This is a genomic window from Chelativorans petroleitrophicus (assembly GCF_025398195.1).
Classification (GTDB): domain Bacteria; phylum Pseudomonadota; class Alphaproteobacteria; order Rhizobiales; family Rhizobiaceae; genus Chelativorans; species Chelativorans petroleitrophicus.
On sequence record NZ_JAODNV010000017.1, the window covers coordinates 1 to 107,775 of the forward strand.

Genomic DNA, 107,775 nt, shown 5'->3' on the forward strand with positions numbered 1-107,775 from the left:
GCGCACTTCAGGGGAAAACTTGTTCGTCGTCTTGCTCATGATGCTCCATCCTACTCAGGAGTTGGAGCCTCCGGCAAACCCGGCGCGGTTCATATTTACGTTGCTGGTCCGGCCTTAATGCCGTCCAGTCTCCTTCAGATGATGAGGAGTAGGCACAAATTGATGACAAAGGCATGAAGAGCCTTGTGCTCCGAGACTTTCCCGTTTAATCCCGAGCCGGCGTTGGAGAGGTGGCCGAGTGGTCGAAGGCGCTCCCCTGCTAAGGGAGTAGGCCCCAAAAGGGTCTCATGGGTTCGAATCCCATCCTCTCCGCCATCTGCGAACATATCTGCGAACTTGAGACTGAAGCGACCGCGTTTTGCGGACGAGCAGATCATCGGCATTCGCCGGCCCTTCGGCTACCGCCGCGTGCACCTGCTTTTGAGGCGGAGGGCGTGACGGTGCTCGCTCGCGATCCTATAGGCGGGGACAAAGCGGGGAGCAGATCATCGACGATGCCGAACCCGAAGTGTTCGCCTACATAATGTTCCCGAAGGAGCACCGGGCGAAGTAGCACACGGCGAAAACCTGATCGAGCGAGGGCACCGGCTAGACCGAGCAGGGCACCGGCGTAGTTTGCATCTTCCATTAGGACGATGCCATCTGCCGGTTCTCGCTTCGGCCCCGCGATCTGCGAGATGAGGCTGGCTTCAATGAGCCTTCCATCATGGCATATCCGAATCGATACGCTGCGATCGTCCGTGTCGCCGATCGAGCATAAACTTGTGCGCGCTCGCTGGGGCATGCCCTCCCCGCCCAAGGCATTGAACGGCAAGGCCTATGACTACGGCGTCACAAACATCCGCAACACGGCCTCGCCGCATTGGCGGCGGTGGCTTGGGTCGGAAAGCAGGTGCCTGATTCCGGTCACGAGCTTTGCCGAGCCAAACCCGGCCGCGGAGGTTTAAGGACAGAGAACTCCGGACGCCTGGTTTGCTCTAAGTGACGAAAAGCCGCTCTTCTTCTTTGCCGGCATGCGTACGTGCTGGCACGGCAAGAGGATGGCACGCGAGGATCCGGCAGAGCACGAACTGTACGCCTTCCTTACGACCGAGCCGCACGGCATCGTCTCGCCGATCCATCGGGTAATGCCTGTCTTGCTCACGACACCGGAAGAGATCGACATCTAGCTGGACGCGCCGTGAGACGAGGCGAAGGCCCTGCCGCGTCCCCTCCCTGATCATCTCCTGACGATTGTCAACGCGCCGTCGGACCCCGCATCAGAACTTCCGGCGAATTCCGCGTCCACCGATCGACCAAGCCGTTCTGACGAGTGACGAAAGCTTTCGGGCGGAGGCGTGTAGGGCGTTCAGGGATAATACGGGCAGGGATTCATGCGCTGGGACTTTCGGAACAGCGCGCGGGATGGTGTGACGACGCCCGGTATTTTGCCCCGAGGACCGGCTGACGCGCTCCCCGTCGGTAACGGAACCCACTTAAAGGCGGCCGTGCGACAGGGATGGTCGAGATAGCGTTTTCAATTCATTGTCAAGCTTGAGAGCCGGAAGCCTCGCATGCTCGGCGCAATCGACCAGACCTTGACATCGGATACATATCCGAAATGAATGAAGCAACATGGAGGATATGGATGGCGGAGATATCGCTCTCTCGGGTCTCGAAGAGCTACGGAAGCGTTGAGGTGATCCGGGATGTGAGCCTAGACATCGAATCGGGCGAACTGGTTGTATTCCTCGGCCCGTCGGGCTCGGGCAAAACGACTCTTCTGCGGATGATCGCAGGGTTGGAGAGTATCGACAAAGGAATGCTCACCATCGGCGGCGTTCGCTGCGAAACCCTGCCCCCGGGAAAGCGTGGCGTGGCGATGGTCTTCCAGAACTATGCACTCTATCCGCACATGACCGTGGCCGAGAACATGGCTTTCGGCCTGCGCAACGTCGGCGTCCCGTCCGACGAGATTCGCGCCCGGATTGCCGAGGCCGCGCGCATACTGGAAATCGAATCGCTGCTGGATCGCCGCCCATCACAGCTTTCCGGCGGCCAGCGCCAGCGAGTGGCGATCGGGCGCGCCATCGTCAAGCAACCCAAGGCCTTTCTGTTCGACGAGCCGCTGTCAAACCTGGATGCGGCGCTTCGTTCCCGCACCCGCGTGGAGCTGGCGGAATTGCACCAGCGCCTCCGGTCAACGATGATCTACGTAACGCATGACCAGGTCGAGGCGATGACACTCGCCGACCGCATCGTCATCCTCAACGACTGCGGCATCGAGCAGGTCGGAACGCCGATGGAGGTCTATTCCAGGCCGACGTCGCGGTTTGTCGCCACGTTCGTCGGCTCGCCGGCGATGAACATCCTGCCTGTTTCAGTATCCGGAGCAAACGATGCCATGCATGCGCGCCTGCCGGACGGCTCGCTTGTGGCGCTGCGCGGAGCGCCTGTGGGCGATTGGAGCGAGCTTGGCGTGAGGCCGGAAGCGCTGACTGTCGTTGCCGAAGGCGGCGACACGAGCGGACGTGCTTCGGTAGTGGAACGGCTCGGCGAACGCACGCTTGTACATGTGCGGCTGGCCGATGGGACCCAGGTGATCGCGCAGGATGTTGGCCTCTCCACTGTCGAGCCTGGCAGCGAAGTCAGGCTGCGCTTCGACAGCTCGGCGCTGCACCTATTCGCTAAGGACGGGTCGGCGTGGCATGCACATTAGCTGCGTGCGCCCGCCCGGCGTTTGAGTTTATCCCTTGATGCCAGCCGACAGGGTGATCGCCTCTGTCACCCGCCGCTGGAACAGAAGATAAGCGAGTGCCACAGGCAGGCCGGCGAGCACCGCGGCGGCGAGCTCGCGGGCGTAGTAGACGCCGAAGGCATCGTTCACCTGCGTGATGCCGACCGTTACCGTCATCATCTCGGTACGTGTGACCGACAGGAACGGCCACAAGAAGGCGTTCCAGGTCCAGATGAAACAGACAATCGACAATGCTGTCGTAACCCCCCAGTTCATCGGCAGGTAGACCTTGAACAGGATCGCGAACTCCGAGGCGTTATCCATAAGCGCGGCTTCGCGGAAGTCGCGCGGAACCTGATCGAAGAACTGCTTGTAGACGATGATAATGACGGGATGGATGAACTGGGGCAGCATGGTGCCGATCCAGGTGTTGACCAAGCCGAGATTGGCAATGAGCTCGAAGTGATTGATGATGAGCGCTTGCGTCGGCACCATGAACGAGGCCAGGATAATCCACCACAACGTGGTCCGACCCGGGAAGCGTAGCTGTGACAGAGCATAGCCGCACAACATCGAGGTGAACACGCAGACGACCGTCACGCCGACCGCCACGACGATCGAGTTGAGGTACCAAGTGCCGATCTGCGTCGCGGTCAATGCATGGATGTAGTGCTGGAACGTAAGTGTTTCTGGCCACAGTTCGATGTAGGGCCGAACGACCTCATCCTCAGGCTTGATGGACGAGACAACCGCCCAGTAGAGCGGAAACGCCCATATCACCGCACAGATGATGGTGACGGCTGTTATGAGGCCGCTCCAGAGGTTCCAGCGCTGGACGCTCGATTCCCTCATTGCCGTCGCCTCCCGGCCAGGCGCAGGAGTTGGAACTGAAGGACCGACACGACGACGATGATTACGAAGAGTGTCACGGCGACGGCCGCCGCACGGCCTCCTTGGTTCTGCTGGAACGCCTTGTTGAAGATGTAATAGACCAGCACCATGTTTTCGTTCGGCCTACCGCCGATTGAAAACAGGTAGACCTGGTCGAAAATCTTGAGCTGTAGGATCAGCTGGATGGTCAGAACGAGCGCGGTGACCGGCCTGAGGAGGGGCCAGGTGATGCGCGAGAACGTCGTCCAGCGCGAAGCGTTGTCGAGCGCGGCCGCTTCATAGATTTCGGCTGGAATGGCCCGCATGCCAGCAAGGAAAAGCAGGATGGAAAACCCTGCCGTCCACCAGATCGTCACCCATGCCACCGCTGGCATGAACCAGGTGCGTGACTTGGTGACCGGAATGCGCGGTATGCCCAGCCAGTCCAACACGTGCATGGCGATGCCGAACTGGAAGTTCAGCGTCCAGTCCCAGATCAGGTAGACGACCGAGACGGGCAGGATATACGGCAGGAAGAACAGCGCAAGCACCAGCGCCTGCAGCCGCCCGGCCAAACGCGACACACCGAGCGCGATCATCAGGGCGATCAGGGTTCCCGGGACGACCGTGAGCGCGACGAAATAGAGCGTGTTCCAGACGGCACGGCTGAACAATGGATCCTTGCCGAGCCTAGTGTAGTTCTCGATACCAACCCAGTCACCAGCCCCTATCAGCGGAGCGCTGGTGAAGGATATGCGGAACATCTGGATGGTCGGATAGGCAAAGGCTAGAGCATAAATCGCCGCGAACGGGGCGATCAGCGCCAAAGCGACCAGTAAGTTCTTGCGCCGGTCCTGTAGCATCACCTCTCCTCAAGAGAAGTGGAGCCGCCCGAGAGCGGCTCCATCGGCCTTGAGAAGGCTAGAGAGCGTTCAGTTCCTCCTGAATGGATTCGACGGCATCTGCCGGCTCCATTTCTCCATTCAGTGTCGGCACGAAATAGTTCGACATCACGTCGAAGATCGGCCCAGCGATACCCGCAAGCGGCGTCTTGGGGTCGAAGATCATGTTCGCCGTCAGGCTTGAATAGGTGGCGTTGGGCTCCATCGCCTTGTATTCGGCAGATTCCGTCACTGGCGCGTAGGCGGGAATGTGCCCCGCGGTCGCCCAGAACAGCGAGTGCTTCACGATCCAGGAGATGGTCTCGAGCACTGCGTCCCGCTTCTCCGGTGACATCTCCTTGCCCTGGTTTTTCGGGATCGCAAAGGTGTGGCTGTCGGCATAGGTGCAAGGCTTGTCAAAAATCACAGGCAGCTCCACCGCACCCCAGTCGAAGAGCTTGCCCTGCTGGGCTAGGTCGGTCATCGTGGGGACCTCCCAGACCCCGTTGATCATCATCGCAGCTTCGCCGGAGGTGAACAGCGCGACGGTTGCCGGATAGTCCGTATAGGTCGACTGAAGGCCAGCCTTTGTCCAATCACTGAGCACTGCGAGCGCGTTGCGCAGCTTGTCGGCATTGTCTCCGACAAGGAACTCGTCGCCGGTCATCAACTCGCCGCCCTGCTGGCACATCAGTGAGTAGACGGTGCGGAACATGAAGTTGCCGTCTGCCGTCACGCTACCGAGGGGATACTGCACGCCGGCGTCCTTTAGGGCCTGCAGCGTGGCCGTAAAGGCTTCCTTGCTGTCCATGCCTTTCGGCTCACCGTTATCGCCGAGCACACCGGCCTTCTTGAGCAGGTCGCGGTTGTAGTAGAGCACGATCGGATGCGTATCGAGCGGCACCGCATACTGCTTGCCATCGCTGGTCACCGCATCCCATGTCGAAGCGGCGAAGTCGGCCTGGGACAGTCCCATCTTCTCCCAGTCATCCGGCGTAATCTCGTCAAGCACTCCCTGCGTGAGTGCCAGCGGGATGCGGCTGGCATGGTAGGTCATAACATCGGGCGCCTCGCCGACCGCGGCCGACGTCTGCACTTTGGCATAGAAGGGCGTTCCCCACTCGAGCGTGGTTGCGTCGATTTTTATCTCACCCGCATGCGCCTCGTTGAAGTCCGAAATGAGCTGCTTCATCCGTACGCCGTCGCCGCCAGACAGGAAATCCCACCAGACGACGGTTTCTTCCGAATGTGCTGCACCAGCCCACAGGCCGCTCGTGGCGACCAAAGCGATTGTCATCAACCTTCGACAGTTCATGTCCGTTTCCTCCCGAATTGCAGCAGCTTTGCTCCGCTATCGCGAAGTTCATGCTACAACAAAAGCACATCAGCGCAACTGAATTGGCGGTATATATCAGCGTAGCGGATATTCATTTCAGAGCGTTACACGTACCATGGAGTAAGAGTGCGGCGGAAGCACCAGTTCGATGCCACGGCCGCCAAGCCGGGCACCATCTGCTTTCTTCGGTGTCACGGTGTCGGGCGCCTGCATCGTATTTCTCGCTTCCAGGTCGTCATGACGGATGATTGTGTGCTCAACCTCTTTTGCCCTGAAGCCCTCCAGGGAAACGTCGGCCTCAATCGCCTCGGAAGAATGACGATTGATTGCAAAGAACGTCAGCGTACCTCGGTCCGCATCGAGCGTGCCTGCGATATCGAGCCATGGGATCTTGTCGGCGGCCGCAGCATCATAGGTCGACACATCTACCGCAAGCTGCAGCGCGGTCCCGCGTCCGTGTTTCGACGCCAGCATGAAGGGCCAGTAGATCGTCTGCCGCCACGCCGGCCCGCCCGGTTCCGTCATGATCGGTGCGATGACGTTCACGAGCTGTGCGATGCAGGCGATCCGTACGACGTCGGAGCGGCGGATGAAGGTGTTCAGGATGCAGCCGACCTGCAAGACGTCCTCGAAATTGTAGATGTCCTCCAGCAGCCGCGGCGCCTCCGGCCAGTCCCAAGTGCGCACCCGCTCCGCGTCCTCCTTGCGATTGTGGTACCAGACGTTCCATTCGTCGAAGGCGATTTTAACCTCACGCTTCGACCTGCGCTTGGCTTTCACAAAATCGATAACACTTGCAACGGTGCCGATGTAGCGGTCCAGCTTCACCGGCAGGGCGAGGTACTCCTGCGTATTCTTCTCGTAGTTCTCGAAGTACATGTGCAGCGAGATGTAATCGACTTGGTCATAAGTTGCCTCCAGCACCGTCGCTTCCCATTGCGGATAGGTGGGCATGTCCGAGTGCGAGGAGCCGCACACGACGAGTTCCAGGGTCGGGTCTAGCCCGCGCAGAGCCTTTGCCGTCTCGTTGGCAAGATGGCCGTATTCCGTCGCCGACTTCTGGCCGATCTGCCAGGGACCATCCATCTCGTTGCCCAGACACCACACCCGGCAGTTCCAAGGGTCCTTGCGTCCGTTCTTCCTGCGCAAATCGGACCAATAAGTTCCACCCGGATGGTTGACGTATTCGACGAATGCACGGGCAGCGTCGAGGCCCCGTGAGCCGAGATTAATGGCCAGCATCATCTCCGTGCCGGCCTTCTCCGCCCAGTCCGCGAATTCGTGAATGCCGACCTGGTTCGATTCCGTGGTCCGCCAGGCTAAATCAAGCCGCTTCGGTCGGTTTTCCTTCGGCCCGACGCCATCCTCCCAATTGTAGGCGGAGACGAAATTGCCGCCGGGGTAGCGGCAGATCGGCGTGTCAAGGGCCCGCACCAGCTCGATCACATCCCTGCGCATGCCCTGTTCATCGGCATGCTGATGGCCGGGTTCGTAGATGCCGGTGTAGATGGCGCGACCCAGGTGCTCGAGAAAGGACCCGTAGAGACGCTTGTCTATATCGGCGATTGTGTAGGCCGCGCTGGCGGTGACCCGAGCTTTCATGTTTCCTCCACGGGCGGCATCAACATCCGCCAGTCCGGTCTATATCGGATTCCCGGATTGATTTGGCGCGGCTAAAGGACCCCTGTCAAGGTGCAAAGACTTGGCTGAGACGAGAATCAGCATTTGGCCTTGGTGAGCCGCAAGATGATGTCGCGGCTGTGATTGCCGAAACCATTGCCGAAAATGTTGACGCCTCCCGGGTGCCTGGCGTCGTCCTTCACCCCGATTCTGACACGGATGGAACGGTGCGCCTCCAGCCGCAGATCTGCCAATGCGCAGTTCGAAACCTTGCGGCCATCGCGAAACGTGCCTTCGGCAGTGACGCGCCATTGCTTGAGGTCGCCGTACTGGGATCCCTTGAGCTTCCACCAATCCGGCGTGAACTTTCCCTTTTTGTCGCCATAGTCCGCCGGTGCGGTCCAGGTGTCGATTTCGCATCCGTTGACGGCGATAGTGATGTCGGATGGCCAGTTCTTTGACGTGCCCGGCACTTCGGAGGACAATTCAAGCATAAGCTCCAGTGCGGCCACCTCGAACTTGGCCACGTTCGCGTTGTTCGGGAACTGGTACTCGACGAAACCGCGCGTGAACCAGAGCAAGCCGGCGCGCATCCTGTCCGGATCGAGAAAGGTGTCGGGCACGTCGAGCAGACCGATGACGCCATCCGTTGCGCAGAGCCCGCACGGCGCCGAAACCTCGCAACGCGTGTACAGCCCGAGCGGCATGGCCACTTCAATCGCATCGTTGTCGTGCGCGGCTTCCGGCTCCTTGAATGCGATCAGCAGCTCCGTAAAGGTGGTGTGGCAGACCTTCTGGCTGCCTTTGCGCGCCTTCTGGGATTTCGTTTGTACAAGCCCGGCATCGACCAGCACCTGTATGTTGGCCGAAACTGTGGATTGCGGAAGTCCGAGTTCCTCCGCTACCTGGTTGACGTTCCGCGGGCCGCTCTTGCTGAGTAGCTTGAGTATGCGCAAGCGCACTTCGCTTGCGAGGCTTTTCAGAAGATCGATCCGCTCCAGCGGATCGATCACGACAATCTGGTTTGACATGAGGTTCCATGCATAAGGATTGGCATTTTATATCAGAAGTCCAGATATGAATAAAGGTCAAGTCAGGACCAGCCGGGCCTCAGCGACCAGTGGATCTATCTGATGCTGCACTGTCACATGGCGGAAGGCCGAACGACCACCACCGTCGAGCGTATTTTGAACTATGCAGTGGAGCATGAAGGCGTGTTCTTCACGCGCAAGTGTGATATCGCGCGGGTGGGCGCTGGACAATCCGCAGCCTTTCGAACCGATGGCCAACGTGCGAAGAGGCCGAACCGTTTGACCAGGAGGACACGCTTGCCGTGAGGTCGCAGAAATTTCCTGGACGTCGTGAAGATGACAGGCTGATCACCGGGCGGGGACGCTACACGGACGACTGGACGCTCCCAGATCAGGTGTTCGGTGTCTTTATCCGATCGGATGTCGCTCATGCGAGGCTGACATCGATCGACGTTGAGGCCGCCGCAGAGGCCGAAGGCGTGCTTGCGATCCTGACTGCGGCCGACCTTGCCCATTTGAAGCGGCCGCCTGCGCGGATGCCGTACCAGGACGCTCAGGGCCCGATGCGCGCGCCGGACGTGCCGCCTCTCGCCCGAGAAAAGGTCCGCTATGTCGGGGAGCCCGTCGCGCTTGTCGTGGGGACGACCGAAGCTGCTGCGCGGACGGCCGCCGACCTGATCGAAATTTCCTATGACCCGCTGCCTGTGGTGAACGGCGTGACCGACGCGCTCCGCGCCGACGCGCCGCAACTGCACGAGGCAGTGCCGGGAAATCTGTGCTTCGACTATCGCTATGGCGACGAGGCCGCGACGGACGCCCTGTTTGCAACTGCAGCGCATGTCGTTTCCATCGAACTCACCAGCGAGCGGGTGATCGGTAATCCCATGGAGCCGAAGGCCGCCCTGGTGAACTGGGTTGGCGATGAACTCCACCTGTGGTGCTCGCACCAGGGTCCCGGCATCATCGCCGCGGAACTCGCCGAAGCGCTTGGCATACCCGAGCGCAAGATCATGGTTCACGCCGAGGATATCGGCGGGGCCTTCGGAGTTCGCGGCGCAGCAGCGCCTGAACACGTCGCCCTTGCGGAAGCGGCCCGGCGGCTGGGCCGCCCGGTCAAATGGACTGCGTCGAGATCAGAAACCTTCGTCAGCGATTTTCACGGCCGCGGCAATCTAATGCGGGCGGAACTGGGTCTCGACAGCGGCGGCCGCTTCCTTGCACTTCGGCATGACTGGCTCTGCGACCTGGGCGCCTATCCGTCGGCGTCCGGGCCCATCACGGTCGTCCAGAACGCATCGCTGATGGCTTGCGGCGCGTATCGGATCGAAGCGGTTTCAGGCCGCAAGCGGCTTGTCCTCACCAACAGGGTCCCGGTGACCGCCTATCGCGGGGCCGGACGTCCTGACATGGCCTATGTGATCGAGCGCCTCGTCGATAAGGCGGCGTGCCGGCTCGGCATGGACCGCATAGAACTGCGGCGAAGGAATTTCATCGGCCGCGACCAATTCCCCTACCCCATCACGACGGGTCCAATTCCAGCCAGCTACGATAGCGGCGACTTCGAGGGTCTGCTTTCCGAAGCCAAGAGGCTTGCGGACTGGGACGGTTTCGAACAGCGGCGCGCCGAGGCGGCGCAGCGCGGGCGGCTGCGGGGCATCGGCTGCGCAGTGGTTATCGAGCCCGCCGGCGGAGGCGTTCCGGTCGAGGAAGCGTTGATCACCCTCGACGCCGATGGCATTGCAACGATACACGGCGCGGCGGCATCCTCGGGACAGGGACATGAGACGGTCTATCCCGAGATCGTGGCAGGTCCAATGCAGATCCCGGCCGAGCGAATCGTCCATCGGGGCGGCCGCGGCGGCACGGTACTCAAAGGAGGCGCCGCTTTCGCCTCGCGAACGACGATGGCGCTTGGGCCGGTCGTCGATCGCGCCGCAAACCTGCTCGTGGAGAAGGGACGGGCATTGGCCGCGGAGCATTTTGGCGTCAATGCCGAACGGATCGACTATGTCGAGGGCGCCTACCACGTACGGGGGCAAAACCAGTTTCTCCCGCTAGCCGAGCTTGCCCGTACACATCCGGGGGCGCTCGACACGCGCGCCGAGCTGCCGGTACCCCGTGCGTTTCCGTCCGGCGCGCATGTCGCCGAGGTCGAGATCGATCCCGAAACGGGAGCTGTCGAACTCGTTCATTACGTCGCGGTCAACGACTGCGGCACGGTCCTCAACCAGACCCTCGTGGACGGCCAGATTCTCGGCGGCCTGATGCAGGGGTTGGGGCAGGCGTTCGGCGAGACATGCGTATACGGAGACGACGGTCAGTTGCTGACGGGCACCTTCATGGACTACGCCATGCCGCGCGCCGATCTTCTTGGCCGGGTCAGCCTCGCAAACCGGGGCATCCCGTCTCCCACCAACCATCTTGGCGTCAAAGGCGTTGGGGAGGCCGGCACCGTCGGAAGCATTCCGACGGCAATGAACGCGGTGATCGACGCACTGCGCCTGAGCGGTGTCAGCCATCTCGACATGCCGGCCACGCCGTACCGGATCTGGCAGGCCATCCAGGACGCGAAGGCTCCCCCTTCGGGACCATGCGACGGGTGAGAATATCCGATGAGCAGCACTTTCGATGCCGCCAGGTTCTCACCGGCTATCGGCCATGCCGACGTGTCTCCGACCCAAGCTCGGCATTGCCGATAGACCAGCGCGGATCGCGCGCGCTGCTTGCAGACCGCCGGCATCCGCGAGGTACTGAAGAAATCTCTTTTGTCGCGGCCGCTTGCCGAATGCCTGTCGCGGCAACTAGGATTGGGCGCTCCGGTTTCAACTGTAGCCAATCACAGCCTTTCTGAAATCAAGGGGTAGCGCGGACGGACCACCGTTCGGACGTCAGGGCCGAACGAGAACGGAGGAGGAGGAAAGCATGAAACGCGTTTTACTGGCAGCGACATCTCTTGCCGCCATTGGCGTGTCTGTCCTGGCGGCGCAGGAGCCGGAAACCGATGAGGCGGCGCAGGAGGATTTCGAACGCGGCCGTTATCTCGTAACGATCGGCGGCTGCAATGACTGTCATACGCCCGGCTATCTCGCGCAGGGCGGGAACGTGCCGGAGGATCGCTGGCTCGTCGGCGACAGTGTTGGCTTCAGCGGCCCCTGGGGCACCACCTATCCGGCCAATCTGCGCAGCCTGCTCGCCGATATGAGCGAAGACGAGTGGATCGCATATGCGCGGAAGCTCGAATCGCGACCGCCCATGCCGTGGTTCAATCTCCGCGCCTTTACCGAAGACGATCTTCGCGCCATGTACCGCTATGTCCGCTCGCTGCCGGAGGATTCCAGCCCCGTTCCCGATTTCGTACCGCCCGGCGAGCAGCCCACAACGCCGCATATCGTGATGGTGCCGCAGGCGCCGCAGCAGTGACGGCTCAACCGTCTCGCCATGCGAACGAATGACCGCGCCGGGCGCGGGGAAACCCGTGCCCGGTTTTCACTTCCCGCTAACTGGAACCTTTCCGGCTAATCTTGCGGCTTTCTTGCCAGCGCCATCAGCGTCCAGCCGAGCCCAAGGCGCTCCTTCAGATGTTACACTCGATCGCCGACCAGGAAGCGGACCGGTCCATTGAGCGTCCGAGAATTCAGAATCCCCATCAAGCCCTGTTTGCCTTGGGGGAGACCGAAAACAGCTCCAAAACCTCGAAACCCTGTTGCAACAACCGCAACAGTTCCCGTCTGTCCACCCAATGCCGCAACTGGCCGGGGTCGGGCGGCGGAATTCTGTTGAAGCGTTCGAGAACGTATCGATTCTGGGTCGCAAGCATCAGATAGCCACCCGATTTCAGGTGGCCGGCGATCTTTTTAACGAAGGTCCGCTGGTCCGCAACGTGGGACAGCACTTCAAGGGCCACGACGACGTCATAGCTGCCGTCCTCAAATGCGAGCTCCATAAAGTCTCCAGAAACGAAGCGTGCGGCCGGAACGCGCTCCCGTGCCCTCTCTCCAGCACCTCATCGGACAGGTCCGTACCAGTAACCGCGCCGTATCTTGTCAGTTGCGGGCAGAACCATGCCGAACCGCAGCCGACCTCGAGGATCGTGAGATCACGCCTGTTCAAGCGCTCCAGCCAGCCGGTCACGACCTCCGCCTGACGCAGGCTGACATTCGAAACCTCACGCTCCCGATAGGTGCTGTTCCATCGGTTCCAGAACTGTCTCTGCAAATCCCCCCAGGCGGCCTCTGGCTTCATGGGATGCACACCACGCTCCGAAAAAGGGAACGCAGCATACCCTTTGGGGTCGGGTGTGTCATAGTTATACATCCAGACATGCCCCCGACCCATTTGATGGACCCCTGGCTCCGGATAAGCGATCGTCCCTGTTTCAGCCGTAACCGGAATCGCCCTTCCTGAAATCGCCCCGTAACAGCCCCGCACGAGACTGCCAGGGTCAGGCCATGGCCTGACCTTTTGTTCACGAGTGCGAAGGGAAAAACAATGCAACGAAGCCTTCTCGAATACGACCGCCAGGAAAGCGGTCCGGAGCGGGGTTAAGTCTACCCGCTGGCTATTCCGGCGCCGAGTTTCAGCGCCTTGAAAGGCAGGGGGTTTCTCCGCGACCTGGCTGAGGATCTGCTGTGGTCGGCAGGCATCGCAAAAGGCATGCGGGTGCTCGACCTGGGCGGCGGTGTGGGCGACGCCTCGCTGATTGCCGGTGAGCTGGTGGGTCCCACCGGCTTTGTGGTCGGTGTTGACCGCTCGCCCGCCGCTCTAGCCATGGCGGAAAGGCGGGCCGTGCAGGCCGGCTGATGCTACCGGGCGCGCTTTGCCGCCGCCGAGCTCGACAGCTTCGAGCCTCAGGAAACCTTCGATGCGATCATCGGTCGCCTAATTCTCATGTATCTGCCCGATCCCGCGGCTCACGCAGGAAGCAGGTTCCGTCTAATGGCTTGGTGTCGTCTACAGGACCATTCTCCGCCCCAAGGAAAGCGGCGGGACCATCGATTATCGGGGGTTTTTTCGCCACCCGGCTCAGGCCCGCCCCAGCACATCCACCACAGGGAGGACGAGAACTTCGTGCTGCACTCCGGACGGTACGGATTCTGGCTCGATGGCGATATCGCGCCGAAAGGATCCGGTGAAACGGTCTTCGTGCCGCGCGGCAGGGAACACACATACCGTGTTGCCAGAACCGTGCCCTCGCGACACCTTACCGTTTTGACGCCCGGCGGCTTGGAGGCTTCTTCGAAGCCGTGGCGCTTAATGGGTACCGCATTCCCGAAGACATGCCGGCCGTCGAGGCATGGGCCATACGCTAGCACCTAACCTTCACCGGCCCGCCGATGAGCGCCGGGCAGCGTTCACTTGCCTGCCGAGAGGCTTTCGATAGATTGCCGGCCGTCAACAACGGTGGGAATCATGCAAATCAACGAATACAGACCTCAGGCCCTTGCTGTTCTGCGCATCGTCTCCGCGCTTCTGTTTCTTGAACACGGGACCCAGAAGCTTTTTGGCTTCCCGGGCACCGGTCAGACTGTCGATTATGTTTCCCTCATGGGGTTGGCAGGCGTTCTGGAATTCGTGGGCGGGATCATGCTGATCGTGGGCTTCAAGACCCGCATCGTCGCTTTCATTCTGAGCGGCATGATGGCGGTTGCCTACTGGATGGTTCACGCCCCGCAAAGCTTCTACCCCGTGCTGAACGGCGGCGACGCGGCCATATTGTTCTGCTTCGTGTTTCTCTATCTGGTCTTTGCCGGTCCCGGCAGCTGGAGCGTCGACGGCAAGGCGGCCAGGTAAACGCCTCAGCCCTAGCTTCCCTGCTCTTCTATTGCACGGGCATCGCCTTCCGCGAAGCTGAATGCACGTGCTATCGGCGGCAAGCCCTATGGGCAGTGCCGCCGATGATTGCCGTGTCCCGAACGCATTCGGGCGATTGTCGCCTGAGGCATTTTCCATGTCGTTTTCATGTTCGCCCCGGACATCCGCCCATGCTCATCTTTAGGTGTTCAGGGTGCTCTCCGGCGAAAATGCCGGAGAGATAATTGGGAAGCCGGTGAGAAGCCGGCGCTGCCCCCGCAACGGTAACGAAGTTCAAGTTCCGGCTTGAGCCACTGGGCGCATTGCCCGGGAAGGTGCTGGAAACGGTCCGCCAGGACAGCTTCGAAGCCCGGAAACCAGCCTTGAACGATCTGGAACCGACTGATCGCGGTGGGCGATCAGGAGGCGGTGTGCCACGGGCGGCATGCCCTGGCTTTCCTTCCTCCATCACCACCAGTTCAGTCCTTTGCGCTGCGAGGACGGACATGGACGCACGTAACGAAATGCTGAGGCTGATCCAGAACAGGCGCCAGGGATTCAGCCTGCCCCGGCCATTCTACAACGCCCCCGACTTTTACCGGCTCGACCTTGAACTCGTATGGTATCGCGAATGGCTTTTCGTTGGCCATGAATGCGAGATCGCCAAGCCCGGCAGCTATTTTACGGTGCAAGTGGGCGATTATCCGGTGGTGGTGGTGCGCGGACGGGACGGCATCATCCGGGCGCTGCACAACAGCTGCCGTCACCGGGGCAGCCGCGTCTGCACCGGACGGAAGGGCACGGCGGCGAGGCTGGTCTGCCCCTATCACCAATGGACCTATGACCTCGACGGTTCGCTCCTTTTCGCGCGCGAGATGGGTGAGGCGTTCTGCAAAGAGGACTTCAGCATGAAGCCGGTGGCCTGCGAGAGCGTTGCCGGCTACATCTTCATCTGCCTTGCCGAAGAGCCTGCCGACTTCACGCCCTTCCGCGAGACGATGGAGCCCTATTTCGCGCCGCACAACCTGGCGGAAACCAAGGTGGCCCATGAGGCGACCATCATCGAAAAGGGCAACTGGAAGCTCGTCTGGGAGAACAACCGCGAGTGCTATCACTGCTCCGCGAACCACCCCGAGCTCTGCAAGACCTTTCCGGAAGCGCCCACGGTGACAGGCGTAAGCGGCGCTGAAAAAGACCCCGAGATCATGGAGCATTGGTCGCGCTGCGAGGCGGCGGGGCTGCCCTCGCGTTTCCGCATCGACGAGGCAGGGCAGTATCGCGTCACACGCGCGCCGCTTCTGCGCGATGCGGTGAGCTACACCATGACGGGCAGGCCGGCGGTGAAGCGCAGGCTTTCGGATCGCGTATCCGAGCGCATCGGCACGCTGATGCTCTACCACTACCCGACAACATGGAACCACATTCTGGGCGACCACGCTGTGACCTTCCGCGTGCTGCCGCTGAGCGCGACCGAGACGGCGGTGACCACCAAGTGGCTGGTGCACAAGGATGCGGTGGAAGGCGTCGACTACGACCTCAAGGAGCTGATCCACGTCTGGACCGAGACCAACGACGAGGACCGCCGCATCGTCGAGGAGAACGCCCTGGGGGTGAAGTCTCCGGCCTATGAGCCCGGCCCCTATTCTCCCGTGCATGAAGGCGGCGTGATCCAGTTCGTCGAATGGTACGCCAGCTTCATCGGGCCAAGGCTCGCCGAGGGCGCCGACACGAAGCTACGCCGCGTCGCCTGAGGAGCCGGAGAGAAGGCATGAACGCCGTGCACCCGCCCGGGCTTTACCGCCATCTCGACGAGATGACGCCGTGGGATGATCGCCTTCAGGTATTGGAAGTGATAAGCGTGACCGATGAGGCGCCGCAGGTGAAGACCTTCACCTTCCGCTCCGATGCGCAGGCCTGGTTCCGTTACAAGCCCGGTCAGTTCATCACGCTGGAACTGCCCAAGGCAGGCGGGCCCTTGCTGCGGACCTACACGCTCTCCTCCTCGCCATCGCGGCCGTTTTCGATCTCGGTGACGGTGAAGGCGCAGGCGGAAAGCATCGGCTCGCGCTGGATGTTCGATTATCTAAAGCCGGGCGACCGCGTAAAGGCCGATGGCCCCTCCGGCGAATTCTCCCATCACAACCATCCGGCGGAGAAGTATCTGTTCATCTCCGCCGGTTCCGGCGTCACGCCGATGATGTCCATGCTGCGCTGGATGCACGACTGCGCGCCCGAAACGGACGTGGCCTTCATCAACTGCGCGCGCAGTCCCGAGGACATCATCTTCCGCAAAGAGCTGCAGCTTATCGGCAGCCGAATGCCGGCCCTGTCGCTAGCCTTTCTGGTCGAGCAGCGATCGAACCGCGAGACCTGGTCCGGCCTTCTGGGCCGCATCAATGCGACTCGTCTTCAGCTCCTTGCTCCGGATTTTCTGGAGCGTGAAATCTTCTGCTGCGGCCCGGCGCCGTTCATGCGCACGGTCCGGGCCATTCTGGAAGCCGCTGGCTTCGACATGGCGCACTACCATCAGGAGAGCTTTTGCGCTCCGGCGGTGGAGGAAGTTCCAGCCCCGTTTTCCACCACGGAGAGGACAGCGCCCGCAGCGGAAGCATTTCTCTTGCGCTTCAGTCTATCCGGAGTCGAGGCCTCATGCCCTCCCGGTGAGACCGTGCTTCAGGCCGCACGCGCCGCAGGCGTACGCATTCCCTCGGCCTGCGAGTTCGGCCTCTGCGGCACCTGCAAGGTGAAGAAGAGTTCCGGCGAGGTGGCGATGAGCCACAATGGCGGCATTCTGGATGAGGAGATCGCCGAAGGGTTCATCCTTGCCTGCTGCTCAAGGCCCCTCACCGCGATCGAGATCGAGGCATGACCATGCCCAGCCGGCGGCCTCCCGCTGGCTGGGCGGGTGCAGTTTCGTGACTTACCCGAATGCGAGGTTAGGCAGCCAGAGTACGAGCCCGGGCACAAACAGAAGCACGAGGATCAGTGCGATTATCGTTCCCAAAAAGGGGAGCGACTCGATCGTGTACTCCTCGATCTTCACATTCATCAGCGAGCACACGGCGTACATGGCCACGCCCACTGGAGGCGTCATGCCACCCATGGTGACGATGCTCATCATCAATATGCCGAAATGGACCGGGTCGATGCCGATCTGCGTGACGATGGGCACGAAAATCGGGGTCAGCAGCAGCACCAGCACGGTGCTTTCGACGAAGCAGCCGGCAATCAGCAGGAAAAACAGGATCAGGATCACCGTCACATGCGGATTGGTGATGCCCTCCAGCATCCAGGACGAGATGCCCTGCGGCACCTGCAGATAGATGATGGCGAAGCCGACCATGCCCGACATCAGGATGATGATCATGATCAAGCCGATGTCGGAAATGGCGTGAGCGAAGGCACGCTTCACCTTCTCGAAGGTCATCTCGCGATGGGCGAGGAAGCCGACGAGGATGGCATAGACCACGGCAAAGGCGCCAACTTCGGATGGCGTGAAGATGCCGCCGCGGATGGTCAACACCAGCGCAACCGGAAAAAGCAGCGCCCATTTCGCGCCCCAGATAGCTGAAAGCAGGGCGCGGAAGGTCGGGCGCTCGGTGTCAGCGACCACATAGTTGCGGCGCTTGGCAATGATGTAGGTGGTGGTCATCAGGCCGGCCATCATCAGGAGGCCCGGAATGATGCCGGCAATGAAGAGCCGTCCGATCGAGACATTGCCGACATAGCCGTAGAGGATGAGGCCGATCGAGGGCGGGATGGTCGCTGTGATCAGTGAGCCGACGGCAATCGCCGCAGCCGAAAAGCCCTTGCCGTAACCCTTCTGGATCATCGTCGGACCGAGGATGCGCGCCTCCATGGCCGCATCGGCCACCGCCGAGCCGGACACGCCGCCCATGACAGTAGACAGCACGATGGCCACCTGTGCGAGCCCTCCCGCCATCCAGCCGACCGCAACATAGGAGAAGCGGAACAGACGCTCGGTGATGCCGCTTTCGTTCATCAAATGGCCGGCGAAGACGAAGAAGGGAACGGCGAGAAGGGGAAAGCTCTGGCTCATCGTCGCGATCTTCTGCACCGCGATCGACATCGGCATGGTGTCGCTGGTGGCGAAGAACATGAACCCCGAAATGCCGATGGCGAACGCGACCGGCAATCCAAGAAACATCAGAACGAAGAAAACAGCCGTGACGAGAACCATGCGTCAAAGCTCCGCGCCGGAGATCTTGGCATCATCGCTGCGGCTGTAAATGAGTTTCGAGCCGTCATGCCGGCCCGGCCACGCCCGCACAATATTGTTGAGCAGCGCGATAGCGAGCATCACGCAGCCGGCTGGGACCGCGGACGTGACCCAGGCATAGGAGATGCCGCTGTCGCCAAACTGGCGGCGCATGTTGAGAGTCGTCAACTGATAGCCTTCGACGGCCAGGAGCCCGAGAAAGACGAACACGATGATCGAAAGCACCAGTTCCAGCCTGAACCGGTGTTTCAGGGGCAGCCAGCGGATCAGAAGGTCGATCCCGAGATGGCCCTTTTCGCGCATCGCCCGCGTGGCGCCCAGGAAGCAGAGCCAGATGAAGAGCAGCTGCGCCGTATCGACCGACCAGATGAGCGGATGGCCGAAGGTGCGCGCGACCGCCGCCAGAAAGACAAGGGCCACGATGGCGGCCAGAAGCAGGGAAGCGACAAGGAATTCAAGCTGGGCGAGACGGCGGAGCATGAGTCACCCTGTGAATGGATCGCGCGGACACTGAGGCGTCCGCGCGCATTGGAGAAGAAGCGAACTTATTCGCTGGCGATGGCCTGCAGCTCTTCGCGCAGATCGCCGTAGCCTAGCTTGTCATAGACGCCGGCCGTCGCCTCGCGGAAGGGCGTCACGTCGATCTCGGCCACTTCCATCCCGTTGGCCTTGAGCTGCTCTTCGATTTCGGCCAGCGCGTCGCGCGTGCCGTAGGAGGCGGTATCGCCTGCCTTCAGGGCTTCCTCGCGCAGGATGGTCTGCAGTTCAGCGGGCAGGCTGTCGAACCAGGCCGCGCTCGTCACCAGACCGGTGATCAGGTTGATGTGTCCGGTCTTGGTGAGATGCTTGGTCACCTCGTAGAGCTTCGAACCGTATCCCGCGGGGAGTTGGGCCTCGACCGAATCGATCACGCCCTGCTGAAGCGCCGAATAGACCTCGGCATAGGGCATCGGCGTCGGCGTTGCGCCCATCGCGGTGATCGTTTCGATCCAGACTGGCGCGCCCGGCGTGCGCATGCGCGAGCCTTCAAGGTCCGCCGGTTCCGTGACCGGCTCATTGGTCCAGAGCTGCCGTTCGCCCTGCCACCAGTTGAAGGACAGAATCTGCAGACCGGCCGAATCGCGCAGCTTGCCGACCCATTCCTCGAAAAGCGGCGAGGTCACGACCTTACGGATTCCCTCGTAGCCGGACGCGAGATAGGGCGCACCCAGAACGCCGAATTCCTCCTGATACACCGCAAGACGCCCGCCATCGACAACGACGGCAACAGGTGCGCCTGCACGTCCCTGCTCCAGCACGTCCTCGTCCGGGCCGAGCTGCGAGTTCGGGAAGAGCTTGACTTCAATAGCGCCTTCGGAACGTTCCGCGACCGCGTCACGGAAGGCCTCCAGCCCCTTGTAGAGCGGATCGTCCGTGGTGAGTGCCGTGTTGATGCTGAGCGTGTAGTCCGCAGCCTGCGCCGGCTGCAAAGCAACAAAGGAGCAGGCGGCAAGCAAGAGCTTGAGAGCGAGCTTCATGATTTCCTCCCTAAGGAATGAGGTTAGTTAGCCGTTTAGCATCTTTCGCAGACTAGAATGGTAGTATATAACTGTCAACATGACAATGAAATCCGGACTCACGCTTCTTCCCGATGAGAGCCGCAGCCTGCGTCAGGCAACGATCGGCAACCGGGTGTTCGAGGCGCTGCGCAAGGCCATCGTCCAGCTGCAGCTAAGGCCCGGAAACCCTTTGTCCGAAGCTGATATAGGGCGCCAGCTCGGCGTTTCCCGCCAGCCGGTGCGGGAGGCCTTCATCAAGCTGGCTGAAATCGGGCTCGTTGAAATCAGGCCGCAGCGGGGCACTTTCGTGCGGCTGATTTCGGTGCGTGAGGTGCAGAATGCGCGCTTTCTGCGCGAGGCGATCGAGGTGGCGATTGCTCGCAAGGCCGCATCCCAAACGACCCTGGAGCGGGTGCGCGGCCTGAGATCGATTGTCGAAGAGCAGCACATCGCCGCGCGCGAGGGGGATACTGTCTCCTTTCTGCGGCTCGACGAAGCGTTTCACCAGGCACTGGCACGAAGTGTTGATTGCGAAGACGCCTGGCGGGTGCTCGAAGGACTAAAGGCTCAGATGGACCGCGTACGCTATCTGTCGCTGCCCGATGCCACTCCGCTGGAGATCATCATCGCGCAACATCAGAAGATCGTGGATGGGGTCGAAGGCGGCTCGTCAGAACAGGCCGAAACTGCGATGCGCCATCATCTCTCGGAGATTTTGATCTCCCTTCCCAAACTGGCGAAAGAGCGATCGGAATTCTTCACCGATTGACGCCGCCGGCAGCAGTCAACGCAATCTCCCCAACGAAAATAATGGTGGAATTGTGCCGGAACCCGGAACAAATCATGTCTCCGGGCGTTGGGCACCGACGATCCCGTTCGGGGGAATAATGAACGATATCAGACCGGGCCGCGAAATCGAGGCGTTGGAAAAGACGTTCGGTGCGGGGAAATTACTGGATTCTTTGCCAATCGGTGTGTGCTGCTGCGGCTGTGACGGTCGCATTCGCCAGATAAACCGTCGCGCGCGAGAGCTTTGGGGCCGCAGTCCGGAGACGGACGAGCGCTTCGATGGCGCATACCGTCTTTTCCTTCCCGATGGCACACCAGTGGCACGTGAAGAGGCGCCCATGGCGCAGGTGCTTCGCACCGCCAGACCGGTTCGCAACCGCCCTTTCAATATAGAGCGGCCGGACGGGCGGCGCATTAAGATCGTGGCCGATGTCGAGCCGCTGTTCGATGAAGACGGTGCACTCGTCGGTGCGGTGAACTGCTTCCGGGAGGCCGATGAAGCCGCAGCGGCGGGCGACAATACTCAGCTAAGCAGCGACGTTGACGACTCTTTCGAGAACGGGGCCGTTGCCCTTCACATAGTGGACAGAAACGGCATCATCCTCCGGGCCAACAGGGCCGAGCTCGATCTCCTGGGCTATGAGGAAGCCGAGTATGTCGGCCATCACATCTCCGAGTTCCATGCCGACAAAGCTGCCCTTGAGCATATATTGGGCCAGCTTGCCCGCGGCCAGAAGGTCGACCAACATCCTGCCCGGCTAATCGCGAAGGATGGTTCCATTCGGCACGTGCTCGTCACCTCGAATGCCTGCTTCCGCGACGGCGCGTTCGTGCGTACCCGATGCTTCACCATTGACGTGACGGCGTCCAGGCATGCCGAGGAGCAGGCGCAGGAGCGCGAGCGCCGCCTTCAGGAAGTTCTGCTGGAAGTACCCGTTGCCGTTTACATGACGGATGCGGACGGCGTGCTTACCTTCTGCAACCGCGCCGCCATCGAAATGGCGGGCCGTGAGCCGCGGATCGGCCACGACAAATGGTGCGTTTTCGGCCGTCTCTTTTCGGTCGAAGGAGCTCCTCTGCCCCTCGAACAATCCACCGCAGCCACTGCGCTGCGGGAAAAGAGGTTTGTCGACAGCGTGGAATTCATCGGCGAGCGCCCCGACGGCAGCCGCGTGCGCGCCATCGCCTATCCGATGCCCCTCTTCAAGGAGAACGGCCGCCTCGTCGGCCTGGTCAACATGATGGTAGACATCAGCGAACGCCATCGGGCGGAAGTGGAATCCGCCTATCTGGCGGCTATCGTCTCATCGTCCTCCGATGCCATCGTCAGCAAGACGCTCGACGGCATCATCCAGTCCTGGAATGCGGGCGCCACGCGCATTTTCGGATATCTGCCCGAAGAGATCATCGGGCAGCCTGTCACCACCATCATTCCGCCGGAACTGCAGGACCAGGAAGAGGAAATCCTGTCACGCTTGCGGCGCGGAGAGCGGATTAATCATTTCGAGACGGAGCGCCTCACGAAAGACGGGCGGCGCATCGATATCTCGCTCACGATCTCGCCCATCCACGACCGTAGCGGCCGGATCATCGGCGCCTCGAAGATTGCGCGCGACATTACCGATCGCAAACGCGCGGAGCGGCTTCAGCGCCTACTCATCAGCGAGCTCAACCACCGGGTCAAGAACACGCTTGCCACCGTCCAGTCGATCGCGAACCAGACGGTGCGCTACGCCAGAAATCCGCAAGAGGCTGCCGCCAGCTTCAGCGGCCGAATCCAGGCGCTCGCGCACACGCACGATCTGCTGACGCGCAACTCATGGCAGGGTGCTGATGTGCTGAGGCTCGCGCGCGATCAACTTCTCTTCGACGGCGCCGAAGACAGCCGCATCTCGTTTTCCGGCCCGGCGCTTACCCTAGACCCGCATCCCACGCTGCATCTGGCGCTGATCCTGCACGAATTGGGCACCAATGCGCGAAAATACGGATCGCTCTCGGTTCCGGAAGGCCGGCTGGACGTGAACTGGACGCTGCGCAGCGGCAATGAGGGAAGCCGCCTTCTGCTGAGCTGGCGTGAAAGCGGCGGCCCGCCCGTCAAAGCGCCGACACAGCGAGGCTTCGGCACGACGCTCATCAAGAGAAGCCTTGCCTCCCATGGAGGAGAGGTGTCCATCGACTATCGGGCGGAAGGCCTTGTCTGCCACATCATGCTTCCGGTTCCCGAGCGCACGCACTCGGACGAGAGCGGTTTCGCAAACGCGATCCCCGTCACGACGTCCAGGCCAGCCGCCGAGCGGGCGAGTTCGGAGTCTGCCGGCCTCAGAGACCTGCGGGTTCTGGTAGTGGAGGACGAGGCGCTCATCGCCATGGATATCGTGGCGACGCTTACGGAGGCGGGTTGCAAAGTGGTCGGCCCCGCTGCCACCGTGGAAACGGCCGAGAAGCTCATCGCGACGGAGGAAATCGATGCGGCGCTGCTGGACGCCAATCTTGACGGGCGGTCAGTGGAAACGATCGCCGTGAAGCTGACACGCAATCGAATTCCTTTCGCCTTCCTCACCGGATATGAGCGCGAGGCGCTGCCTGAGGCCTTCCGCGAGGCGCCGCTTATCAGCAAGCCTTTCACGCGCAGCGCTGCCATAGACATGCTTTCCCTCCTGACCGCCTCTGATAGCACAGTGGTCCGCATGCCGAGCAGAGGCGGATAACCCCTGACGGCTGGCCGCCGCGTTCATATCCCGGAAATCTGCCGTCCTAGGCGAACGGTCTCCCGGATGAGGAGTTCGAGGTCGTCTCGACGCGTCCGATGATTGTTGATGGCGACCCTGAGACAATGTTCCCCATGCACGGTCGTGTCGGAAAGGGCTGCGGTCCCCTGCTCCTGCAAACGCAACATGATTTCCGTGTTGAGCGCCTTCAGCGCCTCGGCTGAAACAGCGCCGGGGCGGAAACGGAAGCACACGATATTGATGCTGGTCGGTGCAACGAGTTCGAGAAACGGCTCTTCCACGATCAACTGGGTGAGAAAGGCGGCTTGCGCGATGTTCTGGTCGATCAGCCGCCCGAACGCCTCCACCCCATGCTCCTTGAGCGCCATCCAGACCTTGAGCGCCCGGAAACTACGCGTAGTCTGCAGCCCGTATTCATAGAGCCATCGTCCGGATGCCAGCCCGCGCGGGGTCGACTCCAGATATTCAGGCGTAACCGCAAAGCTTTCCCGGTGAGCGGTGGCATTGCGGATCAGGATGCAACCGACGTCGAATGGCGCATGTAGCCATTTGTGGGGATCGAGCGCAACAGAATCGGCGTGTTCGAGGCCGCAGACGCGATAGGCATTCCTCGGCGCGATGGCAAGGAGCGCGCCGATGCAGCCGTCGACGTGAAGCCAAAGATCTTCCTCCGCAGCAAGTCGTGCAAGCGCCTCGAGATCGTCAATAGCACCGGTGTTCACCGTTCCCGCGTTTGCGATGATGCAGACTGGACGAAAACTCTCGGCACGGTCCTCAGCGATCGCCCGGCGCAGCGCGGTAAGATCGATCCGCAGGTCCTCACCCGTCGCGATCCGCCGCAGGGCGCGATTGCCCAGCCCCAGCACCTCCAGCGCCCTGCGATGGCAGCTATGGATCTGGTCCGAACCGTAATATCGCAGAGGCTTGGAAATGGCGGCGACACCCTCTTCCCGCACATCCACACCCGCCTTGAAATTGCGCGCGACCGTCAGCCCGATGAGATTGGCCATCGAACCGCCGCTGAGCAGAGTGCCGCTGGCGGAAGCCGGGAAGCCGACCATCTCCTTGCACCAGTTTACCACCTGCTCATCCATAAGGGCGGCGGCATGGCTGCCGCCCCCGAGATTCGAACCCTGAACCGCAGCCAGGAAATCCGCCAGCGCTCCGGTGAAGTTGCCCGATCCCATGTACCAGGACCAGAAGCGCGGATGAACGTTGCCCATCGGATAGGGCATCAGCTTCTCCGTCACCTGCCGGTAGACCTCCGCCGTGGGAGCAGGTTTCCGCGGGAGCGGAGCCTGAAAGAAGGTTCGCACCTCTTCGGGCATTTCGCGCCACACGGGCCGTCTGCGGATGTCGCGCATATAATCGATGGAGTCATCGACGATGCGGTGCGAGAGCGCCCGCATTTCGTCCCAATCGCCGGGATCGAGGGTTTCCTCCATCTCGGCGGCAACGTCCGCAAACGGCCTCATGGGCACCTCCCTGCTGCCCTAGGCGGCGAACTGAAAGCCCGGCGTTGAGCGCGAGAGGGCCAGTTCTTCCTCGTCCATATCCGCCTCGATCGACTCGAAGAGCGGCGTTGTCATGTAACGCTCCCCGGTATCGGGCAGCATGCACAGAATGACAGAGCCTGAGGGGGCGCGCTCGGCCACCTGCCGCGCGGCCGCGAATGTGGCGCCGCCGGAAATCCCGGTGAAGATGCCCTCGTTCTGGGCTAGCGCCTTCGTCCATTTGATGGCCTCGAGGCCGGCGATCGGCACCACCTCATCGTAATAGCGGGAATCGATCGCCTCCTGCAGCACATGGGGAATGAAATCCGGCGTCCATCCCTGGATTGGATGCGGCTCGAAGGCGGGATGGCTCCTGGCCGGTGCGCCGTCGGGCGTCCGTTCCTGACCATGGCCGCTTCCTATGAGCTGTGCGTTCGCCGGCTCGCTGAGCACGATTCTGGTTTCTGGCCGCTCCCTGCGCAGCACGCGGCCCACACCCGCCACCGTGCCGCCCGTCCCGTAGCCGGTCACGAACCAGTCGAGCCTCGATCCGGCGAAATCGTTGATGATCTCGCGCCCAGTCGTCGCCTCATGAATGTCCGCATTGGCCTTGGTCTCGAACTGCCGTGCCAGGAACCAGCCATTGGCCTCGGCGAGTTCGACGGCCTTCCTGTACATGCCGTAGCCTTTTTCCGCGCGCGGGGTGAGCACCACCTTGGCGCCCAGCATACGCATGAGCTTGCGCCGCTCGATCGAGAAGCTGTCTGCCATGGTAACGACCAGCGGATAGCCCTTCTGGGCACAGACCATGGCTAGGCCGATGCCGGTATTGCCGCTGGTCGCCTCAACGACGGTCTGCCCCGGCTTCAGAGCGCCGGTGCGTTCCGCCTCTTCGATGACATTGAGCGCCAGCCGGTCCTTCACGGACGAGACCGGATTGAAGAACTCGGCCTTCACGTAAATGGTCGCGTGGTCCACACCGAGATTGTTGATGCGGATTACGGGCGTATCGCCCACCGTATCCAGAATACTGTCGAATAGGCGGCCACGTCCTTCCGTAGTGCGTATCGTATCTCGGGTTTTCATGTGAACGCTCCTTTGCGGATCGAGAATGCCCTGCGGGCTGATGATGCGGGGTGCTGCCCCATCGCATTCCATGATAAGGTGTTGCTCACCGCCTGCCGTTGGAGGAGACGTGGAAACGCGCGTGGAATCGGCTCCGCTGGGCGCCGGCAACATGCACATCCGAATGCTCGGCCCGCTGACGATCTGGCGGAACGGTGTAATTGCGCACCTTCCCGCCTCGCGGAAGGTGCAGGCTCTCTTTTCCTATCTGGCGATGACGCCACGTGCGGTGGGCCGCAGCCGACTTTGCGAACTTTTTTGGGACGTGCCCAACGATCCGCGGGGCGAGCTGCGCTGGTGCCTCAGCAAGCTGCGGAACGTTCTTGACGAGCCGGAACGGCATCGGGTGGTCACATCCGGCGACATGGTGGCGCTCGACCTGGCGGACAGCGTTGTGGACGCCATCGAGGTCGAGCGAGCAGCCGGCGAAGGCATGGGAAAGCTCGTGCCGGAACATCTGCGCTGGCTTCTGGGCCTTTTCGCCGGCGACTTCATGGAAGGGCTGGAGATCGACCGCAGCCCCGAGTTCAACAGCTGGCTTACCGCGCAAAGGCGCCGCTTCAGCGCCTTCCACACGGCGGTGATCGAGCATCTGGCGGGCATCCTTCCGGCCGGCAGCGATGAACTCTTTCCGCTTCTGGACAAGTGGATCGAGCTAGCTCCTTACGACGGGCGAGCCCACATCGCGCTGCTGCAGGCGCTCTCCCTGCGGGGCAGGATCGCGGAATGCGAGGCTCATCTCGCTGCCTCCGCCCGGCTGTTCGAGGCCGAAGAACTGGACTTCAGCCCTATCCGGGAAGCATGGCGCACGCTCCGCCACAGCAGCGTGGAGTCGGTGCATGCTATCGCCACCGTTCCGGCTGCTCCATCTTCACTGATAATTGCGCCTCCGGCCGGAGGCGCCCTCGCCTCCCCCCGCGCCTCGCTCGCGGTTATGCCGTTTGGCGACCGGACGAAGGAAGGCGGCGTACGCGATCACCTCGCCGACGGTCTTACGCATGACATCATCACCCGCCTCGCCAAGCTCAGAAGCCTGTTCGTTATCGCGCGAGGCTCCGTCTTCGCTCTGGCGGAGCGGAATGTCGGGCCGGAGGAGGCCGCGCGGATGCTCAATGTCGATTATGTCGCCAGCGGCACCGTGGGAAGACAGGCGGGACGCCTCTCCGTTACGGTCGAACTGGCGGAAGCGCGAACGGCCAGGATCGTCTGGGCCGAGACATTTGACTGCAAAGCGGACGATGCTTTCCTCGTGCTTGACGAGATCGGAAACAGGATCGTCTCTTCCATCGCCAGCGAGATCGAGACGGCGGAGCGCAACCGCGCCATCCTGAAGCCGCCCAATTCGCTCAATGCCTGGGAGGCATACCATCGCGGCCTGTGGCACATGTACCGCTTCACCAAGGCCGACAATGAGCAGGCGGCGCACTTCTTCTCCATGGCAGCGCGGCTAGACCCTACCTTCGCCCGCGCGCATGCCGGACTGTCCTTCACCCACTGGCAGAACGCATTCCAGCATTGGGCGGACCGCCAGCGCGAGACGGACCTCGCTTTTGAGGCGGCCAGCCGCAGCCTCATCGTGGACGAGCATGACCCGGCCGCCCACTGGGCGATGGGTCGGGCTCTCTGGCTTCGCGGCCGTCAGGACGCGTCGCTTGCCGAGCTGGAGCGGGCGATCGATCTCAGCCCGAACTTCGCGCTTGGCCACTACGCGCTTTCTTTCGTCCAATCCCAGTCGGGGGATCCGTGCGCCGCCATCGGCTCCTCGGACCATTCGCGCAGCCTGAGCCCGTTCGATCCGCTGCTGTTCGCCATGATGGGTGCGCGCGCAATGGCCCATGTGCGCCTGGGCGAATTCGAAGAGGCGGCCGAATGGGCGCTGAAAGCGGCTGCGCGACCTAACGCTCATATGGTCATCCAGGCGATTGCTGCCCACTGTCTGGCACTGGCCGGCCGCGTTGAAGAAGCAAAACTTTTCGCGCGCATCATCCGCGAAACCCTGCCGGATTACAATGTGGACGAATTCCTGGCCACGTTCCGTTTCTCGCCCGATGCGGAAGCCCTTTTCAGAAAGGGCGCCGAGCGGGTCGGCCTCAGCTGAGTGCTGGCATCCGCGTTCCTGCTTCAGGCGCCCTTCGCGCTTCTTCGAGAACGGGTCGCACCCTGCGCGGACACGTTCAGCGCCACGGCGGCGCGGACGAGCGCCTTGAACGCTTCGCTGTCGATCTGATCGCCTTCGCTAAAGTCGATCGCGCGCCGCGCATTTCCCTCAAGGCTGGCATTGAAAAGACCTGCAGGGTCTTCGAGCGCCGCACCCCGGGCGAAGGTGAGCTTCACCTTGTCCTTGTACGTCTCGCCGGTGCAGACGATCCCGTCATGTTCCCACACCGGGACGCCCAGCGGGTTTGACGGTTTCCTCCACTTCACCGTCTCGACCACATGCGGATCGGCCTCGCGGATGAGGGCGCGGAGCCTGGCGAGCAACTCGCCGCGCCAGTCTCCTAGCGATCTGATCCGCTCATCGATGAGGTGGGACGGGTTCTCCATGTCGTCCTGATCGAGCCGGCCCTGCTTACCCGCCATCTCTTTCTTCTCTCACATCTTCTCGCCCGGCAGTTTGCTCGCCTGCTTCACCCAATCGGCAAACTGAGCCTCATCGAACCCGCCTTCATAGATATCGAGATAGCGCACATCCGGATGTTTCGATTTACTGGGCGGAACGGGGTCGAGAGAGGCGCCGCGGAAGAAGGCGACCTTCACGTATTTCGCGAAGCAATGGAAACTGAGAAACCACGAGCTCTCCTCGACGCCATAGAAGGGCGAGTTCCATTTGACCGCTTTGTTGACGCCGGGGACGGTGCGCTCGATGATTTCGTCGAGGCGCCGCCCGAGCGCGCTTTTCCAGCCCGGCATTGCGGCGATATAAGCCTGAACCGGCTCATTGCCATAGCCCTTGGGAATTTGCGGGTTGCCGCCGGAGAGCAGCACCACTTCGTCGGTCTGCGTCTTCTCCGCCTTCCGCCTGGTCGCGGACCCGCCGGGCGTCTGCTTGCCTGGCTCCTTTGCCATCCCCTACTCCTGCTCGATGATGCGCCGACCGCGCCATCTTACGGCATGGGGCAGCACGAGCATATAGAGCCCCTTGGCTCCGCGATAGTAGGGCTGCTGATCCGGCCGGAAGTCCAACTGCTCCATACGTAACCGCGTTGGTGACGATGCTGGTGAAATCCTTGGTATCCCACGTATAGGAAGAGTGTCCTGTGCGGCTCGACCGTGCGAACCCGGCATGCGACGGCACCCCAGTCCGCACTCAGATTGAAGCGGTGATCCGCAACCGGTTGAAATCGTTTTTCATCAGCCACCCCTTGTGGCTGCGTGAGCGCGCGCCAGATCTTTTCCGGAGGATGGGAGAACTCGCGCTCGACCACCACCGAGAACGTTTCCGGCGCAGAATCCGTCATTGCCGGGTCAAGGCTCACCTGCCCGTTGCGCGAAATCCCCACGGCGAGCATAAGGGCTTGAGGAGCCTGGAACTTCATCATGACTGATCGACCTTCTCTCACGCCGCTTGTCGCCTCCCTGCCCGCAACAGTCCCCTTTGTGGGGCCGGAGGCGCAGGAGCGTGCGCGCGGCCGCCCGTTCCGCGCCCGGCTCGGCGCCAATGAGAATGGGTTCGGCCCCTCTCCTGCCGTGGTGGAGGCGATGCGGGCAAGCACGCCGGAGATGTGGAAATACTGCGATCCGGAGAACCACGAGCTGCGCCAGGCCCTTGCCGAACTGCACGGCGTGGCGCCGGAAAACATCGTCATCGGAGAAGGGATCGACGGACTGCTCGGATTGACCGTGAGGCAATACGCGCAGACAGGTGACCCGGTCGTCACCTCGCTTGGTGCCTATCCAACCTTCAACTTCCATGTATCAGGCTTCGGCGCACGCCTTGTCACGGTTCCCTACGAGGATGACAGGGAAAGCCTCGATGGCCTGCTCGACGCGGCACGGCGCGAGAAGGCCTGCATCGTCTATCTTTCCAACCCCGACAACCCGATGGGCACGTGGTGGGAGGCCGAAGACATCCTGCACTTCATCGAGGCCTTGCCGCCCACGACGCTTCTCATCCTGGACGAAGCCTATGGCGAGACGGCCCCCGCGTCTGCCCTGCCGCCCATCGACGTTTCCCGGCCGAATGTCTTGCGCATGCGTACATTTTCCAAGGCTTATGGCCTTGCGGGGCTGCGCTGCGGATACGCCATCGGCGAGGCGGAAACGATCCGCGCCTTCGAGAAGGTGCGCAACCATTTCGGCGTGAACCGGATGGCGCAAGCCGCCGGCCTGGCCGCGTTGAAGGATCGGGCGCATCTTGAGCGGGTGGTGAAGGCGGTGGGGTTCTGCCGGCAACGCCTTTCTGCGATTGCCGAGGCGCATGGGCTGAAGGCGCTACCGTCCGCCACCAACTTCGTCACCATCGACTGCGGGCGCGACGGGGCCTTTGCACTGCGCGTGCTTCAGGAGCTTGCCGAGCGCGATGTGTTCGTGCGCAAGCCAATGGCGCCGGGACTCGACCGCTGTATTCGCGTCAGCGTGGGGCTGGAGGCGGAAATCGCCATCTTCGAGGCAGAGCTGGGACCGGCGCTCGCGGCGGCACGGAGTGCTTCATAGAGGCACCCGCCTCCTTGCATTACGCCGTTGCCACCGGCACCGGCGATGAAATGTCGAGAAGCGTTCCCACCGGATCGCGAAGAAGCATGCGCCGCTGGCCATAGAACATATCCGTGGGCGGCTCCAGGACATCCGCGCCCATGGCCTCGGCTCTTTCAAAGGCAATCAAGACATCATCCACCACGAAAGTGAGGTATCCGCCGCCGAAGCTGCGTCTTGCAATTTCGGGCGTGACTTCGCTCGACCGGGAGATGATGCCGAGCTCGAACCGCGGCCCGTCGGAAGGAACCATCACGATGTACCAGTCGCTCTCATAAATGATGTCCAGCTCGAAAAGCGTGCCATAGAAGTCCCGCATCGCGGCGAGGTCATCCGCTGCGATGTTGTACATGGTGCGGTGGATCTTCGACGCGGGCATGCGTTCCTCGCTTGTCGGCCCGGCCCGGCAGGAGACCGGACTTGCAACCGGGCTATCCCAGATCCTCTTCCCCACCGTGACCGTAATGCTGGTGCAGGATTTCCACCAGCTCGGCCACCTTGCCCGTCGGCAGGGGGCGAAAGTCGTTGACCAGGGCCTCATCGTTAACGACCCAGGCGTGAGCCTCGGCAAGCTCCGTCTCGTTTGCTCCGGTTGCCGCCAGCTCGGCCAAAAGCTGCTTGTCCACCGGCCCAAGAATCCTTTCGACACCATCCCGGGTCAGCGTGGTCATGGCAAACTCCTTCACCAGCGTTGTATGCTCGTAGAAACGATCCCTCGCGCTCAACGGTTCCGCGGGAACCCGTTCAGCCGGGGCGCATGGGCTATATGTGTATTCTCGCGTGCATCTGGGAGGCGTCATGTACACGCACACGATGAGCTTCGGCCTCGGGGAAGAAATCGAAGCGCTGCGCGATACGGTCTCCCGCTTCGCCCGGGAGAAGATCGCGCCGATTGCGGCCGAAATCGACCGCAACAACGATTTCCCGAGCCATCTCTGGAAGGAAATGGGAGAACTCGGCATTCTGGGCATCACCGTGGAGCCTGAATGGGGCGGCGTGGGCCTCGGCTATCTCGCGCATGTGGTGGCCATGGAGGAAATCTCCCGCGCCTCGGCCTCGGTGGGCCTTTCCTACGGTGCGCATTCCAATCTCTGCGTGAACCAGATCCGCCGCTGGGGCACGCCGGAGCAGAAGCGGAAGTACCTCTCTCCACTCTGCGCCGGCGAGGCGGTGGGCGCGCTCGCCATGTCCGAGACCGGCGCGGGCTCAGACGTGGTGTCCATGCGCCTCAGGGCGGATAAGAAGAACGACCGCTATGTGCTGAATGGCTCCAAGATGTGGATCACCAACGGGCCGGACGCGGACACGCTGGTGGTCTATGCCAAGACGGACGAGGAGGCAGGCAGCAGGGGCATCACGGCCTTCATCATTGAGCGCGGAATGCCGGGTTTCTCGGTTGCGCAGAAGCTTGACAAGCTAGGCATGCGCGGCTCCAGCACGGGGGAACTCGTCTTTGAGGATGTGGAGGTGCCCTTCGAGAATGTGCTGGGCGAGGAAGGCCGGGGCGTGGAAGTTCTCATGTCCGGCCTCGACTACGAGCGCGTGGTGCTGGCCGGCGGGCCGCTCGGTATCATGGCGGCCTGCCTAGATGTGGCAGTCCCCTATGCACGCGAACGCAGGCAGTTCGGTCAGCCAATCGGCAGCTTCCAGCTCATTCAGGGTAAGCTTGCCGACATGTACACCACGCTGAATGCCTGCCGGGCCTATGTCTATGCGGTGGCAACCGCCTGCGACAGGGGCGAAACGACGCGCAAGGACGCGGCGGGCTGCATCCTCTACGCCGCCGAACGGGCCACGCGGATGGCGCTCGATGCGATACAGATTCTCGGCGGCAACGGCTATATCAACGACTATCCCGCCGGCCGGCTGCTGCGGGACGCCAAGCTCTACGAGATCGGCGCCGGGACGAGCGAAATCCGCCGCTGGCTGATCGGGCGGGAGATCATGGCAGAGCCCGATTGATCTGTCATTTTCCCTTCGATCTGCCGTAGAGTGAGCGCGGAATCGAAGTGATCCGCCGAGGAGCCATGCCGGTCATCCGATCGCAGCTTTCCACCTCTTCCGAAACCTTCCGCGCCAATGAGGCCCGGATGACGGCCCTGCTGGCCGACCTGGCCGAGAAGGCGGCGCTGATCGAGCGTGGAGGACCTGAAGATGCGCGCAGGCGACACGTTACGCGCGGCAAGATGCTGCCGCGCGAGCGCATCGCCACGCTGCTCGACACTGGTGCGCCGTTCCTTGAGATCGGCCAGTTTGCCGCCTGGGGCATGTATGAGGGCGATGTGCCTTCCGCCGGCCTCATTGCAGGCGTCGGGCGTGTGGAGGGCCGCGAGGTCATGGTCGTCGCCAATGACGCGACTGTGAAGGGCGGCACCTACTATCCCCTCACGGTCAAGAAGCATCTGCGCGCCCAGGAGATCGCTTTCCAGAACAACCTGCCCTGCATCTATCTGGTGGATTCGGGCGGCGCAAACCTGCCCCACCAGGATGAAGTTTTCCCCGACCGCGATCACTTCGGCCGCATCTTCTACAACCAGGCCAACATGTCGGCGGCGGGCATTCCGCAGATCGCCTGCGTGATGGGCTCCTGCACGGCGGGCGGCGCCTATGTGCCGGCCATGAGCGACGAAACGGTCATGGTGCGCGGCAACGCCACCATCTTTCTTGGCGGCCCGCCTCTGGTGAAGGCGGCAACAGGCGAGGAGGTTTCCGCCGAGGCGCTGGGAGGAGCGGAGGTGCACACGCGCCAATCAGGCGTCGCAGACCATTATGCGATGGATGAGGAGCACGCCCTCGCCATCGTGCGCCGCATCGTAAGAAATTTGAATCGCACCAAGCGGATAGATCTGCAACTTCAGAAACCGATTCCGCCTCTTTACGATCCACATGAAATCTACGGCCTCATCCCACCCGATCTGCGACAGCCGCTGGAGGTGCGCGAGGTGATCGCGCGCATCGTGGATGGCTCAGAGCTGGACGAGTTCAAGCAGAACTACGGGACAACCCTCATCGCCGGTTTTGCGCATCTTCACGGAATGCCGGTGGGGATCCTGGCCAACAACGGCGTGCTCTTTTCCGAATCCGCGCTTAAGGGCGCGCATTTCGTCGAGCTTTGCTGCCAGCGGGGCATCCCGCTCATCTTTCTGCAGAACATCACCGGCTTCATGGTGGGCGCGAAATACGAGGCCAGCGGCATCGCCAAGGACGGCGCCAAGCTGGTCACGGCCGTTGCCACCGCACAGGTGCCGAAGATCACCGCCATCATCGGCGGCTCCTTCGGCGCAGGCAATTACGGCATGTGCGGCCGCGCCTTCTCGCCCCGCTTCCTGTGGATGTGGCCCAATGCACGCATCTCCGTCATGGGCGGCGAGCAGGCGGCGACGGTGCTTTCAATCATCCGGCGCGAGAGCATCGAGCGCCGGGGCGAAACGTGGAGCGAAGAGGAGGAGGCCGAGTTCAAGAAGCCGATCCTCGAAAAATACGAGCGCGAGGGCCACCCGCTCTATTCCTCCGCGCGGCTCTGGGACGACGGCATCATCGACCCGGCGAAGACCCGCGAGGTGCTGGCACTTTCCCTCTCTGTGGCCCTGAACGCGCCCGTCGGGGAAACGAAGTTCGGGATTTTCCGGATGTGAGGAGAGCATTGCGGCGGTGGGAGGCAACGCTGCAGGGCGGAAGCGATTGACCCGGGAGGGAGAAGCCAATGGCTGGCCATCGGATTTACAAGGTGAGTTTCGCGAGCATCTATCCGCATTACGTGGCGAAGGCGGAGAGGAAGGGGCGGACCAAGGAGGACGTCGACCAGATCATCTTCTGGCTGACCGGGTATGACCGCGACGGTCTCGAAGGCATCCTGAAGGACGGGACGGACCTTGAGACCTTCTTCACCAACGCCCCTGCCCCCAACCCCTCGCGCACCCTGATCAAGGGCATAATCTGCGGCGTGCGCGTGGAGGAAATCGAGGAGCCGACCATGCGCGAAATCCGCTACCTCGACAAGCTGATCGACGAGCTGGCGCGCGGCAGAACGATGGACAAGATTCTGCGTAAGGCATGAGGAGGCACAGGTAACGGGCGCAGGCCGCCGACGCTAAGCCTGCGGCACTCAGTCCCCGTTCACGAGCGCCAGGATGAGTCGGTGCACGTTTCCGCCCTTGCCCATCTCCACGCGGTCGAACTCGCGGCTTCTGCGGCGCTGCTCCTCGGAGAGCTCGCCCAGCCTTTTCGTCAGCACCTGACGGATTTTCGTGCAGTCCGGATCATCCTTCACCGTAAGGCCCACGGAGAAGGCCTCGATCTTGCGGACCATGTCCAGGATGATTTCGCCATGGACCCGTTCGTGCTTCTCCACGCCTTCGAGAAAGGCCTGCCAGCGTTCGCGCGTCTCGGGCGGCATGTCGCCCGCGGCCTTCGGCAGCCTATAGGTGATGGTGAGAAACGGCCGGGCCGAGGCGAGCACGCAGCCGCCGTCACGCTTCTGATAGTCGCGGGACCATTTGAGGTCGAAATCCGTAAAGGCGATGACCCGGCCGATGCCGATCTTCGGCCCGTTTTCCCCGATCGAGCGGTAAAGCTCGATGCCCGTCTTGCCGGAGACGGGATAGGTGACGACCTTCTCCACAGGCTTCCATTCCGCCTGCGCCGGAAAGGGCAGCGGCAGTGTGCAGGCGGCAGCCATCAGCGCGACAAGCGGACCTTTTCTCAACGCTCCCTCTCGGATTGGACCATACGCTGAAGTGCCAGCGAGATGGGAAGCCCGTCAAGCCTTCACGCTTCCATCATTCCTCGGCTGCCGGCGAGATAGCCCGCAAGGGATCACCCCCATCGATGAAGAGCCGGCCATGCGGCGCGAGAGCCGTGGCGATGCAGCGCATCGCCCGCTTCCCGGCCTCCGGATGGCGTCCGTCAAGAGCGCCCACCCGGATCGCGACGGCAATGTGGTAGGGCGCCTCTCTTGGCTCGAGCGCGAAGCTTTCCGCCTCAGCCTGGCGCAGGCTGAGGAGCCCCGCCTCGATTTCCGCGGCGCACAGGTGGCGCGCCATGGCAATTGCTTTGTCCGACCGGTCAATCCCGAGCACATGTCCATCGCCGATACGCCTGGCCATTTCCCGTGCGAGGGCGCCCGTTCCGCAGCCGATTTCCAGTACGCGCATGCCCGGTCTCAGCGGCAACGCGTCCGCGATAGCCATAAGCCGTGCTGAAAGAACCTGGACCAAAGTGCTTCGTCCCCTCCTCTCTCCATGAATTTACCGGCGCCTTTGGGACAACGGAACAGGGTGCGCGGTTCCCTGCCGATCGACCGGCGCGGCTGACTTCCGGCTTATGGCCCCATGACGCTTGCGGCCCCCCGCGCTATAGGTGAGGCAAATCACCCTACCGAGGGAGCCGGATGTTCACAAAGATCCTGATCGCCAATCGGGGAGAGATTGCCGTGCGCGTGATGCGCACGGCAAGGCGCATGGGCATTGCCACCGTGGCCGTCTATTCCGATGCGGATGCCCATGCCATGCACGTGGCACTGGCCGATGAGGCGGCGCATATCGGCCCCGCACCTGCCGCTGAAAGCTATCTTGATGGCGAACGCATCATTGCGGCAGCAAAGGCGACCGGCGCCGAAGCGATCCATCCCGGATACGGTTTCCTGTCGGAAAATCCGGATTTTGCGGAAGCCGTGGAAAAGGCCGGGCTTGTCTTCATCGGCCCGTCGCCTCGCTCCATCCGCGCTCTGGGGCTGAAGGACAGCGCCAAGCAAATCATGGAGAAGGCCGGCGTGCCCGTCGTGCCTGGCTATCACGGCGACGCGCAGGCGCTGGTGGTGCTCGCCACCAAGGCGCGCGAGATCGGCTATCCCGTTCTGATCAAGGCGCGGGCGGGCGGCGGCGGCAGAGGTATGCGCAGGGTGGACCATCCCGATGAGTTCGCCGATGCGCTCGCCGCGGCCCGGCGAGAGGCCCGTACCGCCTTTGGCGATGACCGGGTGATCGTCGAAAAGCTGATCGAGAAGCCGCGTCATATCGAAGTGCAGGTGTTCGGAGACCGGCACGGCAATGTGGTCCACCTCTTCGAGCGCGACTGCTCGGCCCAGCGCCGCCACCAGAAGGTGATCGAGGAGGCCCCTGCCCCCGGCATGACGGCCGCCATGCGCATGGCCATGACCCAGGCCGCCGTGAAGGCGGCGCAGGCGATCGGCTATCACGGTGCCGGCACGGTGGAGTTCATCGTGGACGCGGCGAAAGGCCTGAAGCCCGATCGTTTCTGGTTCATGGAGATGAACACGAGGCTTCAGGTAGAGCATCCCGTCACGGAAATGGTGACCGGCATCGACCTCGTGGAATGGCAGATCCGTGTCGCCGCCGGAGAGGCGCTTCCCCTGAGCCAGAATGAGATCGGCCTTTCCGGCCATGCGGTGGAAGCGCGAATTTATGCCGAAGATCCCGCGTGCGATTTTCTGCCTGCGACGGGCACGCTGCACCATTTGCGCTTTCCGCAGCCGATCCCGGGCGTAACTCTCCGCGTTGAGACAGGCGTGCGGCAGGGGGACATCATCTCCGCCCACTACGATCCGATGATTGCCAAACTTGTCGTTCACGCGCGGGACCGCAAGGCGGCACTGTCCGCCCTTGCCTCGGTCCTTGAGGAAACCGAAATCGCGGGCGTTGCCGTGAACACGGCCTTTCTTGCCCGGCTTGTCCAGAACTCGGATTTCGTGGCAGGCAAGCTCAACACGCGGCTCATCCCACGCCATCAGCAGGCGCTGACATCCTTCCCCGAGCCCGAAACTCGCACGATGGCAACGGCCGCTCTTGCGGCCTCCGGAGCCAAATTCGCGCCCGATGCGCCGGATCCCTTCGACGCCATATCAGCCTACGCGCATTTTCACCCCATCACCCATCGTCGCGCCATCCGCCATGGGGACCGGACGCGCTACTATGCCATCACCGGCTTGGGCGACGGCCGCTTTGCCGTTCGCTCCGAAGAAGAGAATGCCGAGACCCTGGTGCTGCCGGCAGAATACGGGGAGCGGATCGTCCCTTGGCCCGGGCATCTGACGATCTTCGACGGGCCCGACAACCACACCTTCCAGCTTCATGATCCCCTGGAGCAGGCCGGACTTGCCGCAAGCGGCAGTGAGAGCCTGCGCGCGCCCATGCCCGGCCTCGTGAAGCTTGTGCGCGTCGCCCCCGGCGACAAGGTGAAGAAGGGCCAGCCGCTCCTGGTGCTCGAAGCCATGAAGATGGAGCACACCGTCTGCGCTCCGCATGACGGCGTCATCGCCGAAACCGTTGCCGAAGGTGCACGGGTCAATGACGGCACGGTGCTGGTGCGGTTCGCAGAGAGCAATACTCCAAATGCTGGAAGACCGGCTCGAAGGAACATCGAGCCTTCGCGCCTTTGACGCACCGCCCTAAAAATGGCAGCGCCGCGGCGGTTTTCACCGCTCGCGGCGCGCTCCGGGCGCCAGTGATCGGCGCCGCCGCCCTCCTGCTACTCGAATATCAGTGCATGGTCATCCATTCGCGCGCCTCGCGCAATGCGCGGGCAAGATCGGCCTTCGACATGGCGGCTGCAAGCTCCGCGCGCAGTTCGGCCGCACGCTCCGAGCCCTTGATGGCGGCGATATTCAGCCATTTGTGGGCGGCCACCAGATCCACCTCGCAGTCGCGCCCCGTCGCGTACATCATGCCCAGTTGGAACAGCATATCGGCCTGGGTGCTGCCGCCGACGGCTCCGGAACCGATCTCGTGAACATCCAAACGTGCCATTTCCAAATCCCCGTTTTCGTCCTGAGAGCGCCCGCCTTCTTGTTTTCCTGCGGTGTCGCTGATGGTCCCGAGAATGGCGCACGAGCATTGAAACCGGCGTTAAACGGTGTGCTTAACGCGCGGAAAATAAAGCTAAAACAATCGGTAAACGGGCGGATTCCGTTAAGGATGAAAATGCTTGGCCCATCCGCCTTTTGCCCTTCTGACGCGGGTGAAAATCTTAACGGGCGCATTTACCCTTTATTCACCATAAAAACGGGCGAGGATTGCGCCCAGCGCTGAGGCGCACCGTCTTCCGGGAAGGCCCCTCGCCAACTTGAACGCCACATGAACGCAGGTCTCAGGGCCGGTTCAGCGCCGCCGCGGCATTCTCGCGCCATCGAAGTCGAGACGATGCCCAGGGCGGGCGAGGCAGGACAAGATGGCGATTTCCGTTTCCAGACTCGCAAATGTGATGCGGCTTCTGCCACGGGTTGCCATTCTGGCCATGGCGATGTGGCTGCCGCTGATGGCCATGGACGGGGTACGCGCCGGAAGCGATAACATCATCGTCGACAACCAGCGCATGTCGAGCGGAGCGGGCCTCGTCCTGATGGTGAGTCTGCAGCGGGCACGGTGACGGCGTCTCGAAAACGCCCGATGGAATCTCTATAATGGGATATGGACAAGCGAATCTACCCTCAACCCATCGGAACCATTTCGAGCCCGGAGCCGGTCGCGCGACAATCCTTCAGCGATCCGAAGGAAGCCGTCAACGCGCTCCAGGCCATCTACGAGCGCAACACGGCCTTTCTGCGCGAAGCCTTCGGGCACGTGATCCGGACAGGCGAAAGCGATCGGCGCTATCGCGCCTTCTACCCCGAAGTAAGCCTTTCCACCTCCTCCTTCGCGCAGATCGACACACGGCTTGCCTATGGGCATGTCCCGGCACCCGGCACCTATGGGACCACGATCACCCGGCCGGATCTTTTCAGGGACTATCTGACGGAACAGCTTGGTCTCCTCATGCGCAATCACGGCGTGGAGGTGACGGTTGCCGAATCTGAGATGCCCATTCCGCTGCATTTCGCCTTCCAGAAGGACGCCTACGTGGAAGGTGCGGCCGGGAACAATCTGAAAAGGCCCTTGCGCGATCTCTTCGACGTGCCGGACCTCAACACCATGGACGATGACATCGTCAACGGGACCTATGAGCCGCTGCCCGGTGAGCCACTGCCGCTTGCGCCTTTCACCGCGCCGCGCATCGACTATTCGCTGCATCGGCTGTCGCATTACACCGCGACGGATCCGGAACATTTCCAGAACTTCGTGCTTTTCACCAACTATCAGTTCTACATCGACGAGTTCTGCGCCTTCGCGCGCGAGGCCATGGCGTCCGGCGGCGGAGGCTACGAGGCCTTCGTGGAGCCCGGCAACATCATCACGCGGCCTGGAGAAAAGCCCCCGGAAACGGCCCTGCAGCGCATGCCGCAAATGCCGGCCTATCACCTGAAGAAGAGCGGCCACGGCGGTATCACCATGGTAAATATCGGCATCGGCCCGTCAAACGCCAAAACGATAACGGACCACATCGCCGTGCTCCGGCCGCATGTCTGGCTGATGCTGGGTCATTGCGCCGGCCTGCGCCACACCCAGGCTCTCGGTGACTATGTGCTGGCGCATGCCTATGTGCGCGAGGACCATGTACTGGATGAAGACCTGCCCGTGTGGGTGCCACTGCCCGCGCTTGCCGAGGTGCAGGTGGCCCTCCAGGAGGCGGTGGCTGAGGTCACCGGACTTTCCGGCTATGAACTGAAGCGCATCATGCGCACGGGCACGGTCGCCACCATCGACAACCGGAACTGGGAGCTGCGCGAGCAGCGCGGGCCGGTGCAGCGGCTTTCGCAGTCACGCGCCATCGCGCTCGACATGGAGTCGGCTACGATCGCGGCCAACGGCTTCCGCTTCCGCGTCCCTTACGGCACGCTGCTCTGCGTCTCGGACAAGCCCCTGCACGGCGAACTGAAGCTGCCGGGCATGGCCACGGACTTCTACAAGCGGCAGGTCGCGCAGCATCTCAAGATCGGCATCCGCGCCGTGGAGAAGCTTGCCGCCATGCCGCCGGAGCGGCTGCACTCGCGCAAGCTGCGCAGCTTCTCCGAGACGGCGTTCCAGTAACGAAAGGCTTGGGCCGGTGGGCGTCGAACCTTCGGCGCCTCACATGTTCTGGTAGAGAGGTCCCTCGCCGCCCTGCGGCGGGACCCAGTTAATGTTCTGGTTTGGGTCCTTGATGTCGCAGGTTTTGCAGTGGACACAGTTCTGCGCGTTAATGACGAAGCGCGCCTTGGCGGGGTCGCGCGCGGCGGTGCCCGCCAGCGCATTGCCCTGCTCGTCCACCCACTCATAGACCGCCGCCGGGCAATAGCGCGACGAAGGCCCTCCGAAGACACCGTATTCCGATACTTTCTGCAGCTCCATGTTCTTGACCTGGAGATGCACCGGCTGGTTCTCCTCGTGGTTGGTGTTGGACAGAAACACCGAGGAGAGCCGATCGAAAGTGAGAACGCCATCGGGCTTCGGATATTCGATCGGCCGGTGCCTGTCGGCCGGCTCCAGCGCCTCGTGATCCGGCTTGCCGTGGCCGAGCGTGCCGAAGGGCGAGGTGCCGAAAATCGTATTCAGCCACATATCCAGCCCGCCAAGGCCGACGCCAAGCAGCGTGCCGAAGCGCGTCCACAACGGCTTGACGTTGCGCACCTTCTTCAGATCCTTGCCGATGTCGGAGGCGCGCCAGGCATCCTCGAAGGCGGCAAGCTCGTCATGCGCACGCCCGGCGGCGATCGCCTCGGCCACGTGCTCGGCCGCCAGAATGCCGGACAGGACGGCGTTGTGAGAGCCTTTGATGCGTGGCACGTTCACCAGACCCGCCGCACAACCCATCAGCAAGCCGCCCGGGAACGCCATCTTCGGCACCGACTGCCAACCGCCTTCGGTGATCGCGCGTGCGCCGTAGGAAATACGCGTGCCGCCCTCGAAGGTTTCGCGAATGGCCGGATGCGTCTTGAAGCGCTGGAACTCTTCGAACGGCGAGAGATACGGATTGCGATAGTTGAGGTGGACGACAAAGCCGACAGCCACGAGGTTTTCGTCGAAATGGTAGAGAAACGAGCCGCCGCCGGTCTTCCAGTCGAGAGGCCAGCCGAAACTGTGCTGCACGAGCCCGGGCTTGTGTTTCTCCGGCCGTACCTCCCACAGCTCCTTGATGCCGATGCCGAATTTCTGCGGCTCGCGGCCTTCGGCGAGGTTGTAGCGAGCAATGAGCTGCTTGGCGAGCGAGCCGCGCGCACCCTCCCCGACCAGCACATATTTGCCGAGCAGTTCCATGCCGGGCTGATAGTTCGGGCCGTGCGTTCCGTCGCGCTCCACGCCCATGTCGCCGGTTGCCACCCCAATGACGGCGTTCTCATCATTGTAAAGGACTTCGGTGGCTGCGAAGCCGGGATAGATCTCGACGCCCAGAGCCTCGGCCTTGCCGGCAAGCCAGCGGCAGACATTTCCGAGAGAGACGATGTAGTTGCCATGGTTGTTCATGAGCGGCGGCATGATGAAATTCGGCAGCCGCATCGAACCCGCCGGCCCCAAGACGAGGAAGCGGTCGTCGGTAACGGGCGTCCGGAACGGGTGATCGTCCTCCTCGCGCCAGCCGGGGAGAAGCCGGTCAATTCCGATGGGATCAACCACGGCGCCGGAAAGGATGTGCGCGCCCACCTCTCCGCCCTTTTCCAGGACGACGACCGAGAGATCGGGATTGAGCTGCTTCAGCCTGATCGACGCCGCCAGCCCCGCCGGGCCAGCGCCGACGATCACCACATCGAACTCCATGCTTTCGCGCTCGCTCATCCAATCCTCCACCTTGCCCTTGAGGGCGGCCGTCTTCATCGTCCCGGCTATAATGCATAGTCGCGCGCGGTGAAACCGCCCGGATGCGACAGAACATTTCCTAGGAGCCGCCAGGTGTTCCGACTACCGCCGCACTTCCATCGGGCATCCCGCTGGCCTACAATCATGGCGCCGGGTTGGGAGGACCCAGGCCCATGCCGCGGACCATGCGATTTGCCGCCCTCATCTGCACTGCTCTCCTCACGGGCGCGGGACCGGCCGATGACGGCACCTGGCATACGGGCGGCTACAGTTTCTCGGATGAACTCGGCGGCTTCCGCATCCTGGGCGTCCGCGGTGCCGGAACCAGGGATGATCCGGTTATCGTGACGCAGGAGCTCTACTCAGCAAGCGAGATGGTGCTCACCATCCGCGTGCCGGGGCCGCGGGCCTCACGCACCGATACGGGACGCGCAGGCCTCGCCCTTTACCTCCAGCTTGAAACAGTCAATGCCAGCGACTTCGCCTGGGTGGAGTTCGGCTTCGAACTGCAGCAGGTGCTGGGCGAACCCAGCACCTATGGCGACGGTCTCTCCTTCGATCAGGCGGTAGCGGAGGCGGAAACGCTTTCCTCCAGTGCCTTCAAAGCTTTCTCGCGCGATTTCGAACCGTACGACCGGGTCCTGTTCCGGCATGGAAAGGCCGATCCCCGCGAGACCGTGATCTTCTCCATGCTGATCACCGACCTCACGCCGGTTTACCAGTTCCATCTGGTTCAGGACCCGCGCATCCCGTTCTCGTGAACGGTGCCCAGAGCATCAGGAAGAACGCTTGGCGGAATGCAACGCCACCTTCCCCCTTGCATTGCCTCCCGCGGCGGACGACATTGGCGCCATGTCCGTCAACACGCCAAAGAACCGCACGCTCCTGAGCGACATTCTCGCCTTTTATCAGGCCGCCGGCGTCGATGAAGCGCTCACCGAAGAGCCGCAAAATCGTCTTCAGCAGCAGCCGGAGGCGGCTCAACGCACCGCAGATGCGTCGGCGGAAAAAGAGCCTGTGAAGGCTTCACCGGCAACTTCCGTAGCCGCGCCTGCAGCGCCACGGGCCGCGATTCCTGACGAATCCCAGGCAATCCGCGCCCGGGAGCTCGCCCGACAGGCGCAAAACCTTGAGGAGCTCAAGGCGCTTCTAGCTGATTTCGACGGTTGCAATCTCAAATATACGGCGAAAAACTTGGTCTTTGCCGACGGCAATCCGGAGGCGGACCTCATGCTGGTGGGCGAGGCACCGGGACGGGACGAAGACTTGCAGGGCCTGCCATTTGTCGGGCGCTCGGGCCAGTTGCTCGACCGCATGCTGGCAGCGATCGGCCGTGACCGGACCACCGCCTATATCTCCAACGTCATCCCCTGGCGACCGCCCGGCAACCGCGATCCCTCGCCGCTGGAAACCGAGATCTGCCGGCCGTTCATTGAGCGGCACATCGAGCTGAAGAGGCCGAAGGTGCTAGTCACGCTCGGCAATCCGTCCACCAAGCTGCTGCTCAACACACAGACCGGCATCATGCGCATGCGCGGCACTTGGGCCATCCACAGAACCGCGAGCGGCCTGGAGATTCCCACCATGCCCACCCTGCATCCGGCCTATCTGCTGCGTAATCCGGCGCATAAGAAGCTTGCGTGGCGGGATTTTTTGGAGGTGAAGAAGAAGTTGAGCGAGTAGCGAGTAATTTCTGCTTTTGTACTTTCAATAACTAATTCCATTCACTATTCACCATTCACACCCCTATTCTCTACTCCCCATTCGCTATTCGCTACTGTTGCACAAACCTTCTCGCCGCAGCCCGTTTCAGACCAAGCTGCCGCTCGCGCCATATGATGAAGATGCCGGCGGCGGCCACGAGCAGGCCGCCCACGAGCGTATAGAGCGTCGGCACGTCGCCAAAGGCGAAATATCCCACGATAATGGCCAGAACCATCGAGGTGTATTCGAACGGGGCGATGGTCGAAAGCTCGGCGTGACGGTAGCACTGCGTCATCAGAATCTGCCCGATCCCGCCGCAGATGCCGGCACTCACAAGGGCGACAATCTGCCAGTGCGTCAATGGCGCCCAACCGAAGGGTATGGTGAACAGCGAAACCACCGTCGCCGTGACCGAGAACCACAGGACGATGGTGGGCGTCTTCTCCGTCATGACAAGGCGGCGCACGAGCAAGGTCGCGACCGCCGAGGTTGCCGTGCCCAACAGAATGGCGAGCACTCCCGCCACCTCGTCGCGGCCGAGGGATGCGCCGCTCGTCAGAAGCGTCAGATTGGGCCAGGCGATGACAATGACGCCAACGAAACCGACGATGACGGCGCTCCAGCGGTAGATGCGTACCACCTCGCCAATGAAGATCGCGGAAAACACCACCACCAGAAGCGGCTGGGCGTAGTTGAGCGTGATGGCCTCAGGCAGAGGCAGGCGCGTCAGCCCAAAGAAGCTGAATCCCATCGAGGCCACGCCTACGAGGCCGCGCAGGATGTGACTGACCGGGTGTCGGGTATGGAAGGCGGTGGTAAGCTCCCTTTGCCACGCGAGCATGATGAAGATCGGGAAGATCGCGAAGAAGGACCGGAAAAAGACGATCTGCCCCGGCGGGAGCGTGCCGGCCGCCTTGATCAGCGACGACATCACGACGAAGACCGTGACCGAAATCACCTTGAGCGCGATGCCGTAGAGCGGTCTTTGCTGTGTTCCGATTTCACCCGCGGCGACGCTCATGGCCGCGGCCCTTCTGGCAGGCTCACGACGCGCTTCTCGCTTGTGCGATCGCCTGCCAGATACGCTGCGGCGTGGCCGGCATCTCGATATGGGAGATGCCGTATGCGCGATAGAGCGCGTCCACGACGGCATTGAGCACGGCAGGTGTGGAACCCACGGTTCCGGCCTCGCCTGCGCCCTTCATGCCGAGTGCATTCGTCGTGGATGGGACGTTCCGCGTTTCGAAATGGAAGAACGGCAGAAGATCCGCCCGGGGCATCTGGTAGTCCATAAAGGTGGCGGTGACGAGCTGCCCATCCTCCGAATAGACTGCCTCCTCGGCCAGCGCCTGGCCGATTCCCTGGGCCACACCGCCATGAATCTGGCCGGCAAGAAGGATCGGGTTCACCGTCGCGCCGAAGTCGTCCACCACCGTATAGGCCACGATATCGGTCTTGCCGGTCTCCGGATCGATCTCCACTTCGCAGATGTGGGTTCCGTTCGGATAGGTTGGCTCTTCCTGGGTGAAGTTTCCGAAGCCTTTCAAATCGTCCGGATTTTTAGCTGCCTTGGCAATCTCGGCGAAGTCCATCGAACGGTCCGTGCCGACAATGCGCGCCGTGCCGTTGACAAGTTCGATGTCAGCGGGGGCGGCCTCTAGCTCCTCGGCAGCGATTTTCCTGATCTTCTCGGCCAGATCCTCCCCCGCGCGCGCAGCCGAAACGCCGCCGATGGGCACCGAGCGCGAGCCGCCGGTCCCGCCGCCCGATTCCAGCACGTCGGTATCGCCCTGATGCAGACGGATCTTCGTGATGTCCAGATTGAGCTTTTCAGCGATGAGCTGGGCATAGGCCGTGGCATGACCCTGGCCGTTGGTCTGGGTGCCGATGGCGAGCGTGACCGTGCCGTCGGCATTCAGCGTCAGATGCGCAGGCTCCGAACCCGGAAACGCACAGGCCTCGATATAGGTCGACATGCCGATGCCGCGCATGCGGCCCCGCTTCTTCGACTCTTCGAGACGCTCCTCGAAGGAGGCCCAGCCCGCGCGCTCCATGGCAAGCGTCATGTGGCCGTCGAATTCGCAAAGGTCGTAGAGCCTGCCCGTCGGCGTGCGGTAGGGGAACTGCTCCGGCTTGATGAAATTCCGGCGGCGGATTTCCTCGCGCGGCATCTTCAGCTGGCGGGCGCATTCCTCCACCAGCTTTTCGATCAGGAAGGCGGCTTCCGGCCGCCCTGCCCCGCGATAGGCATCGACGGGACAGGTATTGGTGTAGACGCCCTTCACCGTCACGTCGATGGCCTGGATATCGTAGACGCCGGTGGTCATGGACGCGCCGCCGGTGGGAATGTAGGGGCCGAACTGGTGCACATAGGCGCCCAGATTGCTCAGGATTTCGACACGCATTCCGAGAAACCGTCCGGACGCATCAAGCGCCATTTCGGCGGTCACGAAATTGTCGCGCCCCTGGCTGTCAGTAAGGAAATGCTCGTTGCGATCGCAGGTCCACTTCACCGGCCGACCGAGCCGCTTGGCCGCTTCCAGGACCAGGGCGTGTTCCCGATAGACGAAGTTCTTCGTGCCAAAGCCGCCACCCACATCCGGCGTGATGACACGCAGCTGCTTCTTCGGGATCCCGAATATGTTCGACAGGACACCCTGCATGTGGTGGACGCCTTGCGAGCCAGTCGTCAGCACGAACCGGTCTTCGCCCGCACGCCATTCGCCGATGATGGATCGCGGCTCCATGTAGTTGGCGACGAGGCGATTGTTGATGAAGGATACCTTCACCACCCGGTCTGCCTTGGCGAAGGCGGCATCCGTCTTCTCCTTGTCGCCCACATGGTAGCGGAACGCTTCGTTGCTGCCGAGTTCAGGCCAGACCAGAGGCGCCCCTTCCTTCAGGGCGGCGGCAGTGCCGATGGCCGGTTTTTCGTCCTCGTAGTCGATTTCGATCAGTTCCGCGGCATCCTGAGCCAGAGCGCGTGTGTCGGCCACGATGAAAGCCACGGCATCGCCGACATATTGCACCCGGTCACGGCACAGAATCGGAATATCGCGCGAGGGAGGCGTGGTGCCGTCAGGCTGTTTCGGCATTCCGGACGTGACAAGATCGCGCAGATGCTTTGTGTCTTCGCCGGTCAGCACGAGATGGACGCCGGGCGCGCTGCGCGCGGCATCGAGCGAACCGATCCTGAAGCGGCCCTTTGCGATAGGCGACCGCACCACATAGCCGTGCAGCGCGCCCGCAGGTGCAATGTCATCCGTATAGCGCCCCTTCCCGGTGATGAAGGTGTCGTCTTCGGTGCGCAGCACGGATGCGCCCATGCCGAATTTCGGTGTGAGGACCGTCATGCCCACTTCCTTGCGAATGCCGTGGAAACGTTTGAGAACTGCATCGGCCTGACAGTTTTGTCGACGGGCTGCATCGTGTAAAGAGCCAGGTTCGAAATAGTTGGGCCAACCGGCGCGCTGCGCGGCCCGTGAGGAGATGTTTCATGCGCACCGACACCGGCCAGGTCTTCCGTCTCGAGGATTATCGCCCCAGCGACTACCTCATTCCAGAACTGGATCTCACCTTCCGGCTCGATCCCGAACGGACGATCGTGACCGCCAGGCTTTCGATCGCGCGCCGGGAAGGCGTGGCGGCGGACCTGCCGCTCGTGCTCGACGGCGACGGGCTGACGCTCGGACAACTCTTGATCGACGGTAGGCCCGCGGAGGACGGGGCCTATGAAGCCACGCCGGACAGGCTGACCATCGTCAAGCCTCCCAAGGCACAGCATTTCGAGCTCACCATTGTCACCCGGCTCGCGCCAGCCAACAACAAGGCGCTGATGGGCCTCTACGTCTCGAACGGCGTTTTCTGCACGCAATGCGAGGCAGAGGGCTTCCGCCGCATCACCTATTTCCTCGATCGGCCCGACGTCCTTGCGGTCTATCGCGTGCGCATCGAAGCCAGGAAGAAGGAAGCGCCGCTGCTTCTGTCCAACGGCAACCCGGTCGAGCATGGCGATCTCGACGATGGCTGGCACTACGCGGTCTGGCACGATCCCTTCCCCAAGCCGTCCTATCTTTTCGCGTTGGTGGCCGGTGACCTCGGCGTCGTGCGCGACCGTTTCGTTACGGCCTCCGGGCGCGACGTGGCGCTTGCGATCTATGTCGAGCACGGCAAGGAGGCGCTGGCCGCCTATGCCATGGACGCGCTCAAGCGCTCCATGCGGTGGGACGAAGAACGCTTCGGCCGGGAATACGACCTCGACGTCTTCAACATCGTCGCTGTGTCCGATTTCAACATGGGCGCGATGGAGAACAAGGGCCTGAACGTCTTTAACGACAAATATGTTCTTGCCGATCCCGAGACGGCCACGGATGTCGATTTCGCCAACATCGAGGCCATTATCGCCCACGAATATTTCCATAATTGGACAGGCAACAGAATCACTTGCCGCGACTGGTTCCAGCTCTGCTTGAAGGAAGGGCTGACGGTCTACCGGGACCACGAATTCTCGGCTGACCAGCGTTCGCGCGCGGTCAAGCGGATCGCCGAGGTGCGGACCTTGCGCGCGCACCAGTTCCCAGAGGATCAGGGTCCGCTGGCCCATCCGGTGCGGCCGCGCCGCTATCGCGAGATCAACAACTTCTACACCGCGACGGTGTACGAGAAGGGCTCGGAGGTGGTGCGCATGATCCGCACGATCCTTGGAGCGGAAGCCTTCCGCGCCGGCATGGATCTCTATTTCGAGCGTCATGACGGCCAGGCTGTGACGATCGAGGATTTCCTCGCCTGCTTCGAGGCGGTCTCAGGGCGGGATCTGTCGCAGTTCTCGCTGTGGTACCATCAGGCGGGCACCCCGAACGTCACCGCCACGACGCGCTACGATCCGTCGGCCAGGGAGTACACCGTCGAGCTCGAACAATCCGTTCCGCCCACGCCGTCGGAGGCGCGCAAGCGGCTGATGCACATCCCGCTGGCCTTCGGACTGGTCGGCCCCGACGGGCAGGACATGGCCTATGAAAGCGTGGAGGGTGCGGCTGTCGAGGATAGCGTGATCCATCTGCGCAAGCGCCGCCAGGTCATCCGCTTCAAAGGCGTGGAGGTAAGGCCTATTCTGTCGCTCAATCGCGGATTTTCGGCGCCCATTACGCTGTCGCAGGAGACGAGTGCGAGCGATAGACTGTTCTTGGCGCGCCATGACAGCGACCTGTTCTCGCGCTGGCAGGCGCTCGATACGCTCCTCACCAAGGCACTGATCGATGCTTCGGCGCGCATCCGCGGCAGCAAGGAGCCGGAATTCGAGGCGGCACTTCTGGATTGCGCGGCGGAGATAGCCGCCGACGAAAGGCTGGAGCCCGCCTACCGGGCGCTGGCGCTCACCCTTCCCGCGGAAGCCGACATTGCCCGCGAGATCGGCTCGAACATCGACCCTGATGCCATCGGTGCCGCGCGCGCATCCCTGCGCAAAGCCATCGCCATCAGGGCGCATGAGAATTTTGCCGCTCTTCACAGAAACCTGGAAGACAAGGGTCCCTTCAGCCCCGATGCGGAAAGCGCCGGCCGGCGGGCCCTGCGCAATGTGCTGCTCGACTATCTGGCCGCTGGCAGCGGCGAACCCGCACTGGCGCTGCACCAGTTCGAGAACTCCACCAACATGACAGAGCGCATGGCCGCGCTTACGGTGCTCGCCCATCAGTTTCCGACGTCCGAGGCGACGCAGAAGGCGCTTGCCGCCTTCGAGGAACGTTATCGCGACAATGCGCTGGTGCTCGACAAGTGGTTCATCGTGCAGGCCACGATACCCGGGCCGGATACCGTGGACCTCGTGCGCCGGCTGATGGAGCATGAAGCCTTCTCGCTCATGAATCCGAACCGTGTCCGTTCGCTCATCGGCTCCTTCGCCTCCGCCAACCAGACCGGCTTCAACCGGGTAGATGGCGAAGGGTATCGCTTTCTGGCCGAAACGGTGCTTCGCGTGGAGGCGCATAACCCGCAAGTGGCCGCGCGGCTCGCCGTCGCCTTCCGCTCCTGGCGCTCGCTTGAGAAAGGCAGGCAGGAGCATGCGCGCGCGGCCCTCGCCCACATGGCGCAGCAGCCGGAACTCTCGCGCGACCTGCGCGACATCGTCGAGCGGACGCTTGCCTGAACGGCGGCCCGAGGCCGCGGATTGCCGGCCGCAGGCCGTTCACGGAAAGCACGCAGCCGACAGCGCCTGTGGAGCCAAGCACCTTCAATTTTGCTCAACCCACTAGACAACCCGAATCACCTCTGATTCCTTATGGGTGATTCGCAGGGTGGCGTGCGCGGATCGGTCAAGCGGTAAATCGGGGGAAATGAGGGGCCCATTGGATGCTCAGGGCGGACGCGTGGATATCGCCTGCGAGCTTGTGGTTCAGGCGCGGCAGATTGAAAGCGGAAAACCGGCTTGCGGGTAACGCCAAGATCATCGCTGCGCCTGCCTATAAGCGTCTGCTCGTCATCGAGCCCTATCTCAGACGCTCGATCCCGGTGCTCATCGTCCTCTTTCTGCTGGTCGTGGCCGCCGCCCGCATGTTCGCCATGGCCGACTGGCGGGACGACATCGAGCGCGACACCAAGGCACATCTGGGCCTCGCCGCGATCAATTTCGCCCGGTCGCTGCAGCTTTCCATTCCCGACGGCCTGCCACAGTCCTACGAGTTGCGGGGTCTGATAGACGAGGCCGGACGGCAGGCAAGCGCCAGTGGAGAGTGGATCTTCGCGGTGACCGATCCCGGCTCCGTCGTCATTGCCGCCTCCCCCGGGGCTACGAATATGGAGGGGCGGCCTCTGGATGCGTTCGTCTCCGGCGGCCAGCCGCTTCTCATGTTCGGTGAGCGCGCCGGGGTGCTCGATGTAGAGCTTAACGGCGAGGACTGGCTGGCGGCCGGCAGCATCCTTCCCGACGGGCGCGGCACGGTGATCGCCCTGGCGCCGCGCGAAGCGATGTTCGCGGAATGGCGCCGCTCCGTCTCGCTCAACGTCACGCTGTTTGCGCTGACGGCGGGCGTGCTGATGGTGATCCTCTACGCCTATTTCAGCCAGGCTGCCCGCGCACAGGCGGCCGACCGCATCTATATGGAAGCCCACCAGCGGATCGACCTGGCGCTGGCCCGCGGCAAGTGCGGCCTGTGGGACTGGGACATGGCACGCGGCAAGATGTTCTGGTCGCGCTCCATGTATGAGATGCTCGGCTACCAGCCTTCCGACCTGGTACTGTCCTTCGGCGAGGTGGCGAGACTGATCCATCCCGAGGACGGGGATTTGTTCGAGCTGGCGAACCGCATCGTCTCGCGCGAAATCGACCAGATCGACCAGGTTTTCCGCATGCGCCATGCGGACGGTCGCTGGATATGGACGCGCGCACGGGCGCAGGTGGTGGACCCGGATGCGTCCGAAATCCACCTGATTGGCATCGCCGTGGACGTGACCGAGCAGCGCACCCTCGTGCAGCAGTCGGAGGTTGCCGATCAACGGCTGCGCACCGCGATCGAGAACATCACCGAATCCTTCGTCCTTTGGGACGCTTCGGAACGGCTGGTGATGTGCAACAGCAAGTACATCCAGGATACCGGCCTCGACCGCAGCGAGATCGTGCCCGGCGTGCACCGGCGGGACATCGAGGCGCGCATGAAAACCGTGCGCTACGAACGCAGGATCACCAGATCCACCGACCCCCGCGACGGTATCACCTATGAGCGCCAACTCACCGACGGACGCTGGCAGCAGGTAACGGAGCTCAAGACCCGCGACGGCGGCACCGTCGCCGTCGGCACGGATATCACCCTGCTCAAGCAGCACCAGGAGAAGCTGGTCGAGAGCGAGCGGCGGCTGATGGCGACCATTCACGATCTCTCTGTTGCCCGCCGCGCCGAGCAGGAGCGCGGCCGGGAACTGATCGAGCTCAACCGCAAATACATGCGAGAAACCGAACGCGCCGAGGCTGCCAACCGGGCGAAATCGGAATTTCTCGCCAACATGTCGCACGAGTTGCGCACGCCGCTCAACGCCATCATCGGTTTTTCCGAGCTGATGAAGCAGAAGCTGTTCGGACCGCTCGGCTGCGAGCGTTATGAGGAATATGTCAGCGATATCTACGCCAGCGGCACCTATCTGCTGCGGGTCATCAACGACATCCTGGATATGTCCAAAATCGAAGCGGGGCAGTTCACCATCACCCGCGCGGAGATGGATCTCACCCCGCTTATTCAGGAGACGGTGCGCGTGGTGGCGCTGCAGGCCGCAAAGAAGGACATCGAGATGCGGACGGAGGTGCCTGGCTCTCTCAAATTCTCTGCGGATTCGCGGGCGATCAAGCAGATCCTCATCAATCTGCTCTTCAACGCCGTGAAGTTCACCGGCCAGGGCGGAAAGGTGACACTCAGAGCGCGCAAGGCAGGCGGCTCGGTCATCTTTTCGATCATCGACACCGGCTGCGGCATCCCGCGCTCGGCGCTGAAGAAGCTCGGCAGGCCTTTCGAGCAGGTCGAAAACCAGTTCTCCAAAACCCACAACGGTTCCGGGCTGGGGCTTGCCATCTCGCGCTCGCTCGCCGAGCTGCATGGCGGATCCCTGCGAATCCGCTCGAAGGAGGGCGCGGGCACGGTGGTCTCGGTGCGTCTACCGACGCGAGCAATGGCGGAGGCCGCCTAAGCCGCTTCCGGGTTTCCGTCTTAACGAACCTTCTCCTGTCCTGGAGGTTTGCCGGTTATAGACCTGTCAGAATATAAGCCGGCCATGATGAAATAATGCCCAAGCAGGTCTCGACGACCGGAAGCTCGCCTCCAGCCATCAGGCAATTCTGCTGGCCCTCAGGCAGGAGTGAGAAGACCGGCTACCGCTTCAAAAGCCGCTCTAAATGGGCGCGCACCTTCTTCGAGGTGTCCCGTATGTGCGCCTCAAGCACCCGCAAATCCGGCAGGTCCACGCTGCGCAGTAGGACGTCCGCTAACCCAGGCGGCACGTCGTCGGGGTCGAGCAGCCCAGTCAGGCAAAGCCGGAGGATCTGAGTGAGCATCATGTAAAGCCGGTGAGCTTCGGCAAGCTCATCGCGGGTCTGAGCATCGGCAAAGGAATCTGAAAGCGCTGCGAGCACTTCACCCGTCGCCGTGGGCCGGGGCTCCGCGGATACAAAACCGCATAGCGCTGCCACCTGCGCTATGAATTCCAGGTCGATGATGCCGCCAGGGATGAGCTTCAGGTCCCAGATGTCCTTAGCAGGCTTCTCCTCCTCCAGAAGCTTGCGCATTTGCCTGGCATCCCGCGCTATTTTCCTCGGGTCGCGCGGGATCGATACGATCGTCTGGACCTCTTCCGCAGCCTCCTTGCAGAGCGAAGGATCGCCCGCCACCGGCCGTGCCCGCGTCAGCGCCATGTGTTCCCATGTCCAAGCGTCATTGCGCTGATACTTGCGGAACGCATCGATATGCGTGGCGACAGGCCCCTTGTTGCCGGATGGACGCAGCCTCAGATCGAGCTCATAGAGCACGCCTTCGGCGGTCGGCGCCGAAACGGCGGCGATCAGCCGCTGCGTAAGCCGTGCGTAGTAATGCGAGGGAGCGAGCGGCTTGACGCCGTCCGACTCCTCAGCCTCCGGCGCATGGTCATAGAGAAGGATGAGGTCCACATCGGAGCCTGCGGTCAGCTCACGGCTGCCGAGCTTGCCCATGCCCAGGATCGCGGCGCGCCCGCCGGCGATGCGTCCATGCACGCGGGCAAATTCCTCCTGGACGGCATCAAAGGCGGCGCCGATTGTCAGGTCGGCCAGGTCGGAAAAAGCCTTTCCGGCCCTTTCGGCATCGATGGTGCCGGTGAGCAGCCTGATGCCGATCAGGAATTTCTGCTCCGCCGCGAAGATGCGAAGCCTGTCCAACATCTCCTCGAAGGCGCGCGCGCCGCTTAAAAAGGTGGCCAGCCGTTCCGCGAGATAGGCACGGTTGGGCAGCTCCGAAAGCAGCGCGGGATCAAGCAGCCCATCGAAGACATGCGGCCTTCTGGTAATGATTGCCGCAAGGCGCGGAGCAGCCCCCATGATCGTAGCGAGAAGCTGGAGCAGGCGCGGGTTCGACTGAAGCAGCGAGAAAAGCTGGATGCCCGCCGGCAGGCCTGCCAGGAACGCGTCGAAGCGCAAAAGCGCCTCGTCGGCCCGCTTCGTTCCCCCGAACGCCTCGAGAAGCGCAGGCGTCAGTTCGGTTAGCCGCTCGCGCGCTTCCGCCGAACGGGTGACTCGGTAGCGCCCGAAATGCCAACCCCGGATAACGCGCGCAATGTCGCTCGGGCGTTCAAACCCAAGCTCGGACAGCGTTGCGAGCGTACCCGGGTCGTCGCCATCCCCGGTGAAGACCAGATTGCCCCGGCCCCGCGAAAGCTGTGGTGCCGTCTCGAACAGTGCCGCATAATGGTGCTCCACCGTCTGCAGGGCATGCCGGAAATCCGCAGCAAAGGACGCGCCGTCCTCGTAGCCGAGCAGCAGGGCGATCCGGGCAAGCTCGTCTTCGTCGTCGGGCAGGAGATGCGTCTGCTCGTCCGCCACCATCTGCACCGCGTTTTCGACCCGGCGCAGGAACCAGTACCGGGCGGCCATCTCTTCGCCCGCTTCCCGCGTGATCCAGCCGCGCTCGGCGAGCTCTGACAGCATGCCCACCGTCTCGCGGCCGCGCAGTTGGGGGAAGCGGCCACCGGCGATAAGCTGCTGGGTCTGGACGAAGAATTCGATCTCCCGAATGCCGCCGCGGCCGAGCTTCACATTATGGCCCAGAACCGCGATCTCGCCATGCCCCTTGTGGGCGTGGATCTGGCGCTTGATGGAATGAACGTCGGCAATCGCCGCGTAATCGAGATATTTGCGCCAGACATAGGGCTGGAGTTCCGCAAGGAAGCGGTCGCCGGCATCGACATCGCCTGCGATAGTTCGCGCCTTGATCATCGCGGCGCGTTCCCAGTTTTGGCCGCGGCTTTCGTAGTAGTTGAGGGCTGCCTCGACAGGAAGCGCGAGCGGCGTGGAGCCGGGATCCGGCCTCAGCCTCAGATCGGTCCTGAAGACATATCCGTCTTCGGTCCGGTCCTGCAGCAGGCGCACGAGGCGCCGGGTGAGCCGCACGAACAGGTCGGTGGCCTCGAGCGGATCGGGGACAGCAGGCGCCTCGGGCTCGATCAGCGCAATCAGGTCGATATCCGAGGAGTAGTTGAGTTCGCGCGCGCCGAGCTTACCCATGGCAAGCAGAATCCAGCCGCAGCCCTGGGCGGGATTGGCCGGATCGGGAAGCTGCAACTTCCCCTGCCGGTGAGCATCCAGAAGCAGGAAATCGACCGCCGCCTTGACGCAGCTTTCCCCCAGAAGACTCAGGCGCTGCACCGTTTTTTCCACGTCCGCCTCGCCGGAAAGATCGCCGAGGGCGATGAGGAAATGCGCTTCGCGCTTCAGCCGGCGCAGCGCCTTCATGACACTAGTCTCGCTGGCGTCAGGCTCGAAGGCAACTGCACAAATCGCCTCCTGCAGGGAAAGGAGCCGCACTCCCAGCGGTTCTTCGAACAGCCTTTCGAGGCTTTCGGGCATATTGCGCGCACAGTCGCGCAAATAGGGCGAAAGGTCGAAGACCCCGCCCAGAAAATCGGCAAGGGCGCTTTTACCAGCGAGCAGAGCAGCAAGACGGGTGCAGTTGCGCTCTGCGGCCAGACTGGCCAGATTGTTAAGCTCCTCCCTTGCGCGAGCGGAGTCGAGCGGCCGGAGTACGCGCACCGGCGATCCGAACCAGGCAGTGCCGTCCTTTATCTTCAGATTCGCATCAGACACGTGCGCGACCTCCCTCAGACATTCTTGCCTGTCGGGAAGATCATCGCAACCGAAAGCCCCTGCCCGTTTCCGGAAAGCTCAAGCCGCCCGCCATGGAAGGTCATGACCGCCTTGGCGAGGCTGAGGCCGAGGCCCGAACCCGGCTGGCTGCGGCTTGCCTCCAGCCGCACGAAGCGTTCCGTTGCCCGCTCCCGGTCCTCCGCCGGAATGCCCGGGCCATTGTCGGTCACAACAAGCCGCACGGCCTTCGCCTCCCGTACCAGCGACACCGTAACGGCGGGAGACTCCGTGGCACCGGCGGAATATTTGATGGCATTGTCGATGATGTTCGACAGCGCCTGGCCGATCAGCTCACGGTTTCCCTGAACGGTTGCCGCCTCTTTGATCTTCGCCGTGAGCGCAACGCCTTCCTCCTCCGCCAGCGGCTCGTAAAGCTCCACCACGTCAGCGACGATTGCCGCGAGATCGACCTGTGAGATGCTCTCGGCGGAAGAGCCTGCCTCCAGCCGCGAGATCATGAGGATGGCATTGAAGGTGCGGATGAGCTGATCCGATTCGACAATGGTCCTCTCCAGCGCCTCTCGTGTAGCGGCTGGGTCCGCATTAGCGTTGAGGGCGGCCTCGGCGCGATTGCGCAGCCGCGTCAGCGGCGTCTTCAGATCGTGCGCAATATTGGCGGAGACCTGCTTCAACCCGTCGTTCAGAGCGGCGATGCGATCAAGCATGGCGTTGAGGTTCTCAGAGAGCCGGTCGAACTCGTCGCCGGCGCCGGTCACGGGAAGCCTGCGGGACAGGTCCCCGCCCATGATGCTTCTGCTAGCCTCCGAAACGCTGTCGATGCGCTTGAGCGCGCGCCGGCCCACGAAATACCAGATGACGAGGGCGCCCAGCCCCATCATGCCGAGAGCGGCCACCAGCGCGCGGCGCATGACGCGGCGGAACTGCTCGGGCTCTCCAAGATCACGCCCCACGAGCAGGATCATCCGGTTGGGCAGGCGGATCACATGCGCGACAGCGGTGTGTTCCCGGTCGCTTGCTTCCGCCCCCCCGAAGCGCCGGTAGAGAAAGGGGCGATCGGTCCATCCCGACTGGTCGAGAACGCCCGGCTGGAGGCTTTCCACATTGCCGGAGAGGATCAGGCCATTGGGATCGGTGATGAGATAGAGATTGGCGCCTGGCTGCCGGGCACGGACATTCATGACGCGCACCAGCGCCGGCAGGCCGCCGCGCTGATAGGCCCGCGCAAGCCCGTTCACCTCCTCCGTGATCGCTTCGCGCGTCTGCGTCTCCAGCATGCGCGTTGAAAGCGAAGTGACATAGATCACCAGCGCCACGGCACAGGCAGCAAAAAGGAGCAGATAGAGCGCGGAGAGCCGCGCCGCGGTGGTCTTCATGATGGCCGAAAGGGCCGCCATGGATCAGTCCGCGCGGATCATATAGCCCGCGCCGCGCACCGTGTGCAGCACCGGCTTGTCGAAGCCCTTCTCGATCTTGCCGCGCAGACGGGAAATATGCACGTCTATCACGTTGGTCTGGGGATCGAAGTGATAGTCCCAGACATTTTCCAGAAGCATGGTGCGGGTGACCACCTGCCCCGCATGCCGCATGAGGTATTCCAGCAGACGGAATTCGCGCGGCTGCAGCACGATGTCCTGCCCACCGCGCCGGACGGTGTGGGACAGCCGGTCAAGCTCAAGGTCGCCGACCCGGTAGACCGTCTCCACCTCCCGGCTGCCGGCACGCCGCTTCAGCACTTCCACGCGCGCAAGAAGCTCGGAAAAGGCATAGGGCTTGGTAAGATAGTCGTCGCCGCCCGCGCGCAGACCTGTCACCCGGTCATCCACTTCTCCGAGCGCGGAGAGGATGAGCGCCGGGACGGTGTTTCCCTTGGCGCGCAGGCCCGCGATGACGGATAGACCGTCGCGGCGGGGCAGCATGCGGTCGATGACGAAGACATCATAACTGCCGCCGTCGGCCATCGCGAAGCCGGTCTCGCCGTCCATAGCCACATCGGCGGTGTGGCCTGCTTCGGAAAAGGCCTTTTTCAGAAAGCTCGCCGCCTCGCGGTCGTCTTCGATGATCAGAATCTTCATGCCCGCCACATTTACATGCAATGACCGGCACGGCTAAAGGGTCGCGATCGTGCCTGAGAAAGCGCGACGGCGGGCGTTCCCGCCGCCGCTTAGGGCCTATCAGCCGATGGGCAACGCTACAAAGCGATTGGCGCCGTCACGCTCGATCTGCACCAGCACAGCACCTCTGCCGGCGCCCGAGGCCGCTTCGACGGCGGCCTTCAGGTCCCGGGTCGAATTCACCGGCTGCGAATTGACGGAACGAATGATGTCGCCCGGCATGATGCCGTTGTCTTCCGCCACGCTACCCGGCTCGACATCGGTGACGACGAGACCATCTCCGTCCTCAGCCGGCGTCACGGTCAGGCCGAAGTTCGCCTCGCTGCCGGAGGGCCCTCCCGGATTGGCCGCCGCAAGCTGGTCCTGATCCGGCATCTGGCCGAGTTCAACGATCAGCGTCTCGGTTTTCCCGTTGCGCCACACGACAATCTCAACCGACTGGCCGGGCTTCTTCTCGGCGATCGTACGCGCCAGGTCACGCGGCGATTCGATGTTCTTGTCATCGACCGCAATGATAACGTCGCCCGGCTTGATACCGGCTTCGGCCGCCGGCTCGCCCTCATTGGCATCTACGATGAGCGCACCCTTCTGCTCTTCCAGTCCCAGTGACTCGGCGATGGTCGCCGTCACCTGCTGAATCTGCACGCCGAGCCAGCCACGCTCCACCGTGCCGTCATCGATCAGATCCTTGACCACGCTGCTGGCCAGATTGGCCGGAATGGCGAACGCGATGCCGACATTGCCGCCGGATGGCGAGAAGATGGCCGTGTTGACGCCCACCACCTCACCGGCAAGGTTGAAGGCCGGGCCGCCGGAATTGCCCCTGTTTACGGCCGCGTCGATCTGGATGAAGTCGTCATAAGGGCCTGCGCCGATCTCGCGTCCGCGCGCGGAGACGATGCCGGCCGTCACGGTGCCGCCCAGGCCGAACGGATTACCCACGGCAACGACCCAGTCACCGACCCGGACGTTGTTGTCGTCGGCAAAGCTGACGTAGGTGAAGGTGCGGTCGGCATCGACCTTCAGCACTGCAAGGTCGGTACGCGGGTCCGCACCCACGAGTTCGGCCTTCAGTTCCGTGCCGTCTTCGAGGACGATCGTGTATTCGGAACCGCCTTCGATCACATGGTTGTTGGTGACCACATAGCCGTCATCGGAAATGAAGAAGCCGGAGCCCTGCGCCATCGGCCGGATGCGTCGGCGCGGCTGCGCGCTGCGCGGCCTTTCCTCGCGGAACTGATCGAAAAAGCGCCTCAGCGGATGATTCTCCGGCAAATGCTCAAAGCCCGGCATGTCGAAGAAAGGCGCTACCACCTCACCGGTCGCCGGCGCTTCACCGCGCACACGCACGCTGACGACGGCCGGAAGAACCGCATCCACCACATCGGCAAAGCTGGGGGCATCGACCGGCTTTGAAAGCCGTACGGGATCGGCCAGCACGGGCAGCGTGCCGGTCCCGATGGCACCAAGCCCAACCGCCCCGGCGACCGCCAGAGAAGCGATGGCCGCGGCCAGCCGCGTGCGCGTTCTGGATGTCACCTTGTTTGTTGAATTCATCCGGATCAGCTCCTTTTGCTGTCGATCTTCGATTATGCTCTCATAGGCACAAAATGTGACCTGTTGGGCTTTCAGATAGGCTGCCGCACCTTACGACGCCATTTCCGCCGGATGAAACTTTCGTAATGTTGATCGATGGTGGTCGCGGAAAATCACTGGCGCAGCGCGACCATACCGCACAATTTACCGACAGGAAGCTCGAGGCACGCCAAGCGCGCTACTTTTTCAGAATGTCCTTGAGCGCCGCCTCTTCCTCGACCGACAGAGGTGCGGCATGCCGGGCGGAACGCCGGCGCAGCGAGAGGATAACCAAAAGGCCGCCCCCTGCCAGAACGACGACCGGCGTCGCCCACAACAACGCGTTGCGCACGCTGAAGCGCGGCTTCAGGAGTACGAATTCGCCATAACGCGATACGATATAGTTCCGAACGTCCTCGTCGCTGTCGCCCGCCTTGATCCGCTCGCGCACCAGGAGGCGCAGGTCCCGGGCAAGCTCAGCCTCCGAATCGTCAATCGACTGGTTCTGGCAGACCATGCAGCGCAATTCGGCGGAAAGCTCGCGCGCGCGAGCCTCCAGCGCGGGATCGGAAAGAACCTCATCCGGCTCCACGGCCGCAGCCGGACCTGCGAATGCCAGCGCGAGAAGAAAGACGCAGCTGAGCACGCGTTTCCTCATCACGCCTTCTCCGCAGCAGGAACCGGCGCGGACCTGCGCCGGGCAGGCGCGCCCACACGCAGGCGGCGGTCCAGAAGCGACACCGCGCCGCCCGTCATCATGACGAGCGCGCCAAGCCAGATGAGAATGACGAGGGGCTTCCACCAGATGCGGACGACCAGGCCTCCGTCGGCGGTAGAATCGCCTATGGAGACGTAAAGCTGGCTAAGGCCGAATGTGCGGATGCCCGCTTCGGTCGTGGGCATTCCGCGCGCCGTATAAAGGCGCTTGGCGGAAATGATCTCGCCGCGGGCCACACCACCCGCATAGATCGTGAAGACCGCCTGCTCCTCGGTGTAGTTGGGACCGGTGACAGGCCGCACCGCCTCGAAGTGAAGGGAATAATCACCGATCCCGGTCACTTCCGAAGGCCGCATCGTCAGGATTTGCTCCTTTTCCAGCGCCGTGACCCCCACGATGCCGAGCACCGTCAACCCCAGCCCGGCGTGGGCGAGTGCGGTGCCGAACACCGACAGGGGCAAACCGATCAGCCGTCTGAGAGCAACGGAGGACGCAGCCTTGCCGATGCCGCTCTTCAGCGCCAGGTCGGTCAGCGCCCCCAAAATTAGCCAGAAGCCGAGCACCATGCCAAGGGCGGCGAAGGCCGAAGCCCGGTCCGTGATGAAATATGCGGCTAGCCCGCCCGCCGCGGCGATCAGGAACGCGGCCTGAAGCCGCTGTGCGGCGCCAAGCAGATCTCCGCGCTTCCACGAGAGCATCGGCCCGAACGGTACCGCCGTCAGAAGCGGCAGGAAAAGGGGAACGAAGGTGAGATTGAAGAAGGGCGCGCCAACGGAAATCTTGTCTCCCGTCAGCGCCTCGATGAGAAGCGGATAGAGCGTACCCACAAGCACGGTCGCCGCCGCAGTCGTCAGCAACAGGTTGTTGAGGACCAGCGCGCCTTCACGTGAGATGGGATGGAAAAGCCCGCCGGGAGCGAGCGCCGCGCCGCGGAAGGCAAAAAGGGTGAGTGCGCCGCCGATGAAGAAAACCAATATGGCGAGAATGAACACGCCGCGCGTGGGATCGCTGGCAAAGGCGTGCACCGAAGTCAGCACGCCGGAGCGGACAAGGAACGTACCAAGCAGCGAGAGCGAGAAGGTGAGAATGGCAAGCAGCACGGTCCAGATTTTCAGGGCCGAGCGCTTTTCCATGACAATGGCGGAATGCAGCAGCGCCGTGCCTGCAAGCCAGGGCATGAACGAGGCGTTTTCCACCGGGTCCCAGAACCAGAAGCCGCCCCAGCCAAGCTCGTAATAGGCCCAATAGGACCCCATGGCGATTCCGCCCGTGAGAAAAGCCCAGGCGGCAAGCGTCCAGGGCCTTACCCATCGCGCCCATGCCGCGTCCACTCGCCCGTCGATCAGCGCGGCGATGGCGAAGGCAAAGGAGATGGAGAAGCCGACATAGCCCAGATAGAGCAGCGGCGGATGCACGGCGAGGCCGATATCCTGAAGAATGGGATTAAGGTCGCGCCCCTCGATGGGCGCCGGCTCCAGCCGCGTGAAAGGATTTGAGGTCAGCAGGATAAAGAGCAGGAAAGCGGAAGCGATGAGGCCCTGCACGGCCAGCACATTGGCCTTCAGCGTGGGCGGCAGATTGCGCCCGAAGACGGCCGCCAGCCCGCCGAAGAAGGACAGGATCATCACCCACAGGAGCATGGAGCCCTCATGGTTGCCCCATGTGCCTGTGATCTTGAACAAGAGCGGTTTGGCCGAGTGCGAATTTTCCCACACGTTGAGCACGGAGAAATCCGACTGCACATAGGCGGCCACAAGCGCGGCAAAGGCACCGACCACAAGCGCAAGGCCGGTGACAGCGGCAGGCTCGCCTACACGCATCAGCGTTTGGCTGCCAAGCCGCGCTCCCGCGAAGGGAACGACTGCCTGGACAATCGCCAGCGCTAGCGCCAGCACCAGGGCAAAGTGACCGAGCTCGACGCTCATCCGCAGGCCGCTTCCGTCATTCCTGCCACACCCCTTCCTCCATCAGGCGGTCGGCTACCTCACGAGGCATGTAGGTCTCGTCGTGCTTGGCCAAAACCGTATCGGCCACGAAAACGCCGTCAGGTCCGAAAGCACCTTCCGTCACCACGCCCTGACCTTCGCGGAACAGGTCCGGCAGAATGCCGTCATAGACGACCTCGACCGTATTCTCGCTGTCAGTGACGGCGAAACGCACGCGGGTTCCGTCGCCGCGCACGACGGAGCCCGCTTCGACAAGTCCGCCCAAGCGTATTCGCTCGCCTGCCTGCGCCGGTTGGGAAAGAAGATCGGCGGGCATGTAGAAATACGAGGTCCGCTGGCCAAGCGCATAGAAGGTAAGGGCCGCCGCGAGGGCGAGAAAGCCCATGCCCGTCCCGATGATCGTCAGTCGCTTCTGCTTGCGCGTCACGTCGCACCTATTCCTTGGTTCCTAGCCCCAGGCTCGCAGCGAATTCCTCCAGCTTGCCGGCTTCCGCGCTCTGCGGGCCGAGTGCTTCCCGCGCCCGCGCCAGTGCCGCCTCGGCCTCGTCCCGCCGTCCGAGAACAACGAAAGAGCGCAACAGCATCCGCCATCCCTCCGGATCGTCGGGATCCTGCTGAAGTTTCGCATCGAGGCTTGCTACCATGCCTTCGATCATTTCCTGGCGCGCTTCGGACGTCATATCGTCTGCCGCTTCGTCTTCGGCTGCCTTCTCTTCTTCCGATGGGCCGGATGCCGATGCACGGCGCTCGCTGGCTGCTAGGCTTGCCAGTGCCTGACCGGCGGCGACCCGCCAGGGAGAACCTTCTTCCATGCTGGCAGCCAGTTCCTGCCAGATCGTACGCGCCTCCTCCGGATTGCCTTCCTGGGCACGTGCCATGGCAATGAAAAAGCGTGCGCGCGGATTCTCTACGTCGAGCTTCAAGGCCCGGTCGAAAGCGGCTTCCGCATCTTCCGTCACGATGCCGCCGCCGGTACCCACCAGCGCCTCTCCCAGCGCGGCCTCGCGTTCGGCCGTGGGACCGGCGAGGTCGATCACTTTGCGATACGCCTTCGCGGCCTCGTCGTAACGTCCGAGCCGCGCATAGATCGGCGCCAATACTTCCCAGCCGCGCACATCGCCGGGATTGGCAGCTAGATGCGCCTCCGCCCGTGCCACAAGCTCCTCGATCGAGGCCTGCGAAGGGTCCTTCGTCAGTCTGGCCGCGAGCGGCTGCGCGGGCATATTCGGCGAACCCAAAACGCCGTAGAGGCCCCAGCTTATGGCCGGCACGGCCAGGATGGCAACCACGGCAATGACGCGCGCAAGCTTCCCCTGACCAGGCACGCGCGGCGGGCGATCCTCCTCGTTCGCGCCTTTCAGCCGGAGAATGCGGCGTCCGATCTCCGCGCGCGCCTCCTCCGCATCGGATTCGGAAATCAGCCCGCGCTGCACCTCCCGCTCCAGCTCGGCAAGCTGGTCGCGATAGACAGCGAGATCGTGCTCCGCCTCGCTGACGGTGCGCTCCCCTCCGCGCAGGAAAGGAAGCATCACCGCAAGTGCTGCGGCAAGCGTCAATATCGCGGCGAGGGTCCAGAACAGCATGCTGTTCAAATAGCGGTCCTCACCCCCTATGCCAACTCTCGGGCTATGCGTCCTTTTGGCGTTGCAGGCCCTGCCGCAATAGAAGCGTCGAGCCGCCGGTGAGGCACCGGCTCAGTTCAGGAGAGTCCAGCTCCCGTCTTCGTTGCGGCAGGCCGTGCCGCGCGCCGCGCGCGTGGCACCCTCGGCATTCACCGCATGCTCGTAAGACCTGCAGTCCTGCGAACCGACGCGATAAGGCGGCGCAGCCACGACCCTTCCGCTTGAGCCGGAACGTTCGTCGCTCCAGGCCACAGGCTGGCCGGGAGGCGTCTTTTCCAGGGCCACGTATTCCGCATCCACGCCCGCCAGCCGTGCGCGTCGCGACAGGTTGGCCCCCAAATCGCCCATGATCAGCCCACCCCCGACGATGCCGCCGATGGTCTCGCCCGAAGCCTGCTCAGACGGATTAGACAGATCACCGGCAATTCGTGACAGGCCACCGGTCGCGCAACCGGAAAGCATAAGAGCCGCCAAAAGGATAAGGGCAGAACTTCGCATCACCCTCTCGATCCGCTCCTGTGAAAAAGCGCCCGGCGACTATAGATCATGTTTGTCGGAAGTTTGTCCACGAGAGCCCGCTCGCCGGCTCCGTCAGGCGCACGGCAAGGTTGCCACGGCCTTAAGCCCCCCTAGGTCCGATCGCTCCAGACCAAGCCGCCCGCCATATTCTTCAACGAGGTCGACCACGATGGCCAGGCCGAGACCCGTGCCCGGCTTCGATTCGTCTAGACGGCGCCCGCGCTTCAGCGCCTGACGCGCCTGACTCTCGGGTATGCCGGGTCCGTCGTCCTCTATGACCACGAGAAAGCAGTGCCGTCCGCTCTCATCTTGAGATTTCTCCAGGCACAGCCTCACCTTCCCGTGCGCCCATTTCATCGCGTTTTCGAGCAGGTTGCCGGTGATCTCCTCAAGATCCTCCCTTTCGCCGGCGAACACGACCAGCTGATCCGGCATGCTTATCTCAAGCTTCTTGTCAGGGTTGAGCCTCTCGGCCACGCGCGCCATGCGCGCAAGTGTTTCGTTTACGGGGCTCCGCGCCGCCAGCGTCGCGCGCTGGGCGGCCGCCCGCGCGCGCTGAAGATAATGGTCGATCTGCTTCTGCATCGCCGCAGCTTGCGCCGAGATCAGCTCTCCCTGCGCGCCGCCCATCGCGTGCCCCTCATTCATCAGAACCGCCAGCGGCGTCTTAAGGGAATGGGCCAGATTGCCCACCTGAGTCCGCGCCCGCTCGATGATGCGCCGGTTGCTTTCGATAAGGGCGTTGGTTTCCCGCGCTAAAGGCTCGATCTCCCCCGGAAAGGGGCCGGAAAGGCTCTCCGCCGTCCCGGCGCGGATTTTGGCGAGCGCGCTGCGTATGCTTCCAAGCGGCCTCAGCGCCACAAGGATGGCGAAGACGTTGATTGCGACCATGCCAATGCCGAAGACGGCCAGATATGCGAACAGGCGCCGGGTGAATGCGGCGATTTCCTCTTCAAGCTCGCTGCGGTTGCCCATGACGCGGAATCGCGCGATGCGATCGATCTGGTCGAGTACGACTTCCGCTTCGAGAACCTCGATCTCCTCGCCGCCCGGCCCCTGGGCCAGATAGTGGCGCCGGAATTCCCGATCGAACGGGACTTCCGCGGCCGATGGCGAGGGAACGCTGCCGATGAGCGAAGGCGAATGCAGCGGATTGTCCAGCGCTTCGGACACGGGCTCCACCGACCAGTACCACCCCGAAAACGGCTGAGAGAACCGTAGGTCTCCCAGATTGGGACTGCCTTCCAGCCTGCCTGCATCCGTGGCGCTGACGGAGGCGATCAAGTTGAAGAGGTGCGCGGAAAGCACATTCTCGAATCCGCGCTGGCTGACCTGGCGAAATAGCGCGGAGATGACCGTTGCAATTACCACCAGCGCGATGATTGCCCAGATGGAGGAGAACGCCACCACCCGAAAGGTGAGCATGCGGGGCAGGCTCTTGAGCCACGCCCCCATATTCGCAAAGCCCAGTCCCCGTTCAGGCATCCGGATCGCGCATGCGGTAACCCATGCCCCGCACGGTCTCGATGAGATCAACGCCCAGCTTCTTGCGCAGGCGTCCAACGAATACCTCGATGGTGTTGGAATCGCGATCGAAATCCTGATCGTACAGATGCTCAACCAGCTCCGTGCGCGAGACCACCGAGCCCTTGTGATGCATCAGATAGGCGAGCATGCGGTACTCGTGCGACGTCAGCTTCAGCGGCACGCCGTTGATGTCGGCCTTCGAAGCCTTGGTGTCGAGCCGCAAAGGTCCGCAATAGAGTTCCGGCGAGGCATGACCGGCCGCGCGGCGGATAAGTGCCCGGAGCCGCGCCAGAATCTCCTCCATGTGGAACGGCTTGGTCACATAGTCGTCCGCGCCGGCGTCGATGCCTGCGACCTTGTCACTCCAGCGGTCGCGTGCGGTGAGAATAAGCACGGGCATGGTGCGGCCGTCGCGCCGCCACCGCTCCAGAATGCTGATCCCGTCCATCTGCGGCAGACCGATATCGAGCACCACCGCGTCATAAGGCTCCGTATCGCCCAGAAAATGCCCTTCCTCGCCGTCGAAGGCGCGGTCGACCACATAGCCAGCATCCTGCAGGGCCGTGCAGATCTGCCGGTTCAAGTCCTTGTCGTCCTCCACTACGAGAATGCGCATGGGACCGCTCCAGTAGAAATCTCACCTGCCGACGGAAATCATTCGATGACTTTAACGTGCTGGCACAGTCACTTCCATGCGTCGCGGACGCTCGCCGCCGCGGGCAGGCACCAGAACGATAATCCGGCAGACCGTCTGGCCTCCCCGGTTCTCGGCCTGTGCGCCCGCCAACGTCCCGCCCTGCTGTGCGGCAACCTGCTGGCCTATGGCAAAGCAGTCGGGCGCTCCCTGGGCAAGCAGAACCTGCGCTCCGGCTGGAGGCTGTTGACCCAGCAGAAAGCCAGCCGTCAGGGCGAGCGCAGCTAGTGTACTCGCCAGTTTGAAGATGATGGAGTGGACCTGTTTCATAAAGCCTGTCTAGCGCAGCCGGGCTGAATGGGGAATGAACAAATGTTTCGAAACGTGAGCGCATCCTCGATCGTGCACAGCGCACGGGCGGACTTGGCCCGCCCGTGCGCCGGACCTTACACAATACGGCTCACGGCCTTCAGCCTCCCGACGAGGGCAATCAGGCCGGAAAGCGCCGTCACTGCCTGCAGGATTGTCTCGACAACCGCCTGATTGTCCAGATTCTCCACCGGCAGACCCATGAGACCGCCGACTCCCGCCACCATGGTGACAAGCGATGCCCAGATGGTGCGCGAAAGATACCAGGGCTTTGTGTCGCTCATGCGCATGCTCCTTTCAGTTCTGTTGAGGGAGTGTCAGGAAAGATGGATGGTTCGCCGCGCCGCGATTCCCGCTCCTGCGACGGCGCTTATCTGGCGCACGAACACCTCGATCGCCTCAGGCGGCTGGGAAAAATCCTCCGCCTGCATGTCTTCCGTATAGGTCCAGGATGGCGCCTCGCTGGTCGCCGAACGGACCACGGCGCCACCCGGCGTGGCGACCTCGATGCGGTAAAGCTCCCGCTCCTCCCCGAGCGGAATCTCATCGGCAAGCCAGCTATCGGCGTTGATCCGCCCGCGCCGTATCCAGGTAAAGTGGATATCTCCGTCCTCCTTGCGGACACGCAGGTGAACCGGAGAAAGCGGCAGGAGAGCCCGCACACCGCCGGTCACCCCCTGCGCGAGCAGGAAATTCTCCTCCGAAATATCAGCGCCCGCCGGGCCCACCCGCCAGTTAAGCTCAAGCCCGATTTCCTCGGCCCTGAGGCCTGCCGAACGGACGGCCTCATCGAGCAGAACAAAATCGGCGCCTGCCGCCGCACCGGCCCGCATGGCGTCATCCGTCCCGAGCTGTCCGCGCAGCAGCCTTGAAAGACGCCAGATCGACGGCGCCATTTCTTCCACGGCCTCGAACTGGATGATCTCCCATGCCCCCGCGAGGGATTTCACCGCAACGGCGTTCGCGCCGTTGAGAAGCTGGGCACGCGAGATGCCTTCAAGCTCCCCATCATAAAGGCGCACCGTCAGCGTTGCCGAGCGGTCGATACGGCCCAGAACGCGCCCCGGCGGCAGGACTTCTTCGAGGATTCCCATCACGGCCCGGCGATCCAGGACCGTCCGCAGGGTAAAACTGCTGTCTTCCGGCGAGGCCAGAACCGCCTGTCTGCGCCAGGGGACCCCACGCGCCGCCAGCCGGAATTGGTCTTGAGGTGCTTCTTCACCGGGTCGCATCGGCAAATCCAGAAACAGCACATGCGGCTTGCTTAAGACGAATCCCTCGCCTCTATCGCTGATACCCGCCATCTCGGGCTCCGGCGCAGGGGCATCGGCCGCACGCACGATGCGCCGGGCGTTGACGCGTCTTGTCACGCCGTCCTGGATTTCATTGACGAGATAGTCTGTTGTGCTGCCCGGCAGGCGTATGATGCCGCCCAGCTCCAATTTCTGCTCGCTGGCAGGCACGGAAAAGATCACCCGCTCGCGCCCATCCCATTGCCGGCGCAGAAACGCGCGCAACAGCCTGTTGGCTTCACCGATGGAGAGCACGCCGGGGAAGCTGAGATACGCCGTTCCCGTCCCCTTCGCCCCGATGTGGTCAGTAGCCACTGTCGCGGACTGGTGCTCGTTCATCACGTCGGTGAAATCGAGATGCGCCGCCGCCGGCAGCGTATGGTCCGGGTCGCGCGTCCGCTCCACTGCGGCGCCGTTTTCTTCAAGCACCAGCTCCTCAAGCTTCAGCGCCTCTCCTTCCGCCGCGCCTTCGGTGAGAAACACCAGCCCTTCGCCATTCTCCCGCACGCTGATCCCAAACAGGGTCGTGAGCGGCGCAAGAGCAGCCCGCGCGGTGGTCGGATGACCGACCACGTAGCCGGACATCATTCCATCCGCCATGTCCGTCTCGGCCGGCGGCAGGCCATGGTCGGCAAGAATCCCCGCAATCAGGGCACTCGCCGAAATCCCGCTCAACCGGCCGTTCAGCCAGTGTCCGCCGGTCCAGTTGCCGCTGTCACCCCAGACATCTCCATTGAGCGGATAGGCGGGGAAGGGTCGCGCGTCCCAGGCCCACAGCGTGATCGCATCCGAATCCACCATCGGCCCGCCATAGACGGGCGAGACCGGATTGGCCTCCGGTCCGCCCTCCTCCCAGTGGCGGTAATGCGCGAGGAGGAAACGGTACTGCGCGAGGTCCGAGCGCCCGCCCGTCGAGAAATAGGGATTGGCGCTCTCGGACGATTTCGGGTCCGGGAAAAGATTGGGCTGGTTCGGCCCCTTGTCGATGGCCGGGCAGCCAAGCTCGGTGAAATGAATGGGCTTCGACTTCGGTAACCAGGCCGTGGGCGTTGCCTCCTCCACGCCACCGACACGGTTGAAATGCTGGTTCGACCACCAGCTCACAAGATCCTTGTAGCGGAACACCCACGGCTTTCCGTAGGCACCGTCCGCAATGGGCGTTCGCACGCGCGCCACGCGGTCGGACTCGGTCGCATAGTACCAGTCGAAACCCTCGCCGGAGACGATCCCCCTGCGAAGCCCCTCGATATCGTAGGGGCCGGCAAACCCGTCCGGATTGCCGCCGCCCGCATCCTCGTCGCGCCAGTCCGAAAGCGGCATGTAATTGTCAATGCCGACGGCATCGATGGCCGGGTGCGCCCACAGGCTGTCGAGATGGAAGAAGACATCGCCCGAGCCGTCCGCCGGCTGATAGCCGAAATATTCGCTCCAGTCCGCCGCGTAGGTGATCGTCGCCCCCGCCCCGAGAACGGAGCGGACCTCGTTTGCAAGCTCCTCCAGCAGCTCCACAAAGGGAAACCGGTTCTGATCGTCTCTCAGCGTCGTCAGGCCCCTCAGTTCAGACCCGATGACGAAGGCATCAACTCCCCCTGCAGCTTTGGCCAGATGCGCATAGTGCAGCAGAAACCGCCGGTAGCTCCATTCCGTCGCCGGGCCGGTAAAGCGGATCGTATCGCCGGACGCCGCAAAATCGGCAGGGCCTGCCGTCCCCGCCAGCGCTGCGATCTGCGCCCGGATGGCCGCGCTCTTGTCAGGTGCACCGGGCCTTCCGGGCGCGGGAAAGCATGTGATGCGCCCACGCCAGGGATAGGCCGCCTGCTCCGTACCGCCATAAGGGTCGGGCAAGGCGTTGCCCGATGGCACGTCCATCATGATGAAGGGATAAAGCGCCACCTTGAGCCCGCGCTTGCGGATTTCCCGGATCGCCTGCTTCACAGAGAAATCCGCCGGCGTTCCGCCATAGGCTGCCCGCCCGCTGCCGTCCCGCGAGACGACCACGGCATCTTCCCGGGAGACGCCTGAAACCAGCCAGGGAATGGATAGGCCCATGCCGCTCCCTTCCGCAACCATCGGCCGGATCTTGCACTGCCCTGCTCTCAGATCATTCCCGAACCAGGAAACCACCAGCGAGATGCTCTTGAGGTTGGGGCAGAGCATCTGCAGCTCGTCCAGCGAGGCTTCGAGATCTGTGGCGGCAAAGCGCACATGCCTGTTCATAGCCTCCGTCTCGCCGGGTGATTTCTGCCGCCGCACCAATGTCGTGGCCAATCCGTACTCCGTTGAGCCCGGAATGAGCGCGACGGAGCGAATGCGGCCGTTGAGCTCTCCGGCAGGCCGGATGACCTCGAACTGGAACTGCGGAATGCGCCGCCCGTAGTCGTCGATGGGAAAGCGCTCGATCACCACATAGGCCGTGCCGCGATAGGCGGGCGCATTGCCTGCCCCCTGCTTCGCTTCGATGAGCGGATCGACCGGCTGGTCCTCTGTTCCCCTGTAGACGCGGATCTCTACAGCATTGCGGTCGATCTCCCGGCCATCGGCCCAGATCCGGCGCACCCCGGCAATCTCGCCCTCGCAAAGCGCGAAGGCCGCGTTGGCGAAGTAGGAATAGGTGGTCACCTTCGGGCCGCCTTTTCCGCCCTGTCTCTCGGTGGTACTCACCTCCTCAAATCGCGTGGCCCAGATGAGCGTGCCGCTCGTCCGCATCGTCCCGTAGATGCGAGGCAGCGGGGCGCCGTCCTCCGCGGTGAACGCGGTGGCCGTGCGCAGCCTCGGCCCCTCGTAGCGCTTGGTCGATTCGATCAGCGCCCGGTCGATCATGTAGCCGGCCACGGCGCCCGCCGCCGAGCCTATGGCCGAACCGACAGCGCCGAACGCGCCGCCGAGAAACGCCCCGGCAGCTTGCAGAACGATGGTCGCCAATGTTCAACCTCTCGATGCGGGAAACGCAAAAACGCCGGCGATCTTCCGGCGCCATTGGGGCACGAGCGGCGAGACGAGCACGCCCTGCCCCTCATAGGCATGGATGAAGGCGGCGCCTTCAACCATGATGCCCGCGTGCTTGGCAGGCAGATGCGGCCTCCAGCGGAACAAGATGAGACGCGCCTGCTCCAGCTTCCCGTCCTCGCAGGGAATGAAATGCCGACGCGCCGCCTCGAAGAGCGGCTCGCCGCCGGACGTCTCCACCCAATCTTTGCTGTAGGGCGGCGTTGCCTCCGGCTCCCTGCCGTAGAGCGCGCGCCACACGCCGCGCACGAGGCCAAGGCAGTCGCACCCCACCCCTTTCCGGCTCGCCTGGTGGCGGTAGGGCGTGCCGAGCCAGCTCATCGCCTCCGCCACGACAATGTCCGGCGGCATGCATTCCGCGCACCCACTCATTCCACCAGCGGCCCGCCGTCGAAGCGCTGCCCCTCCGTCACGTAGTTGTATGCCGCGTCATTGCCCGGCAGATGCGGAAAGCCGCGGAAGTTCAAGCCGTTCGAGAATTTCGCTTTGCAGGTGGAAAACTGCTTATCGCACCCGGCCACGATGGTGAACTCATCGCCTTCGGCCACTTCCCAAGCTCCGTCGCGCCACAGATTGAGGATCGTGCCGCCCAGCCCCTTGTGGTGCGCCAGCACGCGCTCGCTGCGCCCCTTGCTCGCGCCGGATGTCCAGGTGAGCACCCCATGTGCGAACCAGCCATTGTCATGGTTCTCGAGACCCGCAACGCGCGCGCACCCGCCATCCATCCGGATGAGCACGCCACTCGCCTTGTAGGCAGGCACATCCAGCGAAACGCGGCACCGCGCATCCCCCAGCTCCGCATCACAACTTCTCCGCACCGTGCGGCCATTGGGCTGGTCAAGTGCCGCCTCTGGACTTTCCAGTTCCGCAACGAACCGGCCGTCACGCCGGCTCACCTGGCCGATCACCGCGCGCCGCAACCGCGCGAACTGCCCCGGCTCCTTCCAGTTGACGAGCAGGGTTTCCACAGTCGCGCCATCATAAAGGCCTGCAGCAATGTCCTCTTCCCGGATGTCCTCCGCCGAGAGCGCGCCCTCCACATCCGCCGCATCGACGGCAAGGCCGAGGGAGCGCCGCGCCTCGCTGGCCGAAAAGCCGCTTTCCGGCCTGAAAAGGGTCCCGTCCACCGTGAGCGGACGGTCATGGTCGGTGAAGCCTCTCACCGCCCCGTCGCGCAGGGTCAATCGCCAGCAATGGCAGAGCGTGGTGACATCCTGCTTCAGGTGCTCTGCAAGCGCAGGTGGCAGCTCCGGCATCACAGCACCTCCACCAGGGGAATCGAGGGAATCTGGCCCGCCTTGAAGGCCGTGATGCTCGCCGAGAGCTGATCCGTGTCGAAACGCACCGGCACGTCGAACTCGAACCCGGTGGTCACGGCTTCGTCAATGGCAGGCGTTGCATGTGGTTCGAACACCACCTCTCCAGTGTCGGGGTCAATCGAATAATCCGTCCCGAATGTCTTCTGAACGCCGGCCACGGCCACGAACACGCTTCCTGCTACGGGCCGGGTGATTGGGCGCTGATAGGCATCCGGACCTTCGCCATAGGTTTTCACCAAGGCAAAGCGCCGCCGCTGCCCGTCGCCTACTCCGATCTGCTGGTCGAACAGGCCCGGCGTCTCATGCGGCGCGCAGGACTTCATGTCGAACGGGTCGCGAAAGCGGAAGGCGTGCAGCGAGCCGCGTCGGGCCTCGAAAAAGGCCAGCACCTCATAGAGATCCTCAAGCGAGCGCACGCCCGTGCCCGCGTCATACCGCCTGCGCGAACGCGCCGTGCGCGCGTTGCGCTTTTCCCGTCCCGAGGTCAGCAGCACGATTTCGTTGCGCCTCTCGGGCCCACCCGTCGCGCCGAACGAAATGCTCAAGGGAAAACGCACGTCGTGAAAGCTGTTCATGGCAGCAGCTCCCCGGCGCAATTCTGAGGACGAGCGGATACGCCCCTCACTCAGAACTCACGCCAAAACAGCAACTTGGATCCGTGTGTGCATGTGGAGAATCTAGAGCGTCCGCGTTCCGCGCGAGACGGCACGGGCCAGCATCCCCGCAATCTGCGCCTCGGACTTGCGGAAGGATGCCGCATCCGGCGTGGAAACGTTGAAGACGATCTGCATGCTACCCCTCCCGCCATCGGCAAGCGCCACGCCGAGACGTCCATCGGCCGTGCGCTGCAGGGGCAGCACGGCTTCCGCGCCCGCCTCGCCCATCAGTCCAATATTGCCGCCAGCCGGGAAATAGGTGGGGGTCGAGACCACCCCGCCCCTGGCGAAGGGGATCACGCCTCCCCTTGCAAAGGGCAAGATGCCCCCCACGAGGCTGGAAAGGAGCCCGCTCGCAAGATTTTGTAGAGGCTGCAGTCCCTGCTGCAAAGCCATGCCAGCCAGATTGAGGCCGATCCTGCGGAGGATGTCCTCCAGCGATTTGCCGCTGACGGCCGCGCTCTTGAGCGCCCCAGTCAGCTGCGAACCGAATTCGGAGGAAAGTGGAGTCAAATTCTTCAGCGCCGTCTCGAACGGCGCGGTATCAGCAACGATCGGAACCCTCACCTCATCTGCCATGCGTCGTCTCCATATGTCCGTCGGGGAAAAGCCGCATCAGGCGCTCGAGATCGCCGCGCCGCGGTGCACCGCTGCGGGCCACCCCCAGCACCTCCAGCGCGGCACAGAGTTCGATGAGCGTCATCTTCCAGAAGGCATCCGGGCTCAGCCGCAGCAGGCCAAAAGCCGTCCCCATCACCTCTTTCCAGGGAAAGGCTGCCCGGCCCGCTGCGGCGCCGGAGGGTTTTCCTCCGCTGCTTCCCCTGCCTCGCCGAAGGTCACCGTCAGCAACTCCGCGACGAGACGGGCAAAGCCAGCCGCCCCACCTTCGCATTGCATGACCCGTACCTCGTCTTCGCTCACATCGTGACCGGCGCCGCGCAGACCGGCAGTGATGATCGTGACGAGATCGCGCGCCGACAGCCGGCCGCTGCCGAAGCGGCGCGCAAGCTCCGACAGGTCCTGCGCGGCAAATGCGCTTTCGAGTTCTGCCAGCGCTCCCAGCGTCAGGCAGAGCCTGTATTCACGTCCATTCAGAATTGCGGCCACCTCGCCGCGCCGCCGGTTCGCGCCCATGTCTACACCGCCGTGAAGGTGACGGGGCCTGCCGATTCCAGCGCGATCTCGAAGGTCACCTCTCCGTCGTGATTGCCGGAATATTCCAGCGCCGTAATCTGGAATGGTCCCGTGACGACACCGAAATCCGGCACGGCGAGCTGCCAGTCTGCGATCTCTCCCGCGAAGAAGCGCGCCCTTATCGCCGCGTCGGAGGTAGCATCCTTGAATATCCCCGACGCGCTCACTGCCGCCCGCTGCACGCCGCTGCCCGCCAGTAGTTCCCTCCAGCGCCCGGCCGAGTCGGCATCGGTGACGTCCACCGTCTCGCTGTTGAAGGCCAGCCTCTTGGTCCGCAGCCCCGCCACGGTAATGAAATTCCCGGACCCGCTTTCATCGAGCTTCAGGAGCAGGTCCTTGCCCTTCTGTGCGCCCATTCAAGGTCTCCCTGGTGAACTGGAATCCGCAATTAGCCTCCACGAAGGTGGAAGGCGGCGGTGCTGCTAGAGGGCTTCCACAGCCGCACGAAAACGCATCATGCCGTCATAGACGGCGAGGTTCTCGTCAAAGCGTATCTCTGCGGACTGAAGCCGCAGGTTGACAAGCCGGCAGCCCTCAAGCGGCAGGTCGCTGTCGTGGAGCGCCGCGTGCACGCGCTCCATCAGCTCGAGCGCTTCCTTCCGGCTCTTCTGCTTCGACCAAACGTGCAGCGTGAAGAAATGCTCACTCCCCTCTTCCGTGCCCGATCCCCAGTCGTAGGTGCTGGTACGCCCGAAGGTGATGTAGGGAAACGGCAGGTGCGCCGGGGTCACGTCGTGAATCTTCTCGCCGCCCAGCGCAGCAACGAGCGCGCTATCCGCCGCCAACGCCGCATGGACGGCGCGTTGCAGCTCAAGCGCCTCTGCGGCCATTACGCCCTCCTGCCCCGTCCGGAGCTTTCAGAGCCGGAAGGCGCGCGTCCCGGCTACCCTCCGCCCCGCCATGCTCCCCGGCTTCCACCAGCTCGGCCACCTCATGAGCCTTTGCCCGCATTGCGCGCAGAAGGCCCTCCAGCGTCAGTTGCAGCGTCACCTTCACCGGCCTTCCTCCCGCACGTAGCAGATCAGGTAGCGGCCGCTCTCGTCCGCGTCCTGCACGTTGATGATCTCAAGCGCCCGCCCGTGCTTCAGGAAGCGCATGCCACTTCGCACATCCTCCCTGAACCGCAGGGTGACGCGGTGGGTGACGCTTTCCAGATACTGCCCGGCCCCGAACCGGCTCTGCGCCCGCAGAGGCTCGACCCGGGCGAACACCGTCGCCACCTCGACCCAGTTTTCCGTGTGGCCGCCCGTGCCGTCGGAGCTCGTCTCTGCCTTCTGCAGGATCATCTCCGTGCGCAGCTCCCCGGGATCCAGATGCATCCTGCTCATGACAGTCTCGGCCCCCGCCAGCCGGCGACCAGCCGCCGGTATTCCTCGGGAATGGCTACCGGCTGGCAGTCAGGCCCATAGGCGCCGCGGAATTCGTACCAGTACGCGATGAGGATAAGCATCGCGCGCTTGAGCAGATCGGGCACCTCCGTTCCCGCCTCGCCATATCCGGCCGAAAAATCGATCTCGATCCCGTTGATCGGCAGGCCGGGCCGGGGGCGTGAGCGCAGATAGAGCCGCGCCGGCGAGGACATGGCGTCGAGCTGATAGTCCCCGGGCGTTAGCACAAAGGCTGCGCCGCCGCCGTCAAAAACCGTGACGGAAAGGATTTGCTGCACGGGCTCGCGTCTCAACTCCACCACATTGCCTTCCGGCCAGTCATCGAGCGCCAGACGCCAGTTCTGCTCGATCAGCGCGCTTCCGGTAGTCCGTTCCACCTCCTGTCGCGCCGCCCTTATCAGGCCGGAAATCAGCTCGTCCTCGCTGTCATGCGTGATGCGCAGATGCGCCTTCGCCTCCGCGAGCGTTACGGGTTCGACGGCGGGTTCCACGGTTCGAAACAACGTCATAACCGCCTCTCTTCAAGTATTGAATCAGAACGCCGCAGCTTTCGCCGCGGCGTAGAAAAGGAGATGAGCCTGCCCAAGCGGTTGTCCGGCAGACCCGCGGTGCCTGAACCGGCAACCGAAACAGAAGCCTCACTCGGTGCCGAACTTTAAGAGCTTGATCGCCTCGAAGTTCTGGATGCCGCCGCCGACCCTCTTCGTGGTGTAGAAAAGCACATAGGGCTTGGACGAGTAGGGATCGCGCAGCACCCGCACGCCCGCGCGGTCCACCACCAGATAGCCTCGCTGGAAATCGCCGAAGGCGATCGGCGTGGCATCGGAGGCGATGTCGGGCATGTCTTCCGCCTCGACCACCGGGAAGCCCATCAGCATGGCCCGGGCGCCGGGCGTTGTCGGCGGCTGCCAGAGATAGTTGCCGTCCTTGTCCTTGATTTTGCGCAGCGCCGCCTGGGTCCTGCGGTTCATCACCCAGCTCGCGTTCTGCCGGTACCCCGCCTTCAGCGCATAGACGAGGTCGATCAGGATATCCGCCGGGTCGTTTTGCGGAAGCGCTCCGTCTCTCCCCGTTGCCCGGTAGCCAACCTTGCCCCAGCTCCAGCTCGTATCCTCCACCTGCTCGTAGCTGAGAAAACCGAGCGGCTTGTTATTGCCGTCGCCATCGACAAAGGCCGCCCCTTCCTGCTCCGCGAAAGCGGTCTCGATCTCGCCCGCTATCCAGGCATCGAGATCGACCACGCTGTCCTCAAGCAGCGTGGCGGTCGCGGCGGGCATCGCGTAGAGTTCCGCCGTGGGGAAGGATAGCTCGTCCAGCGTGGGTGTCGCCGTCTGCGACCTCTGCGCGGTCTCGCCCACCCATCCCGTGGCCGGCCCGCTGATCGCAAATGGCTTCTTCAGCACGGCCGAGGAAACCTGCCGCACAGAGGCAATTGACCGAATGGGCGAGATCGCGGCAAGACGCCTGCCGATTTCGGCCTCCAGCTCCTCTGGAACTAGATAACCGCCATCCTGCGGTGAGCCGTAGGACATGGCCTTGGCCTCGATCGCTCTTAGCTGCCGATCATCGCCGCTGCGAAGATAGGCGTGGAAGGCATCCTTGTGCTCCAGCGCGACGGGTGAGACCGTCATCTCACCGCCCAGCGCGGGCCTTGCCTTCTTCAGTCCAAGCCGGTCGATCAAGCGCTTCTGTTCATCGAGCGCGGCTGAGAGGCGCTCCACCTTCTCCTGCGTCAGCGGATCGGCCGAGCGGCGCTCGATCTCTCTGAGACGCTGATCGTTCTCGCGCTTGAAGGCTTCAAACGTCGTCATGAATTCTTCAAACGCGCCGGTAAGATCATCGCTGGCCGCAATGGACTTCACCTCCAGAACGCCAGTATTGGTCGCTCCACTCATTCTTCCATTCCTGATCTGCTGGTTATTGTTGAAGAAGTCTCGTCGCCTGGCGAATTGTCGCCACCAGGCGCTCCGGCGTTCCCGGCGCGGCATCCCGCCCGCGCAGGAGCTCAGCGAAGCCGCGTGAGATCACGGTTTTGGCCTCGCTGCGCGTCAGCCTTGCATCCCGCGTCAGCCAACGCTCGAATTCTCGTATGGTTGGCAGGCCGCCCGAAAAGCGCCCGCCCTTCACCTGTTCCACGCGCGCCTCGGGCAGCATGGGAAAGGTCACCACAGAAATTTCCCACAGATCGGCTTTCAGGATCCGGCGCACGCCCGTGCGCGGGTCCTTCCGAGCCTTCACCGTTCGGAAGCCTATGGACAGGCCATCGAGCGCACCGGCGCGCATCAGTTCCAGCACCTCGCGCGCCCTTGCCACACCCGTGGCGAGCCTACCGCGCACGAAGAGGCCCCGGGTACCTGATGAGGGGTAGTGCCAGCTCGGATGCGAGCCTACCGCGCACGAAGAGGCCCCGGTCGTCCTCGCGGATTGCCTGCCACGCGCCGATGGGCTGGTTCGGGTCGTGCTGGAACAGCATCCGGATCCCGCCCGCACCCCGCTGGGTGATCGACTCGGCGAAGGCGCCCCGCTCCACCACATCCTGCCCGAGATCGATGCGCCCAAACAGGCTGGCATAGCCGCAGAACGTCCCATCACCCTCCACCTGCTCAATGTCGAGCATGGAGAACTTGCGCTCGTCCGGCGCCGGAATGATCTTTCGCATCATTGCGTGCCCTTTCTCCCGCGCTGTATCCGTCCGCCATCGGCCAGCAGCCGCGTTACAAACCCGATCGCGCTCCACGCGCACAGGCTTGCCGCAGCGGAGCCCATGAGAACCATCTCGCCCGGCGCCAGATTTCCCGCGATGCCAAGTTCCTCGGCGATCTTCAGCCCCGCCGTTCCGCCGAAGACGAAGCCGCAGGCAACGCCCACGGCGAAGCGGACCGCCGCTTCCCGCCGCCCGGAGGGTAGGATGTAGGCGAGTGAGATTGCGGAGCCCGCAACCGCTCCTGCGGCCTTGGCCAGCCACAGCCAGGCCGCCTCTGAAAGTCCATTCACTGTCGGTCTCCCTGGCTATAGGGTTAGCCCCGCCCGTTAGGTCCGTATCCCACGGCCTCCCGCTTCTCGTCGTCGGAGAGGAAGGTCGCCTCGTTGACGCGCTTCCACAGCGCCTCGCGCTCCGCAGCGAGCCCCTCGACCTGATCGAGATCGAAGGAAAGCCGCACATCGCCGCCAAATATCGGGGCCAGAAACCGGCCAAGCTCCCGGGCGGTGCGCCCCACCAGCGGCAGCACGGTCAGCCGGTAGAAGGCACGGTTCGCCTCCTGATAGTTCGCATAGGTGTTGTCCCCGGGGATGCCGAGCAGCATCGGCGGCACGCCCAGCGCCAGCGCGATGTCGCGGGCAGCCCCGTTCTTTGCCTCCATGAAATCCATGTCGCGCGGGGTGAGACTCATCGCCTTCCAGTCGAGCCCGCCTTCAAGAAGCAGCGGCCGTCCGGCCCGCGCGGCACCCGAATAGCCGTCCTCCAGCTCCGCCTTCAGCCGCTCGAACTGCTCGTCCGTCAGGTTCCCGCCCTCCTTCGGCGCATAGACCAAGGCGCCGGAAGGCCGGGCGGAATTGTCGAGCAGCGCCTTGTTCCAGCGCGCCGCGGCATTGTGGATGTCGAGCGCCTGCAGCGCCGCCGAAAGCGGCGGAAAGCCATAGTGATCGTCGATCGGATGAAACAGCTTGAGGTGCAGGCCGTTGCCGCCTTCGTCCAGCGAAATCCTCCGCCTGGTCTCTGCGACCCTGTATTCCAGGGCCACAGGCCAGCCCTTGACGTCGGCCAGAACGGTCACGCGATCGGGTCGCAGAAGATGCAGCTCCCGCGCGCCGGTCTCCGTCTCCACCCGTTCGACAAAGGCATTGCCCGAAAGCAGCAGGTGCCCGTAAAGGGCCTCCATGAAGCTGGGCCCAGCCTGCGCGTGGTTCGGCCGCGCCAGCAGCTCGGTCAGCGGATGCTCGTCGAGCTCCATCTCGCCTTCGTAGACGACCCAAGGTATGGCCGCCGCCGCTTCGGCGATCAAGCGGATCGCCCGGTGCGCGACGGGATTGCGCATGTATCCCTCATGGGCCAGCGCGGCGTAGTCTCTCCGCGTCCAGCGGGCCTCGCCCTGGGCGTGCAGGGCGACGAAGCCATATCCGCCAGCCTGCTTGCGCTCGGCGGCAAAGATTTCCCGTCCCGGGCGCCTTGCCCAGGGCCACGTCCAAGCCATGTGTCCTTCCTGTCGTTGAACTAGGAGAAGTCGCGAATGCGCGGCGTTCCCTTGCGCCCGAGCAGAAGCTCCGTGATCGCCCACACCAGCGCGTCCACGCGGTCCGGTGAGCGCCCGCCCGACAGCCCGTCCGGGCCAAAGTCGCACATCTCGTCCTCGAGCTGCGGAAAGCGCCCGGCATGGCGCACGCGCCCCTGCGTATAGAGCGCTGCAACGGGCTCCGCGCGCACCCATTTGCCGCGGTTCGCCCTCACCGGTTTCACCGCGACCGCGGGGTCCACCGTCGCAATCACGCTTGCCACCATGTCGCCGCCCTGGTTCACCTCCGCCACGATCGCATCGGCCTCGAAACGGTGGTAGAGCGCCACGGCTTGTCGCGCCCACATCTCGGGCTTTGCCGCGCGCAGGGTCCCGTCATGGAGCACCCAGGCGGTGCCATCGCCCGCCATGCCCGCCACCACCATGCCGCAGGCATCCGAGGTGCGCCGGCCCGTTGCAGGCGGATCCACCGCCACCACGACGCGCATCAGCGCCTCCGCCGGCCCCTCGCGGGCCGCCACCTCGATCATTTCGCGGGTCCACAGAGCATCATCCCGATCCTCGATCAGCTCCCCGTCGAGTTCCTGCCTGCCAAGCCGGGTGCCGCCATAGTTCCGTTCCACCGCCTTCAGGAATCCCGCCGCCAGGTTGGCCGCGTTTTCTTCCGTTCGCATGCGCGTCAGCGTCACGTCGGGCCTCACCACCAGTTTACGGATCAGGGCCACCGGCTTCGGCGTCGTCGTCAGAAGCTGCATCGGACGTCGTCCCAGCCTCAGCCCGAACTGGAGCATGTCGAAGCATGCTTCCGCATCCTTCCACTTCGCCACCTCATCGCACCACGCGGCCTCGAATTGCGGCCCGCGCAAGCTTTCGGGATCCTCGGAGGAAAAGACCTGCGCCACCGCCCCGTTGTCCCACACGAGCCGCCTGCGGCTCGGCTCGAAGCGAGGGCGGTTGCCGCGCGAGACGGCCAGAATGCCTGAGGGCCCCTCGATCATCACTTCGCGCACATCGCCCAGGGTTTCGCCCACCAGCGCGATGCGCCCGTATCTGTGCGCGGCAAAGGGCGGGAAGCCCCGCACCAATGCGTTCACCCATTCCGCACCCAGCCGCGTCTTGCCCGAGCCGCGCCCGCCCATCACCAGCCAGATATCGCGCAGCCTCGCCGCCACCGGATATTGCGCCAGCCGCGCGTGCATCCACCATTCATCGAGCAGCCGCCACACCAGCTCCGTCCTCGTCAGCGCCCTCCCCGCCCATGGCGGCGGCGAGTTCGCAAGCGAGCTCCACGATACGGGCATCGATAAGGGCGAGCGCGGCGGCCAGTTCTGCATCGCTTTTGTTCTGTTCTTGTGCGGCGCGCCCGGGCACTGGGACCATCTCCCCGAGCTTCTCGATCATCCGGAGCATGGAGGACAGGGCATCAATCCGGTTCTTGTCATATTTGCCCGCGGCCCGGCCGTGCGCGAACTCCGCCTCCAGCTCCTCCATGAGGCAGTCGGACAGCGCCACGCGGCGTCTTTCCATCATCTCCGGGCTGGTCTCGGCATCCACCACGCGCCAGCCTTCCTTCTTCGCCAGACGCCTCAGATACTTCTCCGTTCGCCCCGCGGCTTCGGCCACCAGCGCGAAGCTTGCCGGCTCGCCTTCAAGCAGCGCGCGCATTGCCCTGGTGGCGGCCGCGGCCGACCGTCCCCGCATCTTGCCTCTCCCGGATTTCAGGCAACAAAAAAGCGCCGTCCCGAAGGCACAGCGCTTGCAAACTCACCTCGCCTGGACCGGCCTCCGGAGCTCATCCCCGGCTCCGGGCCCACTTTCCCGACGATGCCAGAACTTTACCAAACCACCGTAACGTGTCAAGGACTTTTTTCCTATATCCGCATACAACGGCAGCGCGAACGCTCCTCCCCCCAGTTGCCGAATCGCAACGTTCGCGCCCGCTCTTTCGCGCCGCCGATCTTTCCCTCCGCTTCGCCTGCCAGAATGTGTTAAGCCTTTTGCCGGGTAGGTTTGCTCTCCATCTTGTCTGGAGCGCCTTGCGAGCCAAATGAAAGATGTAGAGCGAAGCTGGGACGAGCGGGCAGCCGCGCAATGGATGAGAAGCGCAGGTCAGGCAAGGGCAAGGCGCCGAGGGCAACGGTATTCCTCGATATCGACGCCTGGCTTGATTCCACGCTCTATGACGCGGGCTTCAAACTCGCAGAATTCTGGGAAAACACCACCATTTTCTTCCGCCGCTTCCGCGTCTTCGGCCTGAAGCGGGCACTGGTGGAAGTCTTCAGCGAAGCTGTCACGCTGGCGGCCGCAGGCGCAGTCGTGATGCTGGCCCTCGCCATGCCGGCTTTCGAGGAAACCAAGGGCGACTGGCTCGCCCAGGACGATTACGCCGTCACCTTCCTGGACCGCTACGGCAACGAGATCGGTCAGCGCGGCATCCGCCAGCGCGATTCCGTGCCGATCGACGAACTACCCGACTATTTCATCAAGGCCGTCCTCGCCACGGAGGATCGCCGGTTCTTCGAGCACTTCGGCATCGATGTCGTCGGCCTCGTCCGCGCCCTGACGGTCAATCTGCGCGCCAACGAAATCGTCCAGGGTGGGTCCACCATCACCCAGCAGCTCGCCAAGAACCTGTTCCTCTCCAACGAGCGCACCTACGAGCGCAAGATCAAGGAAGCCTTCCTGGCCCTATGGCTCGAAGCGAACCTGACGAAGAAAGAGATCCTGCAGTTCTATCTCGACCGCGCCTATCTCGGCGGTGGCGCCTTCGGCATTTCGGCTGCAGCGGACTTCTACTTCGACAAGGACGTGAGGGATCTCACGCTCTCCGAAGCGGCGATGATCGCCGGCCTGTTCAAGGCGCCGGCGCGCTATGCACCACACATCAACCTTCCCGCTGCCCGCGCCCGCGCCAATGAGGTGCTTACCAATATGGTGCAGGCCGGTTTCATGACCGAGGGACAGGTGCTGTCCGCCCGCCTCAACCCGGCCGTTGCCGTTGACAGGGGCGAGCGCGACAGCCCCGACTATTTCCTCGACTGGGCTTTCGAGGAGGTGAAAAAGCTTGCACCGGAAGGGGTGAGCCATGCGCTGGTTGCCCGTACCACCATTGATCTCGATCTGCAGAAGGCCGCCGAGGAATCACTGGAGTTCCATCTTCGGCAATACGGCAAGGACTATGACGTAAGTCAGGGCGCGATTGTCCTTATGGACACCGATGGCGCCGTCCGCGCCATGGTCGGAGGGCGCGACTACGGGCAAAGCCAGTTCAACCGCGCCACGCGCGCGTTGCGCCAGCCCGGCTCGTCCTTCAAGCCCTATGTCTACGCAGCGGCCATGGAAGCGGGCTTCGAGCCCAACACCGTCATCTCCGATGCGCCGATCTCCTGGGGCGGCTGGGCGCCCCGCAACTATGGCCGCAGCTATGCCGGCCGCGTCAGCCTCGCCGATGCGCTTGCGAGGTCCTACAACACGGTGCCGGTGCGGCTGGCACGCGATCATCTGGGCCTCGAGCCCATCCAGAAGCTGGTCAAGGCCATGGGCGTGGAAACGGAGTTGAACGGCCACAAGACGATGGTGCTCGGCACCTCCGCCCTGACGGTGCTCGATCAGGCGACCGGCTACAGCGTCTTCGCCAATGGCGGCTATGCCGGCACGCGCCACGCCATTCTGGAGCTGCGGACCCATTCCGGTGAGATAATCTACCTCCACAGGGAAGACGCTCCCGCGCCGCAGCGCGTGCTTTCCGAAAAGGCCACCGCGGCCATGAACAGCATGCTCGTGCGCGTGCCCGAGGTCGGCACCGGCCGGCGCGCGGCACTTCCCGGCATCCGTTCCGCCGGAAAAACAGGCACCACCCAGGAATACCGGGACGCCTGGTATGTCGGCTACACCGGAAATTATGTCGCCGCCGTCTGGCTCGGAAATGACGACTACCACCCCACCCGGAACATGACGGGCGGCACCCTTCCCGCCATGGTCTGGCAGCGCCTCATGGCCTATGCGCATCAGAACATCGAGCTGAAACCCATTCCGGGGATCGAAAACCCGCTGCCGCAGGGCAGTCGGGCCGTTGCTGATGCAGCGGCGCCGGACGCGCAGAACGGCTCCAGCCAGCCCGCCCCCAACCTTTCCTTGGCGAGCCGCAGCGTGCTTGAAAAATTGTCCGAACTTTTCAACTCCGCCCCTGCGCTTGCGCTGCCTGACGGCCCCGAGACTCTTACCGCCCTGTGATCGCACTCAACTTTCAAGCCTTGAACGACGGTGCGAGGCTTGCAATCTTGCCACCCCTTCGATTACGCCCTCTGGAGCTGTCCGGTCAGGCAGAAAGGCACTTGGGGCGCGTGATCAACACCCGATACCCGGTTTGGCGCAATTCCAGGAAAAGTGGTTGTCGGTTTTCCGTCCGGAATTGCGCAAAAACAATAACTTGGATCCTTTCTGTGTTTCCCAGGAATACAGAAAGGATCCAAGGACGCGAAGCAGCCGATCCGGCGTGCCCCTTTTCCGATTGCGCTAAACCATGCTGAGGACTGTGCTGTTTGCCATTTTCGTCCTGGCCATCGCCATCGGCGGCGGTGCCGCCAGCGTTTGGGCTGTTCTGGAGAAAGCGCCCCTCGGCGGAACGCGCGTCAAAGCTCCCTGGATTGCCCTTCCCTCCGCCGGCTCGCCGGAGGCAAATCCCTATACGCGTGCCCGGCTCGCTCGCGAGGGCGGCGTGCCGCTCGGCAGCGCCGAGGGCATGGCCTTCCTTGCAGCCAGGGATTCGGGCGGCGCGCTGCTTGACCGCTCCTGCACCTATAGCATCGAGGGCATCATCCCGGTCGCCCGGCTGTGGACCCTCCATGCTATCGCCCCGTCCGGCGCGCTGCTTGCTTCTCTCGGCCGACGGAAACCGGCACTTCATTCGCGCATGGTGCTCTATCAGCCGGAGGGCAGCATAGCGATTACCGTCTCCACACATCCCTCCCCGGGCAACTGGCTTGCCCTCACCGGCAGCGGTCCGTTCGAACTGGTTCTGACGCTTCTTGATCCGTCCGTGACCACCCCGGGCGAGTCGGAAATGGTACTGCCGCAGATCGTTCAGGTGGGATGCGATGGCTGAACGGCATATCCCGTCCGTTGAGCTGCGTGCCGCCTCAATTGGCGCAAGGAGGGGCAAAGTTGGTCTCTAGGCTTCTCCACGCCATCGGCCTGGGCATCGTGGGAGCGGGCATCGTTCACATCGCCGTCCTGCTGCTCCTGCCCGCCTACTCGCAGAACGATGTGTGGTCCCATCTTTCGGCCAGCGCTCAGCCCTATACGCCCGTCCGCCTGGAAGCCAGTGCCTCCGGCCGCACGAGCACCTTGTCCAATCCCTTTCTGAAGGCCGCGGCCTGCCAATTCGATCTGGCGGACGGTGTCCTTCACCTCAGCGCCCAAAGCCGCCTACCGTTCTGGTCCGTCTCGATCTACGACCCAAGCGGCCTCAATATCGTCAGCTTGACCGATCGCGCCGCAAACAGCCCAGCGCTCGATCTGGTTGTCGCAAGCCCCGCCCAGATGGGCAGGCTGCGCATAGGGCCTCCGGAAGATCTGGAACGCTCCGCCTTCGTGGAAACGGCCGTCGAGCAGGGATTCGCAGTGGTGCGCATCTTCGTGCCGGACGAGACATGGGAAGGTCTGGCTGACGCCTTCCTCGGCGCTCTCACATGCACGCCCCGGCGCCTTGGTTCGGAAGGCGTAGGGTGACGCGGAGGCGCCTTCATCCTCCCGCTTTCGGCATAGTGGTGAACACGATCCTTAATTTCGCGGTTAATGGCTCGCTAACGCATTGGCGATAATTTTCACGAAGCGCCGAGGCGTTCATGATTTTCATGGACGGCCCGGCTTGTTGTACTCATTGTGGGCCTTTGCTGCGTGTCAGCCGTAGATTTCAGGCATATGGCGTTTGATCGGGGGCCGCGCAACTGCGAGCGCGTGTTCCGTGCCGCCATATCCGCCTATTGCACGCTGGAACGGCCCACCCGTCAGGAGACGGCCCAGCTCGACGATCTGGCTCTCGGCCTTTTCGATGCGGTGTCGGTCGAGGCGCTGCGGTTCGCCGCCGCAGCGCTTTCCGAATGCGAAACCGCGCCGCCCGGCCTCGTGCGGCGGCTGGCAGAGGAGCCGCTCGAGATAGCCGCTCCCCTCCTCGTGCGATCTCGCGTTCTGAGCGACGTCGATCTCATCGCCGTGATCGGGCACTGCGGCATCGATCATGCAAAGGTCATTGCCCGGCGCGAAGGCCTTAACCCGGTCATCGCCGCGCTCATCCGCGCGCTCGTGGCCCGGGCCGAAACGGTCGGAGAAGAGGCGGCCGCCGGGGAAACGCCTAGACAGGAAAGCGCCGCCCTGGCGGAAGTTCGCAGCCGTCTCCTCGATCTCATGAAGAAACATGAGCCCGACCAGCCTCCACGCTTCTCATGGCCGCTTTCGTCGGGCAATCTCTATCCCGCGCTGCGGGAAGCCGCACTTTCGGGAAATCCAGCCCGGCTTGCAACCATGCTTGGCGAGTCGCTCGGGCTCTCGCCGAAACGCGCCGAAAGCCTGGTAAGCGATTCCGGCTTGTCGGATCTTCTCGTCGCGCTGAGAGCTCTGGACCTTGCCCCGGAGCAGGCCTTCCTCGTGGCTGCGGCCGTGGCGCCCTCCCATTTCATGCACGCCGCCGATGCGCGCCTCTTCCTCACCCGCTACGACGCGCTCACTCGCGAGGCCGCGTATGGCAGGCTCGAGTCCTGGCGCGGCGAAGCCGGCGCCAGGCCGCCTGCTACCCTTCATTCGCTCGCCAGCGGCAGGTAGTGCACGGCCTCTTGCGGCGCCTCGATCTCCACCACCCACATGTCCGGATCAAACTGCATTTCGCGCGCCAGTCGTTCCTCCACCGCAGCTTCCTCCACCTTTTCCAGGGTGCGGACAAACTGGCGCTCGTCGGGGCGGGCTTCCTCATAGCTGGTCTGCGGCGCGGGCACATAGAGATCCAGCTCCCCCAGCCGTGTGCGGCATAAGACGAACACCGCACCCGCCTCGCGCGCGCCGCGGCGGCGCACGGCGGCAAAGCCTCCATCGCTGAAAACCCGTTTGATGAGGGCCGAAACCCACAGCTCGCTGGTGACACGCACCTGCGTCATCCCTTATCCGCACGGGGTCGCCGGAAAGTCCGGCAGCATCAGTTGATCAGGCCGATCTCCTGCATCTTGGAGAGCAGTGTCTTGTCCGGCTCGCCGGTCACCGGCAGCCCGAACAGCGACTGGAACTCGGTGATGGCCCGGCGGGTGCGGGCGCCCATGATGCCGTCAACCTCGATGTCATCGTTGCCGAACGCCTTCAAGCCCTCCTGAACGCGCCGCACCGTCTCATTTCCGGAGCCGCCGAGCGAGGCGGTCTTGATCTCCGCATCGTTGGCTTGCTTCGCGGGCCGCGGCGCGGGCGCAGGCGTGGCCCCGGAAGGCTTCGCTCCCTCCAGACCGAGCTGGCGCAGCAGTGCCGCGTCGATGTTTGCCCCCTCCTCGAGGCCAACGATACGCCGATAGGTCTCGATCGCCGCACGCGTCTGCGGCCCGTCCATTCCGTCTATCTCACCACGGTAGAGACCCAGCTCGCTGAGCACGGTCTGAACGGCGCGAACGGTTTTGTCACCCGACGGCTCCGGAACCGAACCGGTCGATTCCGACATAGGGCCGACGGCGGCGGCAGCCATCTCCTCCTTGCTCGGTGCGACTTCGCGAACTTCCCGCCGTGGCGCGACCGTTGGAAGAGGAGGCTCCGCTTCCGTTTCAGTCTCCACCGCGGGAACCGCCGGGCTGCGGGTGGAGACGAAAGCATTCGGATGCATCTGCGGCTGATAGAAGAGCGCGTTGGCAGAGACGAAGGCCAGCGAAACGAGAAAGGCCGTGGTGCCGCCCACCGCGGCAGGGTTGCGCGCCACTGCGGCGCCAACACCCGAAAGTCCCCTCGCCACCCAGCTCCAGCGGCCGCCCCGCTTAGGCCGTCTTGCGTAACGCGTCATAATTCCACTCACACTTCCGGTTCGTTTCCCAACCGGCGGCGCCTGCCTTCTCTTCCTCGCCCTCTCCGTCCGCGCCGTCGGCCGGCAGGGATATATGGACCCGGGTTCCTGCACCGGGCGTGCTTTCAATGCTCAGGCTGCCGCCTTGCAGGCGCACCAAGCCCTTCACCAGCGACAGCCCCAGCCCCGTCCCTTCATATTGCCGCGTGTAGTCGTTATCCACCCTTGTAAAAGGCTGGCCTACTCGCTGCAGGTCGTCAGCCGACATGCCGATGCCGGTATCGCTCACGGTCATCTCTAGCCGTTTGCCGTCGCGACGCGCCGTCACCTTAACCTCGCCCGAGGGCGTGAACTTCATCGCGTTCGACAGAAGATTGATCAGCACCTGCTGCAGCGCCCGCCGATCACAATGGACCGTACCTACGTCTTCGGCAATATCGGCCTTCACCTCCACCGTCTTTGCCTGCACCTGTCCGGCCGTGACCGCGATGCACATGCGCACGGCGTCGTCCAGGCGGAACGGCTCGGCGTTGAGGCTATAGGCGCCCGACTGCAGTTTCGACACATCTAGGATCGCATTCACGACCGCAAGCAAATGGCTGCCCGCCTGATGGATCAGCTCCACATACTCGCGCTGCTTGGCATGCGCGAAGTCGCCGAACATCCCGTTCGCCAGCACGTCGGAAAAGCCGACAATGGCATTGAGCGGCGTGCGCAGCTCGTGGCCCACGGAAGCGAGAAGATGGTCCCTGGCGATTGCCGTCTCTTCCGCCTGCTTCCGCGCGATCGCCAGCGCCTCTTCCAGTTCCCGCCTTGCGGCATCATCGCGGAGGATCGCCGCGAAGCCCGCCCCTTTTGCGCGCGCAATCACGTCGCATGCAAAATTCCGATAAAGCGCCTCGGAAGGCAGTCCGGCCGGCGCAGGCACCCGGATGCGCAGGCGCAGCGAGCGCGCCGTCTCGCCGCCGCGCAGATCACTCAGCGCGGTCAGCCATGCCACACGATCCGCTACGTGGATGCGGTCGAACAGACCAGAGCCCAGAACCATTTCCGGCGCCACGCCGAGCAATTCCTCGACCTTCTCCGATGCGTGGCTCACCTCTCCCGAATCCTGCAGATGCAGCACGGCCGTAGCCGGCATGTCTTCAAGGGACGGTGCAGCTTCGGCCGCCACCTCTTTCGCCCTGCCCAGCCTCATCAGTGGCATACGGGCGAGAACGGTGGCGGCATAGATGAGCGGCATGATCCAGTGCCAGGCAGAAGGCGCTGCTTCAGGCAGAATCAAGCCATTCAGCTCTGCGCTGGCTGCCACGGCCGCGCCAGACACCGCCACGCCAACACCGATGGCGCGGCGCGTCCGCGCGACCCACCCAGCTTCGATCGCAATCGCGGCGGCGCTCGCCGCCAGGGGCGAGGCGAGCCCACCGGCAGCGGCTATCATAACTGCCGTCGCCATCGCGGCGATGACGAGCGCTGCGGGCTCGACGATGCGTCGAGCCGCCGTCGCGATGAGCCCGAACGGCAGCACAAGGCTGATGCCAAACACGATGGCGACCGCCGCAAAGGCGGTGCCCGTGCCCGTCGCCTGCATTCCCAGTTGCGCGGTGACCAGCGCGGCAAGCACAGGACCAGCCAGCAGCACCTGCAGCAGGCGGCGTTGCCGCGCCCGCTCCTCTCCCGCCGTCACGGAAGGATGGAGCAGCCGCTCGCAAGCAGCCTCAATATCCTGCACCCAGTCTTTAGAGGGGGTCGCTCGTGTACTCAACTCGATGCGCTCTGCCGAATCCGCTTGAGGGGGCTGTCGTTTGGCCAAACTCGCATTCACCATTTAAGGAAAGGATAAACGCAGGTACGCCCAAGCCGCCGCAGGCGGCAAAAAATTGGCGCATGGCCCAATTCCGTCGCCGGCGATTGCGCGCATGGTTAACAAAGAATCGCCTTTTTCTGCGCCAGCCGCCTGCGCCCGCAACACCACCGCTCGGCGGCAAACGCAGATTCGTCATCCAATCAGGAAGTTAGAGGCTTCCCGAAGGTTATGATTCAGCCCTGCATTTGATTAAATCCCGCTGGGACCGCCATTGTCAGCATTTTTACGCATTTGAGCGCATTCTCTGCCTCTGCGGCACCGCCGGTGCAGGGAGCGTCATTGACATGCGGTTTCTCATCCGTCTTGCCTTCGGCCTCGGGCTTTTGTTTCTGATCATCCCTTTCGAAAAGGACGGGCCGGCTCCGGCAGAATCAGCGAGCAAACCGGTTCCGGCGGAGCCGGTGGGTTCGCTTCAGCTTTTTTCCGCCGCAAGCGAGGCGATGCGCGATATTGCCGGAATCTGCGACCGGCGTCCCGACGTCTGCGTTACCGCGAAAGCCATGTTCGCCACCTTGGCGGCACACGCAGCGGAAATTCTCCACTCGGCTCCGGCGCCCGCCGATCAAGGGTCTCGCCATCCCGTCCCCGATGCACCGATCCCGGCAGGTCAGGGAAAGAAAGCGGGTTCGGACATTTCTCCGTGACGCTCGCGACCATTGCCACTATATGCGGTGGCATGATGGCCAGCATAGAAAACATCCGCGAGGACTTCGCCTTCCTGGACGACTGGGAGGAGCGCTACCGCTACATCATCGAGCTTGGCGGCGACCTGCCGGATTACCCCGAGTCGGCGCGGGACGAAGCCCACAAGGTGCGCGGCTGCGTCAGCCAGGTCTGGCTCTACACGGAAGTGGGAGACGGCCCCGATCCGGTCATCACCTTTCGCGGCGATTCAGACGCTCATATAGTGCGGGGACTGGTGGCGATCATGATGGCGCTGTTCAGCGGCAAGCGGGCCAGTGAAATCCTCTCGATCGACGCGGAGGAGACGCTGCGGGCGCTGGGTCTAGACGAGCATCTCACCCCCCAGCGTGCAAACGGGCTGCGCGCCATGGTCCGCCGTATCAAGGACGAGGCGACCGCCGCGCTCGGCGCGGTCGCCTGACGGTATAGGGCTCCAGCCTTACTTTCACCGTAGGCTCGGGCGAAAACCGTCCGCACCCCAATGCAGAATCGAGCGGCGGCGGGCAGGCTGCTGCGGCTCGTAATGGCGGCTGAGTGCCGCAAGAGCGGTCTTCAACACCACCTTGGCTGAGCGGACCGGCCAGCCACGTTCGCTCTCAACGCGCTCCAGCCCTTTGAGGAAACAGCACACATCCACCAGCACCCCAGCGAGTTCCGGGCCAACGGCCTCCAGCGCCCGGTTGACGCGCTGGCGCGCGGCAAGCGCGGCATCCGTAAGATCGGCGATCCCATTCTCCCCGCTTCCCCGGCGCCCGCCTGCCACCGGTGTGCTCCAGTTGACGCCGAGCCGCGGCATGATCCGCCCCCTCGTAAAGTCCTCTCGCAGCCTTTCGCCCGCGCGCACTTCATTCTCCGAAAGAAACGGCTTGCCGTCCCGCCCGCGCCGGCGCGCGAGCTGTGCAAGGGGCGACTCGGAAAGGTTTGCCTCGACCCTCTCTGCGCCTCCGTCAGTGGAAACGGTCACACTGCCCAGATCCATGAGCTGCGCCCGGAATGGATCCTGCGGCGCCTCGGCGCGCCTTGCCAGCGCAACGCCTTCGGCCGACAGCACGAGCCGCCCGTTCACCTGTCGGATGATGTTCTTGCGCACAAGCACAGCGAGAGTGGCCGGCGCTACCGAAATCGTTCCCCGTTCGCCGCCGTCAAGAAGAACGATGCCGTCCTTCGCCGCCGCGCGGACGGTTGCCGTGCCCGCCGTCGAAAGAAAGCGGGCCACGCGGACCGTCTCCCTTTCGATGCGCCGGGAGGTGATGTTGATCTCGGATCGCTTCACCGCAGCACCTCCGTATGCCGGAAAGCGGCCGCAACGACCTGCTCGGTTACACTCACGATACGATCGAAGTCAGGATCGTCCCGCATGTCCTCGATCAGCTGGCAGGCATACTGCACGGTTGTCCGGTCCCGCCCGAAGCCGCGGCCCACCTCGGTCATGTTCAGGCGAAGCACCACATGGGCCACATACATTCCGATCTGCCGCACACGCGCAACCCCGACGGTACACCGTCCCGGCCGGCGCAGGTCGCGCCCCCTCACGTTGAACAGCGCGGCCACCAGATCCATTACGCACTCGCAGATATCCGTAATCCTTTCGTCGCTCACCGGGCTGAGTTTGCGCGTGAAGGGCGCCGGCGAGGCCGTCGCCAGCCCATCTCCGTCATTTTGGTGTCGGATTGCAGCGTTCGATCGCACGGGGACATATTCCTTCTGCCAACAGGAATATAGTCCTTATAGCGCGCGCCATCCGGACCGTGAACAAAAAGAGAACTAGAAATCGGCTATGATCGATCAAGTTATTGTTTCTAAATAATAATTTTCCGATTCATACAACAGACTTATCCCCGGCGCACCCGAAGCCTCCAAACTGCCCCGAGCAAGAACGGAGATGGGCAGATGGAGATCGAAAAGGAAGCTAGGGCATTCCGCCAGGCGAAGGCACGGCGTGTCGTGGAAGCGCGGCAATCGGCCGCCTTCTTTCTCATGTCCGGAATAGACTTGAACGACGCTCTGAAGACCTCTGGAAAGGAGCGCGCGATCATCCTTACCCGCCTCGGCCGGCTGATCGAGCGTGAACGCCTCAAGGGCGTGCGCCGGCACTGGAGCTACGACCTCAACCGTCACATTGCCCTGAAACAGGCCTATGATCGGTTGAAGGCTGGATAGACGCGGCGCAACAGAGGCACAGATGCAACATGTCACCACGCCAAAAGACCGTTATCCCATTCGCAGCATGGACCTGTCTCTCTGGGAAAACGTGTGAAGCCAACGGGGCCTGAAAACGGTGAAGGCCTCGCCAAAGGCGGGGCCGAGCCCAGCACCATACAAGAGCTTGCTGTCGCTCGCCTGTGTGGTGGCCCCTGGTAGGGTCTTAGCGCAATTCCAGGAAAAGGGGATACCGGTTTTCCGTCCGGAATTGCGCAAACAATAACCGGATCCTTTCTGTGTTTTCGTGAAACACAGGAAGGATATAGACGCAGATCCTGTTTCCAGGATAGCGGCTCTCAGAAAGGCAACAAATGTCTATTTGCCTTTGCCTTTGCCTGTGCCCTTACTTTTCCGGCCAAGACCCATTTTCTTGGCAAGTTCGGATCGCGCCGCCGCATAGTTCGGCGCGACCATCGGATAGTCGGCGGGAAGACCCCACTTCTCGCGATACTGCTCCGGCGTCAGCCCATAATGCGTCATAATGTGACGCTTCAGCGACTTGAACTTCTTTCCATCTTCGAGACAGATGATGTAGTCGTCATGCACCGAGCGTTTCGGATTCACGGCCGGCTTCTGCTTTTCGACCGGAGCCTGCTCCTCGGAGCGTGTGACGCGTCCAAGAGCAGAATGTACATCGGCGATCAGATTAGAAAGCTCCGACACCGGAACAGGATTGTTGCTCACATAGGCTGCAACAACATCTGCCGTCAGTTCGACAAGCATTCCGTTGTTCTTTGTTTCTTGTTCATCCATTTGCATATCTTGCCCCAAACGTCCGAGAGGACCCTTTCGTAACATCGGTACATACCGTACCGCTCCGCTCATCGAAGTTTTTTCTTATGTTATGCGAGAGATCGATGACACTGGCGTGGATATTCACACTTTGATACACCTCGTCAACCCAATTTTTTCTCATTTGATATTCAATATATCAATTATACTTACTTCATTAGCGCAAAATCGGATTCTGCCCGCCGTCGAAGCTTCGGCCTTCGCTGAAAGGCCTTCAGTGCCCAGCGCCTCAACGGGAAGAGCCGGCCTGCCCATCTCCTTTCCGCGTGCGCTCCTTGCCCATTTCATCAAGAACCGACCCGCTCCACAGGCGATATCCGGTGCCGTAAGCGGCTTTGGCCAGAAGATGAGCCGAAATCGGTGCGGTCAGCAGCAGGAAAACGATGGCCGCGACGGCGCGTGTCACCGTCGAGAGGTCATGCTGGAACAGCGCAAGCGCAAGCAGAAGCAGGCCCGAGCCGACCACGCCGGCCTTGGAGGCGGCGTGCATGCGCGTATAGAGCTCCGGCAGGCGCAGCACGCCGATAGCCGCAGTCAAAGCAAAGAAAGCGCCAAGCAGCATCATTGAGCCAACGAGAAGATTCTGTAGAAGCTCAGTCATTGTGCTTCTCCCGGTAGATTCCGCGCTCGTCCCTTGAGACGAATTCCGCCTCGTAACGCCGGCTCATCACGAAGCGTGCGAAGGCCACGGTGGCGAGGAAACCAACCAAACCGAGGGCGATCGCAATATCGAGATAGAGTGTGAAGCCGGTGCGGATACCGATCACCGCCATGATCCCCATGGCCACCATCACCAGCATGTCAAGACCCACCACCCGGTCCGTCAGGGTCGGGCCGAGCACCACGCGGATCGTCGCCAGAAGCAGTGAAAGACTTAGGATGCCGAGCGCTGCAACGCCTGCGAAAGCAAGGAAGCCTTCCCCCGTCATTACCGGAATGCCTCCATGATCTTTCGTTCAAAACCCATTGCGATATCCCGCCGCAGCCCGTCCGGGTCCGAGCAGTCGATGGCATGGACATAGAGAAACTTGCGGTCATCCGACACGTCGACCGTTAGGGTGCCGGGGGTCAGCGTGATCATATTGGCCAGAAGCGTGATCTCGAAATTTCGATCCACGGTGAGTGGATAGGCGAAGATGCCGGGCTTCAGCTCCATGCGCGGCGACAGCACAAGTCTCGCCACGCGCCAGGCCGAAAGCGCAAGCTCGCGGATGAACAGAACCGCCAGAGAGAAGAGCTTCCGCCCCCTCTCGAAATAGCCGAGCGAGCCTACCTGTTCGCGGATGAGATGAAGAGCAGCGGCCCCGAGCACGAAGCCGAAGACGATATTGACGAAGGAGAAGGAACCGGTGACCAGCGCCCAGACCAGCGCAAGAAGGATATTCGTTAGGTAGAGATTGGCCTTCATTGCACCGCCCCCTCCGGAAAGACTGAGCCGATATAGGTCGATGAATCCAGGATACCGGCAGCGGCCCGCTCCGCCACCGCGATCACCGGTTCGGGATAAAGTCCAATCAGCAGGACAGGCAGCGCGAGGACGCCGAGCGCGATATAGCCCAACCGCGGCGAGATGGCCGACACCGGCGCCGGCCCGGAAGGCATGCGCCATATGGCAAGAAGGAACATCCGGCCAAGCGCCAGCGTGGTAAGCAGGCCCGTCGCAAGAATTGCGAAGGCAAGCCACGGCCAGCCCGTGTCGATCGCTGCGCGCACCAGCAGCACTTTCGGCCAAAGCCCGGAAGCTGGCGGCAACCCGGCCGCCGCAAGCATCAACAGAAGCGCGAATGCCGCGACAAGCGGATGGCTCGCATAGAACCCGGAAAGCGAACGCAGCGAATAGTCGCCGGCAAGCCCGTTCATCACGCCCGCCAGCAGGTAGAGCGCCGTCATCACAATCATGGAGTGGAAGGCGTAGAATATGGTTCCGGACAATCCTTCCGCCGTGCCCAGCGCCAGTCCGGCAAGCATGACGCCGACGCCGGAAATGACCACGAAACCGAGCACGCGCCTGATGTCAGTCTGAGCAAGCGCGCCCATGATGCCGATGATCATGGTGGCTGCAGCGCCCCAGGCAATCAGGCATGAAAGCATATCGCGCTCGAGGGGGAACAGCATCACCAGCGTGCGCAGAAGCGCATAGACGCCCACCTTGGTCAGAACGCCACCGAACAGCGCCGCCGTCACGATCCGCGGCGTATGATAAGAGGCGGGCAGCCAGAAATTCACGGGAAAAGCCGCCGCCTTCATTCCGAAGGCAAGCAGGAATAGCGCTGCCAGCGTCGTGAGCGGCGCCGTCTCCCGGAAATTCCCGGCCTTGCGCGCAATGTCGGCCATATTGAGCGTGCCGAACGCGCCATAGAGCAGCGAAACCGTAATCAGAAACAGCGTGGTGCCGATCAGATTGAGTATCGCGTATTTCGTCGTGCCGTCGAGCTGCGGATGCTCCGAGCCAAGCACCAGAAGCCCGAAGGAGGAAATCAGGAAGACTTCGAACCAGACGTAGAGATTGAAGATGTCGCCGGTAAGAAACGCGCCGCCCACTCCCGCCATCATCAGCATCAGGAATGGATAGAAGCCGTAGCGCCGCCCGACCGTGCCGATATCTGCGATCGCATAGACTGCGCCCACCAGCGCCACCAGCGTCGCCACCAGCGCAAGCGATGCTCCCAACACATCTGCGGCAAAGGAGATGCCGAAGGGTGGCAGCCACCGCCCCATCGTCATGACCAGCGGTCCATCCGTCAGCACCCGATGCAGCAGCAGCACATTGCTAAGGAACGTGGCGAGAAGTGCCCCGATCGCCAGACCCGCATGCCATCGCGTCTCGTGCCGCAGCATCATGAGCAGTGCACCGGCCACGATGGGAATGGCAACCGGCGCCACCACCACCCAGTCGGCGGCGGAGGTGGGCGCAAGCACGAGCGCGTGTGCGAGATCAGCGGCTTCTGCGGCGTTCTGTGCCATTAGTACCCCAGCGGTGGAAGGTCCTCGCCCTTGGGCTCGGCAAGCCGCATGCCGTCCGTGTCGTCAGTATCAAGATCTTGATAGGCGCGAAAGGCAAGCACGAGCAAAAAGGCGAAAAAGGAAAAGGAAATCACGATCGCCGTCAGGATCAGCGCCTGCGGCAGCGGATTGGCCGCGACCTTGTCGAGCACCTCGAGGCCTTCCGGAATGATGGGCGGCACCTCGCGGACGATGCGCCCGGCCGTGAAGATCGTCAGGTTCACCGCATTGGAGAAGATGGCAACGCCGAGCAGAATGCGGATGATGTGCTTCGAGAGCATCAGATAGATGGAAACGGCGTAGAAGAGGCCGATCACGGCGGCAAGAACGGGTTCCATTACGGATGCCCCCTTTCCTCTAGCGCCAGCGCGATCGAAGTGATGGAACCCACGACGACGAGATAGACCCCGGTGTCGAACCCCAGCACTGTCGAAATATCGACCGAAATGCCCAGCACATTGATGCTCGTCCAGATGCCCGTCAGGAACGGCACCTCAAGAAACAGCGACACCACGCCGGACAGTCCCGCAAGCAGCAGCCCGAAGCCGGAAATCGCCATCGGGTGGAAATAGAGCGCCCGACGCGCGGCCGGCACCCCGCAGGCAATGCCGTAAATGGCGAAGGCAGAGGCCGCGATCAGCCCGCCGATGAATCCGCCTCCCGGGTCGTTGTGCCCGCGCAGAAGCACGAAAAGCGAGAACAGGATCATCAAGCTCGTCAGGTACGGAGCGGTCGTCCGGAAAATCAGCGTGCTCATCTTACGTCCGCGCTTCCTCCTGAATGGCCTTCTCTCTGGACTTCCCCACACGGACGCGCACCAGCGCGAGAATGGCAAGCCCGGCGATCATCACCACGGAGATTTCGCCAAGCGTGTCGAGACCGCGGAAATCGACGATGATCACATTCACGATGTTGCGTCCATGCGCGATCACGCGGGAATTTTCGGCAAAGAATGTGCTGAGTGACGGATCGAACGGCGTCTGCACGACGCGCAGGAGAATCAGGAAGAAACCCAGTCCGCAAAGGCTGGAGACCGAAAAATCGAGCAGCTTTTGCGAAGCCGGCCGGTGATCGGCGGGATACAGCCTCAGCCGCGTCATGACCAGAGCAAGGATGACCACCGACAGCGTCTCCACCATGAACTGCGTGAAGGAAAGATCGGGCGCGCCCAGGAGCATGAACAGAAGCGCCACCGCAAATCCCTGGATACCTAGGCACGCAATCGCCGTCAGCCGGTCGCGCGCATAGACCACCGCGGCCACGCCGATCAGCGCAATCGCAAGCACCGCCCACTCATAGATGCGAAGCTGCTCCAGCACCGGCATGGAGGGCAGTTCGCCGTAGCTCACCATCGGCACCAGCAGGCAGATGGCCAGCACGATGAAGGTGACTGTCATGTAGATGTCGAGCCGGCCGTTGTGAACGGTTCTGGTCACAGCGGCGGAGCAGCGGATGGTGCCGCGCACAAGCTGGTCGAACCCCCTGTCAGGCCCCCATCCGATCGCCGCAAGCACCGCCGCCATCGTCCCGCGTCCGCGCTCAAGCGTGGCATAGAAGGCGATGCCGAGCGCAACAGTGAGTGCGGAAAGCAGAAGCGGCATTCCCAGATGGGGCACCCAGGAGATCGTAACCTCCACGGGCGCGCCAATGACGGCGCTCGCCATCGGGCTGGAGACGAAATGATGGCTGAGGCCGGAAAGAAGCGAGGCAAGAAGCCCGCTCGCAGCCAAAACCGCGGGCCCCAGCCACAAGAGAACCGGTCCTTCGTGCGGGTGCTTGGGCGTCTCGCCCCGCGCTCCGGCAAAGGGTTTCAGCCCCACGGCAAAGCCTATCGCGAACATCAAGGCGTTGCCGGCAATGGCTGTGAGCGTCAGGAGCACGCCCCAACTGCTGCCTGCGGCCAGCCCCGCATAGATTTCCTCCTTCGCCAGAAAGCCGAAGAAGGGCGGCAGCCCACCCATTGAAAAGGCCGCAAGCACCGCTGCCGCAAAGGTGATCGGCATGGCCTTGCCGATCCCGCCAAGCTTCCTGATGTCGCGGGTGCCCGTTTCGTGATCAATCGCGCCCGCGACCATGAACAGTGCGCCCTTGAACATGGAGTGGGCGACGAGATAGAGCACCGCCGCCTCCACCGCCACCTCCGAGCCGAAGCCCGTCAGCATGATCAGCAGGCCGAGCGAGGCGACGGTCGTATAGGCGAGCATCAGCTTCAGATCGGTCTGGCGCAGGGCAAGCAGCGTGCCTGCGATCAGCGTCGTGCCTCCGAAGACGGGCAGGATCGTCTCCCAGGCGAAAGTCTCGCCCATGACCGGGTTCAGGCGCATGACGAGATAGACGCCCGCTTTCACCATGGTGGCCGAATGCAGGTAGGCGGAAACCGGCGTCGGCGCCTCCATCGCGTTTGGCAGCCAGAAATGGAACGGAAACTGCGCCGACTTGGTGAAGGCGCCGCCCAGCACCAGAAGCAGAGCTGCAAAATAGACAGGTGCCTCACGCAGCCCTTCCCCGGCCGCAAGCAGAGAGGAAAGCGAACTCGTCCCCGTCGCCGCGGCAATGACAAGAAGCCCGGCAAGCAGCGAAAGCCCGCCTGCGCACGTCACGATAAGAGCCTGAAGGGCGGCACGGCGCGCCGCCTCGCGGCTGTGATCGAAGCCGATCAGCAGGAAGGAGGCGATGGACGTCAGTTCCCAGAATACGAAAAGCATCAGGAAGGAATCGGCCACCACCAATCCCTGCATGGCGCCCATGAACATGAGGATGAACGAGAAAAAGCGCCCCTGATGCGGGTGGCCTCTCAGATATCCTCCCGAGTAAAGGATGATCAGCGTGCCGATGCCCGAGATCAGCAGTGCGAAGGTGAGCGAAAGCCCGTCAAGATACCAGGAAAATTCAACGCCAATGCTGGGGATCCAGGGATAGCCGCCGGCGATCGGCTCGCCGCTGGCGACCGATCCCAGGAAGCCCGTGAAGTGGAGGAAGATAAAGGCGGGAACAACGGCCAGCACCCAGGCGGCGTTGTGGCCCAATACCCGCGTCAACAGGGGCGCGACAGCGGCTGCGAGAAACGGCAGGACAAGCGTGAGAAAAGTCATCCACTGCTCGTCCGCCACCATAGGTGTTCCCCGCTGCGATTTTCCCCTTACGGCACCGGCATCAAGATCGGCGCCCACGTCCGAGGCCGTGGAATAGACGTTCAAATCCCAAGGGGCAAGACGTGCCGGGCAATCAGTCCCCAAAATCAATGGATGCATTAATTTTCATGCCGGATACACTGCAAACAGCGCCCGGACACACCAGATATGTTCCAGGAAGGACGATCATGGCACATGACAGGCAAATGAAAGTTCAGAAGACAGACGAGGAATGGCGCCGGATCCTCACGCCGGAACAGTACCATGTGACGCGCGAACACGGCACGGAACGCGCCTTCACCGGCCCTTATTGGGACAATAAACGTGAAGGTCTTTACCGGTGCGTTGCCTGCGGGCGACCCCTCTTCTCGTCAGAAACGAAATACGATTCCGGCACCGGCTGGCCGAGCTTCTATGCTCCGGTGGACAAGGATGCGGTGACGCTTCATGAGGACAAGTCCCTGCTTATGACGCGGACAGAAGTGCGTTGTGCCGATTGCGACGCGCATCTGGGTCACGTCTTCAACGACGGACCGGAGCCGACGGGCCTGCGCTACTGCATGAACGGACATGCGTTGAAATTCGACGAACGCTGACCGGTCCATTCTCACCGGCCTCCGGCCTTGATCGAGCGGAGTGGACGCGCTTCATTCGCGCTCGAAGATTCGCCGACCGACATTTCCGAAAGCTGTTTTCATGCCTTCACACGCCTTTCCTGCCGTCACTCCACCCAAAGCTGAAAAACGCCCGGTCGAAATCACCCATCACGGCATTACTCGTGTTGACGACTATGCCTGGCTCAGGGCCGAAAACTGGCAGGAAGTACTGAAGGACCCCGCCCGGCTCGCGGCCGACATCCGCGCCCATCTGGAGGCTGAGAACGCCTATCAGGAGGCGCTCATGGCCGACACCAAGGAGCTTCAGCGCACGCTGTTCGCTGAAATGAGGGGGCGCATCAAGGAGGACGATTCCTCCGTCCCAATGAAGGACGGCCCCTACGCCTACGGCACGGCCTATCGCGAGGGCGGCGAGCACCCGCGCTTTTTCCGCACGCCGCGTGAAGGGGGCGAGGAAGAGGTGCTGCTCGACGGCGATGTGGAGGCCGAGGGCAAGTCCTACTTCCACCTGACCGATCCCGCGAATTCGCCCGATCACCGCCTTCTGCTCTGGGGCTATGACGACAAGGGATCGGAGTTCTATACGCTGCGCGTGCGTCGGCTTTCCGACAAGTGCGATCTTGACGACCGTATCGAGAACGCGGGCGGCTGCGGCCCATTCAATGCCCACAGCAGCGGCTTCTACTACGTCCGGCTCAATGAAAATCACCGCCCCTCGAAAGTCTTTTTCCACGCGATCGGCGATGAGCAGGCGCAGGATCGCCTGATCTACGAGGAGACCGATCCCGGCTTTTTCGTGAGTGTCTTTGGCAGCCGGCTCGACGACTGGATCTTCATCTCGATCCACGACCACGAGACAAGCGAATACCGCATTCTGCCGGCGAACGATGCCAGCGCCGAGCCTCGCCTGATCGCCGCGCGCGAAACCGGCCTGCAATACTCTCTGGAGCCCGGCGGCGACGTGTTCTTTATCCTGACGAACGCCGACGGCGCTAGAGACTTCAAGATCATGACGGCGCCTGTGAGCGATCCTTCGCGCACCAACTGGCGCGACCTCGTGCCGCATGAGCCGGGCCGGCTGATCCTGTCGATCGTCGCCTTCAAGGACTTCCTCGTGCGCCTCGAACTCAAGGATGCCTTGCCGCGCATCGTGGTGCGCGAGCGCAAGAGCGGCGAGGAACACATGATCGCCTTTGAGGAAGAAGCCTACTCGCTCGGCCTGATCGGCGCCAGCGAGTACGACACGGATGTATGCCGCTTCTCCTATTCCTCCATGACCACGCCGGCGCAGATATTCGACTACAACATGCGCACGCGCGAGCGCGTCCTGCTGAAGACGCAGGAGGTGCCGTCCGGGCACGATCCGCAGGACTATGTCACGCGCCGCCTGATGGCGCCGGCGCCCGATGGCGAACTGGTGCCGATCTCCCTCGTCCACCGCCGCGATCTCGCGCTCGACGGCTCGGCCCCCTGCCTGCTCTACGGCTATGGCGCCTATGGCATCACCATTCCGGCCGCTTTCCGCACGAACCCGCTTTCTCTCGTCGATCGCGGCTTCATCTATGCCATCGCCCATATCCGCGGCGGCAAGGACAAGGGCCGGGCCTGGTATGATGACGGCAAGCGCGAGAAGAAGACCAACACCTTCACCGATTTCATCGCCTGCGCCCGCCATCTGGTGGCTCTGGGTTATACCAGCCCTGATCGCCTGGTCGCCGAAGGAGGGTCCGCGGGCGGTCTTCTCATGGGGGCTGTCGCAAATATGGCACCGCAGGATTTCCGCGCGATCGTGGCGGCGGTTCCCTTCGTGGACGTGCTCAACACGATGCTGGACGACACGCTACCGCTCACCCCGCCCGAGTGGCCCGAATGGGGAAATCCGATCGCAAGCAAGGAAGATTACGAGACGATCGCCGCCTATTCCCCGTATGACAACATACGCCCGCAGCCCTATCCCGTCATCCTGGCGCTCGCGGGGCTCACCGACCCTCGCGTAACCTACTGGGAGCCTGCAAAATGGGTGGCTCGCCTGCGCGAGTTCAACACGGGCGAAAACCCGATCATGCTCAAGACAAATCTTGAAGCTGGCCACGGCGGCGCTTCGGGCCGGTTTTCGCGTCTCGAAGAGATCGCGCTCAGCTATGCCTTTATGGTGAAGGCGGTAGGGATAGTGAGTAGTGAGTAGTGAGTAGTGAGTGTAATTTCTTCCTTGTACTTTCAATATCTAATTTCTATTCACCGTTCACCAATCCCTGTTCGCTATTTCCACCCGCTACTCCACCTCCTCCACCACCTTCAAATACGCCGCAATCGCCTCCCGGTCTTCCGCTGGCAGGTGGGCCATATTCTTCTGAACCGCCACCATGGCGCCGCCGACTGAATCGAAGTCCGGCGTGAAGCCGCTTTCCAGAAAATAGGCGATATCGCCCTCCGACCACGATCCGATGCCCTCCGAACTCGGCGTGATGTTCGGCACGGTGCCATTTCCCTCAGGCGCCGGCCCGCCCGCCAGCCAGCGATCGAGATCTGGGCCGCCAAGCCAGTCGCGCGGGGTATGGCATTCGCCGCAGTGGCCCGGTCCTTCCACCAGATAGCGCCCGCGCAGCACCTCCGGTAAAGCATCCTCACCCAGCGCCACCACAGGCTCGGGATCCAGATAGAGAAGCTTCCACAGGCCGATGCCGCGGCGCAGCGTGAAGGGAAAGGAAAGGCTGTGCCCTTCCGGACGCCCTTCCACGGGCGGCAATGTCCTGAGATAGGCGAAGAGATCGGCAACATCCTGGGGTTCCATCCGCGCATAGGACGTGTAAGGAAAAGCCGGATAATAATGCTCGCCCTCGGGCGAGATACCCCGCAGCATGGCGTTGGCGAAATCTAGTTCGCTCCAGTCGCCAATCCCGTCTTCGGGATGCGGCGAGATGTTGGGTGCCACAAAGGTGCCGAAGGCCGTCTTCAGAGCACGCCCTCCTGCAAGCTCCAGCGCTGCCTCTCCGTCCGCGTCGGGCCGCGCATGGCAGGAGGCGCATCCTCCGGCAACGAAGATGCGTTCGCTGCGCGCGGCATCACCCGGCTGCAACCCGGATAGATCATCTTCTTCGAGAGGCTGCGGCCCAGTTGCCCACCACAGCACAACGCCCGCCGCCGCCACTGCGGTGGCGAGCCAGAGCAAAGCCCGTCTCATGAAGAACGATCAGTCATCCTCAAGGCGGAAGTTTTCGTGGCATGCGCTGCAGTTGGAAAGCACCGGCATGACCGCCAGGCGGAAAGCCTCAAGATCGGCCGGCCCGTCGCGTCCCGAGGCCTCCACGGCCGCAGCCGCGTCGGTCCTGAATTTAGCGAGGGTTTCCCGGAAAGCGTCCGGGTTTTCCCAGATGGCCGGAGCGGCCCTGGTCTCACCCACGTTAGAGCCTTCGGGGAAGAAATCGCCCATGGCCTCAGCAGTTGAATGGAAGGTCGCGATCGCCGCTTTGGCCACAACGGGATTGTAATCCATTTCACCCTTCAACATGGCGCTAGCGGCACCGGCCGAAGCAGCGTTGGCCTGCATAAGCGCCTGTCGCACCGCAATCGGATCATCGGCCGCCGTAACCGCTGCAGCAGAAAAGAGGAGAAATGAGAAGGAGATTGCTATTTTCTTCATGTGGCACTTCTCCATGATGTCCCCGTGCCACCATAGCGAGCCATTCGCCGCGGCGAATTTAAAATCCAATGCTTCCGGAATCACGCTTTCGTGAGGAATTTTGCCGCCTTAGCTCAGCGCCGTGGCTCCGGATACGGAAAACCCGGCCAAGTGGCCGGGTCTCCGCAACGCACTGTTCGCGGTGAATCTGTGTCAGCCGCGTGCCTTCTCGTAGCACTCCAGGACGTAGTCCCAGTTGATGAGGTTGTCGACGAAGGCTTCCAGATATTTCGGCCGCGCGTTGCGATAGTCGATGTAGTAGGAGTGCTCCCACACATCGACCCCAAGGATCGGCGTGCCGCCATGCACCAGCGGATTCTCGCCGTTCGGCGTCTTCATGATCTCAAGCTTGCCGTCCTTGAACGCGACCCACGCCCAGCCGGAACCGAACTGCGTCACGCCGGCATTGATGAAGTCAGCGCGAAACTTGTCGTAACCGCCAAGATCGCTGTCGAAGGCTTGCTGCAGCGCCCCCGGCAGGCTCTTTCCGCCGCCGCCCTTCTTCATCCACTTCCAGAAATGGATGTGGTTGAAATGCTGACCGGCATTGTTGAAGAGGGCCTGGTTCTTCCCGTAGGACTGCTTGACCACCTCTTCGAGCGGCAAATTGTCCATCCCGGCCTCGGCCGCCAGCTTGTTGCCGGTGTCCACATAGGCCTTGTGGTGCTTGTCGTGATGAAATTCCAGCGTCTCCCGCGACATGTAAGGCTGCAGAGCCTCATAGTCATAGGGCAGGTCCGGCAGTTCAAAGGCCATGGTGGTCTCCCTCGTAGCACTGGTTGACGATCTACGCCTCGCAGATAAGGCGGGATTTCATCTTTGGCAATGCGGGCGAGCCACCGCCCGATCGGATCGATCGCGCAGCGCGCTTACGAATGCGCCCACTCCCAATAAAGCGCGCGCGCCTTTTTGGCCACGGGGCCGGGCTGCAGCAGGCGATCCTCGATGCGGGTGACCGGGACCACCTTGGAATGGTTGCCCGTCGAGAAGATCTCGTCTGCATCCAGGAAATTCTGAACGCTGAGGCTCTTCTCGATCACCGGTATACCTGCTTCTTCGAGCAGGCTTATCACCCGTGCGCGCGTGATGCCTGAAAGAAAGGTGCCGTTCGGAGCAGGCGTGAAAACCTGCCCGTCCTTCACCATGAAGATGTTGGACGTACCCGTCTCGGCCACATTGCCCAGCATATCGAGCACCAAGGCATTGTCGAAGCCGCGCGCCTTGGCCTCCAGAATGGCCCGGGCGTTGTTGGGGTAGAGGCAGCCCGCCTTGGCATTGGTCGGCATCGTTTCAATGGTCGGGCGGCGGAAGCGCGAAACACCCACCGAAAAGCCTTCCGGCGAGATCATCGGCGCCTCGTAGAGGCACAGGCAAAAGCGCGTCGAGGAAGGATCGGCCGGCACGCTCATATAGCCGCCGTGCTCGGCCCAGTACATAGGCCGGATGTAGACGGCGGTTCGCCCGTCGAATTTCTTCAGCCCCTCCCAGGTGAGGGAGACGATCTCCTCGGCGGGCACGAATGCTTTGAGCCCCATCGCGCGCGCCGACGCGTTCACCCGCTCGGCATGGCGGTCGAGGTCGGGCGCAACGCCCTCGAACCAGCGTGCGCCGTCGAAGACCGAGGAGCCCAGCCACATCGCATGGGTCCGCGGGCCGGCGATCGCCACATTGCCCTCGTGCCATTGCCCGTCGAGGAATGTCCAGGTGGTGGATTGCGCCTCAGGTAGTGCGGCCATGATCTCGTGCGCTCCTTGATTGGTCTTTTCCGTCCGCTGCCGGACGGCATGTCAGGCGGGCTCCTTCGCATGTTCCAAAACCCCGGCGGCCCGCGTCAAGTACAACCTTGGGCATCATCACGCCCATCGATCTTCATCGAGCTTGCAAAATAACGCCTCGCTCGTGCACCCATATGATTAAGCTGGCCACTCGCCTGGCTCTGGCGCATTACCGTTCACGCCGTCGTGACGAAGGTGTGAGCAGGCAAAACGTTGCAGAAATGCCATATGCCGCAACAATCTCGCGCCGCACACGTTCTCCACCTTGCCGGTTGCGGGGCAAAGATAAATTTGACGAGGTGATGATACATACCATGCGCACCAGTTCCGCTCGGAGCTTCCGCCGGTTCGCCAATCACTGTTAGATTTCGCCAATCACTGCTAGATGAAGAGTTTCGATGCCCGCTATTGACAATCCTCCCTCCTCTCATCTGTCCCGCCGCACTTTCGTAACAGCCGCCCTCGCCGGTGCAGCCTCCCTTTCCGGCTGCGTCAGCGTGCCGAGGCCGGTACCCATGCTGGTCTCAACCGCGACCCCCGTGGACATCATGTACGGCCCGCTCATCGATGAAGGGTATGAAGTCCCGCTCGTGCCTATCAACAAGATAGATCCGCGATTTCTGCGCCAGGAAGTACCGGATCCGACCGGCGAGGCGCCCGGAACCATCGTGATCGACACGTCACAGCACTTCCTCTATCTCGTGGGTGGAGGCGGCCGGGCCCTCCGTTACGGTGTCGGCCTTGGACGAGCCGGCTTCGAATGGTCCGGGCGGGCGGTCGTTGCGCGCAAGGCGAAGTGGCCCAAATGGTTCCCCCCGGAAGAGATGATCGAGCGCCAACCCGAGCTTGAGAAATATCGCCCGGAATACGACAAGGTTTCAGGCGAATGGCGGGGCGGCATGGAGCCGGGCATCATGAATCCGCTCGGCGCGCGCGCGCTATATCTTTATGAGAACGGCAAGGACACGCTCTACCGCATCCACGGCTCGCCCGAATGGTGGACGATCGGCAGGTCCGTGTCCTCCGGTTGCGTGCGGATGATCAATCAGGACGTCATCGATCTTTATGATCGGGTGCCCATAGACACGCCGGTGCTGGTTACCAGCGGCCTGCGCGTAGTCTAGCGCAATTCCATACCGGTTTTCCGTCCGGAATTGCGGAAAACCAGTAACTCAGGCGGTGTGCGGCGTTGCCCGCACCTGCCTCCGAAACAGCGCCCATACCTTAAAGCATATCGAGAAGGCGTTCCCGGGCCCGACGTCACCCTCACCTTCTCCTTAAGCTTCCCAATATTCCGCGAATGATCTCGCGGCCGAGCGTGCTGCCCACCGAACGCACGATCGACTTGATTGCAGCCTCCGTGACGCTCTGGCGCTGATAGGAGCTGCGGCCGGTAGATCTGCCGCTTCCGCGGCGGCTGCCATTTCCGAAATCGGGCAGGGTCCACCCTGTACCCTTCTCCTCCGCATCCTGCTCCGGCACGGCCTGCGCGGCTTCGGCGGCACGTTTCTGCAATATCTCGAAGGCCGATTCCCGGTCCACCGCCTTGTCGTATTGCCCCGTGACCAGGCTTCGCTGGATCGCGGCCTGCCGCTCCGAATCGCTGATCGGCCCCATGCGCGAGGATGGCGGGCGGATCAACGTCCTCTGCACCACGGACGGAATGCCTTTCTCCTCCAGTGTCGAGACCAGCGCCTTGAGGTGGTCCCGCCTGATGAGACAGTTTGGCGGCTTGGCTAAGGTGGATCGGGTTGGTTTTTACGCCGCCAATTTCTCCATCATTTCGGTCGTAGCATAGACCTCGTCGGGTGTCCTGCCGCCGAAGGTTGAGTGCGGGCGTCGCCGGT

General features: G+C 62.9%; 102 protein-coding genes, 1 tRNA gene, 3 pseudogenes and 1 riboswitch. Of the genes and pseudogenes, 35 read left to right on the forward strand and 71 right to left on the reverse strand.

The window, feature by feature from the left end; all coding sequences use genetic code 11:
- Positions 1-224 precede the first annotated feature (224 nt).
- From NYR54_RS14920 to NYR54_RS14935, 4 genes are all read left to right on the forward strand, one after another.
- Positions 225-315: transfer RNA gene (locus tag NYR54_RS14920), tRNA-Ser, on the forward strand.
- A 377-nt stretch (positions 316-692) separates the two neighbouring features.
- Entirely contained in the window at positions 693-947 is a 255-nt protein-coding gene (locus NYR54_RS14925; RefSeq protein WP_261516499.1) for an SOS response-associated peptidase family protein, read from the forward strand.
- A gap of 66 nt (positions 948-1,013) precedes the next feature.
- Entirely contained in the window at positions 1,014-1,169 is a 156-nt protein-coding gene (locus NYR54_RS14930) for a hypothetical protein (protein ID WP_261516500.1), read from the forward strand.
- A gap of 458 nt (positions 1,170-1,627) precedes the next feature.
- A complete protein-coding gene (locus tag NYR54_RS14935; RefSeq protein ID WP_261516501.1) occupies positions 1,628-2,698 on the forward strand; it encodes an ABC transporter ATP-binding protein in 1,071 nt (356 codons plus the stop codon).
- A 27-nt stretch (positions 2,699-2,725) separates the two neighbouring features.
- On the opposite strand, the gene NYR54_RS14940 is transcribed toward NYR54_RS14935, so the two are convergent.
- The 5 genes from NYR54_RS14940 to NYR54_RS14960 all read right to left on the reverse strand — a co-directional run bounded on the left by NYR54_RS14940 (position 2,726) and on the right by NYR54_RS14960 (position 8,454).
- On the reverse strand, positions 2,726-3,568 hold the full coding sequence (locus NYR54_RS14940) for a carbohydrate ABC transporter permease (protein ID WP_261516502.1): 843 nt from the start codon (positions 3,566-3,568) through the stop codon (positions 2,726-2,728).
- Complete coding sequence (locus tag NYR54_RS14945) at positions 3,565-4,449, reverse strand: carbohydrate ABC transporter permease (protein ID WP_261516503.1); 885 nt, start codon at positions 4,447-4,449, stop codon at positions 3,565-3,567. Before NYR54_RS14945 ends, NYR54_RS14940 begins: the two co-directional genes overlap by 4 nt.
- Positions 4,450-4,507: 58 nt before the next feature.
- Entirely contained in the window at positions 4,508-5,764 is a 1,257-nt protein-coding gene (locus NYR54_RS14950; protein WP_261516504.1) for an extracellular solute-binding protein, read from the reverse strand.
- 135 nt (positions 5,765-5,899) lie between these two features.
- Positions 5,900-7,405, reverse strand: a complete 1,506-nt coding sequence (gene arfA / locus NYR54_RS14955; protein WP_261516505.1) for an arabinosylfuranosidase ArfA — start codon at positions 7,403-7,405, stop codon at positions 5,900-5,902.
- A 116-nt stretch (positions 7,406-7,521) separates the two neighbouring features.
- The gene (locus NYR54_RS14960; RefSeq protein WP_261516506.1) at positions 7,522-8,454 is read right to left on the reverse strand and encodes an ArsR/SmtB family transcription factor; all 933 of its coding nucleotides are present in this window, start codon (positions 8,452-8,454) and stop codon (positions 7,522-7,524) included.
- A gap of 302 nt (positions 8,455-8,756) precedes the next feature.
- Here NYR54_RS14960 and NYR54_RS14965 point away from each other — a divergent pair, with 302 nt between their 5' ends.
- Complete coding sequence (locus NYR54_RS14965) at positions 8,757-11,057, forward strand: xanthine dehydrogenase family protein molybdopterin-binding subunit (RefSeq protein WP_261516507.1); 2,301 nt, start codon at positions 8,757-8,759, stop codon at positions 11,055-11,057.
- Between the two features lie 319 nt (positions 11,058-11,376).
- Positions 11,377-11,874: a c-type cytochrome gene (locus tag NYR54_RS14970; RefSeq protein WP_261516509.1), complete on the forward strand. Its 498-nt coding sequence runs from the start codon at positions 11,377-11,379 to the stop codon at positions 11,872-11,874.
- Between the two features lie 226 nt (positions 11,875-12,100).
- Here the strand turns inward: NYR54_RS14970 and NYR54_RS14975 are convergent, their stop codons facing one another.
- Positions 12,101-12,397: a class I SAM-dependent methyltransferase gene (locus NYR54_RS14975; protein WP_261516510.1), complete on the reverse strand. Its 297-nt coding sequence runs from the start codon at positions 12,395-12,397 to the stop codon at positions 12,101-12,103.
- A 641-nt stretch (positions 12,398-13,038) separates the two neighbouring features.
- On the opposite strand from NYR54_RS14975, the gene NYR54_RS14980 reads away from it, so the two are divergent.
- From NYR54_RS14980 to NYR54_RS15000, 5 genes are all read left to right on the forward strand, one after another.
- A complete protein-coding gene (locus tag NYR54_RS14980; protein ID WP_261516511.1) occupies positions 13,039-13,254 on the forward strand; it encodes a class I SAM-dependent methyltransferase in 216 nt (71 codons plus the stop codon).
- A 135-nt stretch (positions 13,255-13,389) separates the two neighbouring features.
- A complete protein-coding gene (locus tag NYR54_RS14985; RefSeq protein WP_261516512.1) occupies positions 13,390-13,770 on the forward strand; it encodes a cupin domain-containing protein in 381 nt (126 codons plus the stop codon).
- 93 nt (positions 13,771-13,863) lie between these two features.
- Complete coding sequence (locus NYR54_RS14990; RefSeq protein ID WP_261516513.1) at positions 13,864-14,244, forward strand: DoxX family protein; 381 nt, start codon at positions 13,864-13,866, stop codon at positions 14,242-14,244.
- A gap of 195 nt (positions 14,245-14,439) precedes the next feature.
- A riboswitch (cobalamin riboswitch) is annotated at positions 14,440-14,644 on the forward strand.
- A 106-nt stretch (positions 14,645-14,750) separates the two neighbouring features.
- Positions 14,751-15,995, forward strand: a complete 1,245-nt coding sequence (locus tag NYR54_RS14995; RefSeq protein ID WP_261516514.1) for an aromatic ring-hydroxylating oxygenase subunit alpha — start codon at positions 14,751-14,753, stop codon at positions 15,993-15,995.
- Between the two features lie 17 nt (positions 15,996-16,012).
- On the forward strand, positions 16,013-17,113 hold the full coding sequence (locus NYR54_RS15000; protein ID WP_261516515.1) for an FAD-binding oxidoreductase: 1,101 nt from the start codon (positions 16,013-16,015) through the stop codon (positions 17,111-17,113).
- A gap of 51 nt (positions 17,114-17,164) precedes the next feature.
- Here the strand turns inward: NYR54_RS15000 and NYR54_RS15005 are convergent, their stop codons facing one another.
- From NYR54_RS15005 to NYR54_RS15015, 3 genes are all read right to left on the reverse strand, one after another.
- The gene (locus NYR54_RS15005) at positions 17,165-18,445 is read right to left on the reverse strand and encodes a TRAP transporter large permease (protein WP_261516516.1); all 1,281 of its coding nucleotides are present in this window, start codon (positions 18,443-18,445) and stop codon (positions 17,165-17,167) included.
- A gap of 3 nt (positions 18,446-18,448) precedes the next feature.
- Positions 18,449-18,964 (reverse strand): TRAP transporter small permease, encoded by a 516-nt coding sequence (locus tag NYR54_RS15010; RefSeq protein WP_261516517.1) that lies wholly within the window; start codon positions 18,962-18,964, stop codon positions 18,449-18,451.
- 65 nt (positions 18,965-19,029) lie between these two features.
- Positions 19,030-20,001 (reverse strand): C4-dicarboxylate TRAP transporter substrate-binding protein, encoded by a 972-nt coding sequence (locus tag NYR54_RS15015; RefSeq protein ID WP_261516518.1) that lies wholly within the window; start codon positions 19,999-20,001, stop codon positions 19,030-19,032.
- Positions 20,002-20,080: 79 nt separating this feature from the next.
- Between NYR54_RS15015 and NYR54_RS15020 the strand changes: the two genes are divergently transcribed.
- Both NYR54_RS15020 and NYR54_RS15025 read left to right on the forward strand, forming a co-directional pair.
- Positions 20,081-20,791, forward strand: a complete 711-nt coding sequence (locus NYR54_RS15020; protein WP_261516519.1) for a GntR family transcriptional regulator — start codon at positions 20,081-20,083, stop codon at positions 20,789-20,791.
- A gap of 118 nt (positions 20,792-20,909) precedes the next feature.
- Positions 20,910-23,519 (forward strand): PAS domain S-box protein, encoded by a 2,610-nt coding sequence (locus tag NYR54_RS15025; RefSeq protein ID WP_261516520.1) that lies wholly within the window; start codon positions 20,910-20,912, stop codon positions 23,517-23,519.
- Positions 23,520-23,542: 23 nt separating this feature from the next.
- Here NYR54_RS15025 and NYR54_RS15030 read toward each other — a convergent pair whose 3' ends face one another.
- Together NYR54_RS15030 and NYR54_RS15035 are read right to left on the reverse strand one after the other, a co-directional pair.
- A complete protein-coding gene (locus NYR54_RS15030; protein WP_261516521.1) occupies positions 23,543-25,015 on the reverse strand; it encodes a pyridoxal phosphate-dependent decarboxylase family protein in 1,473 nt (490 codons plus the stop codon).
- A gap of 18 nt (positions 25,016-25,033) precedes the next feature.
- Positions 25,034-26,119 (reverse strand): PLP-dependent cysteine synthase family protein, encoded by a 1,086-nt coding sequence (locus NYR54_RS15035; protein ID WP_261516522.1) that lies wholly within the window; start codon positions 26,117-26,119, stop codon positions 25,034-25,036.
- A 151-nt stretch (positions 26,120-26,270) separates the two neighbouring features.
- On the opposite strand from NYR54_RS15035, the gene NYR54_RS15040 reads away from it, so the two are divergent.
- Complete coding sequence (locus NYR54_RS15040) at positions 26,271-28,256, forward strand: BTAD domain-containing putative transcriptional regulator (protein WP_261516593.1); 1,986 nt, start codon at positions 26,271-26,273, stop codon at positions 28,254-28,256.
- Between the two features lie 23 nt (positions 28,257-28,279).
- On the opposite strand, the gene NYR54_RS15045 is transcribed toward NYR54_RS15040, so the two are convergent.
- The 3 genes and pseudogenes from NYR54_RS15045 to NYR54_RS15055 all read right to left on the reverse strand — a co-directional run bounded on the left by NYR54_RS15045 (position 28,280) and on the right by NYR54_RS15055 (position 29,616).
- Positions 28,280-28,738, reverse strand: a complete 459-nt coding sequence (locus tag NYR54_RS15045) for a DUF1801 domain-containing protein (protein ID WP_261516523.1) — start codon at positions 28,736-28,738, stop codon at positions 28,280-28,282.
- Positions 28,739-28,750: 12 nt separating this feature from the next.
- Positions 28,751-29,224 carry a DUF1801 domain-containing protein gene (locus NYR54_RS15050; RefSeq protein ID WP_261516524.1) on the reverse strand — a complete coding sequence of 158 codons (474 nt, stop codon included), beginning with the start codon at positions 29,222-29,224 and terminating at the stop codon, positions 28,751-28,753.
- Between the two features lie 3 nt (positions 29,225-29,227).
- Positions 29,228-29,616: pseudogene (locus NYR54_RS15055) on the reverse strand (SRPBCC family protein).
- Between the two features lie 79 nt (positions 29,617-29,695).
- On the opposite strand from NYR54_RS15055, the gene NYR54_RS15060 reads away from it, so the two are divergent.
- Entirely contained in the window at positions 29,696-30,811 is a 1,116-nt protein-coding gene (locus tag NYR54_RS15060) for a pyridoxal phosphate-dependent aminotransferase (protein WP_261516525.1), read from the forward strand.
- 19 nt (positions 30,812-30,830) lie between these two features.
- Here NYR54_RS15060 and NYR54_RS15065 read toward each other — a convergent pair whose 3' ends face one another.
- Complete coding sequence (locus tag NYR54_RS15065; protein ID WP_261516526.1) at positions 30,831-31,229, reverse strand: VOC family protein; 399 nt, start codon at positions 31,227-31,229, stop codon at positions 30,831-30,833.
- A 52-nt stretch (positions 31,230-31,281) separates the two neighbouring features.
- Positions 31,282-31,521: a hypothetical protein gene (locus NYR54_RS15070; RefSeq protein WP_261516527.1), complete on the reverse strand. Its 240-nt coding sequence runs from the start codon at positions 31,519-31,521 to the stop codon at positions 31,282-31,284.
- Between the two features lie 127 nt (positions 31,522-31,648).
- Between NYR54_RS15070 and NYR54_RS15075 the strand changes: the two genes are divergently transcribed.
- From NYR54_RS15075 to NYR54_RS15085, 3 genes are all read left to right on the forward strand, one after another.
- Positions 31,649-32,812: an isovaleryl-CoA dehydrogenase gene (locus tag NYR54_RS15075; protein WP_261516528.1), complete on the forward strand. Its 1,164-nt coding sequence runs from the start codon at positions 31,649-31,651 to the stop codon at positions 32,810-32,812.
- Between the two features lie 65 nt (positions 32,813-32,877).
- Positions 32,878-34,485, forward strand: a complete 1,608-nt coding sequence (locus NYR54_RS15080) for a carboxyl transferase domain-containing protein (RefSeq protein WP_261516529.1) — start codon at positions 32,878-32,880, stop codon at positions 34,483-34,485.
- 68 nt (positions 34,486-34,553) lie between these two features.
- The gene (locus tag NYR54_RS15085; protein WP_261516530.1) at positions 34,554-34,907 is read left to right on the forward strand and encodes a DUF2200 domain-containing protein; all 354 of its coding nucleotides are present in this window, start codon (positions 34,554-34,556) and stop codon (positions 34,905-34,907) included.
- A 48-nt stretch (positions 34,908-34,955) separates the two neighbouring features.
- On the opposite strand, the gene NYR54_RS15090 is transcribed toward NYR54_RS15085, so the two are convergent.
- Positions 34,956-35,528, reverse strand: coding sequence for a DUF922 domain-containing Zn-dependent protease (locus tag NYR54_RS15090; RefSeq protein ID WP_261516594.1), 573 nt, complete (start codon positions 35,526-35,528; stop codon positions 34,956-34,958).
- A gap of 100 nt (positions 35,529-35,628) precedes the next feature.
- On the reverse strand, positions 35,629-36,066 hold the full coding sequence (locus NYR54_RS15095) for an SAM-dependent methyltransferase (RefSeq protein WP_261516531.1): 438 nt from the start codon (positions 36,064-36,066) through the stop codon (positions 35,629-35,631).
- A 173-nt stretch (positions 36,067-36,239) separates the two neighbouring features.
- Here NYR54_RS15095 and NYR54_RS15100 point away from each other — a divergent pair, with 173 nt between their 5' ends.
- Positions 36,240-38,246, forward strand: coding sequence for an acetyl/propionyl/methylcrotonyl-CoA carboxylase subunit alpha (locus tag NYR54_RS15100; protein WP_261516532.1), 2,007 nt, complete (start codon positions 36,240-36,242; stop codon positions 38,244-38,246).
- A gap of 100 nt (positions 38,247-38,346) precedes the next feature.
- Here NYR54_RS15100 and NYR54_RS15105 read toward each other — a convergent pair whose 3' ends face one another.
- The gene (locus NYR54_RS15105; RefSeq protein WP_261516533.1) at positions 38,347-38,613 is read right to left on the reverse strand and encodes an SEL1-like repeat protein; all 267 of its coding nucleotides are present in this window, start codon (positions 38,611-38,613) and stop codon (positions 38,347-38,349) included.
- Positions 38,614-39,034: 421 nt separating this feature from the next.
- Here NYR54_RS15105 and NYR54_RS15110 point away from each other — a divergent pair, with 421 nt between their 5' ends.
- Both NYR54_RS15110 and NYR54_RS15115 read left to right on the forward strand, forming a co-directional pair.
- The gene (locus tag NYR54_RS15110; RefSeq protein WP_261516534.1) at positions 39,035-39,232 is read left to right on the forward strand and encodes a hypothetical protein; all 198 of its coding nucleotides are present in this window, start codon (positions 39,035-39,037) and stop codon (positions 39,230-39,232) included.
- A gap of 41 nt (positions 39,233-39,273) precedes the next feature.
- Positions 39,274-40,770 carry an AMP nucleosidase gene (locus NYR54_RS15115; RefSeq protein ID WP_261516535.1) on the forward strand — a complete coding sequence of 499 codons (1,497 nt, stop codon included), beginning with the start codon at positions 39,274-39,276 and terminating at the stop codon, positions 40,768-40,770.
- Between the two features lie 39 nt (positions 40,771-40,809).
- Here the strand turns inward: NYR54_RS15115 and NYR54_RS15120 are convergent, their stop codons facing one another.
- Entirely contained in the window at positions 40,810-42,531 is a 1,722-nt protein-coding gene (locus tag NYR54_RS15120) for an electron transfer flavoprotein-ubiquinone oxidoreductase (protein WP_261516536.1), read from the reverse strand.
- Between the two features lie 155 nt (positions 42,532-42,686).
- On the opposite strand from NYR54_RS15120, the gene NYR54_RS15125 reads away from it, so the two are divergent.
- Both NYR54_RS15125 and NYR54_RS15130 read left to right on the forward strand, forming a co-directional pair.
- The gene (locus NYR54_RS15125) at positions 42,687-43,274 is read left to right on the forward strand and encodes a hypothetical protein (protein ID WP_261516537.1); all 588 of its coding nucleotides are present in this window, start codon (positions 42,687-42,689) and stop codon (positions 43,272-43,274) included.
- A gap of 91 nt (positions 43,275-43,365) precedes the next feature.
- Positions 43,366-44,196 carry a uracil-DNA glycosylase gene (locus NYR54_RS15130; protein ID WP_261516595.1) on the forward strand — a complete coding sequence of 277 codons (831 nt, stop codon included), beginning with the start codon at positions 43,366-43,368 and terminating at the stop codon, positions 44,194-44,196.
- Between the two features lie 91 nt (positions 44,197-44,287).
- On the opposite strand, the gene NYR54_RS15135 is transcribed toward NYR54_RS15130, so the two are convergent.
- Together NYR54_RS15135 and NYR54_RS15140 are read right to left on the reverse strand one after the other, a co-directional pair.
- On the reverse strand, positions 44,288-45,238 hold the full coding sequence (locus tag NYR54_RS15135; RefSeq protein ID WP_261516538.1) for a DMT family transporter: 951 nt from the start codon (positions 45,236-45,238) through the stop codon (positions 44,288-44,290).
- Positions 45,239-45,260: 22 nt separating this feature from the next.
- Entirely contained in the window at positions 45,261-47,570 is a 2,310-nt protein-coding gene (locus tag NYR54_RS15140) for a xanthine dehydrogenase family protein molybdopterin-binding subunit (protein ID WP_261516539.1), read from the reverse strand.
- Between the two features lie 143 nt (positions 47,571-47,713).
- On the opposite strand from NYR54_RS15140, the gene pepN reads away from it, so the two are divergent.
- A complete protein-coding gene (gene pepN, locus NYR54_RS15145; RefSeq protein WP_261516540.1) occupies positions 47,714-50,359 on the forward strand; it encodes an aminopeptidase N in 2,646 nt (881 codons plus the stop codon).
- Positions 50,360-50,562: 203 nt separating this feature from the next.
- Entirely contained in the window at positions 50,563-52,884 is a 2,322-nt protein-coding gene (locus tag NYR54_RS15150) for a PAS domain-containing sensor histidine kinase (RefSeq protein WP_261516541.1), read from the forward strand.
- A 181-nt stretch (positions 52,885-53,065) separates the two neighbouring features.
- On the opposite strand, the gene NYR54_RS15155 is transcribed toward NYR54_RS15150, so the two are convergent.
- From NYR54_RS15155 to NYR54_RS15305, 31 genes and pseudogenes are all read right to left on the reverse strand, one after another.
- Positions 53,066-56,023, reverse strand: a complete 2,958-nt coding sequence (locus NYR54_RS15155) for a bifunctional [glutamine synthetase] adenylyltransferase/[glutamine synthetase]-adenylyl-L-tyrosine phosphorylase (protein ID WP_423738624.1) — start codon at positions 56,021-56,023, stop codon at positions 53,066-53,068.
- Positions 56,024-56,037: 14 nt separating this feature from the next.
- On the reverse strand, positions 56,038-57,438 hold the full coding sequence (locus NYR54_RS15160) for a sensor histidine kinase (protein ID WP_261516542.1): 1,401 nt from the start codon (positions 57,436-57,438) through the stop codon (positions 56,038-56,040).
- Between the two features lie 3 nt (positions 57,439-57,441).
- Positions 57,442-58,116, reverse strand: a complete 675-nt coding sequence (locus tag NYR54_RS15165) for a response regulator transcription factor (protein WP_261516543.1) — start codon at positions 58,114-58,116, stop codon at positions 57,442-57,444.
- A gap of 99 nt (positions 58,117-58,215) precedes the next feature.
- Positions 58,216-59,712, reverse strand: a complete 1,497-nt coding sequence (locus NYR54_RS15170; protein ID WP_261516544.1) for a DegQ family serine endoprotease — start codon at positions 59,710-59,712, stop codon at positions 58,216-58,218.
- A 217-nt stretch (positions 59,713-59,929) separates the two neighbouring features.
- Positions 59,930-60,388, reverse strand: a complete 459-nt coding sequence (locus NYR54_RS15175) for a cytochrome c-type biogenesis protein (RefSeq protein ID WP_261516545.1) — start codon at positions 60,386-60,388, stop codon at positions 59,930-59,932.
- Complete coding sequence (locus NYR54_RS15180) at positions 60,388-62,373, reverse strand: heme lyase CcmF/NrfE family subunit (protein WP_261516546.1); 1,986 nt, start codon at positions 62,371-62,373, stop codon at positions 60,388-60,390. Before NYR54_RS15180 ends, NYR54_RS15175 begins: the two co-directional genes overlap by 1 nt.
- Positions 62,374-62,389: 16 nt before the next feature.
- A complete protein-coding gene (ccmE, locus tag NYR54_RS15185; protein WP_261516547.1) occupies positions 62,390-62,821 on the reverse strand; it encodes a cytochrome c maturation protein CcmE in 432 nt (143 codons plus the stop codon).
- Positions 62,822-62,828: 7 nt separating this feature from the next.
- Positions 62,829-63,977 carry a c-type cytochrome biogenesis protein CcmI gene (gene ccmI, locus NYR54_RS15190; protein ID WP_261516548.1) on the reverse strand — a complete coding sequence of 383 codons (1,149 nt, stop codon included), beginning with the start codon at positions 63,975-63,977 and terminating at the stop codon, positions 62,829-62,831.
- A 111-nt stretch (positions 63,978-64,088) separates the two neighbouring features.
- Positions 64,089-64,514 (reverse strand): RT0821/Lpp0805 family surface protein, encoded by a 426-nt coding sequence (locus NYR54_RS15195; RefSeq protein ID WP_261516549.1) that lies wholly within the window; start codon positions 64,512-64,514, stop codon positions 64,089-64,091.
- Positions 64,515-64,607: 93 nt separating this feature from the next.
- Positions 64,608-66,020 carry a sensor histidine kinase gene (locus NYR54_RS15200; protein WP_279327560.1) on the reverse strand — a complete coding sequence of 471 codons (1,413 nt, stop codon included), beginning with the start codon at positions 66,018-66,020 and terminating at the stop codon, positions 64,608-64,610.
- On the reverse strand, positions 66,013-66,678 hold the full coding sequence (locus NYR54_RS15205) for a response regulator transcription factor (RefSeq protein ID WP_261516550.1): 666 nt from the start codon (positions 66,676-66,678) through the stop codon (positions 66,013-66,015). Before NYR54_RS15205 ends, NYR54_RS15200 begins: the two co-directional genes overlap by 8 nt.
- Positions 66,679-66,729: 51 nt before the next feature.
- Complete coding sequence (locus tag NYR54_RS15210) at positions 66,730-67,026, reverse strand: hypothetical protein (RefSeq protein WP_261516551.1); 297 nt, start codon at positions 67,024-67,026, stop codon at positions 66,730-66,732.
- Positions 67,027-67,142: 116 nt separating this feature from the next.
- The gene (locus tag NYR54_RS15215; RefSeq protein ID WP_261516552.1) at positions 67,143-67,349 is read right to left on the reverse strand and encodes a hypothetical protein; all 207 of its coding nucleotides are present in this window, start codon (positions 67,347-67,349) and stop codon (positions 67,143-67,145) included.
- A gap of 33 nt (positions 67,350-67,382) precedes the next feature.
- Complete coding sequence (locus NYR54_RS15220; RefSeq protein WP_261516553.1) at positions 67,383-71,279, reverse strand: baseplate multidomain protein megatron; 3,897 nt, start codon at positions 71,277-71,279, stop codon at positions 67,383-67,385.
- Between the two features lie 3 nt (positions 71,280-71,282).
- A complete protein-coding gene (locus NYR54_RS15225) occupies positions 71,283-71,714 on the reverse strand; it encodes an NlpC/P60 family protein (protein WP_261516554.1) in 432 nt (143 codons plus the stop codon).
- A gap of 17 nt (positions 71,715-71,731) precedes the next feature.
- Positions 71,732-72,619, reverse strand: a complete 888-nt coding sequence (locus NYR54_RS15230) for a DUF2163 domain-containing protein (protein WP_261516555.1) — start codon at positions 72,617-72,619, stop codon at positions 71,732-71,734.
- Positions 72,619-73,257 (reverse strand): DUF2460 domain-containing protein, encoded by a 639-nt coding sequence (locus tag NYR54_RS15235; RefSeq protein WP_261516556.1) that lies wholly within the window; start codon positions 73,255-73,257, stop codon positions 72,619-72,621. The genes NYR54_RS15230 and NYR54_RS15235 overlap by 1 nt, the downstream gene beginning before the upstream one ends.
- A gap of 102 nt (positions 73,258-73,359) precedes the next feature.
- Positions 73,360-73,917: a phage tail tape measure protein gene (locus NYR54_RS15240; protein ID WP_261516557.1), complete on the reverse strand. Its 558-nt coding sequence runs from the start codon at positions 73,915-73,917 to the stop codon at positions 73,360-73,362.
- Positions 73,907-74,092, reverse strand: a complete 186-nt coding sequence (locus tag NYR54_RS15245; RefSeq protein ID WP_261516558.1) for a phage tail assembly chaperone — start codon at positions 74,090-74,092, stop codon at positions 73,907-73,909. The genes NYR54_RS15240 and NYR54_RS15245 overlap by 11 nt, the downstream gene beginning before the upstream one ends.
- The gene (locus NYR54_RS15250) at positions 74,092-74,472 is read right to left on the reverse strand and encodes a gene transfer agent family protein (RefSeq protein WP_261516559.1); all 381 of its coding nucleotides are present in this window, start codon (positions 74,470-74,472) and stop codon (positions 74,092-74,094) included. Before NYR54_RS15250 ends, NYR54_RS15245 begins: the two co-directional genes overlap by 1 nt.
- A gap of 2 nt (positions 74,473-74,474) precedes the next feature.
- Entirely contained in the window at positions 74,475-74,888 is a 414-nt protein-coding gene (locus tag NYR54_RS15255) for a phage major tail protein, TP901-1 family (RefSeq protein ID WP_261516560.1), read from the reverse strand.
- A 66-nt stretch (positions 74,889-74,954) separates the two neighbouring features.
- Positions 74,955-75,362: a DUF3168 domain-containing protein gene (locus NYR54_RS15260; protein ID WP_261516561.1), complete on the reverse strand. Its 408-nt coding sequence runs from the start codon at positions 75,360-75,362 to the stop codon at positions 74,955-74,957.
- A complete protein-coding gene (locus NYR54_RS15265; RefSeq protein WP_261516562.1) occupies positions 75,343-75,528 on the reverse strand; it encodes a hypothetical protein in 186 nt (61 codons plus the stop codon). The genes NYR54_RS15260 and NYR54_RS15265 overlap by 20 nt, the downstream gene beginning before the upstream one ends.
- Entirely contained in the window at positions 75,525-75,860 is a 336-nt protein-coding gene (locus NYR54_RS15270; RefSeq protein WP_261516563.1) for a phage head closure protein, read from the reverse strand. Before NYR54_RS15270 ends, NYR54_RS15265 begins: the two co-directional genes overlap by 4 nt.
- On the reverse strand, positions 75,857-76,429 hold the full coding sequence (locus NYR54_RS15275; protein WP_261516564.1) for a head-tail connector protein: 573 nt from the start codon (positions 76,427-76,429) through the stop codon (positions 75,857-75,859). Before NYR54_RS15275 ends, NYR54_RS15270 begins: the two co-directional genes overlap by 4 nt.
- A 129-nt stretch (positions 76,430-76,558) precedes the next feature.
- Complete coding sequence (locus tag NYR54_RS15280; protein ID WP_261516565.1) at positions 76,559-77,815, reverse strand: phage major capsid protein; 1,257 nt, start codon at positions 77,813-77,815, stop codon at positions 76,559-76,561.
- A gap of 22 nt (positions 77,816-77,837) precedes the next feature.
- Positions 77,838-78,579: pseudogene (locus tag NYR54_RS15285) on the reverse strand (HK97 family phage prohead protease).
- The gene (locus NYR54_RS15290) at positions 78,579-78,914 is read right to left on the reverse strand and encodes a DUF6107 family protein (RefSeq protein WP_261516566.1); all 336 of its coding nucleotides are present in this window, start codon (positions 78,912-78,914) and stop codon (positions 78,579-78,581) included. The pseudogene NYR54_RS15285 and the gene NYR54_RS15290 overlap by 1 nt, the downstream one beginning before the upstream one ends.
- Positions 78,915-78,937: 23 nt before the next feature.
- Positions 78,938-80,113, reverse strand: coding sequence for a phage portal protein (locus NYR54_RS15295; protein WP_261516567.1), 1,176 nt, complete (start codon positions 80,111-80,113; stop codon positions 78,938-78,940).
- Positions 80,114-80,133: 20 nt separating this feature from the next.
- Entirely contained in the window at positions 80,134-81,351 is a 1,218-nt protein-coding gene (locus NYR54_RS15300) for a DNA-packaging protein (protein WP_261516598.1), read from the reverse strand.
- Positions 81,352-81,358: 7 nt separating this feature from the next.
- Positions 81,359-81,853 carry a hypothetical protein gene (locus tag NYR54_RS15305; RefSeq protein ID WP_261516568.1) on the reverse strand — a complete coding sequence of 165 codons (495 nt, stop codon included), beginning with the start codon at positions 81,851-81,853 and terminating at the stop codon, positions 81,359-81,361.
- A gap of 390 nt (positions 81,854-82,243) precedes the next feature.
- On the opposite strand from NYR54_RS15305, the gene NYR54_RS15310 reads away from it, so the two are divergent.
- The 4 genes from NYR54_RS15310 (at position 82,244) to NYR54_RS15325 (ending at position 86,971) form a co-directional block, all read left to right on the forward strand.
- The gene (locus NYR54_RS15310; protein WP_261516569.1) at positions 82,244-84,385 is read left to right on the forward strand and encodes a transglycosylase domain-containing protein; all 2,142 of its coding nucleotides are present in this window, start codon (positions 82,244-82,246) and stop codon (positions 84,383-84,385) included.
- 289 nt (positions 84,386-84,674) lie between these two features.
- Positions 84,675-85,256, forward strand: a complete 582-nt coding sequence (locus NYR54_RS15315) for a DUF1214 domain-containing protein (RefSeq protein ID WP_261516570.1) — start codon at positions 84,675-84,677, stop codon at positions 85,254-85,256.
- A gap of 59 nt (positions 85,257-85,315) precedes the next feature.
- Positions 85,316-85,882 (forward strand): DUF1254 domain-containing protein, encoded by a 567-nt coding sequence (locus NYR54_RS15320; protein WP_261516571.1) that lies wholly within the window; start codon positions 85,316-85,318, stop codon positions 85,880-85,882.
- Positions 85,883-86,074: 192 nt separating this feature from the next.
- Positions 86,075-86,971, forward strand: coding sequence for a hypothetical protein (locus tag NYR54_RS15325; RefSeq protein ID WP_261516572.1), 897 nt, complete (start codon positions 86,075-86,077; stop codon positions 86,969-86,971).
- Here the strand turns inward: NYR54_RS15325 and NYR54_RS15330 are convergent.
- The 3 genes from NYR54_RS15330 to NYR54_RS15340 are packed head-to-tail and all read right to left on the reverse strand — an operon-like array spanning position 86,947 to position 89,943.
- Positions 86,947-87,291, reverse strand: a complete 345-nt coding sequence (locus NYR54_RS15330; protein ID WP_261516599.1) for a DUF1491 family protein — start codon at positions 87,289-87,291, stop codon at positions 86,947-86,949. The two genes, NYR54_RS15325 and NYR54_RS15330, sit on opposite strands and share 25 nt — an antisense overlap.
- Before the next feature lie 47 nt (positions 87,292-87,338).
- A complete protein-coding gene (locus tag NYR54_RS15335; RefSeq protein ID WP_261516573.1) occupies positions 87,339-88,178 on the reverse strand; it encodes a peptidoglycan-binding domain-containing protein in 840 nt (279 codons plus the stop codon).
- Complete coding sequence (locus NYR54_RS15340) at positions 88,153-89,943, reverse strand: PAS domain-containing sensor histidine kinase (protein ID WP_261516574.1); 1,791 nt, start codon at positions 89,941-89,943, stop codon at positions 88,153-88,155. The genes NYR54_RS15335 and NYR54_RS15340 overlap by 26 nt, the downstream gene beginning before the upstream one ends.
- A 386-nt stretch (positions 89,944-90,329) precedes the next feature.
- Here NYR54_RS15340 and NYR54_RS15345 point away from each other — a divergent pair, with 386 nt between their 5' ends.
- Together NYR54_RS15345 and NYR54_RS15350 are read left to right on the forward strand one after the other, a co-directional pair.
- Positions 90,330-90,689 carry a DUF5330 domain-containing protein gene (locus NYR54_RS15345; protein ID WP_261516575.1) on the forward strand — a complete coding sequence of 120 codons (360 nt, stop codon included), beginning with the start codon at positions 90,330-90,332 and terminating at the stop codon, positions 90,687-90,689.
- Positions 90,690-90,721: 32 nt separating this feature from the next.
- A complete protein-coding gene (locus NYR54_RS15350) occupies positions 90,722-91,150 on the forward strand; it encodes a SufE family protein (RefSeq protein ID WP_261516600.1) in 429 nt (142 codons plus the stop codon).
- 24 nt (positions 91,151-91,174) lie between these two features.
- Here the strand turns inward: NYR54_RS15350 and NYR54_RS15355 are convergent, their stop codons facing one another.
- A complete protein-coding gene (locus NYR54_RS15355; protein ID WP_261516576.1) occupies positions 91,175-92,002 on the reverse strand; it encodes a DUF6456 domain-containing protein in 828 nt (275 codons plus the stop codon).
- Positions 91,999-92,289 carry a helix-turn-helix domain-containing protein gene (locus NYR54_RS15360; protein ID WP_261516577.1) on the reverse strand — a complete coding sequence of 97 codons (291 nt, stop codon included), beginning with the start codon at positions 92,287-92,289 and terminating at the stop codon, positions 91,999-92,001. Before NYR54_RS15360 ends, NYR54_RS15355 begins: the two co-directional genes overlap by 4 nt.
- A 330-nt stretch (positions 92,290-92,619) precedes the next feature.
- On the opposite strand from NYR54_RS15360, the gene NYR54_RS15365 reads away from it, so the two are divergent.
- A complete protein-coding gene (locus tag NYR54_RS15365; protein ID WP_261516578.1) occupies positions 92,620-92,889 on the forward strand; it encodes a cytoplasmic protein in 270 nt (89 codons plus the stop codon).
- A 357-nt stretch (positions 92,890-93,246) separates the two neighbouring features.
- On the opposite strand, the gene NYR54_RS15370 is transcribed toward NYR54_RS15365, so the two are convergent.
- The 8 genes from NYR54_RS15370 to NYR54_RS15405 all read right to left on the reverse strand — a co-directional run bounded on the left by NYR54_RS15370 (position 93,247) and on the right by NYR54_RS15405 (position 99,839).
- The gene (locus NYR54_RS15370; RefSeq protein ID WP_261516579.1) at positions 93,247-93,684 is read right to left on the reverse strand and encodes a Ros/MucR family transcriptional regulator; all 438 of its coding nucleotides are present in this window, start codon (positions 93,682-93,684) and stop codon (positions 93,247-93,249) included.
- Positions 93,685-93,952: 268 nt separating this feature from the next.
- Complete coding sequence (gene mnhG, locus NYR54_RS15375; RefSeq protein WP_261516580.1) at positions 93,953-94,324, reverse strand: monovalent cation/H(+) antiporter subunit G; 372 nt, start codon at positions 94,322-94,324, stop codon at positions 93,953-93,955.
- A complete protein-coding gene (locus tag NYR54_RS15380; protein WP_261516581.1) occupies positions 94,317-94,652 on the reverse strand; it encodes a cation:proton antiporter in 336 nt (111 codons plus the stop codon). The genes mnhG and NYR54_RS15380 overlap by 8 nt, the downstream gene beginning before the upstream one ends.
- A complete protein-coding gene (locus tag NYR54_RS15385; RefSeq protein ID WP_261516582.1) occupies positions 94,652-95,131 on the reverse strand; it encodes a Na+/H+ antiporter subunit E in 480 nt (159 codons plus the stop codon). The genes NYR54_RS15380 and NYR54_RS15385 overlap by 1 nt, the downstream gene beginning before the upstream one ends.
- Positions 95,128-96,687 (reverse strand): Na+/H+ antiporter subunit D, encoded by a 1,560-nt coding sequence (locus NYR54_RS15390; protein ID WP_261516583.1) that lies wholly within the window; start codon positions 96,685-96,687, stop codon positions 95,128-95,130. The genes NYR54_RS15385 and NYR54_RS15390 overlap by 4 nt, the downstream gene beginning before the upstream one ends.
- The gene (locus NYR54_RS15395) at positions 96,687-97,064 is read right to left on the reverse strand and encodes a Na+/H+ antiporter subunit C (protein WP_261516584.1); all 378 of its coding nucleotides are present in this window, start codon (positions 97,062-97,064) and stop codon (positions 96,687-96,689) included. The genes NYR54_RS15390 and NYR54_RS15395 overlap by 1 nt, the downstream gene beginning before the upstream one ends.
- The gene (locus tag NYR54_RS15400; protein ID WP_261516585.1) at positions 97,064-97,483 is read right to left on the reverse strand and encodes a Na+/H+ antiporter subunit B; all 420 of its coding nucleotides are present in this window, start codon (positions 97,481-97,483) and stop codon (positions 97,064-97,066) included. The genes NYR54_RS15395 and NYR54_RS15400 overlap by 1 nt, the downstream gene beginning before the upstream one ends.
- Before the next feature lies 1 nt (position 97,484).
- A complete protein-coding gene (locus tag NYR54_RS15405; RefSeq protein ID WP_261516586.1) occupies positions 97,485-99,839 on the reverse strand; it encodes a putative monovalent cation/H+ antiporter subunit A in 2,355 nt (784 codons plus the stop codon).
- Positions 99,840-100,045: 206 nt separating this feature from the next.
- On the opposite strand from NYR54_RS15405, the gene msrB reads away from it, so the two are divergent.
- A complete protein-coding gene (msrB, locus tag NYR54_RS15410) occupies positions 100,046-100,453 on the forward strand; it encodes a peptide-methionine (R)-S-oxide reductase MsrB (protein ID WP_261516601.1) in 408 nt (135 codons plus the stop codon).
- Positions 100,454-100,553: 100 nt separating this feature from the next.
- Entirely contained in the window at positions 100,554-102,659 is a 2,106-nt protein-coding gene (locus NYR54_RS15415; protein WP_261516587.1) for a S9 family peptidase, read from the forward strand.
- A gap of 87 nt (positions 102,660-102,746) precedes the next feature.
- On the opposite strand, the gene NYR54_RS15420 is transcribed toward NYR54_RS15415, so the two are convergent.
- The 4 genes from NYR54_RS15420 to NYR54_RS15435 form a co-directional block, all read right to left on the reverse strand.
- Positions 102,747-103,655: a cytochrome c gene (locus NYR54_RS15420; RefSeq protein WP_261516588.1), complete on the reverse strand. Its 909-nt coding sequence runs from the start codon at positions 103,653-103,655 to the stop codon at positions 102,747-102,749.
- A 9-nt stretch (positions 103,656-103,664) separates the two neighbouring features.
- On the reverse strand, positions 103,665-104,114 hold the full coding sequence (locus NYR54_RS15425; RefSeq protein WP_261516589.1) for a c-type cytochrome: 450 nt from the start codon (positions 104,112-104,114) through the stop codon (positions 103,665-103,667).
- 192 nt (positions 104,115-104,306) lie between these two features.
- A complete protein-coding gene (locus NYR54_RS15430; protein ID WP_261516590.1) occupies positions 104,307-104,909 on the reverse strand; it encodes a superoxide dismutase in 603 nt (200 codons plus the stop codon).
- A 113-nt stretch (positions 104,910-105,022) separates the two neighbouring features.
- Entirely contained in the window at positions 105,023-105,889 is an 867-nt protein-coding gene (locus NYR54_RS15435) for a branched-chain amino acid aminotransferase (protein WP_261516591.1), read from the reverse strand.
- Between the two features lie 437 nt (positions 105,890-106,326).
- Here NYR54_RS15435 and NYR54_RS15440 point away from each other — a divergent pair, with 437 nt between their 5' ends.
- Positions 106,327-107,052, forward strand: a complete 726-nt coding sequence (locus NYR54_RS15440) for a L,D-transpeptidase (RefSeq protein WP_261516592.1) — start codon at positions 106,327-106,329, stop codon at positions 107,050-107,052.
- 142 nt (positions 107,053-107,194) lie between these two features.
- On the opposite strand, the pseudogene NYR54_RS15445 reads toward NYR54_RS15440, so the two are convergent.
- Positions 107,195-107,626 (reverse strand): annotated as a pseudogene (locus NYR54_RS15445) (helicase HerA-like domain-containing protein); the annotation flags it as partial.
- Between the last annotated feature and the right edge of the window lie 149 nt (positions 107,627-107,775).

Excerpts from the sequence above, each read along its gene's own strand:
- NYR54_RS14925 (WP_261516499.1), top strand. The coding sequence starts at position 693 with ATGAGCCTTCCATCATGGCATATCCGAATCGATACGCTGCGATCGTCC.
- NYR54_RS14930 (WP_261516500.1), top strand. The coding sequence starts at position 1,014 with ATGCGTACGTGCTGGCACGGCAAGAGGATGGCACGCGAGGATCCGGCA.
- NYR54_RS14935 (WP_261516501.1), top strand. The coding sequence starts at position 1,628 with ATGGCGGAGATATCGCTCTCTCGGGTCTCGAAGAGCTACGGAAGCGTT.
- NYR54_RS14940 (WP_261516502.1), bottom strand. The coding sequence starts at position 3,568 with ATGAGGGAATCGAGCGTCCAGCGCTGGAACCTCTGGAGCGGCCTCATA.
- NYR54_RS14945 (WP_261516503.1), bottom strand. The coding sequence starts at position 4,449 with ATGCTACAGGACCGGCGCAAGAACTTACTGGTCGCTTTGGCGCTGATC.
- NYR54_RS14950 (WP_261516504.1), bottom strand. The coding sequence starts at position 5,764 with ATGACAATCGCTTTGGTCGCCACGAGCGGCCTGTGGGCTGGTGCAGCA.
- arfA (WP_261516505.1), bottom strand. The coding sequence starts at position 7,405 with ATGAAAGCTCGGGTCACCGCCAGCGCGGCCTACACAATCGCCGATATA.
- NYR54_RS14960 (WP_261516506.1), bottom strand. The coding sequence starts at position 8,454 with ATGTCAAACCAGATTGTCGTGATCGATCCGCTGGAGCGGATCGATCTT.
- NYR54_RS14970 (WP_261516509.1), top strand. The coding sequence starts at position 11,377 with ATGAAACGCGTTTTACTGGCAGCGACATCTCTTGCCGCCATTGGCGTG.
- NYR54_RS14975 (WP_261516510.1), bottom strand. The coding sequence starts at position 12,397 with ATGGAGCTCGCATTTGAGGACGGCAGCTATGACGTCGTCGTGGCCCTT.
- NYR54_RS14985 (WP_261516512.1), top strand. The coding sequence starts at position 13,390 with ATGGCTTGGTGTCGTCTACAGGACCATTCTCCGCCCCAAGGAAAGCGG.
- NYR54_RS14990 (WP_261516513.1), top strand. The coding sequence starts at position 13,864 with ATGCAAATCAACGAATACAGACCTCAGGCCCTTGCTGTTCTGCGCATC.
- NYR54_RS14995 (WP_261516514.1), top strand. The coding sequence starts at position 14,751 with ATGGACGCACGTAACGAAATGCTGAGGCTGATCCAGAACAGGCGCCAG.
- NYR54_RS15000 (WP_261516515.1), top strand. The coding sequence starts at position 16,013 with ATGAACGCCGTGCACCCGCCCGGGCTTTACCGCCATCTCGACGAGATG.
- NYR54_RS15005 (WP_261516516.1), bottom strand. The coding sequence starts at position 18,445 with ATGGTTCTCGTCACGGCTGTTTTCTTCGTTCTGATGTTTCTTGGATTG.
- NYR54_RS15010 (WP_261516517.1), bottom strand. The coding sequence starts at position 18,964 with ATGCTCCGCCGTCTCGCCCAGCTTGAATTCCTTGTCGCTTCCCTGCTT.
- NYR54_RS15015 (WP_261516518.1), bottom strand. The coding sequence starts at position 20,001 with ATGAAGCTCGCTCTCAAGCTCTTGCTTGCCGCCTGCTCCTTTGTTGCT.
- NYR54_RS15020 (WP_261516519.1), top strand. The coding sequence starts at position 20,081 with ATGACAATGAAATCCGGACTCACGCTTCTTCCCGATGAGAGCCGCAGC.
- NYR54_RS15025 (WP_261516520.1), top strand. The coding sequence starts at position 20,910 with ATGAACGATATCAGACCGGGCCGCGAAATCGAGGCGTTGGAAAAGACG.
- NYR54_RS15030 (WP_261516521.1), bottom strand. The coding sequence starts at position 25,015 with ATGAGGCCGTTTGCGGACGTTGCCGCCGAGATGGAGGAAACCCTCGAT.
- NYR54_RS15035 (WP_261516522.1), bottom strand. The coding sequence starts at position 26,119 with ATGAAAACCCGAGATACGATACGCACTACGGAAGGACGTGGCCGCCTA.
- NYR54_RS15040 (WP_261516593.1), top strand. The coding sequence starts at position 26,271 with ATGCACATCCGAATGCTCGGCCCGCTGACGATCTGGCGGAACGGTGTA.
- NYR54_RS15045 (WP_261516523.1), bottom strand. The coding sequence starts at position 28,738 with ATGGCGGGTAAGCAGGGCCGGCTCGATCAGGACGACATGGAGAACCCG.
- NYR54_RS15050 (WP_261516524.1), bottom strand. The coding sequence starts at position 29,224 with ATGGCAAAGGAGCCAGGCAAGCAGACGCCCGGCGGGTCCGCGACCAGG.
- NYR54_RS15060 (WP_261516525.1), top strand. The coding sequence starts at position 29,696 with ATGACTGATCGACCTTCTCTCACGCCGCTTGTCGCCTCCCTGCCCGCA.
- NYR54_RS15065 (WP_261516526.1), bottom strand. The coding sequence starts at position 31,229 with ATGCCCGCGTCGAAGATCCACCGCACCATGTACAACATCGCAGCGGAT.
- NYR54_RS15070 (WP_261516527.1), bottom strand. The coding sequence starts at position 31,521 with ATGACCACGCTGACCCGGGATGGTGTCGAAAGGATTCTTGGGCCGGTG.
- NYR54_RS15075 (WP_261516528.1), top strand. The coding sequence starts at position 31,649 with ATGTACACGCACACGATGAGCTTCGGCCTCGGGGAAGAAATCGAAGCG.
- NYR54_RS15080 (WP_261516529.1), top strand. The coding sequence starts at position 32,878 with ATGCCGGTCATCCGATCGCAGCTTTCCACCTCTTCCGAAACCTTCCGC.
- NYR54_RS15085 (WP_261516530.1), top strand. The coding sequence starts at position 34,554 with ATGGCTGGCCATCGGATTTACAAGGTGAGTTTCGCGAGCATCTATCCG.
- NYR54_RS15090 (WP_261516594.1), bottom strand. The coding sequence starts at position 35,528 with ATGGCTGCCGCCTGCACACTGCCGCTGCCCTTTCCGGCGCAGGCGGAA.
- NYR54_RS15100 (WP_261516532.1), top strand. The coding sequence starts at position 36,240 with ATGTTCACAAAGATCCTGATCGCCAATCGGGGAGAGATTGCCGTGCGC.
- NYR54_RS15105 (WP_261516533.1), bottom strand. The coding sequence starts at position 38,613 with ATGGCACGTTTGGATGTTCACGAGATCGGTTCCGGAGCCGTCGGCGGC.
- NYR54_RS15110 (WP_261516534.1), top strand. The coding sequence starts at position 39,035 with ATGGCGATTTCCGTTTCCAGACTCGCAAATGTGATGCGGCTTCTGCCA.
- NYR54_RS15115 (WP_261516535.1), top strand. The coding sequence starts at position 39,274 with ATGGACAAGCGAATCTACCCTCAACCCATCGGAACCATTTCGAGCCCG.
- NYR54_RS15120 (WP_261516536.1), bottom strand. The coding sequence starts at position 42,531 with ATGAAGACGGCCGCCCTCAAGGGCAAGGTGGAGGATTGGATGAGCGAG.
- NYR54_RS15125 (WP_261516537.1), top strand. The coding sequence starts at position 42,687 with ATGCCGCGGACCATGCGATTTGCCGCCCTCATCTGCACTGCTCTCCTC.
- NYR54_RS15130 (WP_261516595.1), top strand. The coding sequence starts at position 43,366 with ATGTCCGTCAACACGCCAAAGAACCGCACGCTCCTGAGCGACATTCTC.
- NYR54_RS15135 (WP_261516538.1), bottom strand. The coding sequence starts at position 45,238 with ATGAGCGTCGCCGCGGGTGAAATCGGAACACAGCAAAGACCGCTCTAC.
- NYR54_RS15140 (WP_261516539.1), bottom strand. The coding sequence starts at position 47,570 with ATGACGGTCCTCACACCGAAATTCGGCATGGGCGCATCCGTGCTGCGC.
- pepN (WP_261516540.1), top strand. The coding sequence starts at position 47,714 with ATGCGCACCGACACCGGCCAGGTCTTCCGTCTCGAGGATTATCGCCCC.
- NYR54_RS15150 (WP_261516541.1), top strand. The coding sequence starts at position 50,563 with ATGCTCAGGGCGGACGCGTGGATATCGCCTGCGAGCTTGTGGTTCAGG.
- NYR54_RS15160 (WP_261516542.1), bottom strand. The coding sequence starts at position 57,438 with ATGGCGGCCCTTTCGGCCATCATGAAGACCACCGCGGCGCGGCTCTCC.
- NYR54_RS15165 (WP_261516543.1), bottom strand. The coding sequence starts at position 58,116 with ATGAAGATTCTGATCATCGAAGACGACCGCGAGGCGGCGAGCTTTCTG.
- NYR54_RS15170 (WP_261516544.1), bottom strand. The coding sequence starts at position 59,712 with ATGAATTCAACAAACAAGGTGACATCCAGAACGCGCACGCGGCTGGCC.
- NYR54_RS15175 (WP_261516545.1), bottom strand. The coding sequence starts at position 60,388 with ATGAGGAAACGCGTGCTCAGCTGCGTCTTTCTTCTCGCGCTGGCATTC.
- NYR54_RS15180 (WP_261516546.1), bottom strand. The coding sequence starts at position 62,373 with ATGAGCGTCGAGCTCGGTCACTTTGCCCTGGTGCTGGCGCTAGCGCTG.
- ccmI (WP_261516548.1), bottom strand. The coding sequence starts at position 63,977 with ATGCTGTTCTGGACCCTCGCCGCGATATTGACGCTTGCCGCAGCACTT.
- NYR54_RS15195 (WP_261516549.1), bottom strand. The coding sequence starts at position 64,514 with ATGCGAAGTTCTGCCCTTATCCTTTTGGCGGCTCTTATGCTTTCCGGT.
- NYR54_RS15200 (WP_279327560.1), bottom strand. The coding sequence starts at position 66,020 with ATGCCTGAACGGGGACTGGGCTTTGCGAATATGGGGGCGTGGCTCAAG.
- NYR54_RS15205 (WP_261516550.1), bottom strand. The coding sequence starts at position 66,678 with ATGCGCATTCTCGTAGTGGAGGACGACAAGGACTTGAACCGGCAGATC.
- NYR54_RS15210 (WP_261516551.1), bottom strand. The coding sequence starts at position 67,026 with ATGAAACAGGTCCACTCCATCATCTTCAAACTGGCGAGTACACTAGCT.
- NYR54_RS15215 (WP_261516552.1), bottom strand. The coding sequence starts at position 67,349 with ATGAGCGACACAAAGCCCTGGTATCTTTCGCGCACCATCTGGGCATCG.
- NYR54_RS15225 (WP_261516554.1), bottom strand. The coding sequence starts at position 71,714 with ATGCCGCCGGACATTGTCGTGGCGGAGGCGATGAGCTGGCTCGGCACG.
- NYR54_RS15230 (WP_261516555.1), bottom strand. The coding sequence starts at position 72,619 with ATGCCGGAGCTGCCACCTGCGCTTGCAGAGCACCTGAAGCAGGATGTC.
- NYR54_RS15235 (WP_261516556.1), bottom strand. The coding sequence starts at position 73,257 with ATGAACAGCTTTCACGACGTGCGTTTTCCCTTGAGCATTTCGTTCGGC.
- NYR54_RS15240 (WP_261516557.1), bottom strand. The coding sequence starts at position 73,917 with ATGGCAGATGAGGTGAGGGTTCCGATCGTTGCTGATACCGCGCCGTTC.
- NYR54_RS15245 (WP_261516558.1), bottom strand. The coding sequence starts at position 74,092 with ATGGGGACGGCTTTTGGCCTGCTGCGGCTGAGCCCGGATGCCTTCTGG.
- NYR54_RS15250 (WP_261516559.1), bottom strand. The coding sequence starts at position 74,472 with ATGGGCGCGAACCGGCGGCGCGGCGAGGTGGCCGCAATTCTGAATGGA.
- NYR54_RS15255 (WP_261516560.1), bottom strand. The coding sequence starts at position 74,888 with ATGGGCGCACAGAAGGGCAAGGACCTGCTCCTGAAGCTCGATGAAAGC.
- NYR54_RS15260 (WP_261516561.1), bottom strand. The coding sequence starts at position 75,362 with ATGGCCGCAGAGGCGCTTGAGCTGCAACGCGCCGTCCATGCGGCGTTG.
- NYR54_RS15270 (WP_261516563.1), bottom strand. The coding sequence starts at position 75,860 with ATGAGCAGGATGCATCTGGATCCCGGGGAGCTGCGCACGGAGATGATC.
- NYR54_RS15275 (WP_261516564.1), bottom strand. The coding sequence starts at position 76,429 with ATGACGTTGTTTCGAACCGTGGAACCCGCCGTCGAACCCGTAACGCTC.
- NYR54_RS15280 (WP_261516565.1), bottom strand. The coding sequence starts at position 77,815 with ATGAGTGGAGCGACCAATACTGGCGTTCTGGAGGTGAAGTCCATTGCG.
- NYR54_RS15295 (WP_261516567.1), bottom strand. The coding sequence starts at position 80,113 with ATGGCTTGGACGTGGCCCTGGGCAAGGCGCCCGGGACGGGAAATCTTT.
- NYR54_RS15300 (WP_261516598.1), bottom strand. The coding sequence starts at position 81,351 with ATGCACGCGCGGCTGGCGCAATATCCGGTGGCGGCGAGGCTGCGCGAT.
- NYR54_RS15305 (WP_261516568.1), bottom strand. The coding sequence starts at position 81,853 with ATGCGGGGACGGTCGGCCGCGGCCGCCACCAGGGCAATGCGCGCGCTG.
- NYR54_RS15310 (WP_261516569.1), top strand. The coding sequence starts at position 82,244 with ATGGATGAGAAGCGCAGGTCAGGCAAGGGCAAGGCGCCGAGGGCAACG.
- NYR54_RS15315 (WP_261516570.1), top strand. The coding sequence starts at position 84,675 with ATGCTGAGGACTGTGCTGTTTGCCATTTTCGTCCTGGCCATCGCCATC.
- NYR54_RS15325 (WP_261516572.1), top strand. The coding sequence starts at position 86,075 with ATGGCGTTTGATCGGGGGCCGCGCAACTGCGAGCGCGTGTTCCGTGCC.
- NYR54_RS15335 (WP_261516573.1), bottom strand. The coding sequence starts at position 88,178 with ATGACGCGTTACGCAAGACGGCCTAAGCGGGGCGGCCGCTGGAGCTGG.
- NYR54_RS15345 (WP_261516575.1), top strand. The coding sequence starts at position 90,330 with ATGCGGTTTCTCATCCGTCTTGCCTTCGGCCTCGGGCTTTTGTTTCTG.
- NYR54_RS15350 (WP_261516600.1), top strand. The coding sequence starts at position 90,722 with ATGATGGCCAGCATAGAAAACATCCGCGAGGACTTCGCCTTCCTGGAC.
- NYR54_RS15360 (WP_261516577.1), bottom strand. The coding sequence starts at position 92,289 with ATGGATCTGGTGGCCGCGCTGTTCAACGTGAGGGGGCGCGACCTGCGC.
- NYR54_RS15365 (WP_261516578.1), top strand. The coding sequence starts at position 92,620 with ATGGAGATCGAAAAGGAAGCTAGGGCATTCCGCCAGGCGAAGGCACGG.
- NYR54_RS15370 (WP_261516579.1), bottom strand. The coding sequence starts at position 93,684 with ATGGATGAACAAGAAACAAAGAACAACGGAATGCTTGTCGAACTGACG.
- mnhG (WP_261516580.1), bottom strand. The coding sequence starts at position 94,324 with ATGACTGAGCTTCTACAGAATCTTCTCGTTGGCTCAATGATGCTGCTT.
- NYR54_RS15380 (WP_261516581.1), bottom strand. The coding sequence starts at position 94,652 with ATGACGGGGGAAGGCTTCCTTGCTTTCGCAGGCGTTGCAGCGCTCGGC.
- NYR54_RS15385 (WP_261516582.1), bottom strand. The coding sequence starts at position 95,131 with ATGAAGGCCAATCTCTACCTAACGAATATCCTTCTTGCGCTGGTCTGG.
- NYR54_RS15390 (WP_261516583.1), bottom strand. The coding sequence starts at position 96,687 with ATGGCACAGAACGCCGCAGAAGCCGCTGATCTCGCACACGCGCTCGTG.
- NYR54_RS15395 (WP_261516584.1), bottom strand. The coding sequence starts at position 97,064 with ATGGAACCCGTTCTTGCCGCCGTGATCGGCCTCTTCTACGCCGTTTCC.
- NYR54_RS15400 (WP_261516585.1), bottom strand. The coding sequence starts at position 97,483 with ATGAGCACGCTGATTTTCCGGACGACCGCTCCGTACCTGACGAGCTTG.
- NYR54_RS15405 (WP_261516586.1), bottom strand. The coding sequence starts at position 99,839 with ATGGTGGCGGACGAGCAGTGGATGACTTTTCTCACGCTTGTCCTGCCG.
- msrB (WP_261516601.1), top strand. The coding sequence starts at position 100,046 with ATGGCACATGACAGGCAAATGAAAGTTCAGAAGACAGACGAGGAATGG.
- NYR54_RS15415 (WP_261516587.1), top strand. The coding sequence starts at position 100,554 with ATGCCTTCACACGCCTTTCCTGCCGTCACTCCACCCAAAGCTGAAAAA.
- NYR54_RS15420 (WP_261516588.1), bottom strand. The coding sequence starts at position 103,655 with ATGAGACGGGCTTTGCTCTGGCTCGCCACCGCAGTGGCGGCGGCGGGC.
- NYR54_RS15425 (WP_261516589.1), bottom strand. The coding sequence starts at position 104,114 with ATGAAGAAAATAGCAATCTCCTTCTCATTTCTCCTCTTTTCTGCTGCA.
- NYR54_RS15430 (WP_261516590.1), bottom strand. The coding sequence starts at position 104,909 with ATGGCCTTTGAACTGCCGGACCTGCCCTATGACTATGAGGCTCTGCAG.
- NYR54_RS15435 (WP_261516591.1), bottom strand. The coding sequence starts at position 105,889 with ATGGCCGCACTACCTGAGGCGCAATCCACCACCTGGACATTCCTCGAC.
- NYR54_RS15440 (WP_261516592.1), top strand. The coding sequence starts at position 106,327 with ATGCCCGCTATTGACAATCCTCCCTCCTCTCATCTGTCCCGCCGCACT.